This window comes from Paracoccus cavernae, from assembly GCF_042430175.1.
GTDB classification, from domain to species: Bacteria; Pseudomonadota; Alphaproteobacteria; order Rhodobacterales; family Rhodobacteraceae; genus Paracoccus; species Paracoccus cavernae.
This window is the reverse complement of sequence record NZ_JBHMDZ010000049.1, coordinates 112,234-223,966: the sequence shown is the minus strand read 5'-3', so window position 1 is coordinate 223,966 and position 111,733 is coordinate 112,234. Positions and strand designations below refer to the sequence as shown.

The 111,733-nt window shown below is 64.3% G+C and carries 109 protein-coding genes, 1 tRNA gene and 1 riboswitch (2 of these 111 running past the window's edge); of the genes, 48 read left to right on the top strand and 62 right to left on the bottom strand.

The annotated features are described in order from the left end of the window. Both bfr and ACFFUC_RS18875 read right to left on the bottom strand, forming a co-directional pair. On the bottom strand, window positions 1-295 hold the 5' portion of the coding sequence (gene bfr / locus ACFFUC_RS18880; protein ID WP_377688473.1) for a bacterioferritin. The gene continues 191 nt to the left of window position 1, outside the view; 295 of the gene's 486 nt are visible here — the first part of the coding sequence; it begins with the start codon at window positions 293-295; the stop codon falls past the left edge of the window. Continuing rightward, window positions 243-533 carry a (2Fe-2S)-binding protein gene (locus tag ACFFUC_RS18875; RefSeq protein ID WP_377688472.1) on the bottom strand — a complete coding sequence of 97 codons (291 nt, stop codon included), beginning with the start codon at window positions 531-533 and terminating at the stop codon, window positions 243-245. The genes bfr and ACFFUC_RS18875 overlap by 53 nt, the downstream gene beginning before the upstream one ends. A gap of 161 nt (window positions 534-694) precedes the next feature. Between ACFFUC_RS18875 and queA the strand changes: the two genes are divergently transcribed. From queA to lpdA (ACFFUC_RS18855), 4 genes are all read left to right on the top strand, one after another. Further along, window positions 695-1,744, top strand: coding sequence for a tRNA preQ1(34) S-adenosylmethionine ribosyltransferase-isomerase QueA (gene queA, locus ACFFUC_RS18870; protein ID WP_377688471.1), 1,050 nt, complete (start codon window positions 695-697; stop codon window positions 1,742-1,744). Between the two features lie 8 nt (window positions 1,745-1,752). Next, a complete protein-coding gene (locus ACFFUC_RS18865; protein WP_377688470.1) occupies window positions 1,753-3,003 on the top strand; it encodes an MFS transporter in 1,251 nt (416 codons plus the stop codon). Between the two features lie 108 nt (window positions 3,004-3,111). Then, window positions 3,112-3,693 (top strand): DUF924 family protein, encoded by a 582-nt coding sequence (locus tag ACFFUC_RS18860; protein WP_377688469.1) that lies wholly within the window; start codon window positions 3,112-3,114, stop codon window positions 3,691-3,693. A 34-nt stretch (window positions 3,694-3,727) separates the two neighbouring features. Next, complete coding sequence (lpdA, locus tag ACFFUC_RS18855; RefSeq protein ID WP_377688468.1) at window positions 3,728-5,119, top strand: dihydrolipoyl dehydrogenase; 1,392 nt, start codon at window positions 3,728-3,730, stop codon at window positions 5,117-5,119. 95 nt (window positions 5,120-5,214) lie between these two features. Here the strand turns inward: lpdA (ACFFUC_RS18855) and ACFFUC_RS18850 are convergent, their stop codons facing one another. The 5 genes from ACFFUC_RS18850 to ACFFUC_RS18830 form a co-directional block, all read right to left on the bottom strand. Continuing rightward, window positions 5,215-6,381: a M20 aminoacylase family protein gene (locus tag ACFFUC_RS18850; RefSeq protein ID WP_377688467.1), complete on the bottom strand. Its 1,167-nt coding sequence runs from the start codon at window positions 6,379-6,381 to the stop codon at window positions 5,215-5,217. Between the two features lie 78 nt (window positions 6,382-6,459). Further along, window positions 6,460-7,800: an NAD(P)/FAD-dependent oxidoreductase gene (locus ACFFUC_RS18845; protein WP_377688689.1), complete on the bottom strand. Its 1,341-nt coding sequence runs from the start codon at window positions 7,798-7,800 to the stop codon at window positions 6,460-6,462. A 109-nt stretch (window positions 7,801-7,909) separates the two neighbouring features. After that, window positions 7,910-8,563, bottom strand: a complete 654-nt coding sequence (locus ACFFUC_RS18840; protein ID WP_377688466.1) for a thiamine diphosphokinase — start codon at window positions 8,561-8,563, stop codon at window positions 7,910-7,912. A 5-nt stretch (window positions 8,564-8,568) separates the two neighbouring features. After that, window positions 8,569-8,802, bottom strand: a complete 234-nt coding sequence (locus ACFFUC_RS18835) for a DUF2842 domain-containing protein (RefSeq protein WP_377688465.1) — start codon at window positions 8,800-8,802, stop codon at window positions 8,569-8,571. Window positions 8,803-8,987: 185 nt separating this feature from the next. Then, entirely contained in the window at window positions 8,988-10,280 is a 1,293-nt protein-coding gene (locus ACFFUC_RS18830; protein ID WP_377688464.1) for an adenylosuccinate synthase, read from the bottom strand. 255 nt (window positions 10,281-10,535) lie between these two features. Here ACFFUC_RS18830 and ACFFUC_RS18825 point away from each other — a divergent pair, with 255 nt between their 5' ends. From ACFFUC_RS18825 to ACFFUC_RS18815, 3 genes are all read left to right on the top strand, one after another. Beyond that, window positions 10,536-11,351, top strand: coding sequence for a cyclase family protein (locus tag ACFFUC_RS18825; RefSeq protein WP_377688463.1), 816 nt, complete (start codon window positions 10,536-10,538; stop codon window positions 11,349-11,351). Beyond that, window positions 11,351-11,755 carry a carboxymuconolactone decarboxylase family protein gene (locus tag ACFFUC_RS18820; protein WP_377688462.1) on the top strand — a complete coding sequence of 135 codons (405 nt, stop codon included), beginning with the start codon at window positions 11,351-11,353 and terminating at the stop codon, window positions 11,753-11,755. Before ACFFUC_RS18825 ends, ACFFUC_RS18820 begins: the two co-directional genes overlap by 1 nt. A gap of 184 nt (window positions 11,756-11,939) precedes the next feature. Further along, window positions 11,940-12,155: a DUF1127 domain-containing protein gene (locus ACFFUC_RS18815; protein ID WP_377688461.1), complete on the top strand. Its 216-nt coding sequence runs from the start codon at window positions 11,940-11,942 to the stop codon at window positions 12,153-12,155. A gap of 140 nt (window positions 12,156-12,295) precedes the next feature. Here the strand turns inward: ACFFUC_RS18815 and ACFFUC_RS18810 are convergent, their stop codons facing one another. From ACFFUC_RS18810 to recA, 3 genes are all read right to left on the bottom strand, one after another. Further along, window positions 12,296-13,090, bottom strand: a complete 795-nt coding sequence (locus tag ACFFUC_RS18810) for a class II glutamine amidotransferase (RefSeq protein WP_377688460.1) — start codon at window positions 13,088-13,090, stop codon at window positions 12,296-12,298. 228 nt (window positions 13,091-13,318) lie between these two features. Next, window positions 13,319-15,976, bottom strand: a complete 2,658-nt coding sequence (gene alaS / locus ACFFUC_RS18805; protein ID WP_377688459.1) for an alanine--tRNA ligase — start codon at window positions 15,974-15,976, stop codon at window positions 13,319-13,321. Between the two features lie 238 nt (window positions 15,977-16,214). Then, window positions 16,215-17,282, bottom strand: a complete 1,068-nt coding sequence (gene recA, locus ACFFUC_RS18800) for a recombinase RecA (protein WP_377688458.1) — start codon at window positions 17,280-17,282, stop codon at window positions 16,215-16,217. 267 nt (window positions 17,283-17,549) lie between these two features. On the opposite strand from recA, the gene ACFFUC_RS18795 reads away from it, so the two are divergent. Further along, window positions 17,550-18,167, top strand: coding sequence for a sulfotransferase family protein (locus ACFFUC_RS18795; protein ID WP_377688457.1), 618 nt, complete (start codon window positions 17,550-17,552; stop codon window positions 18,165-18,167). Between the two features lie 82 nt (window positions 18,168-18,249). Here the strand turns inward: ACFFUC_RS18795 and ACFFUC_RS18790 are convergent, their stop codons facing one another. The 4 genes from ACFFUC_RS18790 to ACFFUC_RS18775 all read right to left on the bottom strand — a co-directional run bounded on the left by ACFFUC_RS18790 (window position 18,250) and on the right by ACFFUC_RS18775 (window position 24,122). Then, window positions 18,250-20,334, bottom strand: a complete 2,085-nt coding sequence (locus tag ACFFUC_RS18790) for a hybrid sensor histidine kinase/response regulator (protein WP_377688456.1) — start codon at window positions 20,332-20,334, stop codon at window positions 18,250-18,252. 57 nt (window positions 20,335-20,391) lie between these two features. Next, complete coding sequence (locus ACFFUC_RS18785; RefSeq protein ID WP_377688455.1) at window positions 20,392-21,555, bottom strand: RsmB/NOP family class I SAM-dependent RNA methyltransferase; 1,164 nt, start codon at window positions 21,553-21,555, stop codon at window positions 20,392-20,394. Between the two features lie 78 nt (window positions 21,556-21,633). Beyond that, window positions 21,634-23,082, bottom strand: a complete 1,449-nt coding sequence (guaB, locus tag ACFFUC_RS18780; RefSeq protein ID WP_377688454.1) for an IMP dehydrogenase — start codon at window positions 23,080-23,082, stop codon at window positions 21,634-21,636. 68 nt (window positions 23,083-23,150) lie between these two features. Beyond that, complete coding sequence (locus ACFFUC_RS18775; protein ID WP_377688453.1) at window positions 23,151-24,122, bottom strand: TDT family transporter; 972 nt, start codon at window positions 24,120-24,122, stop codon at window positions 23,151-23,153. Window positions 24,123-24,280: 158 nt separating this feature from the next. On the opposite strand from ACFFUC_RS18775, the gene ACFFUC_RS18770 reads away from it, so the two are divergent. Continuing rightward, the gene (locus tag ACFFUC_RS18770) at window positions 24,281-25,453 is read left to right on the top strand and encodes an OmpP1/FadL family transporter (protein WP_377688452.1); all 1,173 of its coding nucleotides are present in this window, start codon (window positions 24,281-24,283) and stop codon (window positions 25,451-25,453) included. Window positions 25,454-25,547: 94 nt separating this feature from the next. On the opposite strand, the gene murD is transcribed toward ACFFUC_RS18770, so the two are convergent. The 9 genes from murD to ACFFUC_RS18725 form a co-directional block, all read right to left on the bottom strand. After that, entirely contained in the window at window positions 25,548-26,948 is a 1,401-nt protein-coding gene (gene murD / locus ACFFUC_RS18765) for a UDP-N-acetylmuramoyl-L-alanine--D-glutamate ligase (RefSeq protein ID WP_377688451.1), read from the bottom strand. A 111-nt stretch (window positions 26,949-27,059) separates the two neighbouring features. Continuing rightward, a complete protein-coding gene (gene mraY / locus ACFFUC_RS18760; protein ID WP_377688450.1) occupies window positions 27,060-28,142 on the bottom strand; it encodes a phospho-N-acetylmuramoyl-pentapeptide-transferase in 1,083 nt (360 codons plus the stop codon). Between the two features lie 2 nt (window positions 28,143-28,144). Further along, window positions 28,145-29,539 (bottom strand): UDP-N-acetylmuramoyl-tripeptide--D-alanyl-D-alanine ligase, encoded by a 1,395-nt coding sequence (locus ACFFUC_RS18755; RefSeq protein WP_377688449.1) that lies wholly within the window; start codon window positions 29,537-29,539, stop codon window positions 28,145-28,147. Continuing rightward, entirely contained in the window at window positions 29,536-31,020 is a 1,485-nt protein-coding gene (locus ACFFUC_RS18750) for a UDP-N-acetylmuramoyl-L-alanyl-D-glutamate--2,6-diaminopimelate ligase (RefSeq protein WP_377688448.1), read from the bottom strand. The genes ACFFUC_RS18755 and ACFFUC_RS18750 overlap by 4 nt, the downstream gene beginning before the upstream one ends. 15 nt (window positions 31,021-31,035) lie before the next feature. Further along, window positions 31,036-32,841 (bottom strand): peptidoglycan D,D-transpeptidase FtsI family protein, encoded by a 1,806-nt coding sequence (locus ACFFUC_RS18745; RefSeq protein ID WP_377688447.1) that lies wholly within the window; start codon window positions 32,839-32,841, stop codon window positions 31,036-31,038. Beyond that, entirely contained in the window at window positions 32,838-33,179 is a 342-nt protein-coding gene (ftsL, locus tag ACFFUC_RS18740; RefSeq protein WP_377688446.1) for a cell division protein FtsL, read from the bottom strand. The genes ACFFUC_RS18745 and ftsL overlap by 4 nt, the downstream gene beginning before the upstream one ends. Beyond that, window positions 33,179-34,150, bottom strand: coding sequence for a 16S rRNA (cytosine(1402)-N(4))-methyltransferase RsmH (gene rsmH / locus ACFFUC_RS18735; RefSeq protein WP_377688445.1), 972 nt, complete (start codon window positions 34,148-34,150; stop codon window positions 33,179-33,181). Before rsmH ends, ftsL begins: the two co-directional genes overlap by 1 nt. After that, entirely contained in the window at window positions 34,147-34,665 is a 519-nt protein-coding gene (gene mraZ / locus ACFFUC_RS18730) for a division/cell wall cluster transcriptional repressor MraZ (RefSeq protein ID WP_377688444.1), read from the bottom strand. The genes rsmH and mraZ overlap by 4 nt, the downstream gene beginning before the upstream one ends. An 836-nt stretch (window positions 34,666-35,501) precedes the next feature. Continuing rightward, entirely contained in the window at window positions 35,502-36,620 is a 1,119-nt protein-coding gene (locus ACFFUC_RS18725) for an Mrp/NBP35 family ATP-binding protein (RefSeq protein WP_377688443.1), read from the bottom strand. A gap of 329 nt (window positions 36,621-36,949) precedes the next feature. On the opposite strand from ACFFUC_RS18725, the gene ACFFUC_RS18720 reads away from it, so the two are divergent. Both ACFFUC_RS18720 and ACFFUC_RS18715 read left to right on the top strand, forming a co-directional pair. Further along, window positions 36,950-37,177: a DUF1127 domain-containing protein gene (locus ACFFUC_RS18720; protein WP_377688442.1), complete on the top strand. Its 228-nt coding sequence runs from the start codon at window positions 36,950-36,952 to the stop codon at window positions 37,175-37,177. A 384-nt stretch (window positions 37,178-37,561) separates the two neighbouring features. Continuing rightward, the gene (locus ACFFUC_RS18715; RefSeq protein WP_377688441.1) at window positions 37,562-38,338 is read left to right on the top strand and encodes a 23S rRNA (adenine(2030)-N(6))-methyltransferase RlmJ; all 777 of its coding nucleotides are present in this window, start codon (window positions 37,562-37,564) and stop codon (window positions 38,336-38,338) included. 46 nt (window positions 38,339-38,384) lie between these two features. Here the strand turns inward: ACFFUC_RS18715 and ACFFUC_RS18710 are convergent, their stop codons facing one another. Genes ACFFUC_RS18710 through gatC form a run of 4 tightly spaced genes read right to left on the bottom strand, consistent with a single transcriptional unit; the run spans window position 38,385 to window position 41,400 of the window. After that, window positions 38,385-39,020, bottom strand: a complete 636-nt coding sequence (locus tag ACFFUC_RS18710; protein WP_377688440.1) for an N-acetylmuramoyl-L-alanine amidase — start codon at window positions 39,018-39,020, stop codon at window positions 38,385-38,387. Beyond that, window positions 39,017-39,589, bottom strand: coding sequence for a hypothetical protein (locus tag ACFFUC_RS18705; RefSeq protein ID WP_377688439.1), 573 nt, complete (start codon window positions 39,587-39,589; stop codon window positions 39,017-39,019). The genes ACFFUC_RS18710 and ACFFUC_RS18705 overlap by 4 nt, the downstream gene beginning before the upstream one ends. 45 nt (window positions 39,590-39,634) lie before the next feature. Next, window positions 39,635-41,116: an Asp-tRNA(Asn)/Glu-tRNA(Gln) amidotransferase subunit GatA gene (gene gatA / locus ACFFUC_RS18700; protein WP_377688438.1), complete on the bottom strand. Its 1,482-nt coding sequence runs from the start codon at window positions 41,114-41,116 to the stop codon at window positions 39,635-39,637. Further along, window positions 41,113-41,400, bottom strand: coding sequence for an Asp-tRNA(Asn)/Glu-tRNA(Gln) amidotransferase subunit GatC (gatC, locus tag ACFFUC_RS18695; RefSeq protein WP_377688437.1), 288 nt, complete (start codon window positions 41,398-41,400; stop codon window positions 41,113-41,115). The genes gatA and gatC overlap by 4 nt, the downstream gene beginning before the upstream one ends. 158 nt (window positions 41,401-41,558) lie before the next feature. On the opposite strand from gatC, the gene ACFFUC_RS18690 reads away from it, so the two are divergent. Both ACFFUC_RS18690 and ACFFUC_RS18685 read left to right on the top strand, forming a co-directional pair. After that, on the top strand, window positions 41,559-42,479 hold the full coding sequence (locus tag ACFFUC_RS18690; protein WP_377688436.1) for an AEC family transporter: 921 nt from the start codon (window positions 41,559-41,561) through the stop codon (window positions 42,477-42,479). Between the two features lie 25 nt (window positions 42,480-42,504). Further along, entirely contained in the window at window positions 42,505-43,197 is a 693-nt protein-coding gene (locus ACFFUC_RS18685; protein WP_377688435.1) for a metal-dependent hydrolase, read from the top strand. An 81-nt stretch (window positions 43,198-43,278) separates the two neighbouring features. Here ACFFUC_RS18685 and ACFFUC_RS18680 read toward each other — a convergent pair whose 3' ends face one another. The 14 genes from ACFFUC_RS18680 to ACFFUC_RS18615 form a co-directional block, all read right to left on the bottom strand. Beyond that, window positions 43,279-43,446, bottom strand: a complete 168-nt coding sequence (locus tag ACFFUC_RS18680; RefSeq protein WP_377688434.1) for a hypothetical protein — start codon at window positions 43,444-43,446, stop codon at window positions 43,279-43,281. Between the two features lie 139 nt (window positions 43,447-43,585). Beyond that, window positions 43,586-44,365: a succinate dehydrogenase iron-sulfur subunit gene (locus tag ACFFUC_RS18675; RefSeq protein WP_377688433.1), complete on the bottom strand. Its 780-nt coding sequence runs from the start codon at window positions 44,363-44,365 to the stop codon at window positions 43,586-43,588. A gap of 18 nt (window positions 44,366-44,383) precedes the next feature. Then, complete coding sequence (locus ACFFUC_RS18670; protein WP_377688432.1) at window positions 44,384-45,112, bottom strand: hypothetical protein; 729 nt, start codon at window positions 45,110-45,112, stop codon at window positions 44,384-44,386. Beyond that, window positions 45,097-45,384: a hypothetical protein gene (locus ACFFUC_RS18665; protein WP_377688431.1), complete on the bottom strand. Its 288-nt coding sequence runs from the start codon at window positions 45,382-45,384 to the stop codon at window positions 45,097-45,099. Before ACFFUC_RS18665 ends, ACFFUC_RS18670 begins: the two co-directional genes overlap by 16 nt. Window positions 45,385-45,421: 37 nt before the next feature. Further along, window positions 45,422-45,799 (bottom strand): hypothetical protein, encoded by a 378-nt coding sequence (locus ACFFUC_RS18660; RefSeq protein ID WP_377688430.1) that lies wholly within the window; start codon window positions 45,797-45,799, stop codon window positions 45,422-45,424. Next, window positions 45,799-47,601, bottom strand: coding sequence for a succinate dehydrogenase flavoprotein subunit (gene sdhA / locus ACFFUC_RS18655; protein ID WP_377688429.1), 1,803 nt, complete (start codon window positions 47,599-47,601; stop codon window positions 45,799-45,801). The genes ACFFUC_RS18660 and sdhA overlap by 1 nt, the downstream gene beginning before the upstream one ends. 8 nt (window positions 47,602-47,609) lie before the next feature. Further along, complete coding sequence (gene sdhD / locus ACFFUC_RS18650) at window positions 47,610-47,999, bottom strand: succinate dehydrogenase, hydrophobic membrane anchor protein (RefSeq protein WP_377688428.1); 390 nt, start codon at window positions 47,997-47,999, stop codon at window positions 47,610-47,612. A gap of 10 nt (window positions 48,000-48,009) precedes the next feature. Continuing rightward, complete coding sequence (sdhC, locus tag ACFFUC_RS18645; protein WP_377688427.1) at window positions 48,010-48,402, bottom strand: succinate dehydrogenase, cytochrome b556 subunit; 393 nt, start codon at window positions 48,400-48,402, stop codon at window positions 48,010-48,012. A 185-nt stretch (window positions 48,403-48,587) separates the two neighbouring features. Beyond that, window positions 48,588-49,349 carry a DUF4344 domain-containing metallopeptidase gene (locus ACFFUC_RS18640; protein ID WP_377688426.1) on the bottom strand — a complete coding sequence of 254 codons (762 nt, stop codon included), beginning with the start codon at window positions 49,347-49,349 and terminating at the stop codon, window positions 48,588-48,590. Beyond that, entirely contained in the window at window positions 49,346-50,380 is a 1,035-nt protein-coding gene (locus ACFFUC_RS18635; protein WP_377688425.1) for a MaoC family dehydratase, read from the bottom strand. Before ACFFUC_RS18635 ends, ACFFUC_RS18640 begins: the two co-directional genes overlap by 4 nt. 15 nt (window positions 50,381-50,395) lie before the next feature. After that, window positions 50,396-50,602, bottom strand: a complete 207-nt coding sequence (locus ACFFUC_RS18630; RefSeq protein ID WP_377688424.1) for a DUF1737 domain-containing protein — start codon at window positions 50,600-50,602, stop codon at window positions 50,396-50,398. 1 nt (window position 50,603) lies between these two features. Beyond that, window positions 50,604-51,155, bottom strand: coding sequence for an NnrU family protein (locus ACFFUC_RS18625; protein ID WP_377688423.1), 552 nt, complete (start codon window positions 51,153-51,155; stop codon window positions 50,604-50,606). 42 nt (window positions 51,156-51,197) lie between these two features. Then, window positions 51,198-52,052 (bottom strand): HpcH/HpaI aldolase/citrate lyase family protein, encoded by an 855-nt coding sequence (locus ACFFUC_RS18620; RefSeq protein ID WP_377688422.1) that lies wholly within the window; start codon window positions 52,050-52,052, stop codon window positions 51,198-51,200. A 111-nt stretch (window positions 52,053-52,163) separates the two neighbouring features. Further along, a complete protein-coding gene (locus ACFFUC_RS18615) occupies window positions 52,164-52,904 on the bottom strand; it encodes a sulfite exporter TauE/SafE family protein (RefSeq protein WP_377688421.1) in 741 nt (246 codons plus the stop codon). Between the two features lie 284 nt (window positions 52,905-53,188). Here ACFFUC_RS18615 and mdh point away from each other — a divergent pair, with 284 nt between their 5' ends. Beyond that, a complete protein-coding gene (mdh, locus tag ACFFUC_RS18610) occupies window positions 53,189-54,151 on the top strand; it encodes a malate dehydrogenase (RefSeq protein WP_377688420.1) in 963 nt (320 codons plus the stop codon). 141 nt (window positions 54,152-54,292) lie between these two features. Here mdh and ACFFUC_RS18605 read toward each other — a convergent pair whose 3' ends face one another. Next, window positions 54,293-57,112, bottom strand: a complete 2,820-nt coding sequence (locus ACFFUC_RS18605; RefSeq protein WP_377688419.1) for a hypothetical protein — start codon at window positions 57,110-57,112, stop codon at window positions 54,293-54,295. A 442-nt stretch (window positions 57,113-57,554) separates the two neighbouring features. Between ACFFUC_RS18605 and sucC the strand changes: the two genes are divergently transcribed. The 13 genes from sucC to ACFFUC_RS18540 all read left to right on the top strand — a co-directional run bounded on the left by sucC (window position 57,555) and on the right by ACFFUC_RS18540 (window position 70,073). Then, window positions 57,555-58,748 carry an ADP-forming succinate--CoA ligase subunit beta gene (sucC, locus tag ACFFUC_RS18600; protein ID WP_377688418.1) on the top strand — a complete coding sequence of 398 codons (1,194 nt, stop codon included), beginning with the start codon at window positions 57,555-57,557 and terminating at the stop codon, window positions 58,746-58,748. Further along, a complete protein-coding gene (locus ACFFUC_RS18595) occupies window positions 58,748-59,356 on the top strand; it encodes a hypothetical protein (RefSeq protein WP_377688417.1) in 609 nt (202 codons plus the stop codon). Before sucC ends, ACFFUC_RS18595 begins: the two co-directional genes overlap by 1 nt. Window positions 59,357-59,400: 44 nt before the next feature. Continuing rightward, window positions 59,401-60,285: a succinate--CoA ligase subunit alpha gene (gene sucD, locus ACFFUC_RS18590; RefSeq protein ID WP_377688416.1), complete on the top strand. Its 885-nt coding sequence runs from the start codon at window positions 59,401-59,403 to the stop codon at window positions 60,283-60,285. Window positions 60,286-60,383: 98 nt separating this feature from the next. Then, window positions 60,384-60,848: a hypothetical protein gene (locus ACFFUC_RS18585; protein ID WP_377688415.1), complete on the top strand. Its 465-nt coding sequence runs from the start codon at window positions 60,384-60,386 to the stop codon at window positions 60,846-60,848. A 4-nt stretch (window positions 60,849-60,852) separates the two neighbouring features. After that, complete coding sequence (locus ACFFUC_RS18580; RefSeq protein ID WP_377688414.1) at window positions 60,853-61,128, top strand: hypothetical protein; 276 nt, start codon at window positions 60,853-60,855, stop codon at window positions 61,126-61,128. Continuing rightward, window positions 61,125-64,097, top strand: a complete 2,973-nt coding sequence (locus tag ACFFUC_RS18575) for a 2-oxoglutarate dehydrogenase E1 component (protein WP_377688413.1) — start codon at window positions 61,125-61,127, stop codon at window positions 64,095-64,097. Before ACFFUC_RS18580 ends, ACFFUC_RS18575 begins: the two co-directional genes overlap by 4 nt. A gap of 3 nt (window positions 64,098-64,100) precedes the next feature. Next, entirely contained in the window at window positions 64,101-65,648 is a 1,548-nt protein-coding gene (odhB, locus tag ACFFUC_RS18570; protein ID WP_377688412.1) for a 2-oxoglutarate dehydrogenase complex dihydrolipoyllysine-residue succinyltransferase, read from the top strand. 74 nt (window positions 65,649-65,722) lie between these two features. Then, entirely contained in the window at window positions 65,723-66,223 is a 501-nt protein-coding gene (locus tag ACFFUC_RS18565) for a hypothetical protein (protein ID WP_377688411.1), read from the top strand. Window positions 66,224-66,382: 159 nt separating this feature from the next. Continuing rightward, on the top strand, window positions 66,383-66,643 hold the full coding sequence (locus ACFFUC_RS18560) for a hypothetical protein (RefSeq protein WP_377688410.1): 261 nt from the start codon (window positions 66,383-66,385) through the stop codon (window positions 66,641-66,643). 1 nt (window position 66,644) lies between these two features. Next, on the top strand, window positions 66,645-67,037 hold the full coding sequence (locus tag ACFFUC_RS18555; protein ID WP_377688409.1) for an MAPEG family protein: 393 nt from the start codon (window positions 66,645-66,647) through the stop codon (window positions 67,035-67,037). Between the two features lie 42 nt (window positions 67,038-67,079). Continuing rightward, entirely contained in the window at window positions 67,080-68,474 is a 1,395-nt protein-coding gene (gene lpdA, locus ACFFUC_RS18550) for a dihydrolipoyl dehydrogenase (RefSeq protein WP_377688408.1), read from the top strand. Window positions 68,475-68,817: 343 nt separating this feature from the next. Then, the gene (locus tag ACFFUC_RS18545) at window positions 68,818-69,282 is read left to right on the top strand and encodes a transglycosylase SLT domain-containing protein (protein ID WP_377688407.1); all 465 of its coding nucleotides are present in this window, start codon (window positions 68,818-68,820) and stop codon (window positions 69,280-69,282) included. A gap of 74 nt (window positions 69,283-69,356) precedes the next feature. Further along, window positions 69,357-70,073 (top strand): class I SAM-dependent methyltransferase, encoded by a 717-nt coding sequence (locus tag ACFFUC_RS18540; RefSeq protein WP_377688406.1) that lies wholly within the window; start codon window positions 69,357-69,359, stop codon window positions 70,071-70,073. Window positions 70,074-70,106: 33 nt separating this feature from the next. Here ACFFUC_RS18540 and ACFFUC_RS18535 read toward each other — a convergent pair whose 3' ends face one another. After that, on the bottom strand, window positions 70,107-70,559 hold the full coding sequence (locus tag ACFFUC_RS18535; RefSeq protein WP_377688405.1) for a GNAT family N-acetyltransferase: 453 nt from the start codon (window positions 70,557-70,559) through the stop codon (window positions 70,107-70,109). Window positions 70,560-70,568: 9 nt separating this feature from the next. Then, complete coding sequence (locus tag ACFFUC_RS18530; RefSeq protein WP_377688404.1) at window positions 70,569-71,411, bottom strand: AAA family ATPase; 843 nt, start codon at window positions 71,409-71,411, stop codon at window positions 70,569-70,571. Window positions 71,412-71,568: 157 nt separating this feature from the next. Here ACFFUC_RS18530 and dksA point away from each other — a divergent pair, with 157 nt between their 5' ends. The 3 genes from dksA (at window position 71,569) to ACFFUC_RS18515 (ending at window position 74,185) form a co-directional block, all read left to right on the top strand. Further along, window positions 71,569-71,991 carry an RNA polymerase-binding protein DksA gene (gene dksA, locus ACFFUC_RS18525; RefSeq protein ID WP_377688403.1) on the top strand — a complete coding sequence of 141 codons (423 nt, stop codon included), beginning with the start codon at window positions 71,569-71,571 and terminating at the stop codon, window positions 71,989-71,991. Window positions 71,992-72,272: 281 nt separating this feature from the next. Continuing rightward, window positions 72,273-73,451, top strand: coding sequence for an FAD-dependent oxidoreductase (locus ACFFUC_RS18520; RefSeq protein ID WP_377688402.1), 1,179 nt, complete (start codon window positions 72,273-72,275; stop codon window positions 73,449-73,451). A gap of 82 nt (window positions 73,452-73,533) precedes the next feature. Then, window positions 73,534-73,677: riboswitch (FMN riboswitch) on the top strand. A 73-nt stretch (window positions 73,678-73,750) separates the two neighbouring features. Beyond that, entirely contained in the window at window positions 73,751-74,185 is a 435-nt protein-coding gene (locus ACFFUC_RS18515; RefSeq protein WP_377688401.1) for a 6,7-dimethyl-8-ribityllumazine synthase, read from the top strand. 80 nt (window positions 74,186-74,265) lie between these two features. Here the strand turns inward: ACFFUC_RS18515 and glmM are convergent, their stop codons facing one another. From glmM to ACFFUC_RS18475, 8 genes are all read right to left on the bottom strand, one after another. Next, the gene (gene glmM, locus ACFFUC_RS18510; protein WP_377688400.1) at window positions 74,266-75,609 is read right to left on the bottom strand and encodes a phosphoglucosamine mutase; all 1,344 of its coding nucleotides are present in this window, start codon (window positions 75,607-75,609) and stop codon (window positions 74,266-74,268) included. Next, entirely contained in the window at window positions 75,606-76,628 is a 1,023-nt protein-coding gene (gene folP, locus ACFFUC_RS18505; protein WP_377688399.1) for a dihydropteroate synthase, read from the bottom strand. The genes glmM and folP overlap by 4 nt, the downstream gene beginning before the upstream one ends. A 62-nt stretch (window positions 76,629-76,690) precedes the next feature. After that, window positions 76,691-77,476: a dihydroneopterin aldolase gene (locus ACFFUC_RS18500; RefSeq protein ID WP_377688398.1), complete on the bottom strand. Its 786-nt coding sequence runs from the start codon at window positions 77,474-77,476 to the stop codon at window positions 76,691-76,693. A gap of 80 nt (window positions 77,477-77,556) precedes the next feature. Beyond that, complete coding sequence (locus ACFFUC_RS18495) at window positions 77,557-78,225, bottom strand: cell wall hydrolase (protein ID WP_377688397.1); 669 nt, start codon at window positions 78,223-78,225, stop codon at window positions 77,557-77,559. Between the two features lie 340 nt (window positions 78,226-78,565). Then, the gene (locus ACFFUC_RS18490; RefSeq protein WP_377688396.1) at window positions 78,566-81,130 is read right to left on the bottom strand and encodes a putative PEP-binding protein; all 2,565 of its coding nucleotides are present in this window, start codon (window positions 81,128-81,130) and stop codon (window positions 78,566-78,568) included. A gap of 123 nt (window positions 81,131-81,253) precedes the next feature. Further along, a complete protein-coding gene (gene glyS / locus ACFFUC_RS18485; RefSeq protein ID WP_377688395.1) occupies window positions 81,254-83,311 on the bottom strand; it encodes a glycine--tRNA ligase subunit beta in 2,058 nt (685 codons plus the stop codon). Continuing rightward, the gene (locus ACFFUC_RS18480) at window positions 83,311-83,790 is read right to left on the bottom strand and encodes a DUF6446 family protein (protein WP_377688394.1); all 480 of its coding nucleotides are present in this window, start codon (window positions 83,788-83,790) and stop codon (window positions 83,311-83,313) included. Before ACFFUC_RS18480 ends, glyS begins: the two co-directional genes overlap by 1 nt. Continuing rightward, a complete protein-coding gene (locus tag ACFFUC_RS18475) occupies window positions 83,790-84,716 on the bottom strand; it encodes a glycine--tRNA ligase subunit alpha (RefSeq protein ID WP_377688393.1) in 927 nt (308 codons plus the stop codon). The genes ACFFUC_RS18480 and ACFFUC_RS18475 overlap by 1 nt, the downstream gene beginning before the upstream one ends. A gap of 118 nt (window positions 84,717-84,834) precedes the next feature. Here ACFFUC_RS18475 and ACFFUC_RS18470 point away from each other — a divergent pair, with 118 nt between their 5' ends. Further along, on the top strand, window positions 84,835-86,307 hold the full coding sequence (locus tag ACFFUC_RS18470) for a peptidoglycan-binding domain-containing protein (RefSeq protein WP_377688392.1): 1,473 nt from the start codon (window positions 84,835-84,837) through the stop codon (window positions 86,305-86,307). Here ACFFUC_RS18470 and ACFFUC_RS18465 read toward each other — a convergent pair. After that, window positions 86,231-87,679, bottom strand: coding sequence for a TrkH family potassium uptake protein (locus ACFFUC_RS18465; RefSeq protein ID WP_377688391.1), 1,449 nt, complete (start codon window positions 87,677-87,679; stop codon window positions 86,231-86,233). The two genes, ACFFUC_RS18470 and ACFFUC_RS18465, sit on opposite strands and share 77 nt — an antisense overlap. A 106-nt stretch (window positions 87,680-87,785) precedes the next feature. On the opposite strand from ACFFUC_RS18465, the gene ACFFUC_RS18460 reads away from it, so the two are divergent. From ACFFUC_RS18460 to truA, 3 genes are all read left to right on the top strand, one after another. Further along, window positions 87,786-87,859: transfer RNA gene (locus ACFFUC_RS18460), tRNA-Gly, on the top strand. Window positions 87,860-88,074: 215 nt separating this feature from the next. Next, window positions 88,075-89,094, top strand: coding sequence for a 5-bromo-4-chloroindolyl phosphate hydrolysis family protein (locus tag ACFFUC_RS18455; RefSeq protein WP_377688390.1), 1,020 nt, complete (start codon window positions 88,075-88,077; stop codon window positions 89,092-89,094). A gap of 29 nt (window positions 89,095-89,123) precedes the next feature. Further along, a complete protein-coding gene (truA, locus tag ACFFUC_RS18450) occupies window positions 89,124-89,942 on the top strand; it encodes a tRNA pseudouridine(38-40) synthase TruA (protein WP_377688389.1) in 819 nt (272 codons plus the stop codon). Between the two features lie 101 nt (window positions 89,943-90,043). Here truA and ACFFUC_RS18445 read toward each other — a convergent pair whose 3' ends face one another. Further along, entirely contained in the window at window positions 90,044-90,886 is an 843-nt protein-coding gene (locus ACFFUC_RS18445; RefSeq protein ID WP_377688388.1) for a sugar transferase, read from the bottom strand. A 155-nt stretch (window positions 90,887-91,041) separates the two neighbouring features. On the opposite strand from ACFFUC_RS18445, the gene ACFFUC_RS18440 reads away from it, so the two are divergent. The 9 genes from ACFFUC_RS18440 (at window position 91,042) to ACFFUC_RS18400 (ending at window position 98,919) form a co-directional block, all read left to right on the top strand. After that, window positions 91,042-91,497, top strand: coding sequence for a universal stress protein (locus ACFFUC_RS18440; RefSeq protein WP_377688387.1), 456 nt, complete (start codon window positions 91,042-91,044; stop codon window positions 91,495-91,497). Window positions 91,498-91,650: 153 nt separating this feature from the next. Continuing rightward, window positions 91,651-92,208, top strand: a complete 558-nt coding sequence (locus tag ACFFUC_RS18435; RefSeq protein ID WP_377688386.1) for a NifU family protein — start codon at window positions 91,651-91,653, stop codon at window positions 92,206-92,208. Continuing rightward, window positions 92,201-92,788 carry a tRNA (adenosine(37)-N6)-threonylcarbamoyltransferase complex dimerization subunit type 1 TsaB gene (tsaB, locus tag ACFFUC_RS18430; RefSeq protein WP_377688385.1) on the top strand — a complete coding sequence of 196 codons (588 nt, stop codon included), beginning with the start codon at window positions 92,201-92,203 and terminating at the stop codon, window positions 92,786-92,788. Before ACFFUC_RS18435 ends, tsaB begins: the two co-directional genes overlap by 8 nt. Continuing rightward, entirely contained in the window at window positions 92,785-93,288 is a 504-nt protein-coding gene (locus ACFFUC_RS18425) for a GNAT family N-acetyltransferase (RefSeq protein ID WP_377688384.1), read from the top strand. The genes tsaB and ACFFUC_RS18425 overlap by 4 nt, the downstream gene beginning before the upstream one ends. Window positions 93,289-93,380: 92 nt before the next feature. Beyond that, on the top strand, window positions 93,381-94,370 hold the full coding sequence (locus ACFFUC_RS18420) for a BMP family lipoprotein (protein ID WP_377688383.1): 990 nt from the start codon (window positions 93,381-93,383) through the stop codon (window positions 94,368-94,370). Continuing rightward, window positions 94,370-96,070 carry an ABC transporter ATP-binding protein gene (locus ACFFUC_RS18415; protein WP_377688382.1) on the top strand — a complete coding sequence of 567 codons (1,701 nt, stop codon included), beginning with the start codon at window positions 94,370-94,372 and terminating at the stop codon, window positions 96,068-96,070. Before ACFFUC_RS18420 ends, ACFFUC_RS18415 begins: the two co-directional genes overlap by 1 nt. Then, complete coding sequence (locus ACFFUC_RS18410; protein ID WP_377688381.1) at window positions 96,070-97,167, top strand: ABC transporter permease; 1,098 nt, start codon at window positions 96,070-96,072, stop codon at window positions 97,165-97,167. The genes ACFFUC_RS18415 and ACFFUC_RS18410 overlap by 1 nt, the downstream gene beginning before the upstream one ends. Beyond that, window positions 97,167-98,132: an ABC transporter permease gene (locus ACFFUC_RS18405; RefSeq protein WP_377688688.1), complete on the top strand. Its 966-nt coding sequence runs from the start codon at window positions 97,167-97,169 to the stop codon at window positions 98,130-98,132. The genes ACFFUC_RS18410 and ACFFUC_RS18405 overlap by 1 nt, the downstream gene beginning before the upstream one ends. Further along, window positions 98,116-98,919: a purine-nucleoside phosphorylase gene (locus ACFFUC_RS18400; protein ID WP_377688380.1), complete on the top strand. Its 804-nt coding sequence runs from the start codon at window positions 98,116-98,118 to the stop codon at window positions 98,917-98,919. The genes ACFFUC_RS18405 and ACFFUC_RS18400 overlap by 17 nt, the downstream gene beginning before the upstream one ends. 30 nt (window positions 98,920-98,949) lie before the next feature. On the opposite strand, the gene mnmH is transcribed toward ACFFUC_RS18400, so the two are convergent. Beyond that, window positions 98,950-100,008 carry a tRNA 2-selenouridine(34) synthase MnmH gene (gene mnmH, locus ACFFUC_RS18395; protein WP_377688379.1) on the bottom strand — a complete coding sequence of 353 codons (1,059 nt, stop codon included), beginning with the start codon at window positions 100,006-100,008 and terminating at the stop codon, window positions 98,950-98,952. A gap of 21 nt (window positions 100,009-100,029) precedes the next feature. Next, window positions 100,030-100,617, bottom strand: a complete 588-nt coding sequence (locus tag ACFFUC_RS18390) for a L,D-transpeptidase (protein WP_377688378.1) — start codon at window positions 100,615-100,617, stop codon at window positions 100,030-100,032. A gap of 482 nt (window positions 100,618-101,099) precedes the next feature. Between ACFFUC_RS18390 and ACFFUC_RS18385 the strand changes: the two genes are divergently transcribed. Together ACFFUC_RS18385 and ACFFUC_RS18380 are read left to right on the top strand one after the other, a co-directional pair. After that, a complete protein-coding gene (locus ACFFUC_RS18385) occupies window positions 101,100-103,604 on the top strand; it encodes a heavy metal translocating P-type ATPase (RefSeq protein ID WP_377688377.1) in 2,505 nt (834 codons plus the stop codon). Next, window positions 103,601-104,395, top strand: a complete 795-nt coding sequence (locus ACFFUC_RS18380; protein WP_377688376.1) for an arylesterase — start codon at window positions 103,601-103,603, stop codon at window positions 104,393-104,395. Before ACFFUC_RS18385 ends, ACFFUC_RS18380 begins: the two co-directional genes overlap by 4 nt. Window positions 104,396-104,446: 51 nt before the next feature. On the opposite strand, the gene ACFFUC_RS18375 is transcribed toward ACFFUC_RS18380, so the two are convergent. From ACFFUC_RS18375 to meaB, 5 genes are all read right to left on the bottom strand, one after another. Continuing rightward, the gene (locus ACFFUC_RS18375) at window positions 104,447-104,953 is read right to left on the bottom strand and encodes a copper chaperone PCu(A)C (RefSeq protein WP_377688375.1); all 507 of its coding nucleotides are present in this window, start codon (window positions 104,951-104,953) and stop codon (window positions 104,447-104,449) included. Window positions 104,954-104,986: 33 nt separating this feature from the next. Continuing rightward, complete coding sequence (locus ACFFUC_RS18370) at window positions 104,987-105,319, bottom strand: hypothetical protein (protein WP_377688374.1); 333 nt, start codon at window positions 105,317-105,319, stop codon at window positions 104,987-104,989. 181 nt (window positions 105,320-105,500) lie between these two features. Beyond that, on the bottom strand, window positions 105,501-105,776 hold the full coding sequence (gene rpmB / locus ACFFUC_RS18365; protein ID WP_377688373.1) for a 50S ribosomal protein L28: 276 nt from the start codon (window positions 105,774-105,776) through the stop codon (window positions 105,501-105,503). Window positions 105,777-105,891: 115 nt separating this feature from the next. After that, on the bottom strand, window positions 105,892-106,527 hold the full coding sequence (locus ACFFUC_RS18360; protein WP_377688372.1) for a methylated-DNA--[protein]-cysteine S-methyltransferase: 636 nt from the start codon (window positions 106,525-106,527) through the stop codon (window positions 105,892-105,894). After that, window positions 106,520-107,503, bottom strand: coding sequence for a methylmalonyl Co-A mutase-associated GTPase MeaB (gene meaB, locus ACFFUC_RS18355; protein ID WP_377688371.1), 984 nt, complete (start codon window positions 107,501-107,503; stop codon window positions 106,520-106,522). The genes ACFFUC_RS18360 and meaB overlap by 8 nt, the downstream gene beginning before the upstream one ends. Before the next feature lie 254 nt (window positions 107,504-107,757). Between meaB and ACFFUC_RS18350 the strand changes: the two genes are divergently transcribed. From ACFFUC_RS18350 to ACFFUC_RS18340, 3 genes are all read left to right on the top strand, one after another. Continuing rightward, window positions 107,758-108,150, top strand: coding sequence for a thioredoxin domain-containing protein (locus tag ACFFUC_RS18350; RefSeq protein WP_377688370.1), 393 nt, complete (start codon window positions 107,758-107,760; stop codon window positions 108,148-108,150). A 134-nt stretch (window positions 108,151-108,284) separates the two neighbouring features. Next, window positions 108,285-109,577 (top strand): serine--tRNA ligase, encoded by a 1,293-nt coding sequence (gene serS, locus ACFFUC_RS18345; protein ID WP_377688369.1) that lies wholly within the window; start codon window positions 108,285-108,287, stop codon window positions 109,575-109,577. A gap of 109 nt (window positions 109,578-109,686) precedes the next feature. Continuing rightward, complete coding sequence (locus ACFFUC_RS18340; protein WP_377688368.1) at window positions 109,687-110,685, top strand: hypothetical protein; 999 nt, start codon at window positions 109,687-109,689, stop codon at window positions 110,683-110,685. A gap of 104 nt (window positions 110,686-110,789) precedes the next feature. Here ACFFUC_RS18340 and der read toward each other — a convergent pair whose 3' ends face one another. After that, on the bottom strand, window positions 110,790-111,733 hold the 3' portion of the coding sequence (gene der / locus ACFFUC_RS18335) for a ribosome biogenesis GTPase Der (protein WP_377688367.1). It continues 532 nt past the right edge of the window; 944 of the gene's 1,476 nt are visible here — the last part of the coding sequence; the start codon falls outside the window, past its right edge — the gene reads right to left on this strand; the stop codon is at window positions 110,790-110,792.

Genomic DNA, 111,733 nt, shown 5'->3' with positions numbered 1-111,733 from the left:
TGCGCGCGTCATGCTCGGCCGCGAGATCCGCCTCGAGCGTTTCCTTGAGGTTTTGCCCGATCCGCAGCGGGTCGAGTTTTTGCAGGTTCGGATGGCCTTCCAGAAAGATGATTCGCTGGATGAGGCGGTCGGCGTGGTTCATCTCTTCGATGGATTCCGCGCGCGATTTATCCGCGACATGGCCGTAGCCCCAATCGTCCTGCAAGCGGTAGTGCAGCCAATACTGGCTGACGGCGGTCAGCTCAGACCGCAGCGCTGCGTTGAGATATTCGATGACCTTTACGTCGCCCTTCATGAACGGCTTCCTCTTTCCTGGTACGCAATCCCCGCAGAATGGGGGGTACGCCCAGATTATCGCAACCGCGCATGGTGTCCAGAAACAAGGGCATGCACCCGCCGCAGTCGGCGCGCTTGCCCAGAGCGTGATAGATCTTGCCCGGCGTGATGATCGTCTGGGGATCGGAGGCGCGCATCCAGTCGATGGCGGCTTTGATTTCGTGATCCGAGATCTGGGTACAGTGGCAGACGATCATGGCGCTTCCTCTTTGCAGATAACTTACCAAATCAATCGGACATGTAAAGCCTGACTGTTTCCATGCGACATTTCACATTGTCTTGAACCGCAGGCCCAGACCGGCCCTGCATGCCGCAAGTCGCGCTTGACCCTTGGCCCGCAGAGGCAGAGAACCACGCCATGAAACTCGACGATTTCGACTTTGACCTTCCCGAAGGGCTGATCGCGACGCGACCGGCCTCCCCGCGCAGCAGCGCGCGTTTGCTCGTGGCCGAGGGGGGCGCGATCCGCGATCTCCATGTGCGCGATCTGACCTCGGTGTTCCGGCCGGGCGATCTGCTTGTGCTCAACGACACCCGCGTCATTCCCGCCCGCCTGACCGGCACGCGTCGGCGGATGACGGCGCAGGGCGAGGTCGAGGCCAAGATCGAAGTTACCCTGCTCGAGGCGGCCGCGGACGGCAGCTGGCGCGCGCTGGCCAAGCCTTTGCGCAAGCTCAAGCAGGATGAAACCATTCGCTTTTCCGACACGCTCTCGGCCCGCGTCACCGCGATTTCGGATGCCGGTCTGACCCTCGCCTTCGATGCCGGCGGCGAGGGTTTCGAGGCCGAGCTCGCCCGCGTCGGCGCCATGCCGCTGCCGCCCTATATCGCCGCCCTGCGCGCGCCCGACGAGCGCGACCGCGAGGATTACCAGACTGTCTGGGCCAAGAATTCCGGCGCGGTTGCCGCTCCGACCGCAAGCCTCCATTTCGACGAGGCGCTGCTTGCCGAGCTGCGCGACATGGGCGTGCGCTTCGTTTATGTCACGCTGCATGTCGGCGCGGGGACCTTCCTTCCGGTCAAGGTCGAGGATGTCGAAACCCACCGCATGCATGCCGAATGGGGCGAGGTCACGCCCGAGGCTGCCGCCGCGATCAATGATGCCAAAGCCGAGGGCGCGCGCGTCATTCCGGTCGGAACCACCGCGCTGCGCCTGATCGAATCAGCGGCGCGCGAGGACGGAACCGTTGCCCCCTTCGAGGGTACGACGGATATCTTCATCTATCCCGGCTACCGTTTCCGCGCGGCAGATGCGCTGATGACGAACTTCCATTTGCCTAAGTCCACGCTGCTCATGCTGGTCAGCGCGCTGATGGGACAGGAGCGTATCCGCGAGATCTATGGACATGCCGTGAACTCCGGCTATCGTTTCTTCAGTTATGGCGATGCTTCCCTGCTGATTCCCTAGGATTTTTCATGCTTACGGTCCTGCGCACCACCTGGCCCCTGCTTTTAGGCATTTTGCTTTTGATGGTCGGGAACGGGATGCAGGGCACCCTTTTGGGCATCCGCGGCAACATCGAGGGCATCGCGCCGGGCCAGATGTCCTATGTCATGGCCGCCTATTTCTGCGGTTTCCTGCTGGGAAGCCGCCTCGTGCCCGACATGATCCAGAAGGTCGGCCATGTGCGGGTCTTCGCCGCGCTCGGCTCGCTGATCTCGGCGGTGCTGATCCTTTACGCGGTGGTGCCGAACTGGATCGCCTGGTCGCTTCTGCGGCTGATCATCGGCTTTTCGTTCTCGGGGGTCTATATCACGGCGGAAAGCTGGCTGAACGCCAGCGCCACCAACGAGACCCGCGGTCAGGCGCTTTCGGCCTATATGATCGTGCAAATGCTGGGCATTATCGGCGCGCAGATCCTCATGAACACTGCCGATCCCGCCGGCTATCTGCTCTTCGTGATCCCCTCGGTGCTGGTCTCTTTCGCCTTCCTGCCGATCCTGCTTTATCCGCAGCCCGCGCCGCAGTTCACCACGATCAAGCGCATGAGCTTCGCCCGTCTGTTCCGGACCTCGCCCCTCGGCTGCGTCGGGATTTTCATGATGGGCGGAGTGTTTTCGGCCATCTTCGGCATGGCCTCGGTCTGGGGCTCGATCAAGGGCCTTTCGGTACGCGAGATCTCGTCCTTCGTGGCCGCGATCTATGTCGGCGGGCTGGTGCTGCAATATCCGATCGGCTGGCTGTCGGACCGGACCGACCGCCGCCAATTGGTGCTGGCACTTTCCGCTTTCGGCACGATTGTCGCGGTCCTGACCATTCTGGCCGATCCGGGGATCGTCGGGCTGCTACTGGCGGCGGCTGCAATCGGCGGCGTCGCCAATCCGGTCTATTCGCTGCTTTTGGCCTATACCAACGACTTTCTCGACCAGAGCGATATGGCGGCGGCCTCGGCCGGGCTGCTGTTCATCAACGGCGTCGGCGCCATGACCGGCCCGATCATCACCGGCTGGCTGATGACCATCGCCGGCCCCAACGGCTTCTGGCTTTATATCGGCCTGCTGCTGGCGGTGCTGACCGGCTATGCCGGCTGGCGCATGACGCGCCGCCCCTCGCCCGCGCTCGACCAAAGCTTCGCGGTGATCTCGCCGACGGCAACCCCGCTCGCGGTCGAGGCAGCGCTGGAATCGGCGGGCGGGGATGATTCGCCCAACAACCCCGCGAACTGAACCTGCCCGACAAGCGCCCGAAGGCGCGCGCGTCAGCCGCGCCGCCCCTTGGCCTTGAACCGCCGCTCCGCCAATGCCAGCATGGGGGCCAAGACAGGAGAAGACCACATGCCCCATCAGCACATCATCCGTTTCTGGGTCGACGAAATCGGCGAAAAAGGATGGTACGAGCGCTCCGACGACACCGACGAGATGATCCGCGCGCGTTTCCTGCCCCATTGGGAAGAGGCAAAGCCGCTGACCGACGACTGGTGCCACAGCGCGGAGCACATGCTGGCGGCCGTCATCCTGACCGACCAATTCCCGCGCAATATGTTCCGCGAGGACGGCCGCGCCTTCGCAACCGATGCGCTGGCGCGCGAAATCGCCGATAAAGCCATCGCCCAGGGTTTCGACCTCGCGACGCCGATGCCGATGCGCCAATTCTTCTACATGCCCTTCATGCATTCCGAATCTTTGGCCGATCAGGACCGCGCGGTTGCCCTTTGCGGCGAATTCCTGACCGAGGACAGCCACCGTCACGCGATCCTTCACCGTGAAACCATCCGCGTTTTCGGGCGCTTTCCCTGGCGAAACGCCATGGTCGGCCGCGAAACCACGCCGGCGGAACAGGCCTTTCTCGACCTTGGCGGCTATGGCGCGCTGGTCACCGGAAGACTCTCGCTTGAAGCGCTTCGGGAAATGGTTTAACGCTCAACTATCTTCAGCGACGAGGGGGAAGCCGATGACGCAAACGTTCGACATGGTGGTGATCGGTTCCGGTCCCGGTGGTTATGTCAGTGCCATTCGTGGCGCACAGCTGGGGCTCAAGGTCGCCGTGATCGAGCGCGAGCATCTGGGCGGCATCTGCCTCAACTGGGGCTGCATCCCGACGAAAGCGCTTCTGCGCTCGGCCGAAGTCTTCCACCTGATGGAGCGGGCCAAGGAATTCGGTCTTTCGGCCGACAAGATCGGCTATGATCTCGCAGCGGTCGTGGGCCGCTCGCGCGGGGTCGCCAAACAGCTTTCGGGCGGCGTCGGCCACCTGCTCAAAAAGAACAAGATCACCGTGATCATGGGCGAAGCGACCCTGACTGGCCCGACCAAGCTTTCGGTCAAAACCGACAAAGGCACCGAAGAAATCATCGGCAAAGCCGTGGTTCTGGCCACCGGTGCTCGCGCCCGCGAACTGCCCGGCCTCGAACCCGACGGCAAGCAGGTCTGGAACTACAAACACGCGCTCAACCCGCCGCATATGCCCAAGAAGCTTCTGGTCATCGGCTCGGGCGCGATCGGCATTGAATTCGCGAGCTTCTTCAACACGCTCGGCGCCGATACCACCGTGGTCGAGGTCATGGACCGCGTCCTGCCGGTCGAAGATGCCGAAATCTCGGCTCTGGCCAAGAAGCAGTTCGTCAAACAGGGGATGAAAATCCTCGAGAAGACTTCGGTCAAGAAACTCGACCGCGCGGCCGGCAAAGTCACCGCCCATATCGAGGCGAACGGCAAGGTCGAGACGCAGGAATTCGACACGGTCATCTCGGCTGTCGGCATTGTCGGAAACGTCGAAAACCTCGGTCTCGAGGCTGTCGGCGTCAAGATCGACCGCACCCATGTCGTGACCGACGAATATTGCCGCACCGGAGTGCCCGGCCTCTATGCGATCGGCGACGTGGCCGGCGCGCCCTGGCTTGCCCACAAGGCCAGCCATGAAGGCGTCATGGTCGCGGAGCTCATCGCAGGCCAGAAACCCCATCCGATCAAGCCGAATTCGATCGCGGGCTGTACCTATTGCCACCCGCAGGTCGCCTCCGTCGGCCTGACAGAGGAAAAGGCGAAAGCCGCAGGCTACGACATCAAGGTCGGCCGTTTCCCCTTCATCGGCAACGGCAAGGCGATTGCTCTGGGCGAGCCGGAAGGCCTCGTGAAGACGATCTTCGACGCGAAAACCGGCGAGCTTCTGGGCGCGCATATGATCGGCGCCGAAGTGACCGAGCTCATTCAGGGCTATGTCGTCGGCCGCACGCTGGAAACCACCGAAGCCGAGCTGATGGAAACCATTTTCCCGCATCCGACGCTTTCGGAGATGATGCACGAATCCGTGCTCTCGGCCTACGGTCGCGCGATCCACTTCTGAGTGGCATGAAAAGGGGCGGTCCCGCCGCCCTTCTTCATCACAGAAATACCCCTGCGGGGGTCACGGGGGCGCAAAGCCCCCGTTTTCTTTTGCACTTAGGCCGCCGACATCCGCGTCTCGATCATGCCTGCAAGCCAGCTCGCACCGACCGGCAGAGCCTCGTCGTTGAAGTCGTAGGCCGGATGATGGAGCATGGCGCTATCGCCGTTCCCGAGAAAAATATAGGCCCCCGGACGCGCGTTCAGCATGAAGCTGAAATCCTCGCCCGCCATCATCGGCTCGACCGTCCAGTCAACCGCCCCTGCGACAGCCTCGGCCACCGCACCGGCATGGGCCGCCGCATCGGCATCATTGATCGTCACCGGATAGCCGCGATGGAAATCGACACGCGCCTCGGCGCCATAGGTTGCGGCAACACCGGCCGCGATCTCGCCGATGCGCTGCTCGAGCTGGTCGCGCACCGCAGGATCGAGGCTGCGCGCGGTGCCCTTGAGGCGCACGTTCTCGGGCAGGACGTTATAGGCGGGCGAATCCGTTTCGATCACGCAGACCGAGACGACCGCATTCTTCAGCGGATCGACATTGCGAGAGACGATGCTTTGCAATGCAACGATGACCTGCGCCGCGACCAAAGCCGTATCGACCGCCTTGTGGGGTGCCGCCGCATGACCGCCCTTGCCCTTGAGATGGATGTCGAACTGGTCCGCCGCCGCCATCATCGCGCCCGCACGCAGACCGAAGGTGCCGACCGGCATCCCGGGAAGATTGTGGAGGCCGTAAAATTCCTCGATCCCCCAGCGCGTGATCAGACCATCGTCGATCATGGCCTGCGCCCCTGCCCCGCCCTCTTCGGCAGGCTGGAAGATCATGACGGCGGTCCCGTCGAAATTGCGCGTCTCGGCCAGATATTTCGCCGCCGCAAGCAACATCGAAGTATGGCCGTCATGCCCGCAGGCATGCATCTTTCCGGGCGTCTGCGAGGCATATTCCGCGCCCGTGATCTCGTTGATCGGCAGGGCATCCATATCCGCGCGCAGGCCGATCACCCTTCCCTTGCTGTCGTTTTTTCCGCGGATCACCGCAACCACGCCCGTCCGACCGATGCCCTCGGCAACTTCGTCCACGCCAAAGCCGCGCAGCAGCTCGGCCACACGCGCCGAGGTGCGCGGCAGATCGTACATCACTTCGGGATGGCGGTGGAAATCGTGACGCCAGGCTTTGATCTCTGGCAGCATTTCGGCAAAACGGTTCTTTACGGGCATGGAAATCTCCTTCCCGCGAAAGGTGCGCCGTTTCGCGGGCGCCTGCAAGGCAGCCGAAGGGCTGGCAGACAGCTCTGCCTATAAACTCGGCCCCAGCACGATTTCGGAGCCGTCCGAGAAGCGCGAGCAGCGGAAACGGTGCAGATCATGTTCGGGATCGCGACCGCGCAGCAGATCGGCCATGACCCGCCCGATGGCCGGACCGATGCCGAAACCATGCCCCGACAGGCCGGTTGCCACGAAAAGGCCCGCGATCGGGCTTTGGTCGAGGATCGGCACCTGATCGGGCATCGTGTCGATCATCCCCGCCCAGGCCTGACGCACCACCGGACGGCCGAAATGCGGAAAAGCCTTGGCGAAATCGCGATGGATCTTTTCCAGCAAGCGCCGGCTCGGCGGCGGATCAAGAACGCGCATCCGCTCGAACGGGCTCTCATCGCCCGCACCCCAGCGCCGCGCGGTGCGCCAGGCATCGGGAAAGCCCTTGGGCGCTGCGGGCGAAAGCCTTGTGCTTTTGAAATCGCGTTTGAGCTGCGGCAGATAGGCTTTGAGATGGCGGAAGGCATCGCGACCGATCCAGAAATCATGATCGCTTCCGGGCGCGAGCGTATAGCCGCCGTCCTGCCTGCGGCGGAAAGCGAAATCGGAATCGGCCGCGGCACCTTGCCAGAACTCGGGCATCGGCATCGTGGCGCAAACCGTTGCGCGCACCGAAAGCTGCGGTATCTCCAGCCCCGCATTGCGCGCGAAAAGCGACGACCACGCCCCGCCCGCCAGCAAAACCCGCTCGGTACGGATCAGCCCCGCCTCGGTGTGGACACCCGCGACTTTGCCGCCCGAAAGGTCGAGACTGCGTGCCGCGCAATCCTCGATGATCAGCGCCCCCGCCTCGCGCGCGAGCCGCGCCATGGCGGGAACGGCGGTCCACGGCTCGGCGCGCGCATCCGAAGGGGTCGACATCGCGCCGACCCAATCCGCGCCATTGGGCAGCGTCGCCTGCAACTCCGCGCGCGAGACCATGCGCGTATCAAGCCCGTAGTGACGCGCATGGACGAGCCATTCCTCGAAACGGGCAAGCTCCTCCGCGCTCGCAGCAAGATAGGTCACGCCGGTCTGCTCGAAACCGGCAGCCGCGCCCAGCTCCTGCGAGAGCCCCTGCCAGAGGCGCATCGATTCGATCATGATCGGTAGTTCCGCCGGATCGCGCCCCTGCTGGCGCACCCAGCCCCAATTGCGCGAGGATTGCTCGGCGGCGACACGGCCCTTTTCGCAGACGACGACCGAAACACCTGCCCGCGCCAGATAAAGCGCCGTGGCGATTCCCGCGATGCCGCCGCCGATGATGACGACATCGGCAGCATCGGGCAGAGCATCGGCGAATGTCACGGGATCCGTCGCGCGGATCGGCCCTCCGACCATGATCATGCCAAACTCCGCCCTTGAACCACCTTGTGGACTGCCACGCTAACGCGGGCCAAGGCCAATGCAACCGCCAATTTGGGCAGGTTTTTCCGCAGGATGGGCCGGATCAGGCCAGCTGGGCCACGACGCACGGCAAAAGTCCGCGGGGCAGGATGACCAGCATCGGCCCCTCGACCGCGAGCGAAACCGGCCCCGCGACCTCGTTCGAGGTGCCGATCCGGCCGTCCGGCGAAAACTCCAGCCCGTCGATCGGCCATCGCAGACCGCGGCTGGTGCCGCGCGCCGCGCCGAGAGGGAAAAGCGAAAACCGCGCGCCCTCGGGCAGATCGAGCGCAAGTTCGGGCGGTGCAAGAAAGACCAGATCCTCCGCGCCAAGCAGGATGCAACGTGGCGCGCGGATGCGCGCGATCGCATTCATCGCGGACAGGCCGTGATCATGCCGCCCGTCCAGAACCCCGAGCGCCAACACGAAAGGTGCCGCGATGCGGGTCAGGCATTTTTCGAAATCGGTGCTGTCCTGCTCGGCGACATGGCACAGCCGCTCCGGCGGAAGCACCGTGCGGGCTGCATCCGAGAGGCTGTCGAAATCGCCGATCACGACTTTCGGGACCGCGCCAAGCGCGAGCGCGCGATCCGCACCGCCATCGGCCGCCACCAGATCGGGGGCGAAGGCGAGCGCCTCGGCCAGATCCTCGGGCGAGACCGGACCGCCGCCGATCAGCGTGATCCCCTCGTCAGAGCGCAGGACCGGCTCCGCCATCGCGTTCAGCCGTCCTGGCCGGTGCCGGCCTCTTCCTTGCCGATGCCGGTGAAGACGCGTTTGAAGGGCAGCGCCCAGAGAATGCCCAGCACGACATAGACGAGAATCTCGATCAGGATCGGCAGTCGGCCGAAGCGGGTATCGAGCCAGTTCATCAGCGTGACCGCGACCACGATGTAAAGCGGCAGCCCGATCAGCAGGATGACCAGCGACCAGCGTTTGCGCGTCTTGAGATCCATGTATCGGCCTTTCACAGCAGGAGCGGTCTTGCGGCGGAGCATCCCGCCCTTTCCCCGCTCTTGCCATTCCCGCGCCGCCTTTTCCAGTCCGACGGCGGGAATGGCGGAAAATAACGCCGTTGGCGGATATGAAAACGCCGCGCGGGTCTCCCTGCGCGGCGTCTTGTTTGGTGGGTGGCCTGCGATCAATCCGCGAAGGGATCGGTCACAAGGATGGTGTCGTCACGCTCGGGGCTGGTCGAAAGCAGCGCGACAGGGCACTGGATCAGCTCTTCGATGCGGCGGACATATTTGATCGCCGCGGCCGGAAGCTGGGCCCAGCTGCGCGCGCCTTGGGTCGACTCGTGCCAGCCTTCCATCTCTTCGTAGATCGGCGTGACCTTCGCCTGAAGCGCTGCGGCGGTCGGCAGGTGGTCGTATTTCTTGCCGTCGATTTCGTAGCCGACGCAGATTTTCAGCGTGTCGAAACCGTCGAGCACGTCCAGCTTGGTCAGTGCGATACCGTTCACGCCGGAAATCGCGCAGGTCTGGCGCACCAGAACCGCATCGAACCAGCCACAGCGGCGCTTGCGGCCGGTGACGGTGCCGAATTCATGGCCGCGCTCGCCGAGACGCTGGCCGTCCGCATCGTCGAGCTCGGTCGGGAACGGACCCGAGCCGACGCGGGTCGTATAGGCTTTGACGATGCCCAGCACGAAGCCGATCGACGACGGGCCTAGGCCGGTGCCGGTCGAGGCCATGCCCGACATGGTCGTCGAGGAGGTCACATAGGGATAGGTGCCGAAATCGATGTCGAGCAGCGAGCCCTGTGCGCCTTCGAACAGGATGCGCTTGCCGGCGCGGCGGTCGTCGTTGAGGACCTTCCACACGGGCTGGGCATAGGCCAGCAGTTTCGGCGCGATTTCAAGCAGCTTCGCGCGCAGTTCGGCACGGTCGATCGGCTCGGCGCCGAGGCCCTTGCGCAAAGGATCGTGATGGGCCAGCAGACGGTCGAGACGCGCGTCCAGCGTTTCCTCGTCGCCCAGATCGGCGACGCGGATGGCGCGACGGCCGACTTTGTCCTCATAGGCCGGGCCGATGCCGCGGCCGGTGGTGCCGATTTTCGACGCGCCGGCGGCTTCTTCGCGCAGACGGTCGAGGTCCTGGTGCAGCGGCAGGATCAGCGGCGCATTCTCCGCGATCATCAGGTTTTCGGGCGAGATCGCGACGCCTTGCGCGGCGAGCTTGTCGATCTCGGTGAACAAGGCCCAAGGATCAAGCACGACGCCATTGCCGATCACGGCCATCTTGCCCTTGCGCACGATCCCCGAAGGAAGCAGCGACAATTTGAAGACTTCGCCGTCGATCACCAGCGTATGGCCGGCGTTATGGCCACCCTGAAAGCGCGCGATCACATCGGCGCGTTCCGACAGCCAGTCGACGATCTTGCCCTTGCCTTCGTCGCCCCATTGAGCGCCGACGACCACCACATTGGCCATGTTCCTATTCCCTTCGGTCACAAATGCCCCGAAGCCGTATAAGGGCTGAAAAGGCTGGGGGAAAGCGTAAAGGGGCACGCGGATGCGAAAGGGGAACCGCTTTGCGGCCCGCGCATGGCGTGTTTTCGCGCAGATCACGCCCGCGGGGGGCGAATGCAGGTGCCCCGGCGCCGAAATCCTTTGCCCGAAATCAGCATCTTATGGAACCATGCTTTCCGGAGCCGGACGGGATCCGGCGGTTCGGAGGACCTTTCGATGTGTCATGCCTGCGTGATTGAAAATGTGAAGGCCGATATGATGTCGCGGCGCAGCCTGTTTACCGGCGCGGCCGCAGCCGGAGTGGCGGCAGTGGCGATGGGGGCGGCCTCGGCCCGACCCGCGCTGGCCCAATCGGGCGGCAGGATCGTCGATCTGACCCATGCCTGGGACGAAACCTTTCCGACCTTCGACGGCAAACCCGGCATCACCTATGAAGAGGCGGTGAATTTCGACCAATCGGGTTATCAGCTGTGGAAGCTCACGATTTTCGAACATAGCGGCACCCATATCGACGCGCCGCTGCATTTCTCCAAAGACGGAAAATCCGTGGCCGAGATCGAGCCGGAGCAGCTGATGTGCCCGCTTTGCGTCGTCGACATCTCGGCCAAAGCCAAAGACGACGCCAATGCCATGGTCGAGGCCGCCGATATCGAGGCTTGGGTCTCGGCCAATGGCGAGATCCCCGCAGGCGCTCTGGTTGCGATGCATTCGGGCTGGGCGGCCAAACTCGGCACGCCGGAATTCCGCAATGATGCCGCCGGAAATTTCGCCTTTCCGGGCTTTGCGCAAAGCGCAACCGACCTGCTGGCCGGTATGAATGTCGCGGGGATCGGCGTGGACAGCCTCTCGCTCGACCCGGGCAATTCGGCGGATTTCGCGGTCCATAAGTCGTGGCTGTCCAGCGGGCATTACGGGATCGAGGCGCTTGCCGGTCTTGACCAGCTTCCCGCCAAAGGGGCCACGATCTTTGTCGGTGCGCCCAAGCACAAACGCGGCACCGGCGGCCCGGCCCGCGTCATGGCGGTGGTGTGATGGCGGTCGTCAGGATTTTGACCGATGAAGAGGCCGATCCGCGCGCGCTTGCGGTTTTCGACAAGATCCGCGCCGCGCGGGGCAGCGATTACGTCAACAATTTCTGGCGTGCCATGGCCCATGATCCGGCCGCGATGGAGGCGACTTGGGACCGGATCGGGCAGGTGATGGGCGCGGGCGCGCTTGATCCGATGGTCAAGGAGCTGATCTATATCGCGGTCTCGACGGCGAACGGCTGCAGCTATTGCGTCCATTCCCATACCGCCGCCGCCCGTGCCAAGGGAATGACACCCGAGCAACATGCCGAGCTTTTGGCCGTGATCGGCATGGCGGCCCAGACCAACGCGCTGGTGACGGCGCTTGGCGTGCCGGTGGACGCGCGTTTCATGGCCGATCAGGACTAAGGCCCCGCCCCCGCTTTCCGGCCGCCCGAGGAGGCGGGCGGAAAGCATCCGAGCCAATCGTCGGGCGCAATGCTGCGTTGCAGAAAGATCCTCTACTCGGCGGGCGGGCGCGCCCCCATCTCATGGGCACGACGGACCGGAATGCACCGTGATCCGCCAATCCGCCCCAGAGAGGAACCGACCGATGACCGCCCTTCACGCCGAGAAAACCGCAACTGCATCCCACGGCCTGTTCGCCCGCTTGGGCGCAATGCTGTCGGCAACCGTTTCGGCGATCAGCGAAGCCCGCTTGAATATGGCGCAGTATCACGCGCTCAACCGCATGTCCGACCGCGAGCTGGAAACCATCGGCCTGCGCCGTGGCGACCTGATCGCCCATGTCTTCAGCGACAAAGCCTGAGCGCACGCCCCGAATTGCCAGCGAGACACGCGCCAGCATAGGCGCCTCCAGCCAGCCAGAATGCGAAACCGGCATGATCCTCGCGGATCTGCCGGTTTTTCTTTGCCTATCGTACAAATTTCCGCGGGAAAGTGTCGTCCTCAGGCGGCGGCCTCTGCCGCCACGGGCGCGAAGGGCGTGATCGTCACATCCTCGCCCTCGAAGACGCAAAACGAGCCGGGGGGAACCTCCAGCCAGTCCTTCTCGTCGGTTTCGAGCGGTTCGGAAACCACTGCCCGCCCGCCCCGCGTCGCCGACCAGCGGTGATAGAGCGAGGGCGCATGTTCGTCCGAGGCATAGCGCAGCGCATAAAGCCGTTCGCCATCCGAAAAGGCGGCGGTCAGGCGGACGAAGGGCAAAGTGCCGCGCTCGCGCGCCAAAGCCTCGAAAGCGCCGGCCGCCCGCGCCATCGCGCCTTGCGGATCGCCATCCATCCCCATGCCCATCGCGAGAAGGAACAAAGCCTCGCTATCGGTTGCGCCCTTGCGGTTGTGGTAAACCTCGTCGGGGATCAGCACCTCGGCCGAGCGGCGATAGCCGTCATAGCCGCCGAACTGGCCGTTATGCATGAAGCTCCAACGCCCGACGCTGAAGGGATGGCAATTGTTGCGGCTCGTCGCCGTGCCGGTCGAAGCGCGGACATGGGCCATGAAGAGATGCGATTTAACCGTCGCGGTCAGGCTGCGCAGGTTGGGGTCCGACCATGCGGGCATCACGTCGCGGTAAAGCCCCGGCTCGTCGCGATCACCATACCAGGCGATACCGAAGCCGTCGGCATTGACCGGTGTATGGCAATGGGTTGCCCCATGGCTTTGCCGCACGAGGGAATGTCCCGGACGGCTGATGATATCTTCAAGATAGATCGGTGCGCCAATATAGGCGGCCCAACGGCACATGTTCCGTCCCTACTGCTCGTCTTTTCCTACCAATTAGCACGAGCATATTAACGAATCACGTTCTTTCGCCGGTGCTGCGGCAGTTTCGACAATCACAAGATCGCGCATTCCCGTGACGGCGGGATCGAAAGCGCCCTCCCCTTATCGGCAGGCGTTGCGCTTGCAAGCTGCGGGAAACGCGCGTGAAATGACGCGCGTCCCCCTTTCCATCACGGCCGGAGCCCGCTTTTAAGCGCGGCTGCCGATCAGCGCTTCGACTGCGGCAATGGCCGCATCGGCCCCATCAAGGCTCGGCGCACCACCCTGGGCACGATCGGGACGACCGCCGCCACCCTTGCCGCCAAGCGCCGCAACCGCCGTCTGGACCAGCTCGACCGCCGAGAGTTTCTCGGTCAGGTCAGCCGTGACACCTGCCGCGACCGTCGCTTTGCCGTCCGCATCGGTCAGCGCAACAACCGCACCCGAGCCGAGCTTCGCCTTGAGTTCATCGACCAGCGGGCCGAGCTCTTTGCCCGAAACGCCGTCGAAACGACGCGCGATGACTTTGATGCCGTTGATATCCTTGGCTTCCGCGTCACCCGCGCCACCCATCGCCAATTGGCGCTTGAGCTGGGCAACCTCGTTGGCAAGCGCCTTGCGCTCGTCGGCCAAGGCCTTGACGCGCGAGACAACCTCTCCCGCCTGCGCCTTGAGCGCGCCAGCGATTTCGGAGAGCTGGTTTTCCGAATTGCGCAGATAGGCCAAGGCCTCGGAACCCGTCAAAGCCTCGATCCGGCGCACGCCCGCGCTCGAGGCGCTGTCGCCCAGCAGCACGAATGCGCCGATATCGCCGGTGCGCGCGACATGGGTGCCGCCGCAAAGTTCGAGCGAATAGGTCGCCTGATCCAGCCCTTTGCCCGAGCCTTCCTGACGGCCCATCGAGACGACGCGAACCTCGTCGCCGTATTTCTCGCCGAACAGGGCCTGCGCACCCAAGGCGCGGGCATCGTCGGGCGACATCACACGGGTCTCGACCGGCGTGTTCTGGCGGATGTAGCTGTTCACTTCGCTTTCGACCTGCGCCAGCTCTTCGGGCGAAACCGCCTTGTTGTGGCTGAAGTCGAAGCGCAGACGATCATCGGCGTTCAAGCTGCCGCGCTGCGCGACGTGATCGCCAAGCGCATGGCGAAGCGCCTCGTGCAGCAGGTGCGTTGCCGAGTGGTTGGCGCGGATCGACGAGCGGCGCGCGTGATCGACGCTCAGCTGTGCGCCCTGGCCGCGCGAAATCTCGCCCATGGTGACTTCGGCGAAATGGATGAAGAGCCCCGAAACCTTCTTGGTATCGGTGACGCGTGCGGCACCGCTTTCGGTCTTGATCAGGCCGGTATCGCCGATCTGGCCGCCCGATTCAGCATAGAAGGGCGTCTGGTTGACGACGATCTGGACGGACTCGCCTTCCTTGGCGCTCCCGACGGCGGAACCGTCCCGAACCAGCGACAGGATCTGGCCCTCGGCCACTTCGGTGTCATAGCCGAGGAATTCGCTCGCGCCGTGCTTGTCGGCAAGATCGAACCAGATGGTCGCATCGGCCGTCTCGCCCGAACCGGCCCAGGCGGCGCGCGCCTTGGCTTTCTGTTCGGCCATGGCGGTGTCGAAACCACCGGTTTCGACCGTGCGGCCCTTTTCGCGCAAAGCGTCCTGCGTCAGATCGAGCGGGAAGCCGTAGGTGTCGTAAAGCTTGAACGCCGCCGCACCCGGAAGCGCCGCCCCTTCGGGCAGGCGCGACAGCTCGTCGTCGAGCAGGCGCAGACCGCGGTCGAGCGTCTGCTTGAAGCGGGTTTCTTCCAGCTTCAGCGTTTCCTCGATCATCGATTGCGCGCGGCCGAGTTCGGGGTAAGCCGCGCCCATCTGGCGCACCAGAGCCGGCACCAGCTTGAACATGACCGGATCCTGCGCGCCCAGCATATGTGCATGGCGCATCGCGCGGCGCATGATCCGGCGCAGAACGTAGCCGCGTCCCTCGTTCGAAGGCATGACGCCATCCGCGATCAGGAAGGAGGTCGAGCGCAGGTGGTCGGCGATGACGCGGTGATGGACCTTGCCCGGCCCGTCGGGGTCCGAACTGGTCACATTCGCGCTGGCCTCGATCAGGGCGCGCATCAGATCGGTGTCGTAGTTGTCGTGCTTGCCCTGCAAAAGCGCGCCGATCCGCTCCAGCCCCATGCCGGTGTCGATCGACTGCATGTCGAGGTCGCGCATCGTGCCGTCCTCGAACTGCTCGTATTGCATGAAGACGAGGTTCCAGATCTCGATGAAGCGGTCGCCGTCCTCGTCCTTCGAGCCCGGAGGGCCGCCCCAGATGTGGTCGCCGTGGTCGTAGAAGATCTCGGTGCAGGGACCACAGGGGCCGGTCGGACCCATGCGCCAGAAGTTGTCGTCGGTCGGGATGCGGATGATGCGGTCGTCGGACAGGCCCGCGACCTTCTTCCACAGCGCGGCCGCCTCGTCGTCGGTGTGGTAGACCGTGACCAGAAGCTTTTCCTTCGGAATGGCGAAATCCTTGGTCAGGAGCTTCCATGCAAAGGGAATTGCTTCGGATTTGAAGTAATCGCCGAAGCTGAAGTTGCCCAGCATCTCGAAGAAGGTGTGGTGGCGCGCGGTATAGCCGACGTTGTCGAGGTCGTTGTGCTTGCCGCCCGCGCGCACGCATTTCTGCGACGAGGTCGCGCGCTTGTAATCGCGATGCTCGACCCCGGTGAAGAGGTTCTTGAACTGGACCATGCCCGAGTTCGTGAACATCAAGGTCGGGTCATTGCGTGGGACAAGCGGGCTCGACTCGACGACGCGGTGGTCGTTGCGCTTGTAGAAATCCAGGAAGGTGGAACGAATATCGTTCAGGCTTGGCATGTCAGGAAATCCCGCTGAGGGCCTCGAACCGGCGCTGTCTATAGATGTGAGGAAAGGCAATATCCCCCTGCGGGGCCAGCGTAAAGGCGCAACCTTTCAGCGAAAGCGGCAAGCATGCAGGTACCGGCGCCCTGTCGGGGGCAAGCGGGCGCGCAAAACGTCTTGCGGATACAGGCGCCGCCCAATGAAAAAGGGGCCGAAACGACCCCTTTTCCTTTCACCGTCAACGGCTTCGACCTTATTCGGTCAAATCGTCGCTGCTTTCCTCGGAGGCACCGAAGTCGAGACCGTGGCTCGCGCGGATCCGGTCCTCGATCGCCATCGCGATTTCGGGATTGTCGCGCAGGAACTGCTTGGCGTTCTCGCGGCCCTGGCCGATGCGCTCGTCGCCATAGGAATACCACGAGCCCGATTTCTCGACGACGCTGGCCTTGACGCCAAGGTCGATCAGCTCGCCCATCTTCGAGATGCCCTCGCCATACATGATGTCGAATTCGACCTGACGGAAGGGCGGCGCGACCTTGTTCTTGACGACTTTGACGCGGGTCGCGTTGCCGACAACCTCGTCGCGGTCCTTGATCGAGCCGGTGCGGCGGATATCGAGACGCACCGAGGCGTAGAACTTCAGCGCATTGCCGCCGGTCGTGGTCTCGGGGTTGCCGAACATCACGCCGATCTTCATCCGGATCTGGTTGATGAAGATCACCATGCAGTTGCTGCGCCCGATCGAGGCCGTCAGCTTGCGCATCGCCTGGCTCATCAAACGGGCCTGAGAGCCCATCTGCATGTCGCCCATATCGCCTTCGATCTCGGATTTGGGGGTCAGCGCCGCGACCGAGTCCACCACGACAAGGCTGACCGCGCCCGAACGCACCAGCGTATCGACGATCTCGAGCGCCTGCTCGCCGGTATCGGGCTGGCTGATCAGCAGCTCGTCAAGGTTCACGCCCAATTTCTTGGCATATTGCGGATCAAGCGCGTGCTCCGCGTCGACGAAAGCACAGACCCCGCCTTTTTTCTGCTCTTCGGCCACGACATGCAGCGTGAGCGTCGTCTTGCCCGAGCTTTCGGGACCGAAGATTTCGATGATGCGGCCCTTGGGCAGGCCGCCGATGCCGAGCGCGATATCAAGGCCCAGCGAGCCGGTCGAAGTCGCCTCGATCTCGGCCACCGGATTATCCGCGCCGAGCTTCATGATCGAGCCCTTGCCGAACTGACGTTCGATCTGGGCCAGCGCGCTATCCAACGCCTTTTGCTTGTCAGCCGTTTTCTTGTCGGTCATGTCGAAAAGTGTCGCCCCTGCCATGATGTCCTCGCAGTTATTTCACACCCCTCGCGCGGGGGCAATCTTCGTTACATGGATAATGTTCTCTTATTGTTCTTATTCCGCATTACCACGCGCTTGGCAACAACATTTCATCCGATCCAAGCTTGCGTCTCGCAAAGTAATCACGACTTCGGTTAAGAAAGCGTTTACGGCACCTTGCCGGGAATCGTGACGCCCCGTGCTATGCGGCGGCTTGCAGCGCGCATCCCCCTGCACCCTGCCCCCACTCAGTGATCGAAGCCCATAATGCTGATTTTTTTCGAAAAAAAGCTCGTTTTTCTTGCGACTCCCAAGACAGGTTCGACCGCGATCGAGGCGGCGCTCGAACCGCTTGCGAGCCTTGCCGTCCAGCGCCCGCCGGCTTTGAAACATGCCGATCTGAAGAGCTACCACGCCTTCATCGCACCCTGGCTGAAGGCCGCGACCGGCGAGGATTTCACCACGGTCGCCCTGATGCGCGAGCCGCTCGACTGGCTGCGCAGCTGGTATCGCTTCCGCCTGCGCGACGACAACGAGGATCCGGTCCACGAGATGGAGGGCGTGAGCTTCGAGCAATTCGCCGATGGCTACGGCACGCCCACCGGCGCGAATGGTGCAAACGACAGCGGCCAAGCCGCGACGTCCCATGCCGAGATCGGTTCGCAAAGCGGGTTCCTGTCTCATGACGGGCAGCGCGTCGACCGGATCTTCCGCTACGAGGATATCGAGGCCTTCACCGATTTCATGGAAGAGCGGCTTGATTGTGCGCTGATCCTGCCGCGTCTGAACGTGCCGCCCTCGGTCGATGTCTCGCTCTCGCCGGAGGCCGAACAGAGGCTGAGCGCGGTCATGGCGCAGGATCTGGCCCTTTATCAAGCGCTTTGACCCAAAGCACGCCAGCATGAAAAGCAGGGCGCGGCTCCTTTGAAAGAGGGGGTGCCCGCCTTGTCCCCACCCGCAAGCCCCCTCACGCCATCTCGGGCGTAGCCTCCAGCTGCTTGCTGACCAAAGCAGTCAATTCGCTGAGCGAGAAGGGTTTGGCGAGGAAGACCGAATTGGGCACCGGCGGATTGCCCTCGGCAAAGATGTTCTCGCTATAGCCCGACATGAAAATCACCCGTGTCGAGGGCCGTTCGCGCAAGGCCGTGCGCACCCAAGCGGGCCCGTCCATCCCCGGCATGACCACATCGGTCACGAAGACATCCACGACAAGCCGCTGATCCGACAGAAGTTCCAGCGCATCCTCGGCACAAGCAGCCTCGAGCACCTTGAAGCCCTGAAGCTTGAGAGCCCGGCTGGCGAAGGCGCGGACCGCAGCCTCGTCCTCGACCAAAAGGACGGTGGCCTCGCGCTCGATCCGCGACACGGTTTGCGCTGGCTGGGCAGGCTCGGGCGCATGATCGCCATCGGTTTCGGAAACCGTGCGGATATGGGCGGGGAAATACAAGGAGAACGTCGTTCCCTCCCCGACCACGCTGTCACAAAAAATGAAACCGCCGGTCTGTTTGACGATGCCATATGCCGTCGAAAGGCCGAGCCCTGTTCCCTCGCCGGTCCGTTTGGTCGAAAAGAACGGCTCGAAGATCTTGCTCAGAATATCGGGGGGAATGCCGCAGCCCTGATCCACCACCTCGACGCCGACATAATCGCCCGCCGGAAGCGCGTGATGCGGCCTGCCGGTCGCGCCTTCCGCCCCCGTGGCATTGCTGCACGGATCGATATGCAGGTTTGAGGTCGCAATCAGTATATCGCCGCCGTTGGGCATGGCATCGCGCGCATTGACCACAAGGTTCATGATGACCTGCTCGAGCTGGCGCTTGTCGGCCCGCACCATGTTCAGCTTGGGGTCATGCTGAAAGGTCAGGATGATCTTTTCGCCCACCAGCCGGTTGAGAAGATGGGTGAGATCGGCCAGGGCATCGCGCAGGTCGAAGCGCTGGAACTTGAGGGTCTGCTTGCGCGAATAGGCCAGCAATTGACCGACCAGCGAGGCGGCACGATTGGCGTTCTGGCTGATCTGGTCAAGATCCGAGAAATCCGGATCGCCCTTGTCGTGACGCAGCATCAAGAGATCGCAATGCCCGCTGATCGCTGTCAGCAAGTTGTTGAAGTCATGGGCAATACCACCGGCAAGCTGGCCGATCGCCTGCATTTTCTGGCTCTGGACGAATTGCGCCTCGAGGCGTTTGAGATCGCTCACATCCGACAAAACCGCCGTAACGCCATCCCCCTGTCCGCTTTTGAGGCTGACCTGCATGAAGCGCTCCGGCCCGTCTCCGCGCATGCGCAGGACCTCGCTTCCTACCTGAAGCCTGCCCGAGCAGACATCGGCGACCCAATCGGTGAGCGCACGCCCCGGCCCCTCGAACATCATCGAGAGCGCGCGGCCGTCCAGATCCTCCCCCAGCATCTCGCAAGCCAGCGTATTGGCGCGCAGAACCGTGGCCTTCGCATCAAGGATCAGGATCGCGACGGGCAAAGTCTCGAAATGGGTGAGATCGGTGTGGCGCTCGGGCTGGGGCTCGAAGGGTTCGGCGCGCAACTCCGGCTCGGAAAGCCAAAGCTGCAGCCGTCCGCCTGGTGCGCGACTGACGGCAAAGGCCCCCGCCGGACCGAAATCGACGCGGGTTGCGCCTTTGCGGTCGAGTGCGCTTGCAATCATTTTCCAGATCCCCGCCGGATTGGCCAGCGAGCGTCCCAAAGCGTCCTGCGCCCTGCGCCCCGCCAGATCGCCGTATTCGGTCGCGACCAGCGCGTTCTGCGCCAAAATCAAGCCGTCGCTTGACGCGACGAAGGCCGGCAAGCCCGCCGCATCCATGGCTTTCGCGAGATCGCGCAGCTCGCGTCTTTCTGCCAAAGCGGTGGCGAAATGGCGCGCGGCAATCGCACCGCCCAAAAGATACCACGCAAGCGCGAGCGAGCAGAGGATGATGAAAAGCGCGGCCGAATGGCTTTCGGGATAAAGCGCAAGCCACAGCGCCCCGACCAGAACCGGAAGCGTCAGCAGGGGCACCAGCGCCAGCGCGGTCGCCGACATGTCGCGATTGATCATACACACCCCCTCAGCACTTTACCGCACCGCTTTATCGCAGGGGATGTTAAGAAGTGGTTAACGCCGCCGCAAAACCGCGAGATAGAAACCGTCGGAGCCGGCCGCGAACCCTGCCTCGGGGCCGTAGCCCTGCTCCGTTTCCAGCGTGAAACGGGCGTCGCGGGCCAGAAACGCCCCGATCTGGGCGCTGTTCTCGCGCGTCAGGACCGAGCAGGTCATATAGGCCAGCACGCCGCCCTCGGCGACGGTTTCGGCCGCCTCGGTCAGGATCGCGGCCTGAAGCGCGCAGAGCCTGTCGAGATCGGCCTCTTGGAGCCGCCATTTCGCATCCGGCGTGCGCCGCCACGTCCCCGAGCCGGAACAGGGCACATCCGTCATGACCAGATCGAAGCGGCCGGCGATCCCGCGCGGTTTGAGCAGGCGGATCTTGGCACCGGCGCGGCGCGCGCGCTCGGGCAGATCTGCCATGCGGGCCGCATCGACGTCATGGGCGCTGACAGGCCCCGCTCCGCGCGCGGCCATTGCCAGAGCCTTGCCGCCGCCGCCCGCACAATAGTCCAGCACGCTGCCGGTCGCGGGCAAAGCCGCACAAGCGAGCTGGGGCGAGAGATCCTGCAGTTCGACCAGACCGTCGCGATAGGCCGAAGATGCCGAGATACGGCGCGCGCCCTCTTCCACGAGCAGCGCGGTCGCGATTGCAGGAACGATGCTCGCCTGAACGCCCTCGGCCGCGAGAGCGGCAATCGCGGTGGCGGGATCGGACTTTTTCGGGTTCACCCGCAGCCAGACCGGCGCGCGTTCGCGCAACGCCAGAGCCATTCCTTCGGCATGGGGGCCAAGCGCCTCCTGCCACTGCGGCCAAAGCCATTCGGGCAGATCCAGCGCCTCTTGGGCGTGCGGCTCGCGGCCTGCGGCATGCTCTTCTTCCGAGAGGAGCGCGGGTGCATGGCCTTCACCCGTGAAGACCGTCTCGAGCGCCAGCCCCTCTTCGCGGCACATGCCGATCATAAGGCCGCGACCGCTCAGTGCGCCGCCCAAAGCCGCGCGCGAGGATCTGCGGCGCAGGCTGTCGAAAACCAGATCGCGCACCGCCGCGCGGTCACCCGAACCGGCATAGCGGCTGCCGCGCGACCAGCGCAGCAAGGCGGCTTCGGCGGGGTCTCCGGCGAGGATACGGTCGAGAATGCCGATGGCGGCCTGAATGCGGGCGGCGGGGATCACGGGATTTCCTAACGGTCAAAAGGGCGGCGGATATGAAAAGGGCGGCTCTCGCCGCCCCGCTTCCGGTTTGGATCGGGCTTAGCCCAGACGATAGTTGGGGCTTTCGCGCGTGATTTGCACGTCATGGACGTGGCTTTCGCTCAGGCCCGCGCCGGTGATGCGCACGAACTCGCAGCCGCCGCGCATTTCGGCGACGGTGGCGTTGCCGGTATAGCCCATGGCCGCGCGCAGACCGCCGACCAGCTGGTGGATGACCGCCGAGGCAGCACCCTTATAGGCGACCTGACCTTCGATGCCTTCCGGCACCAGCTTGTCGGAGGCCGCATCCTTCTGGAAATAGCGGTCGGCCGAGCCGCGCGCCATTGCTCCGAGGCTGCCCATCCCGCGGTAGGATTTGAAGGTCCGGCCCTGATAGAGGATCAGCTCGCCCGGGCTTTCGTCGGTGCCGGCAATCGCCGAGCCGACCATGGCGCAGGACGCCCCTGCCGCGATGGCCTTGGCGAAATCGCCCGAGAATTTGATACCGCCATCCGCGATGATCGGAACATCGCCCGCACCCGAAACCGCATCCATGATGGCGGTCAACTGCGGCACGCCCACACCCGCGACGATACGCGTGGTGCAGATCGAGCCCGGGCCGATCCCGACCTTGACCGCATCCGCACCCGCATCGATCAGCGCGCTGGTTGCCGCAGCGGTTGCGACGTTGCCGGCCACGACCTGAATGTCGCCTGCGGCTTCCTTGATGCGGCGGACCGCTTTGGCGACGCCCTCGGAATGGCCGTGCGCGGTGTCGATGACCAGAAGATCGACCCCCGCCTCGACCAGAGCCATCGAGCGCTCGAAGCCTTCGTCGCCGACGGTCGAGGCCGCCGCCACACGCAGACGACCCAGATCGTCCTTGCAGGCCAGCGGGTTGAGGACCGACATCTCGGTATCCTTGAGGGTCAGAAGGCCGGTCAGCTTGCCCGCGTTATCGGTCACAAGCAGCTTTTCGATCCGGCGCGCCTTCATCATCTCGATGGCTTGCGCGCGATCGGCGGGCTCGTGCAGGATCGCGAGATTGTCGGTCGTCATCATGACGCTGACCGGCGTGCGGTCGTCGCTGGCGAAACGCATGTCGCGGTTGGTGACGATGCCGACGACGCGGCCATCGGCGTCAACCACCGGAAAGCCCGAAACGCTGTAGCGTTCCTGGAGCGCCTTGGCATCGGCCAGCGTCTGGTCGGCGCGCAGGGTGATCGGGTTGTAGACGATGCCGGATTCGAAACGTTTGACGCGGCGGACTTCGTCGGCCTGCTGGGCCCCCGTCAGGTTGCGGTGGATCACGCCGATCCCGCCGGCCTGTGCCATGGCGATCGCCATGCGGCTTTCCGTAACCGTATCCATCGCCGAGGACAGAAGCGGGATGTTCATGCGGATCTTGCGCGTCACATAGGTCGTCACATCCGCGGTCGACGGCATGACCGAGGAAGCTGCGGGTACGAGCAAAACGTCGTCGAAGGTGAGTGCCTCGCGAATCTGCATGGATATCTCCTGTCAGTGTTCGATTTGGCAGTTTCCACTTTCACGGCTCGGAAGAAATGTCCAGCCCATCATGCAATGGCCGCGTTGGTTTTGGCGGCAAGCCGTCCCGATGCCCAGTCACGCCAGACGAATCCAAGCACCCAAAGCACCACGAGACTGGCGAAAACCGCCATAATCGCCCCCGGAATGCGCCAGATCGGAGTGTTTTGCGCAAGCACCAGCCAAAGCCCCGCCGTGGCCGATAGCGGAAAGGTGAACGCGCCCCACAAGGGCGAGGGCCCCGCCTCGGTCAGCCAGCGCGCGCCCGCAAACATGACCGCCACAGCGAGCAACGCAACCAGCGCGAAAAGGCCTGCAGCAGCCTCCATCCCGAGGCCCGCGGCGACCGTGCCCAGAACCGCGACCGGCGCGAGATGGATCGCCAGAAGCGGCCTGAGCGGTGCGGGGATGCGCTCGCGGCGTGCCTGATCCAGCGAGACCGCCCAGATGAAAAGCGCCATAGCCGCCGCAGGATACCAGATCGCGCGGGCAAGCCCCTCCCAACCGAGCTGGCTTGCCGCCAAAGCCGCAACGATCGGGCCCACGAAATTGAGCTGCCAGACCGGCGTCACCCGCCCCTGCCCCGCTTTGCGCATCATCACGGGGATCAGCACCGACCAGAAAGCAAGATGCAGCGCCATCCCCGCAACCAGAACCGCGCGGGCAAGCGAAGGCGCGAAAGGTCCGATCACCACCGCCAGCATATAGACCGACACCACCGCCGCCCCGCATCCCGCGCGACCGGGCAGGATCGCAAGCTCTTCGGCCAGAACCGCGGGCCGGCGCAGGATCTTGGCGCCATAGGCCGCGTAGCAAAACAGCGCCGCAGCCACCGCCATACCCGCCGCCAATTGCGCCAAGGCGGGCGGCCACCCGAAGACGGAAGCGAGGTTGCGCCAGACACCCACGAGGGCGAGCGCACCCAGAAGCGGCGCGAAAACGGCGGGCGGCATCCGGCGGGCGAAACCCTTGGGGACCTGCTTGATCGGGGGGAAATGCATATCGAACCTTTTCTCGGCGTCACAGCGTTGCGGCAATGACACGAACGTGACGATCATAGTCCCAATACGCTGCGTCATGAATGCGGCATAATTGACCCGTGGACTTCCGTCGAACAGGCTCTAGAGAGAAGCACGTCTTCGACTCTGGGGAGGGAATTATGAAAAAGACATTGACCGCAATGGGCGCATTGATGCTCGGCGCTGCTCCGGCATTGGCCGGCGGGATCGAGCGGGCTCCGCAATCGATCAACATCCTGTTCGAACAGGGCAATTACGGCGAGCTGAGCTTTGGCGGCGCCAATCCCAAAGTCGAGGGCCGCGACATCGCGCCGCCGCAGCTCGGCGGGCCCTACAGCACCGGAGACGTCGCCGGCGGCTACGGCTTCTTCGGCCTCGCCTACAAGCACCAGTTCAACGACAATCTGTCGGGCGCTTTCATTATCGAGCAGCCCTTCGGCGCGGATATCGACTACCGCCTGCCGCAGGACGGCGGCTCGCCGGTTCTGGGCGGCACCAAGGTCGAGGTCAATTCGACGACCTTTACCGGCCTGCTGCGCTATAAATTCGAGAACAACTTTTCGGTTCACGGCGGTCTGCGCGCCTCGCGCGCCGACGGCCATGTCACCTTGCAAGGTGCGGCTTACGACCGGATCGGCAGCTATTACGATCTCGATATCGACGGCGCATGGGGCTTTGGCTGGGTCGCTGGTGCGGCCTACGAGATCCCCGAGATCGCGGGTCGCGTCTCGCTGACCTACAACTCGCCGATCGAGCATGATTTCGACATGACCGAAAACGGTCCGGCCATTCTTGCCGGCACCGGCGGCGCAACCGACACGTTGCGCGGCAAGCACAAGGTCAAAACCCCGCGCAGCTGGACGCTGGAAGGCCAGACCGGCGTTGCAGAGGACACGCTGGTCTTCGGCTCGATCCGTTGGGTGAAATGGTCGGAGTTCAAGGTCGACAACGCGGTCTTCCCGATCCAGCGCCCCGAAGGCACGGTCGAACTGGTCTCGCTCGACGATACCACGACCTATACCCTCGGCGTCGGCCGCAAATTCAACGACACTTGGTCGGGTTCGGCCTCGCTCGTCTATGAGCCCAGCAAAGGCGACGATATCTCGCCGCTCGCCCCCTATAACGGGCGCAAGGGCATCACGCTGGCCGCGATCTACACCCAGGACAAAATCAAGATCACGACCGGCATCAACTATTCGAAACTCGGCGGCTCCAACCTCGGCGTCGGCGTCGAGGACGACAAAACCCGCGTCGGCCATACCGATGACGGCCATATCTGGGGCGTCGGCGTCCGCGTCGGCTATAGCTTCTGATCCGGTTCCGGGCGGGCGCGGTCCCGCCCTCTCCAGCCAAAGAAAAGGCCCCGTCATCGGGGCCTTTTTTTGTTGCGCAAGGTGTGCCGCTTGGTCAGGGCTTGAGGGCCTCGACAAGCGCCATGAAATGGTCGCCGCGTTTGCCGAAGTTCGGATATTGGTCGAAGCTGGCCGCTGCGGGCGCGAGAAGCACCGTATCGCCCGATTGCGCCTCGGCGTTGGCACGGGCGACAGCCGCCTCCATCGTCTCGACGATCTCGTAGGGGGTCTGGCCCAGTTCGAGCGCGAAATCGCGTGCCGAATGGCCGATGAGATAGGCTTTCACCACATTGCCGAGATGCGGCAAAAGCGAGGAAATCCCGCCCTCCTTGCCCATCCCGCCCGCGATCCAGCGGATGTTCTTGAAAGCCAGCAGCGCCTTCTCGGCGGAATCGACATTGGTGGCCTTGCTGTCGTTGACCCAGCGCACGCCATTGATTTCGGCGACGGTCTGGCTGCGGTGCGGCAGGCCCGCGAAACTGTGGAAGGCGGATTCGATCTCGCGCGGAGCAAGCCCCACGGCGCGGCAGGCGGCATAGGCGGCGCAGGCGTTCTGGTGGTTGTGCTCGCCCGGAAGGCCGGTGATGGCGCGCAGATCGAAAGAGGCGACCTGACGGCCCTTGCGGTATTCGGCAAGAAAGCCTTTGCGTGCGAAAACCGACCAGCCGAAACGCTCGAGCTTCGTACCCGAGGATACGCGGATCACGCGGTCGTCCGCCGCACCCTGCGCCATTTGATCGGCGAGATAGCGGCCCTCGACCTCGTCCACGCCGATCACCGCGCGATCGGGACCGCCCTCTGAGAACAGCCGGCGCTTGGCCGCGAAATAGCCGCCCATGCCGTGATGGCGGTCCAGATGGTCGGGCGAGAGATTGGTGAAGACCGCGACATCGGGGGTCAGCGCACGGGCAAGATCGGTCTGGTAGCTCGAGAGCTCGATCACCACCACCTCGCCATCCTCGGCCGGATCGAGCGCGAGCACGCCGGTCCCGATATTACCCCCCATCTGGGTCGGACGGCCGTTTTCCTTGAGGATATGGTGGATGAGCGCGGTGGTCGTCGATTTGCCGTTCGAGCCGGTCACCGCGATCACGCGCGGGAACGTGTCGAACTGGTCCCAGTCGCGCGTCGCGAAGCTGCGGAAAAAGAGCCCGATGTCGTTGTCGACCGGCACGCCCAGCTCGTAAGCCATGGCGATGACCGGATGGGGTTTGGGATAAAGATGCGGGATGCCGGGGCTGGTGATCAGCGCCGAGATCCCCTCCCACGCGCTCTCGCGGGTCAGATCGCGGAGCACGAGGCCCTGCGCCTCGGCCTCGGCGCGGGTATCGGCGCCGTCATCCCAGACGACAACCGAAGCGCCGCCCTCTGCCAGTGCGGCGGCGGTGGCGCGGCCCGAAAGGCCAAGGCCCAAAACGGCGATGGTCTGGTATTGAACGCCCTGAACGGGAATCATCTGCGGCCCCTTTTTATCTGACGCCGGGGGCGCTTCGCCCCCCGGTCCCCCAGAGGATATTTCGACATGGAAGATGTGGGAAGGTGAAGGGGGCCCTTTCGGGCCGCCCGATCAGCGGATCTTGAGGGTCGCGAGGCCGATCAGCGCCAGAATGAGCGCGATGATCCAGAAGCGGATCACGATTTGCGCCTCGCCCCAGCCCTTTTTCTCGAAATGGTGGTGGATCGGGGCCATCAGGAAGACGCGCTTGCCGGTACGCTTGAAGTAAAGGACCTGAATGATGACCGAGAGCGCCTCGACCACGAAGAGGCCGCCGACGATGGCGAGCACGACCTCGTGCTTGGTGACGACCGCGATCGCACCGAGCGCGCCGCCCAGAGCGAGCGAGCCCGTATCGCCCATGAAGACGGCGGCAGGCGGTGCGTTATACCACAAAAAGCCCAGACCACCGCCGATGAGCGCCGCGACGAAGACAGCAAGCTCGCCCGTGCCCGGCACCGGATGCAGGCCGAGGTAATTGGCGAAATTGGCGTTGCCGACCATATAGGAGATGATGGCGAAAGTTGCCGCCGCGATCATCACCGGCATGATCGCCAGACCGTCGAGACCGTCGGTAAGGTTGACCGCATTCGCCGCGCCCACGATCACCACCATCGCGAAGGGAATATAGAAGATCCCGAGGTTGATCAGCGTGTTTTTCAGCAGCGGCAGCGCGAGCTGGTTCGAGAGCGCCTCGGGGTGGAGAAAGCTCGCCGCCGTCGCTGCGGCAGCGGCAATGGCCAGACCGATCAGCATGCGCACGCGGCCCGAGAGGCCGGCATGGTGCTGTTTGGTGACCTTGGCGTAGTCGTCGGCGAAACCGATCAGCGCGAAACCGAGCGTGACCAGCAAAACGATCCAGACATAGCCGTTGTCGAGCCGCGCCCAAAGCAGCGTTCCCACCGTCAGCGCGGCAAGGATCAGCAAGCCGCCCATGGTCGGCGTACCGGCCTTGGCGAAGTGGTTCTGCGGGCCGTCGTCGCGGATCGGCTGGCCCTTTTTCTGCTTGCGGCGCAGAAGGTCGATCAGCGGGCGTCCGAAGATGAAGCCGAAGATCAGCGCCGTGAAGAAAGCCCCGCCCGCCCGGAAGGTGATGTAGCGGAACAGGTTAAAGAAATCGCCGCCATCCGACAGGCTGGCCAACCAGTAAAACATCGCTATCCTCTCTTCTCGGGGCCGCTGCTTTCGCGCGAACGCCGCAGCGCGTCAACCACCGTCGAAACCTTCGACGATTTGGAGCCTTTGACCAGCACGATATCGCCGGTTTCGGTCAGCAGATCGAGCTGTGCGACCAGTCCTGCGGCATCCTCGGCCCAGATCCCGCGCTTGGCTTGGGGCAGAGCCTCGTAGAGGTTGCGCATGAGGGGGCCCGCGAGATGGACCAGATCGACCGATTCCATCGCCGCATCACCGGCCATGGCACGGTGCATCGCGATCTCGTCGGGGCCGAGTTCGAGCATATCGCCCAAGATCGCCACGCGACGGCCGCCACCGAGGCGCGCCAGCGTCGCGAGCCCCGCCGAAAGCGAGGTCGGGTTCGAGTTGAACGCATCGTCGATCAGGCGGATGCCGCCCAGATCTTCGACCGCGCCGCGCCCCTTCGGGGGCAGCCAGGCCTCGAGCGCGCGGGCCGAGGCTTTCACATCGCCCCCCGCCGCCGCGATCGCCGCCAACACGCCGACCGAATTCATCGCGAAATGGGTGCCAGCGCTATGGACGACATAATCGACGACCTGCCCGAGAATGCGCGCCCTCACGCGGGTGTCGCCCTCGACCGGCTCGGCCTTCATCAGCTGGGCCATGCCGAATTCGCCGAAACCGATCAGGATCGCTCCGGCGGCATCGGCGCAATCGCGCAGGATCTGGGTGGTCGAAAGATCCTCGGGGATGACGGCAGTGCCCGCAGGCTCCAGCCCCATGAAGATCGCGCCTTTTTCACGGGCGATCCCCTCGATCGCGCCGAAAGCCTCGAGATGGGCGGCGGCGATGGTGGTGATCATCGCGACATGGGGGCGGGCCAGACGGGCCAGAGGCTCGATCTCGCCGGGGTGGTTCATGCCGATCTCGATGATCGCGAAACCGCTGTCGGCGGGCATGCGCGCCAAGGTCAGCGGCACGCCCCAATGGTTGTTGTAGCTTGCTTCGGCTGCATGGATGCGGCCCTGACCGGCCAGAGCGGCGCGCGCCATATCCTTGGTCGAGGTCTTGCCGACAGAGCCGGTGATCGCGATCACCTTGCCCGCCATCCGCGCGCGCCCCGCACGGCCCAAAGCGACCAGAGCATCAAGCACATCGGGGACCAGAAGCAGCGGCGCATCGGGGGAAAGCCCTTCGGGGATGCGCGACACAAGCGCGGCACCCGCACCCTTTTCCAGCGCTTGCGCCACGAAATCATGCCCGTCGCGCTGATCGGTCAGCGCCACGAAGAGATCGCCCTTCGCGATGGTGCGGGTGTCGATGGAGACGCCGGAGATGCCCGCATCATGCCACAGCCCCTGCGCGCGACCGCCGGTGGCGGCAGCGGCATCGGCCTTCGTCCAGAGTGTCGTCATATCTTGCCGTCCAATGCGGCGACAGCGACCGAGGCCTGCTCGGCGTCGTCAAAGGGGAAAATGTCCTGACCGATGATCTGGCCGGTCTCGTGGCCCTTGCCCGCGATCAACAAAGCGTCGCCCGGCTGGAGCGCATCGACCCCGCGCAGGATCGCCTCGGCACGGTCGCCGACCTCGATCGCATGGGGACCCGCGCCCGCCATGACCTCGGCGCGGATCGATGCCGGATCTTCGGTGCGCGGATTGTCGTCGGTCACGAAGACCACATCGGCAAAATCGCGCGCCGCCTCGCCCATCAACGGGCGTTTGAGGCGGTCGCGGTCGCCGCCCGCCCCGAAGACCACGATGATGCGGCCCATGACATGGGGGCGCAAGGATTGCAGTGCCGAAGACAAGGCGCCGGGTTTGTGCGAGTAATCGACAAAGACCGCCGCACCGTTTTCGCGAAGCGCCGCCAGCTCCATCCGGCCGCGCACGGTCGTGAGCTTGTGGAGCGATTCCACCACCGCGCCGGCATCATCGCCCGAAGCCATCGCCAGACCGGCAGCGGCCAGCACGTTCTCGGCCTGAAAGCCCCCGATCAGCGCGAGGCGCACCATATGGGTCTCGCCCTGGATCGAGAAGCGCAAATCCTGCCCCGTCGCATCATAGCGCTGGTTCAGAATGCGCAATTCGGCGCGCGGATCGCGGCCGACGGTCATGACGTTCAGACCGCGATCGGCGGCGATCTCGGCCATCTGGCGGCCGCGGATGTCGTCGATATTGATGACGGCCTGCTGGCCCTCTTCAAGAATATGATTGAAAAGCAGCGCTTTGGCCGCGAAATAATCGTCGAAGTTCTTGTGGTAATCCAGATGATCCTGGCTGAAATTCGTAAAGGCCCCCGCCATCACGCGCACCCCGTCCAGACGGCGCTGGTCGAGCCCGTGCGAGGAAGCCTCCATCGCGGCATGGGTCACGCCCGCCTCTGCCGCGCCTGCGAGAACGCGGTGGAGGGTGATCGGCTCGGGGGTGGTATGGGCAAGCTTGGCCTCGAAATCGCCCTGAACGCCCATCGTGCCGAGGCTGATCGCCTTGTGGCCGAGGTTCTGCCAGATCTGGCGGGTGAAGGTCGCAACCGAGGTCTTGCCCGAGGTTCCGGTCACCGCAACAAGCTTTTCGGGTTGCGAGCCGAACCAGAGCGCGCTGGCGGCGGCAAGGGCCGCGCGCGGGTCCTCGACCACGATCAGCGCGGCATCGGCGCCGGACAGATCGGCGGCGGCAAGCGCCGCGCCCTCGCGATCGGTCAGGATCGAGCCCGCGCCCTGTTTCAGCGCGGTGCCGATGAAGGAGGCGCCGTGGGTCTCGCTGCCTGGCAAGGCCGCGAACAGATAGCCCGGCTTGACCTGCCGCGAATCGACGGCGAGGCCGCTCACCTCCGGGTCGCGGCCCTTGTCCCCTCTAAGCCCCAGAAGGGACAGCTTTTTCGCCGTATCAGACACGTTTACCCCGTTCGGTCAGTTCGCGACGAGCTTTAGCCCATCGGGAAGACGCGGTTCAATGGTGGGAAGTTTCGATTCCGTCTGCGGACGCAGCCCGACCAGCGGCGCCAGACGGCGGATCAGCTCGGCGGCGACCGGCACGGCGGTCAGACCGGCAACGCGCGACTCCCCGCCCCCCGCCGTGCTGGCCGAAGGCTCGTCCAGCGTCACGACCAGAACATATTGCGGATTGCTGGCCGGAAAGACCGAGGCAAAGGTCGCGACAACCTTGTCCTTGTAATAGCCCCCCGTGGGGCGCGGCTTGTCGGCGGTACCGGTTTTGCCCGCGATTTCGTAGCCCTCGACATCGGTGTTGCGGCCGCTGCCGCGCGTCACGACCTGACGCAGAAGATCGACGGCCGTAGCTGCGGCCTTGGGCGACATGATCTGGTCGCCCTCCTGATGTTTGTGGCCGTGAACCAGCGTCGGGCGCACCCGTTTGCCGCCATTGCCGATCGTGGCATAGGCGCTCGCCAGATGCAGCGGACTTGCCGCGAGGCCATGCCCGAAAGACACCGTCGCCGCCGTCACCGCAGGCCAGCGCTGCGGCACAAGGGGCTTGCCGGTCGGCGCTTCGGTCATCTCGACCGGCGTCGGCTCGAAGAAGCCGAGCTTCTGGAGGAAGTCCTTCTGACGCTCGACGCCCACCATCTGCGCGATGCGCACCGTCCCCACGTTCGAGGATTTCGCGATGATGTCGGCAACCGAAAGCTGGCGGCCGTAATTGTGGAAGTCATGGATCAGGTATTTCCCGATCTTCATCGGCGTCGAGGAGTTGATCATCGTATTGGGATTGAGCAGCTGCAGGTCGATCGCCTGCGCCACCGGAAAGATCTTGAAGGTCGAGCCGAGCTCGTATTGGCCCTGCACCGCGCGGTTGAAAAGCGGGCTGTCCGAGGCATCGCCCGTCAACAGCGGACGCGGGCGGTCGTTGGGATCGAAATCGGGCAGGCTCGCCATGGCGATGATCTCGCCGGATTTGATCTCCATGAAGATCGCCGTCGCGCCTTTGGCGTTCATGACCTTCATGCCGTTGGCGAGGACTTCCTCCATCGCCGCCTGCGCGCTCAGATCGATCGACAGCGCGAGCGGCGCGCCCTCGTTGGCGGGATCGCGGAGCCAGCCGTCAAACGCCTTTTCGACGCCCGCCATGCCTAGAACCTCTGCGCTGTTCACGCCTTCGTTGCCGAAGGTCGAACCGCCGAGGATATGGCTGGCGAGGTTGCCGTTGGGATAAAGGCGCATCTCGCGCGGGCCGAACAGAAGGCCGGGCTCGCCGATGTCGTGGACTGCCTGCATCTGCTCGGGCGAGAGCTTTTTCTTGATCCACAGGAAAGTGCGCTTGCCGGTGAAGTCCTTGTGCAGCCGCTCGGCGTCGAGATCGGGGAAGATCCTGACCAGCTCGCGCGCGGCGCGGTCGGGGTCGATCATCTGCTGCGGATGGGCGTAAAGCGAATGGGTCAGCAGGTTCGTCGCCAGAACCCGCCCCGAGCGGTCGGTAATATCGGCACGCTGCGAAATGATCTGCGCGCCGGTGGTCTGGACGCGCGGCTCGGCCGGCTGGCTCGAGGCAAGCGCCCCCATGCGCAGCCCGACCGTGCCGAAAGCCAGAACGAAAACCGAGGCCAGAACGACCAGACGGCGTTCGGCCCCGCGGCGGGACTGGTCCTGCATTTCGGCATGACGGCGGGCGCGGTTCTCGGCCTCGATATCATCGGGGTTCTCGCCCTTTTCGCGGGCGCGGAGAATGCGGGCCAGAGGCCGGAGCGGGGTGCGGATCATGGCTGGCTCTCCTCGGTCTCGGGCGTGTCGGTGACGACGGGTTCGGCTTTGGGCAGGCCGTAAGCGACCTGGCTGATGTCGACGAATTGGTCCGAGACGATCGGCACCAGCTTGAGCTTGTCGAAGTTCAGGTTGACGAGCTCGCGCAGCCGCTCCGGCCGGTTGAGATAGGACCATTCGGCGCGCAAAATGCCGATATTCTCGCGCAGGCCGCCGATTTCACGCTGGATATCGGCCATGTTGTTGATCGCGGCCTGCGTGCGGTAATTCTCGCGATACGCCCAGAAGGCCAGCCCCATCACCACCAAAGCCGTCGTGAGATACAGCAGCGAGCGCATCATCGTCCTCCGGGAAGCGAGGGCAGGCCGAGCACCGCCGTATCGACATCGCCCGCAGGCGCGCCGGTACGGACCGCGACCCGCAACAGCGCCGAACGCGAACGCGGATTGGCCTCGAGCTCGTCGTCATCGGCGCCGATCGCTCGGCGGAAAGCCATTTTGAACGCGGGCGGTGCCTGCTCGGCCACGGGCGCGTAACGGCTGCCCCCGCCCGCCGAATTCGAACGGTGCTGCATGAAGCGTTTGACGATGCGGTCTTCGAGGGAATGGAAGGTCACGACGGCAAGCTGACCGCTCTCTTTGAGCGCGCGCTCGGCGGCGGCAAGGCCCGCGACCAGCTGGCCGAATTCGTCATTGACCCAGATGCGGATCGCCTGAAACGACCGCGTTGCGGGATGGCTTTGCCCCGGTTTGGGACGCGGCAGGCAGGATTGCACCACCTCTGCCAGCTCGGCCGTGCGCGTCAGCGGGCGCGCGGCGACAATCGCCTTTGCGATGCGGCGCGAGGCACGCTCTTCGCCGTAGTGGTAAAGCACATCGGCGATGGTCTTTTCCTCGGCGGTATTCAGGAGTTCGGCCGCCGTCGGACCCTTGTCGCTCATCCGCATGTCGAGCGGCCCGTCGCGCATGAAGGAAAAGCCGCGCTCGGCCTGATCGAGCTGCATCGAGCTGACGCCCAGATCGAGAACCACCCCGTCGAGCGGCTCGCCGGCAAGGCGGTCGAGATCGGAAAACGTGCCTTCGACCAGCCGCAGCCTGTCGCCGTAAGCACCCGCCCAAGGCTCGGCCATGCAGAAGACCGACGGGTCGCGGTCGATACCCACGACGGTCGCGGCACCGGCCTCGAGCAGTCCGCGCGTATAGCCGCCCGCGCCGAAAGTGCCGTCGGCCCAGACGCCCTCAACAGGTGAAACAGCTCGCAGAAGCGGGGCGAGGAGGACGGGGATATGGGGTTCGGTCGGACTGCTCATGCTGTGCCCTCATTGATGGTTCCGGGGCTGGGCAAAAGCGAAAGCGGATCTGCGCCCGGTGCCAGATTGGGCACCTCGGCTTCGATCTTCTCGAGTTCGGCCTCGTAGGATTCGGGGGTCCAGAGCTTCAGGTGGTCACCCGCCGCCATGAACACGGCGCGGTCCACCAGCCCGACCTTCTCGCGAAGCCGCTGCGGCAGGACCAGTCGCCCGTCATTGTCGATTTCGGCCTCGTCGGACAGGCCGTGCATCACCATTTCGAGGTAGTTTCGATCGGCCGAGCCGCGCGCCATGCGCGAAATGCCGTCGTCGATCTCGTCCATGGCCTCGATGGTGTAAAGGCGCATGTGGTTCCAGTCGCGGGTACCGTAGACGATGACCATATGGGCGCGGTCGCTGCTCTCGGCCCAATCGGGATCGCAGCTTTCAAAGACGCGACGGAATTTGGCAGGGATCGAAACGCGACCTTTCGCGTCGACCTTGACCTCTTCCGACCCTCTGAACCTACGCGCCACCTGTCCGCGTCCCTTCCACTGTCCCTTGTGAGCCTTCCGGTTGGCCCGGAAAAGCAAAGGGCGGATCGGGCTGCTGCCACTGCCCGATCCGCCGCCCTCGTTCCCTTTACGGGCCCCGAAGTTTCGGGGATCGCCCTGCTTTCGCGCCACCTGGGGGAGGTGCTGCTCGCGCGCTGCCGGGTCGTTATCTGGATACGGGTGCCTGTATGAAGCCTGCTAGCTCGCCGTGGGATCTTGATCGTCCCTTGAAGCCCGTTTCCGTGAAGAAAGGGATGCCATGGGATTTCACGGGAAGCAACGGGCAATTTCGGGCGAAAACGGACACAGGCGGAATGCCACCACCGAACACGTCGGGAACATCGGATTAATCGCGCGACTCACCGCACAGGTATCGTATGCCCAAGAGTCAACAACCACTAAATCTGGGGCAGCCGCCCCTGTGGCAAGAAAATCCCATGTTTTCCCGAAAGATGTGGATAACTGCGGAGAGCGGCCGAATCGCCACACCGAAGCGAAAAAGATGTCACGCTCTTTGGCGGTCTTTTCTGCTCCGAATCACATCGGTTCACGCCCGAGTGAGGCTCTCTTGCCCCTGTTTCACCCGATGATTCGGATGCAGGAACCACTCCCATGTAATCCCAAAAGCGGTTCCCGTAAATTCCCAGCGCAGCCTTGGCGTGAAATCTTCACGCAAAACTCGCCCGATCGCACCGGTTCGCGCGACATCCCGAGAAGGATTTTCACAACCGGGTCGCCCGTGAGAGCGCAAAACGGGCCCTCTCGGGCCCGCTCGCAATCGGGATGCGCGGCATCAAACTTGCCGGATCCAGCCGCCGTCAGGCCATGCCGCCGCCGATCAGACGGTCGGCCAGACGGGCATAGGCCTCGGAAACAGCGCCCTCGCCCGCAGCGATCGGACGACCCGCATCGCCGGCGAGACGAACCTCTAGCTCCAGCGGGATCTCGCCAAGGAAGGGCAGATTGTGCTTCATCGCCTCGAGCGCGACGCCGCCGTGACCGAAGAGATGCGCCTCATGGCCGCAATTGGGGCAGATATAAGCAGACATGTTCTCGATCAGGCCCAGAACGGGGGTCTTGAGCTTTTCGAACATGTCGATGGCGCGGCGGGCGTCGATCAGCGCGATATCCTGCGGTGTCGAGACGATGATCGCGCCGGTGACATGCGCCTTTTGCGTCAGGCTGAGCTGCACGTCGCCGGTTCCGGGCGGCAGATCGACGAGCAAAACATCGAGCTCGCCCCAATTCACCTGCGTGAGCATCTGCTGGATCGCGCCCATCAGCATCGGCCCGCGCCAGACCACCGCCTCGCCGTCCTTCATCATCAGCCCGAGCGACATCATGGTCACGCCATGGGCGCGCAGGGGCTCGATTGTCTGGCCGTCGCTCGAGGGGCGGTCGGTCACACCCAGCATGCGCGGCTGCGAAGGGCCGTAAATATCGGCATCAAGAACCCCGACCTTGCGGCCCTTGCGCGCCAGCGCGACCGCGAGATTCGAGGTCACGGTCGATTTGCCGACGCCGCCCTTGCCCGAGCCGATCGCGAGGATGCGTTTGACGCCCTTCACTTCGGCGGGGCCGGCCTGCGGGGTCGGATGGCGACCGATCTTGAGATTGGGCGGCGCGCCGCCCCCGGCACCTGCATCGCCCGAAGAGCGCATGACCGGCGGCGCGGCCTGACCGCGCGGCGCAGCGGGCGCCGTCATGACGATCTGGACCTTTTCGACGCCCTCGAGTGCACCAAGCAGCCGCTTTGCCTCGGCTTCGGCATGGGACAGGGCCTGCGCCACCGCCGCATCGGCAACCTCGATGACGAATCGAACCGTATCGCCTTCCGTGCTCAGGGCGCGCACCATATCGCGCGATACCAGTGTTCCACCGCCCGGCACTGCGATTCGGTCAAGTTCGTTCAGGACAGCCTCGCGTGAGATCGCCATTTTGCACCCCGCTTCTCATAAGATGCCGCAGAATGACAATTTGCCGCATCGACGGCAAGGACCCTAGCACAGGGTACGGCTAAAGCATTGCGACCCAGCGTCACAGCATAGCTCGAGGGGAAAAATCCTCTCTTCAGCCTGTGGATAGTTTCGTTTTCACGCCACTATTCAGACAGTAAGATGACAGTATGTCAGTTTGAGTTATGCTCTTGCTGCATAGCAGCATCGCACCTTCTGGGCATTGTGCAGATGCAGAAATTACCCCATGTTGGCACTAACAGAGCGACGGACAATCCGGTCCCGAGCAGATGATGAAAAGCGAAACGACAATGGCACTTCTTGATCTCAACCATGGCACGGCCCGCAGCAATGCTGCATCCAACGGTCGCATCCCGGCACTGCTCGGCAGCTTGAACAGCTTCTTTGCACGTCGCGCGCTCTATCGCCAGACGGTCAAGGAACTGAACGGCCTTTCGGATCGCGACCTCGCCGATCTGGGCATCAACCGCCTGGAAATCACCTCGATCGCAACGGCTGCGGTCAACGGCAAAGCATAAGAATTCGGACAGCCCGACCCTCTCCTCCTCCCTGGGTCCGGCTTTAGGCGACATCCTCCTCCTCCTCCCTGAGGATGTCGCCACCCTATCGCGCAAACCCCTCCTCCTCCCTGGGGTTTCGTGTTGAAGGCGGCGACCCCCTCCTCCTCCCTGGGGTCGCCGCCGCTTCTTCCCGCCAGATGCGGGAACGGAATTCGAATACGGTGGTCCCCTCCTCCTCCCTGGGACCTATCGTTAGCGGTGATGGCACTCCTCCTCCCAGCCATTGCCGCACCTTATACGTCGCCCCTCCTCCTCCCTGGGCGATGTTAATGCGGCGGCGCCCCTCCTCCTCCCTGGGCGCCGCCGCTTTTCATTTCCGCCAATCCGGTTTAAGCGCGTCCCATGTTGTCCTATCAGCACGCCTTTCATGCCGGGAATCTGGCCGATCTCCACAAACATGCGTTGCTCGCATGGATGCTGGATTACCTGACCGCCAAGCCCAAACCGCTGACCTATATGGAAACCCATTCGGGGCGCGGCCTTTACGATCTGGGCGGCGATGCCGCGCGCAAGACCGGCGAGGCCGAAGCGGGCATCACCCGTGCCTTGGCCGAGGGCTGGCTGCCGCAAGGCCATCCGCTGTTGCGCGCGCTTGAGGTTGTGCGCAGTTTTTACGGCCCCGATGCCTATCCCGGATCGCCGCTGATTGCCGAAGCCCTGCTGCGCCAGGACGACAGCCTCCATCTCGCCGAGCTGCATCCGACCGAGATCGCGGCACTGGAGCATGTCGTGCTTTTCTCGAAACTGCATCATCAGGACGGTTTCGCGATGGCCAATGCCCTGTGCCCGCCGACGCCGCGTCGGGGCATGCTGCTGATCGATCCGAGCTTCGAGGTCAAAGCCGATTACGAAAGCCTCCCGCCCTTCATCGCGAAGATCGCGAAGAAGTGGAACGTCGGCATCATCGCACTGTGGTATCCGCTGCTGCTCGACGGGCGGCACGGGCCGATGATGCACGCCCTGCAGGAGCGTTTCCCCGAGGCTTTGCGCCACGAGGTCCATTTCCGCCCCGCCCGCGAGGGTCACGGCATGATCGGATCGGGGATGTTCGTGGTGAACCCGCCCTATGGAATCGAGGCCGAGACCGCGCGTCTCGACAAGATTTTCGCGCCGCTTTAAGGCGGCGCGGCCGGTTTTCGGGTATTTTCGTGATGAAGAAAGGCGCTTAGCGCGGGACGGCGGCTGCGAGGCGGCGGTCGGTTTCGTCTTCGGGGCCTGTGGCCCAAGGGCGGAAACGCAGGCGGAAGGCCTGAAGGCGATCCTCGGGGGCCGCATCCGCCGGATAACCGATCGCATCGAGGCTCGCAGCCAGAGGCAGGTCGGCACCCGAATCCCCGGGCCAGACCGAAAGCCCCTGCAGCGCGAGGCGACGCCAGTCGAAGCGCGGGCCGGGGTCGATTTTGCGGCCCGGTGCCATATCGGAATGGCCGATCACCGCTTGCGGCGGGATCTGCCAAAGGCTCATGATTTCTGCAAGAAGCCGCTCCAACCCGCGCATCTGCGCCTCGGGAAAGGGCCGGTTGCCGGGGTTGACGATCTCGATCCCGATCGAGCGCGAATTGACATCGTCGCGACCAAGCCATGAGCCCGCACCGGCATGCCAGGCGCGGCGGTCTTCGGGGACCAGCGCCTCGGCAAAGCCGTTTTCATGCAAAAGCCAATGGGCCGAGACCTCCGCCTCGGGGTCGCAAAGGCGGCAGCGCGCCGAAGCCGCATCCGCCATGCCGGTATAATGGATCACGATCAGCTCGGGGCGTTGCCCGCCCCGACGCTCGCCGTGATTGGGTGAGGGAAAGCTCAAAGCCCCGAATTGGTGCGCAAGGGACGCGGGTCCCAGCCGCAAACGAAGCCGTCGCCATCCGGATCAAGCCCGCGCGGGTCGATCACCGGCCCGCCCGCCGCGAGGAAAGCGGTTTGCGCCGCATCCGCCGAGGCAAAGCCGCGGCAGCTGCGTTCGGCCGCCGAAGCATTGGCGCCGGTACGCGGATAGACCACCGTGCCGGGGTTGTGCTTTTCGGTCTGGGCAAAGCGTACCAGAACCGGCACCGAACCGGCATAGCCGCCCGCGCTCGCCGTCGCGCGGGCTGCAGTCGAGACCTTCACGTCGGAAGGCTTCACCGCCACCACGCTGGTCGTGACCAAAGCTTTCGTCTCGGTGCGTTTGCCCGAGATTTCCTCGGGCGTCGGCGCCTTGGCGGGCAGCTGCACCGGAATGATGCGCGGCGGGGCGGTATCGGTCACGAGCGCGGTTTCGCGCGCGCGCTGGTAGTCGCCATAGGGCGTGTTGTTCATCGTATAGTTGGGGTTCCAGCCCGCGTTTTCGTTGCAGGCCGCAAGGCCCAGCACCGCGAGGATCACCAGTTTCCGCATGTTCACGTCCCTTGTTTGCGCCGCTCGTTTACGTCCGCTTACCGTTTACCACCAGCGATCCGGCTTCGAGACAAAGCCTGCCGCATTTTCGAGGGTCTGCGCAAGGTTCAACAACGCGCCCTCTTCCCACGGACGCCCGATCAGCTGCATGCCGAGCGGCAGGCCCTGCGCATCCGTGCCGACGGGGACCGAAATCCCCGGCAAACCGGCAAGGTTCACCGTGACCGTGAAGACGTCGTTGAGATACATCTCGACCGGATCCTTGCCCGCCATCTCGCCCAAACCGAAAGCGGCCGAAGGGGTTGCAGGCGTCAGGATCGCATCGATCCCGCTCGCATAGGCCTGATCGAAGTCGCGTTTGATCAGGGCGCGGACGCGGCGGGCGCGGTTGTAATAGGCGTCATAGAAGCCTGCCGACAGCACATAGGTCCCGATCATGACGCGGCGCTGCACTTCGGAGCCGAAGCCCTCGGCGCGGGTGCGCGCGTACATCTGGTCGATCCCGTCGCCGGCCGCAAGTTTCGCACGGTGACCAAAGCGCACGCCGTCATAGCGCGCGAGGTTCGAGGAAGCCTCGGCCGGCGCGATGACGTAATAGGCGGGCAGCGCGTATTTGGTATGGGGCAACGAGATATCGACGATCTCGGCACCCGCATCGCGCAGCATCTCCGCCGCCTGACGCCACAAGGCGTCGATTTCATCCGACATGCCGTCCATGCGGTATTCGCGCGGAATGCCGATCTTCTTGCCACGGATGTCTCCGGTGATGGCCGCCTCGTAATCGGGGATGGCGCGGTCGGCGCTGGTCGAATCCTTGTCGTCGACTGATGCGATCGCACCCAGCATGATCGCGGCGTCACGCACGGTTTTCGTCATCGGGCCCGCCTGATCAAGCGAGCTTGCGAAAGCGATTGTGCCCCAACGGCTGACGCGGCCATAGGTCGGTTTCAGGCCAACCGTGCCGGTGAAAGCCGCGGGCTGGCGGATCGAGCCGCCGGTATCGGTGCCGGTCGCAGCAAGGCAGAGGTCTGCCGCAACGGCAGCAGCCGAGCCGCCCGAGGAACCGCCCGGCGTCAGATCGCGCGCATCGACCTTCCACGGGTTGATCGCCTTGCCGTAGACGCTGGTCTCGTTCGACGAGCCCATAGCGAATTCGTCCATGTTCAGCTTGCCGAGCATGACCGCGCCCGCATCCCACAGGTTCTGGGTCACGGTCGATTCATATTCGGGCTTGAAGCCTTCGAGGATCGCGCTGGCGGCCTGCGAGGGCACGCCTTTGGTGCAGAAAAGGTCCTTGATGCCGACCGGAATGCCGCACATCGCGGGCGCATCGCCCGCAGCCAGACGGGCATCGGCGGCGGCTGCCATCGAACGCGCAATCTCGGGCGTTTTGTGGACATAGGCGTTCAACGCATCGGCCGCGTCAATCGCGCCGAGGCAGGCGTCGGTCAGCTCGACGGCGGTGATCTCGCGGGCGCGCAGACGGTCGCGGGCCTCGGCGATGGTCAGTTTGTTCAGATCGGTCATTCCACCACCTTCGGCACTGCGAAAAAGCCCTCGCGCGCATCGGGCGCATTGGCGAGGATTTGCTGCTGCATTTCGCCGTCGGTGACGACATCCTTGCGCCGCTTGAGGCGCATCGGCTCGACGCCGGTCATCGGCTCGATGCCTTCGACATCGACCTCGTTGAGCTGCTCCATGAAGTGGAGAATGCCGTTCAGCCCCTCCGCCAGCGCGGGCAGGTCTGCTTCATCGACCGCAATGCGTGACAGATGCGCGACCTTGCGGGCTTCATCCTGAGTGATCGCCATGATGGTTCCTTTCGCTTGGGGCCGGTTTATCGTCCGCAGCGTTGCGGGGCAAGCACTTGCGGGGCTTTCCGGCGGGCATGCGCGAATGAGAGGCGCTCGTGCCCGCGATTTGACCGCGCCCGATTGACCTCCCCTTTTCCACGGCGCAGTTTGCCGCCATGCCAGCCACCTTTGCCGCCCTGCCCGCCGTCCTTCCCGTCGCATTGACCGTCCTGATCGGCTATGGCGCGCGCCGTAGCGGCATCGTGCCCGCTTCGCTGTGGCAAGGGGTCGAGATCTTTTGCTACCGCGTTCTTTTTCCCGCGATCATGCTGGTTTCGGTCTATCACGCCGATCTGGGCTGGTCGCGCATCGGCCCCTTCGGCACGGCGCTGCTGCTGACGACTGCCGCCGCGGCGCTGGTGGTTCTGGCCCTGCGCCGCATCCTCGCGCTGCCCGATCCGCGCTTTACCACCCTGTTCCAGACCGTCACCCGCTGGAATGCCTTCATCGCGCTGGCGCTGGCGACCCAGCTGACCGGACCGAAGGGCATCGGGCTGATCTCGGTCGCGATGGCTTTCCTGATTCCCGTGGTCAATGTCGTCAACGTGCTGGTCATGTCGATCTGGGGCAGCGGCAAAGCCGGAATTTTCGGCATGATCAAAGCCATTCTGAGCAAACCGATCATTCCGGGCTGCGCGGCGGGGCTGGCCCTCAATCTCGGAGGCATCCCCCTGCCACGCGCGGCCGACAACGCGCTCGGCTCGATCGGAGCAGCGGCCATTCCGGTCAGCCTGATCATCGTCGGCGCAGGGATCCAGATCGACCGGCTTTGGTCGCTGTCCTTGCCCCTGATCGCCGCCGTGACTTTGCGGCTGATCGCCATGCCCTGCCTGTTCTGGCTGGTCGCCCGCTGGATGGGCCTTGCCCCCGAACTGGTGGTCGCGGGCGTTCTCGCATGTGCGGTCCCGACCGCCGCAAACGGCTATCTGGTCGCGCGCCAGATGGGCGGTGATGCCGATCTTTACGCCGATATCCTGACTTGGCAGACTGTGCTCGCGCTGCTCAGCATCCCGTTTATCCTTTCCCTTTTGACGTAACGCGTATCACCGACAGGAGCATCTGATGAAACTGACCTGGTTTGGCCATTCGGGCTTTCGACTGGAAATTGAACAGGCGGTCATCCTGATCGATCCCTGGTTGTCGGGGAACCCCGTCTTTCCCGAAGACCGCCGCGACGAGGCGCTGGACGGCGCGACCCATATCCTGATCACCCACGGCCACGGCGATCACACCGGCGATACTTTGGCGATTGCGCGGGCGTTGAAAATTCCGGTCGTGGGAATTTACGACCTGATCTCGACCTGGACGACGCATCAGGCGGTCGAGGGCATCGGCTTCAACAAGGGCGGTACGGTCAATCTGGGCGGGGCCGAGGTGACGATGGTGAACGCGAGCCATTCCTCCTCGCTCGAGGGGGCGGACGGGCCGGTCTATGCAGGGCATGAATCGGGTTACATGATCGCGGGCGAAGGCCATGTGATCTATGTCTCGGGCGATACCGACATCATGGCCGACATGGGCTGGATGGGCGAATATCATAATCCCGACATCGGGATCCTGAGCGCCGGCGGCCATTTCACGATGGATATGAAACGCGCCGCCTGGGCCGCGAAGAAATACTTCAATTTCAAGACGGTCGTGCCCTGCCATTACAAGACCTTCCCGCTTCTGGCGCAGGACGCCGAACCGCTGAAAGCGGGCCTGCCGGGCGTCAACGTGATCGAGCCCGAGGTCATGGTGGCGATCTCGCTGTAAGGCTGCGGTGCAGGCAAAAAGAAAACGGCGCAGCCTCATGGGCTGCGCCGTTTTTGATTCCTGCTCTCAAGGCCGCGCGGATCAGGCGGCCTGAAGCATCTCCTCTGCCTCGAGCGGCATAGGCTCGAAGCTGAAGTAGCCGTACATCTGTTCGATCACGGCATCGGCTGCATGATCGGCTTTCGGGGAAACAGGCTTCGCGCCTGCGATTTTACCCGCGATCTCGGCAGAATTGATGAAATTTGCCATTGTCTTCTCCGTCGCTGGAACTCTGTTCTCCCATGCAACAAAGATAATGCCGCGCCGCAGAAAAATCTAGCGCTGCGACGCGGCGTAAAGCGGAAAATCAGGGCATGGCAGCCCTGATCCCCGTGCAATGCTGCGCCCCTTAGACGACGCGATCGACCATCATGTGCTTGATCGAGGCGATCGCCTTGGCGGGGTTCAACCCCTTCGGGCAGGTGTTGGTGCAGTTCATGATCGTATGGCAACGATAGAGTTTGAACGGATCTTCAAGCGCATCCAGACGCTCTCCGGTCGCCTCGTCGCGCGAATCGATGATCCAGCGGTAAGCCTGCAGCAAAGCCGCCGGCCCGAGGTATTTGTCGCCGTTCCACCAATAGCTCGGGCAAGACGTCGAGCAGGAGGCGCAAAGGATGCATTCATAAAGCCCGTCGAGCTTCTTGCGGTCCTCGATCGACTGGCGCCATTCCTTGTCGGGACGCGGCGTGTCGGTCACGAGATAGGGGTTCACCGAGGCGTGCTGCGCATAGAAATGCGTCAGGTCGGGGATGAGGTCCTTGACCACCGGCATATGCGGCAGCGGATAGATGTTCACATCGCCTTTGACTTCGTCGATGCCGAAGATGCAGGCCAGATGGTTGCCGCCACCGATGTTCATCGCGCAGGAGCCGCAAATCCCCTCGCGGCAGGAGCGGCGGAAGGTCAGCGTCGGGTCGATCTCGTTTTTGATCTTGATGAGCGCATCCAGCATCATCGGACCGGTCTTGTCGAGATCGAGGAAATAGGTGTCCAGCCGCGGATTCTCGCCGGTATCGGGATCCCAACGGTAGATGTTGAACTTCTTGATGTTCTTCGCACCTTCCGGCTTGGGCCAGGTCTTGCCGACCCGGATGCGGGAGTTCTTGGGAAGATTGAACTGGACCATTGGGGTTTCTCCTGGTGGTCAAACCGCCGGACGGCGGTATGCGTCATAACTGAGGTTGGCATGCGGCCAATCGAATGCGAATGACCGGAAAACTTCGAGGTTTTCGGGCAGGTTTTTGCGGTGGACGGTCGCAAAGAGCGACGAGGCGCGCAGGTTTTGCGGCAATGCCTTGGCCAGCCAGTTCGCGGCGCGCGGCAGCCCCCAAGGCAAGATGTCGCGCGACCGGATCCAGCGCCCGTAGGCGATGTCGCAAGCGCCCGCCAGCGGCTCGATCTCGGCCAAGGGCGCGATCGCGGCCCCTTTGGCGCAAAGCGTGCCGGTGCCGATCACGGAATAGCCTTTGACGTGATCAAGCGCTTCGAAAAAGAGATGGTTGCTCCAACCCTCGGGGCGGGTCCAGCTATTGCCCTGATAGCCGAAAACATTGCCCTCCCAGCCGAGGGCTTCGGCCTGGGCAATGGTGCGGGCAACGTAATCGGCGGGATAGCCGATATCGTCGTCGATGGTGAAGACGATATCGTCGGGTTCGGGCGCGAACCAGAACTTGCCCGCATCCTTCACGTCGCGATCGGGGATGACAGCCGTGACCCGCTCGTCTTTGGCCAGATAGCCCGGCACCTCGTCGTAATCGTTGAGCACAACGAAAAGGTGGTCGACCTGCGGCAGAATCGCATCGACGACCTTGCGCAGGATCCGGCGGCGCGGCGGAAAAGTGGCGAGATGGGCGCGGATCACCGGCTTGCCCACCCGGGCTGGTCGTAAAGCGGGCGCTGCGGCATCTGGCCCGAGCGTTTCATCACGCAGCGGGCGAAAACCTCGGCGGGATCGCGGCCCATGAGCTGGTCGGCACTCATGCCCACCGAGACATAACCGCCGCGGAACCCGTGATTGCCGACACCAAAGCCCACTTCGGTCTTGGGGCCGGCGCTGCTTTCATAGGCGGCGCCGAGACAGATCTTTTCGGCCTGCTCGACAGGGACGGGCGCAGGCGTACAGCCGGCAAGACCCAAAAGGGTCATGCCTGCCGCCACCGCGAGGATCCCGCCCCGCCGCATCTTAGGCCGTCGCCCGAGCGGCCGAAGCCGCGCCGGCGATGCATTGGGTCGTTGCCGGACGGGCGACAACGGCGGCAACCGCATCGCTGATGTTCGAGCCGGCCGCGCTCAGGCGACCGATATCGGCCATTTCCGCCCCGGTCGCGTTGTTGACGACGCAATCGGTATAGGGCGCGACATTGGCGCCAGGCAGACGGCGCGCCATTTCGCGGTTGATCGCGAGACGTGCCGAGGATTGCGCTGCAGCCCCCGGAACGACCGGAGCAACCGGCGTAGCCGTTGCCGGAGGCAGCGGCGGCAGCGCATTGGGGTTCTGCACAACGCAGCCCGACAGCGCGAGCGCCGCGGCCGAGAGAACCAGAGGAAGACGAAGACGCATCAATAAACCCTCGCTTTAGGTGCGATCTTTTTCAGATCGATCCCGCCCTCTTCTTGCGTGGTCAGAGGCTCGAGGTGGACGGGCCGATAGGCCAGTTTAACCTCGTTGCCCTCGACCCATGCAAGGGAGTGCTTGCGCCAGTTGGCGTCGTCCCGCTCAGGCCAGTCTTCATGGGCATGGGCGCCGCGGCTTTCCTTGCGTGCCTCGGCGGCGACGATCGTGGTCAGCGCGCTCGGCATCAGGTTGGTCAACTCCAGCGTTTCCATCAGGTCGCTGTTCCAGATCAGGCTGCGGTCGGTGACCTTGATATCGGCCATTTTCGCGGCGATGACCTTCATGCGCTCGACGCCGTCGGCCAGGGTCTTGTCGGTGCGGAAGACGGCCGCATCGGCCTGCATCGTCTTTTGCATTTCAAGACGCAGCTCTGCGGTCGAGGTCGAGCCGTTGGCGTTGCGCAGGGCATCGAAACGCTCCAGCGCCTTTTCGACCTGCGCCACATTGGTCGCGGGGACCGGCGCATTGCGGTCGACAACCTGACCGGCACGGATCGCGGCCGCGCGGCCGAAGACCACGAGGTCGATCAGCGAGTTCGAACCCAGACGGTTCGCACCATGGACCGAGGCGCAACCGGCCTCGCCCACGGCCATCAGGCCCGGGAAGGTCGCATCGGGCTTTTCCTCGGTCGGATTGAGAACTTCACCCCAATAGTTGGTCGGAATGCCGCCCATGTTGTAATGGACCGTCGGGATGACGGGGATCGGCTCGCGCGTCACGTCGACGCCGGCGAAGATGCGCGCGGATTCCGAAATGCCGGGCAGACGCTCGTGCAGGGTTTCCGGCGGCAAGTGCATCAGGTTGAGGAAGATGTGGTCCTTGTGCTCGCCCACACCGCGCCCTTCGCGGATCTCGATCGTCATGCAACGCGAAACCACGTCGCGCGAGGCGAGGTCTTTGTAGGTCGGGGCATAACGCTCCATGAAGCGCTCGCCCTCGGAGTTGGTGAGGTAACCACCTTCGCCGCGCGCGCCTTCGGTGATGAGGCAGCCCGAACCATAAATGCCGGTCGGGTGGAACTGCACGAATTCCATATCCTGCAGCGGCAGACCCGCGCGGGCCACCATGCCGCCACCGTCGCCGGTGCAGGTATGGGCCGAGGTCGCGCTGAAATAGGCGCGGCCGTAGCCGCCGGTCGCCAGAACCACCATCTTCGCGTTGAAGACATGGATGGTGCCGTCGTCGAGCTTCCAGCAGACGACGCCGGTGCATTTGCCGTCGGTGATGATCAGATCAAGCGCGAAATATTCGATGAAGAATTCGGCTTTTTCCTTCAGCGACTGCCCGTAAAGCGTGTGCAGGATCGCGTGGCCGGTGCGGTCGGCAGCAGCACAGGTGCGCTGCACCGGCGGGCCCTCGCCGAATTCGGTCGTATGGCCGCCGAAGGGGCGCTGGTAGATCTTGCCCTCTTCGGTGCGCGAAAACGGCACGCCGTAATGCTCGAGCTCGTAGACCGCCTTGGGGGCTTCGCGCGCGAGATATTCCATCGCATCGGTATCGCCGAGCCAGTCCGAGCCCTTGACCGTATCATACATATGCCACTGCCAGTTGTCGGGGCCCATGTTGGACAGTGAGGCGGCGATGCCGCCCTGCGCGGCAACGGTATGCGAACGGGTCGGGAAAACCTTGGTCACGCAAGCCGTGCGCAGGCCCTGTTCGGCCATGCCGAGCGTCGCGCGCAGGCCCGCACCGCCGGCACCCACCACGACCACGTCATAATCATGCGTTACGTAAGGATAAGCAGCCATAGCGGACCTCAGACCAGAACGAGCGCACCCAGACCCATGCGGGCGAGTGCATAGACAGCAAAGGCGATGACCGCCCAGCTGAAAACTACCGAGAAGATGATCGCGGCTTTGCGTGCGCCGTGATCAAGGTAATCCTCGATCATGATGCGCGTGCCGCGGATGAAATGCAGCATGCCGACAATGATGAACAAAGCGGTGATGACTGCGGGGATCGGGCGCCCGAAATAGGCCACCACGCCTTCGCGCGGCAGGCCGATCGCTTTGGCGACGATGATCATGAACAGAGGCGTCAGGATGGTCAGCGCCACGGCGGTCACGGTCAGGAACCAGTGGTCTGCGGTGCCGGTGCCCGAAGCACCCATGCCGACGGCGGCTTTGCGCGGAGTGATGTAACGCATGTTTTCCCCCTCAGAACGCAAAGAAGATGATGAGGGTCAGCAGCGCCAGCACCACCGAACCCGCAATGATCGCGACGCTGGACTTGCGCGCGGATTCGATCTCGAGCCCCATGCCTGCGTCGTAGAACAGGTGGCGGATGCCCGCGAGAAGATGGTACCACAGCGCCCACATCGAACCCGTCAGGACGATGAAGCCGATCCACGAGCGGACGACCCAATCGGCGCAGGCGAAAGCCGCATCCGAGGTCACCGCGGCGGCAAGCCACCAGACCAGCAACAAGATCCCCGCCACCAGCGCATGGCCGGTGATACGGGTCATGATCGAGGTGATCGCCGCGATGGGAAGGCGATAGACCTGCAAGTGTGGGGACAGCGGCCGGTTACCCCGGTTGACGTCGGCCATATTGCGCTCTCCTGCTTTGCCTCAGGCCCTGCTATCCGGCTGGTGCGCCCAGCTGGCGGTGAGGGCTGGCTGAAAATTCAACTCGGTTCTAGCTCTTTTGTTGCAGGTGTCATCACCGGAACGGGTACAATTTCACCGGAACGGGGCTTTTTGCCCTTTTGTGATCACACGATCCGGCCTCGTGATCACAGATCGACCTGCACGGCAGTCGCGCTCAGCCAGTCGCCGTATTCCTGACAGATTTCGATATGTTTTTCTGCCGGGTCGTAGAAGGCATTGGCCTCCCCGCATTGCTCCACCGAGACGGTGATGTCGACCGGCAGGGCGAGCAATGCGTTCACGCTGCGAACCTCTTCGGCGATGATGCGCGATGCGGGGTCGGCCGTCTCTCCGACGAAGCTCAGGGCCTTGCCCGGCGCGCCTTCGACCGCCTCGTCGAGATAGGCGAACCAGCTGCTCCAGGCCTGATCGAACTCCTCGGAGCAGGTTTCGGCGCGTTCGGGCGGCAGTTCGAATTCCGTTGCGAAATCGCCGCGATTGTCGGGATCGCCGCCGTACCACAGGCAAACCGTATTGTAATAACGCTGCAAATCATGTCCGTGGACATCCCAAAAGGCGGGATCTTCCTCTTCGGCCTCGGCGGCCGAAAGCATCCATGCCACGGCCGTCCCCTGCGCGATGGCGAGGGCGGATTCCGGCTCCCAGATCTCGTCGATCAGAAGGACGGACAGGGTATCGGCCGCATCTTCCTCGCGGCCGAGGACCGGAAGATCCATTGTATCGATCAGGGCATGGCCCAGCTCGTGGTAGAAGGTGCCGACAAGATTGGCCTCGACGAAAAGGTCGTGCCCTCCCGAGGTGGAATCGTCGAAATAGCCCGCCTGATCCGCGGAACCGGCAAAAACCGGAGCCGCAGTCATGCAGGCCAGCAAGAGCAATCGAATCATTGCGGTAAAAATGCCCAATAATCGAGGTCCAGAAGGATATCGGGCAGATACTTACCATCCTGATCCTTAATTTTGTGATCACGCTCGCCGGATTTATGCGCCACGGTGCGCAAACGGATCGCGGCCACCCCCGGCGCAGGCGTCTCGGCGAGATCGAGCACCTCGGTGAAGGCGCGCACCGTATCGCCGGCGAAACAGGGATTGGCATGGGCGCCGCCGTTCAGCGCCGCCATGATCTGGGCATTGGCGAGACCGTTGAAAGTCAGCGCCCGCGCGATCGAGATGATATGGCCGCCATAGATCAGACGCTTGCCGTCGGGGCGGAAAGTCGCGTCGAAATGGACTTTCGCGGTATTTTGCCACAGGCGCGTCGCCAGCATATGCTCGGCCTCTTCGATCGTGACGCCGTCGACATGGTCGATGATCTCGCCGATGGCATAATCGCCCATGCGGTAGCGCTCGCCGGCCAGTCCGGAGTCATAACCGGTGAAATCAAGGCCTTCAGGCACGACCAGATCGGCCGGCGCGACCGCCTTGGCGAGATCGGGTACCACGGTCGCGGGTGCGGGCGCATCGGGGCGGCCTTTGCGCACCATGACCCAGCGGACATAGTCCAGCACCAGCTCGTCGTTCTGGTTCAGGCCGCGCGTGCGCACCCAGACCACACCCGAGGTACCGCTCGAATTCTCCTTGAGGCCGATCACCTCGGATTCGGCGCGCAGCGTATCGCCCGCCCAGACCGGCCGGTGCCAGCGCCCCTCGGCATAGCCGAGGTTGGCGACGGCATTCAGGCTGATGTCCGGCACGGTCTTGCCGAAGACCAGATGAAAGGCGATCAGGTCATCCATCGGCGATCCGTCCAGCCCGCAGGCGCGGGCGAATTCGTCGCTGGAATGCAGAGCATGCCGGGCCGGATAGAGCGCGTGGTAAAGCGCTCTCTCGCCCCCCGAGACCGTGCGCGGCACGGCATGGGGAATGATTTCGCCGATACGGTAATCTTCGAAGAAACGGCCCGGGTTGGTTTTGCTCATCTGATCCCTTTAGCTCTATTGCTGCCCCAATTTCATATCGGGGTGGTAATCGGCCTCGACATCCTTGGTGACGGCCTGCGCGCAGCGCATCACGCCGCGCGCCGCATCGAAGGAGATCGAGGGGCTGCCGTAAAGCTCCCAGCCCTTGGACAGGGCCAGCGAGACTTTGTGGCAAAATTCCGAAGTGTCGTCTTCGGTCAGTAAACGGTAGATTTTCGACATGTCAGCCTCCGAACGGGTTATAGCCCAGCCAGCCGTGGATCAGCCCGATGACGACCATCGTGACGAATGCGGCGAGCAGGACCATGCCCTCTTTGCGCCAGATGACGGGCTGCGTCGAGCGCGACCAGGCGGGGCCGGCACGGTTCAGCACCATCATCTCGACCACGGCCCAGACCAGAAGGCCGCCGAAGAGCACGAAGGACGGCAGATCGCCGTTCACCAGCAGATGCGCCACGGCCCAGAGCGAGAAGCCCGTGAGCTGCGGGTTGCGGATGCGGCGGACGAGGTTCGATTTCATCCCGTCGGCGGCAAAGAACCACAGCGCCGCAAGCATCAGCAGGTTGTTGATCCCCTTGAGCGCGGGCGAAGGCCCCCACCAGAAGGGGCCGTCCGCCATGCGGTAGCCCACCACCATCAAGATCACCGACAGGACCAGCAGCACGGCGACGATGCCTTTGCCCTTGTCGCCCAAGGCCGCGCGCGGTTCGGGCGCGACCCGTTTGAAGAAATGTGCCGCCCACCAAAGCGCCACACCGATTACGAGGATCAGCATATGGCTTGTCCTTTCGGCTGGATGTTGATCCCCTCCAGCTTGTCACCCGACGGCGAGATCGGCAATCGCCTGTGCGCGCGACAAGGTAGCGCGGGCGGTCTCGACGTGGAGGTTCTCGACAATGCGGCCGTCGACCACGGCCACGGCCTTGCCCTCGGCGATGGCGGCTTCATAGGCTTCGATCTGGCGGCGCGAAAGCGCGACCTCGTCATCGGAGGGCGCGAAGATTTCGTTGGCGATGGCGAGTTGCGCGGGATGGATGAGCGTCTTGCCGTCAAAGCCCATATCGCGGCCCTGGGCGGATTCGAAACGCAGCCCCTCGTCGTCCTTGAAGGCGTTGAAGACGCCGTCGATGATCGTCTTCCCATGCGCTTTCGCCGCCAGCAGGCAAAGCCCCAACCCCGCCTGCATCGGCAGTCGGTCGGCGCGAAAGCGCGCCCCCAACTCCTTCGCCAGATCGTTGGTGCCCATGACCATGCCCTGAAGGCGCGGATGGGCGGCAATGGCGCCGGCATTCAGCATGCCCTGCGCCGTCTCCATCATCGCCCAAAGCGGCGCGTCGGGGATCAGTGCGGCAACGCGGTCGAGATCTTCGGGCCGGCTCACCTTGGGGATCAGCACCGCATCTGCATGTTTGGAAAGGCTCGCGGCATAGGCGCGCGCGTCATCCTCGCCCCATTCGGTGTCGAAGCCGTTGATGCGCACGATCTTGGCGCGCTTGCCGTAATCGCCTGCCAAGGCCTCGGCCAGAAGCGCGCGCGAGGCGGGCTTCTCGGCCGGCGCGACCGCATCCTCGAGATCGAAGATGATCGCATCGGCAGCAAGCGTTTGCGCCTTTTCCATCGCGCGCTGGTTGGCGGCGGGAATATAGAGAACAGAGCGGTAGGGGCGGGTCACGGCAGGCCTCCAAGCAATAATGTTGCGTGAAGCTGGCCTGTTGTGATGCAAATGGCAAGATCAAATTTGCTGCATTGCGGCAAATTTTGCCGGAACCTCTCGGGCGCGCGCTTAGAGCCCGCCCCAGATCAGCCGGATGGAGACGATCAAAAGCATCCAGGTGATGAGCTTGTAAAAGATCGTGGGCGAGAGCCGCTTGACGATCCAGATCCCCGCCTGCACCGACAGCAACGCCGGAATGGTCAGGATTGCCGCCACTTTGAGGTTCTCGGTCGAAAGCTGGCCGAGCATGGCATAGGGCACCAGCTTGACCCAGTTGCAGACCGCGAAAAAGATCGTCGTCGTGCCGGCATAGACCAGCGGAGACATGCGCAAAGGCTGGGCATAGACCTGATAGGGTGCAGCCCCCGCATGGGCCACGAAGCTCGTATAACCCGAGATCGTGCCCCAAAGGCTGCCGCGCAGCCAGTCGGGACGGCGCGCCGCAGCCTCGACGCGGCGCTTCCACAAAGCCGACATTGCGAAGACCAGACCGATGACGCCGACGACAAGCTCGACCGATTTGTCGCTGACGAAGCTCGAGGTCGCCCAGCCGAGCAGGATCCCGAGAATCGCCCCCGGCATCAGCTTGACCAGTACGGCACGGTCGAAATTCTTGCGATAGGCGATCAACCCGCCGAGATCGGAGACGATATAGACCGGCAAAAGCATTCCCGCCGCCTGAATGGGCGACATTACCAGCGCCATCAGCGGCACCGAGATCACGCCGACCATGCTCAGCCCGCCCTTGGCCAAACCGACCGAGACCGCCGCGATCACCGCGAGCACCCATTCCCAAAGTCCCATTTCCATGCTTCGCGCTCTCCGTGGCCTCGATCCGCCCTGCATTTGCTGTGGACCTCTGCATTTGCTGTGAACCCATGTGCGCGCGGGGGCAATGTCCGGCGCGCATCTTGTCCGCGATTTCGCATGCAAACGCCGCATGGCAGGAATGTTTTTGCGCAATTGTGCGCACTTTGCCGCGTGTTTTCGGAAAATGTTAGCGACGAAACACGCGGCATACAGAGGTATACCATCTTGCGATTTACCTCCAAAAGGCCTAGTCGATCTGTGAATCATTCCCTTAGGAGGCTTCCATGGCCCGACCCAAGATTGCACTGATCGGCGCGGGACAGATCGGCGGTACGCTGGCGCATCTGGCTGCGATGAAAGAACTCGGCGACGTCGTTCTGTTCGACATTTCCGAAGGCACGCCGCAGGGCAAGGCCCTCGACATCGCACAATCGGGCCCCTCCGAGGGCTTTGATGCCGTCATGAAAGGCACCAACGATTACGCCGATATCGCAGGCGCCGATGTCTGCATCGTCACCGCCGGTGTTCCGCGCAAGCCGGGCATGAGCCGCGACGACCTTCTGGGCATCAACCTCAAAGTCATGAAATCGGTCGGCGAGGGCATCAAGGCCCATGCTCCGAACGCATTCGTCATCTGCATCACCAACCCGCTCGATGCGATGGTCTGGGCGCTGCAGCAGTTCTCGGGCCTGCCCGCGAACAAGGTCGTCGGCATGGCCGGCGTGCTCGACTCGGCACGTTTCCGTCACTTCCTCTCGGTCGAGTTCGACGTCTCGATGCGCGATGTCACCGCTTTCGTTCTGGGCGGCCACGGCGACACCATGGTGCCGCTGGCCCGCTATTCGACCGTTGGCGGCATCCCGCTGCCGGATCTGGTCAAAATGGGCTGGACCACGCAGGAGAAACTGGACGCGATCGTACAGCGCACCCGTGACGGCGGCGCGGAAATCGTCGGCCTGCTGAAAACCGGCTCGGCCTTCTACGCTCCGGCAACCTCGGCGATCGAGATGGCGGAAGCCTATCTCAAGGACCAGAACCGCCTGCTGCCCTGCGCAGCCTATGTGAGCGGCGCTTACGGTCTCGACGGTCTTTATGTCGGCGTCCCGACCATCATCGGCGCCAACGGCATCGAGAAAGTCGTCGCGATCGAGCTGAACGCCGAAGAGCAGGTCATGTTCGACAAATCGGTCGACTCGGTCAAAGGTCTGGTTGCCGCTTGTAAAGCAATCGATCCGTCGCTGGCCTAAGCCGCGCGACAAGTTCCGGAACGGAAAACCCCCGCGCCATCCGCGCGGGGGTTTTTCTTTTGCGCGGCTGCCGGCGCCGCAGTGCTCATGGAAAAGGCCCCCGAATTTCTCCGGGGGCCTTGGTGTTTCAAGCACCTCGCATCAGACGAAGTCGAAATCCGAGACGTAGAGGTAACCGTTCGCCGTAATCACCGTAGAGCCGAAGCGAATGATCGTATTGCCGCCCGAATAGTTCAGGTTGAGGTCGAAGATGTCGTGGCCCGCCCAGCGGATCTCGATCGTATCGTCGTTGCGGTTGTAGTCCTGCAAACGGTCGCTGCCGCTATTTGCGTCGAAGTAGAAGGTATCGTTGCCCGCACCGCCGCCAAGCGTATCGTTGCCCGTGCCGCCGATCAGGCGGTCGTTGCCCGCACCGCCGGACAAAACGTCATTGCCCGCACCGCCGTTCAGCGTGTCGTTGCCCGCGCCGCCCTGAAGGATGTTGGCCCCGCCCGAGCCGGACAGGCGGTCGTTGCCGCTGCCGCCGGTCGCATTCTCGATGTTGCGGATGATGTCCTGACCCTGACCGGTCGCCTGCGCAACCGTCACGCCGAGATTGACCGCGACATTGCCGGTCGTGTTGAAGATGATCGTATCGACCCCCGCTCCGCCGTCGATCACGTCGTTGCCGAGGCCACCGTCCAGCGTGTCGTTGCCGGCACCACCGTCGAGCCTGTCGTTGCCCGCGCCGCCTCCGAGGATATTGGCGCCCGCGTTGCCGGTAATGCGGTCATTGCCGCCGCCGCCCAGAACGCCCTCGATCCCGACCAGCCGGTCGATGCCTTGTCCGGTATTCTGTGCAGTGCCCAGATTCAGGTTCACCGTGACCGCGCCATTGCCCGAGAAGCGCACGGTATCGATCCCCGCTCCGCCGTCGAGCACGTCGTTTCCGGCCCCGCCGTCGAGCGTGTCGTTGCCCGCGCCGCCGGTCAGCGTGTCGTTGCCCGCCCCGCCCGCAAGCAGGTTCGCGACGCCATTGCCGATCAGGACGTCGTGGTTGTTGCCGCCGGTGACATTCTCGATACCGATCAGCACATCCATGCCGTGGCCGGTGTTTTGCGCAGCCGTCCGGTTCAGGTCGACCCGCACCGCGACCGCACCGCTGAAATCGGCCGTATCGGCGCCTGCACCACCGTTGAGCGTATCGGCTCCCAGCCCGCCGATCAGCGTGTCTGCACCGCCACCGCCCTGAAGATTGTTTGCCGCTCCATTGCCCGCCAGACGGTCGTTGAAGCTCGAGCCCATCAGCCCTTCGATATTGGCCAGACGGTCGGTCCCGAAGCCGCCGCCGACCAGCTGCGCATTGGCATTGGCCAGATTGACGCTCACGCCACTGGTCGCACCGGCAAAGCTCGCATAGTCAAAGCCCGCCCCACCGTCGAGCACGTCGTTACCGCCGCCGCCGTTCAGCACATCGTTGCCCGCGCCGCCGATCAGCGTATTCGCGACGCCGTTGCCGGTCAGCCGGTCGTTGAAGTTCGAGCCCTGAACATTCTCGATATTGAGCAGGCGGTCCGTGCCGCGTCCGCCGCCGATCAGCTGCGCCGTCGTGACCGACAGATTGACCGTCACGCCGCTCGTGGCATCGGCATAGGAGGCAAGATCGACCCCCTGCCCGCCGTCAAGCGTATCGTTGCCCTGCCCGCCCATCAGCGTGTCGTTGCCCGCACCGCCGTTCACATCGTCATTGCCGATATAGCCGGTGAAGCGGTCATTGCCCTCGTTCAGCTCGAAACGCTTGTAATTGGTGACGGTGCTGAAGGCGCTGATATCGAACACATCGTTGCCGTTGGTGCCGCGAATGCCGCTCGTCCCGTAGGAGAAGTACAAATTCTCGACGCCGGTGACATAGGCCGCGTTCAGCAGAAGGCTCGGAACCTGCACGATCCCGTTGATATAGACGCGGTCGCTGCCCGCACCGCCGTTGATGCGGTCCTGGCCGATATCGTTGCCCGAGAGATAGAAGGTATCGTCGCCCGAACCGCCGTTGAGCACGTCGTTGCCCGAGCCGCCGGTCAGCGAATCATTGCCCTGACCACCATCCAGCGTGTCGTTGCCCGCACCGCCGGCCACGGCATCATCGCCGATATAACCGATGAAGCGGTCATTGCCCTCGTTCATCTCGAAGAGCTTGTAATTCGTGACCGTGTTGAAGGCGCTGATGTCGAAGACATCGTTGCCGTTTGTGCCGCGGATGCCGCTCGTCCCGTAGGAGAAGTAAAGATTCTCGACGCCGGTGACATAGGTCGCGTTCAGCAGAAGGCTAGAGACCTGCACGATGCCGCTGATGTAGATGCGGTCCGCGCCCTCGCCGCCGTTGAACCGGTCCTGGCCGATATCATTGCCCGAGAGATAGAAGGTATCATCGCCCGAACCGCCGATCAGCAGGTCATTGCCCGAGCCGCCGGTCAGATCGTCATTGCCTGCACCGCCGTCCAGCGTATCGTTGCCTGCGCCGCCGCCGACCGCATCATCGCCCATATAGCCGAGGAAGTAGTCGTTCCCCTCGCCCATATCGAAGAGCTTGTAATTGGTGACGGTGTTGAACGCGCTGATGTCGAAATGGTCATTGCCGTTCGTGCCGCGGATGCCGCTCGTCCCGTAAGAGAAGTACAGACTCTCGACGCTGTCGACATAAGACGCATTCAGCAGCAGACTCGAAACCTGTACGATGCCCGAGATGTAGACGCGGTCCGCCCCCTCGCCGCCGAAGAACCGGTCGGTCCCGATATCATTGCCCGAAAGCGTGAACGTATCGTTTCCGCTCTCGCCATACATGTAGTCGTCGCCGCTGCCGCCAATGAGGGTATCGTTACCGGCTCTGCCGTAGAGGGTGTCGTTGCCGCCCTCGCCACGGATCTCGTCGTCGTCGTTGGTACCGGTCAGGGTTTCACTCAAAGCAGTCCCGGGAATAGCGGCCATCGGTCTATCTCGCGAAAAGTTAAAAAAGTTAAGACGCAGCAATTGGAGGTGCTTTTTCGCGCATGTAAAGCACCAAATGGATGCACCGATCCTGCATATTCCCCCTCGTGGAGCCCGATATCGCGCGCCGGCCGCAAGGCAGAACACCCGCATGCGGCAATCCCGAAAGCCGGTTCACGCACCTTGCTGAGGGCGCAAAATCCGTCCCGACACGGGCCGATCGGCGCCCTTCGGCACGCTTTCCGGCCGGTCCGCCAGGGGCCTTCAACCCCGCCTCCGACCGGCTTCGACCTGCCCGATCAATTTTGTGATCACAGCGCTCGAACGTGTGATCGCAAATCAATCATAAAGCGCTGTTTCACCGGATTTGAACGAGATTTCATTTCATCCGTGACGACCCATGTGCCACAACTCCGCGCAACCGAATTTGCGGGGGATCACGATGAACATTCACGAATATCAGGCCAAGGCACTGCTGCGCCAGTATGGCGCTCCGGTCAGCGAAGGCCATGCCGTGACGAAAGCCGACGAAGTCAAGGCAGCGGCAGGCCAGCTCGGCGGGCCGCTCTGGGTCGTCAAGGCACAAATCCATGCCGGCGGTCGCGGCAAAGGCCACTTCCTCGAAAAGGAAGCCGGCGAAAAAGGCGGCGTCCGTCTGGCGAAATCCGTCTCGGAAGCCGAAGAGCTTGCGCGCCAGATGCTCGGCCGCACGCTGGTCACCCACCAGACCGGCCCGGCCGGCAAGCAGGTGAACCGCATCTATATCGAAGACGGTTCGGACATCTCGCGCGAACTCTATCTCGCGCTTCTGGTCGACCGCGGCACCTCGCGCGTCAACTTTGTCGCCTCGACCGAAGGCGGCATGGACATTGAAGAAGTCGCAGCCAACACCCCCGAGAAGATCGTCAGCTTCAGCGTCGATCCGGCGTCGGGCCTGTCGGACTTCCACGGCCGCCGCGTCGCTTTCGCGCTCGGCCTCGAAGGCAATCAGGTCAAGCAATGCGTTGCTCTGGTGAAAAACCTCTATCGTCTCTTCATCGAGAAAGACATGGAGATGCTGGAGATCAACCCGCTGATCGTGACGCCCGATGGCAACATCAAAGCGCTCGACGCCAAAATGGGCTTCGACAACAACGCGCTGTACCGCCACGCCGATATCGTTGCCCTGCGCGACGAGACCGAAGAAGACCCCAAAGAGCTTGAGGCGTCGAAATACGACCTCAACTACATCGCTCTGGACGGTGAAATCGGCTGTATGGTGAACGGTGCCGGTCTGGCGATGGCCACGATGGACATCATCAAGCTTTACGGTGCCGAGCCTGCGAACTTCCTCGATGTCGGTGGCGGCGCCACCAAAGAGAAAGTCGCCGAGGCCTTCAAGATCATCACCTCGGACCCGAACGTCAAAGGCATTCTGGTCAACATCTTCGGCGGCATCATGCGCAACGACATCATCGCCAACGGCATCGTCGCCGCGGTGAAAGAGGTCGGTCTGCAGGTTCCGCTGGTCGTCCGCCTTGAAGGGACGAACGTCGAAGAGGGCAAGCGCATCATCGCCGAAAGCGGCCTGAACGTGATCCCCGCCGACAACCTGTCCGACGCGGCCGAAAAGATCGTGAAAGCGGTCAAGGGCTGATGAAGCACTGGGGTTTCATCGCGGCAAGCTTCGCCCTGCCGGCCTTCGGGCCGGCGGCAGCGGGTGCTGCGATGTCCCCGGCGGATGTGACGGCAATCGTCACCGATCTGTTCCGCTCTTGCGACGCGGCCTTCGCCAAGCCGGAGATCCTGCTGTCGCAAAAGGACGGATCCGCAGAAGTTCTGGTCACCGATGACGGCAATATTGTTTGGTCCATCGCCAAACCGCCGTCATCGCCCTTTATGGATGCGGGTTCGCTGGTGCTGGAGACGCGCAAGCTTCCGGACCGGCTACAGATCAAATGCGTGGCGGTTGTCGCGGATTGGAGCGATCCTTCGGGCCCTGCCCCGGAGATGCTCCGGACCGCGCGCGACGCGGCCCTTGCAGCCGCACCTGCGGTTGTCGGGGAGAATGCCATCGGGATCGGCGGGCCGAGCGGCCCACCCGAGGGCATCGCGTCATTGGCCTTCGGCAAGCGCGGCGAGCGTGTGGATCTGATGACCCAAATGCTCGTTTCGTCCGATCAGGCCTTCCCGTCCTCTGTCACCATCACCGCCCTGCCCGATCAGGTCAGCATCGAAATCTCAAGAAGCCGTGCTGCGCCATAACGCGCCGCGGTTCACCAGAATTATCATTGCGGAAGGAGGCCCAAGTGGCTGTTCTCGTAGATAAAAATACCAAAGTCATCACCCAGGGCATCACCGGCTCGCAGGGGACTTTCCACACCGAGCAGGCGATTGCCTACGGCACCAAAATGGTCGGCGGCGTGACCCCCGGCAAAGGCGGTTCCGAGCATCTCGGCCTGCCGGTTTTCAACTCGGTCCACGAGGCCGTGGCCAAGACCGGCGCGAATGCGACCGCGATCTATGTGCCGCCGCCCTTCGCCGCGGATTCGATCCTCGAAGCCATTGATGCCGAAATCCCGCTGATCGTCGCGATCACCGAGGGCATTCCGGTTCTCGACATGATGCGCGTCAAGCGCGCGCTGATCGACAGCAAATCGACCCTGATCGGTCCGAACTGCCCCGGCATCATGACCCCGGGCGAGTGCAAGATCGGCATCATGCCGGGCTCGATCTTCAAGCGCGGCTCGGTGGGCGTCGTCTCGCGTTCGGGCACGCTGACCTATGAAGCCGTGAAACAGACCACCGATGCGGGCCTCGGCCAGTCCTCGGCAGTCGGCATCGGCGGCGACCCGATCAAGGGCATGGAGCATATCGACGTGCTCAAGCTCTTCCTCGAGGATCCGGAAACGGAATCGATCATCATGATCGGTGAAATCGGTGGTTCGGCCGAAGAAGAAGCCGCCGAATTCCTCGCCGAGATGAAGAAAAAAGGCATCTGGAAGCCGACCGCCGGCTTCATCGCCGGCCGCACGGCTCCTCCGGGCCGCCGCATGGGTCATGCCGGTGCGATCGTCTCGGGCGGCAAGGGTGACGCGGAATCGAAGATCGAAGCCATGAAAAAGGCCGGCATCATCGTCGCAGACAGCCCCGCCGGTCTGGGCGAGGCGGTTCTGAAAGCCATCGGCAAGTAAGACTTTTGACTTAGTGGCAGCCCCTCCCTACCTTAGGGGGGCTGCCGGTTCCGAAGAGATCCGAGAGTTTACGAGACAAGTTCCTGAGAGTGGATGACGTGTTTGAACGTGCACAACATCGCGAAGGACATCCGGCCTTTCCCGCAACGGCAGGCCACCGGATCGTTTGCGCCGATCCCGCGGCCCGCCGCGTGACCGGACCTTGGGGTAGCGGCCTTGTGCCCAAGGCCCCCCGTCTGATGCTGGCCCTGCCGCTGCTTGCGGCTTTGGCGGCCTGCGGTCGCGCGCCGACCGACGATATTCTGCGCGGCGGCGTTCCCGCCCGTACCGATCTCCACGCCACCACCGCCCTGCCCGCCGATGCCGTCCGCTCGGTTGCGCGCAAGGATGCCGGTTGGCGGCTGATCTACCACCCCGACCGCGCCCCGCAAAACGCCGAGCAACGTGCCGGCGCCGCTTTGTGCCGCCTCGAGGGCAAGCGCCCCGAGCAATTGGTCATCCTTCCGATGTCCTCGCCCACGGATGACCCCGGTGCGCGGATGATCGACGTGATCTGCGGGTGAGCCGATGAACCTGCGCCTCCTCGCCTCCGTCATCCCCTCTGTTCCGGCCCTGTTGCCGCGCGCCGCAACCGGCGGCTTGGCGGGTCGCGTCAAGGCATTGGCGGCAGCCAGCGCGGCCGGTGAGGCCCGCATGCTCACGACAATGCTATCCCTGCTTTCCATCATCGCGGCAACTTTGGCTGCGATGATCCCGTTCACCCATATTGCCGGACGGTTTCCCTCGTCCGGCCAACCCGGCCCCAACCGCTACGGGGCGCAACCTTCCAAGGTTCTGCCATGAACGATCAATCTCCCGGCGGTAACGCCGCATTCCGTGACTCGTCCTTCCTGCAAGGTCAGAACGCGACCTATGTCGAGCAGCTTTACGGGCAATGGGCCCAGAACCCTGCGAGCGTGGATGCTGCCTGGGACGCTTTCTTCGCCAGCCTCGGCGATGATCCTTCGGCCGTGCAGCGCGAAGCTGCCGGTGCAAGCTGGGCGCGCGCCGATTGGCCGCCGCAGCCCACCGACGAGAACACTTCGGCGCTGACCGGCGAATGGCCGATGTCGTCGAAAGCCGATGCCAATGCCGCAATGAAGAAGATCAGCGACAAGGCCGCCGAAAAAGGCGTCACGCTGACCGACGAGCAGATGCGCCGCTCGGTGCTGGATTCGATCCGCGCGCTGATGCTGATCCGCGCCTTCCGGATCCGCGGCCACCTTTTCGCCGATCTCGACCCGCTCGGGCAGCGCGAAGTGCCGCAGACAGGCGAGCTGGAGCCCGCGACCTATGGTTTCGGCCCCAACGATCTTGACCGCCCGATCTTCATCGACAACGTGCTGGGCCTGCAGATCGCGACCATGCGCCAGATCACCGATCTGATGAAGCGCACCTATTGCGGCACTTTCGCGCTGCAATACATGCACATCTCCGACCCCGAGCAGGCTGCCTGGCTGAAAGAGCGCATCGAGGGTTACGGCAAGGAAATCCAGTTCACCCGCGAAGGCCGCCGCGCCATCCTCAACAAGCTGGTCGAAGCCGAAGGCTACGAGAAATTCCTCCATGTGAAATACATGGGCACCAAGCGTTTCGGCCTTGATGGCGGCGAGGCGCTGATCCCTGCAATGGAACAGATCATCAAGCGCGGCGGCGCGCTTGGCGTCAAAGACATCGCGATCGGCATGCCCCACCGCGGCCGCCTCTCGGTGCTCGCGAACGTGCTGGGCAAGCCCTACCGCGCGATCTTCAACGAATTCCAGGGCGGCAGCTTCAAGCCCGAGGATGTCGATGGTTCGGGCGACGTGAAATATCACCTCGGCGCCTCGGCTGACCGCGAGTTCGACGGCAATACCGTCCACCTGTCGCTGACCGCGAACCCCTCGCACCTCGAAGCGGTGAACCCCGTCGTTCTGGGCAAGGTCCGCGCCAAGCAGGACCAGCTCAACGACACCGACAACCGCACGGCGGTCCTGCCGGTTCTTCTGCATGGCGATGCGGCTTTTGCGGGTCAGGGCGTGGTGGCGGAATGCCTCCAGCTTTCGGGCATCAAGGGCCATCGCACCGGCGGAACGATCCACATCATCGTGAACAACCAGATCGGCTTCACCACCGCGCCGAGCTTCTCGCGCACCTCGCCCTATCCGACGGATATCGCGCTGATGGTCGAAGCGCCGATCTTCCACGTCAATGGTGACGATCCGGAAGCCGTGGTCCATGCCGCGCGCGTCGCGACCGAGTTCCGCCAGCTCTTCCACAAGGACGTCGTCCTCGACATCTTCTGCTACCGCCGCTTTGGTCACAACGAAGGCGACGAGCCGATGTTCACCAACCCGGCGATGTACAAGAACATCAAGGGCCACAAGACCACGCTCCAGCTTTACACCGAGCGTCTGGTTGCCGACGGGCTGATCCCCGAAGGCGAGATCGAAGACATGAAGGCCGCTTTCCAGGCCCAGCTGAACGAAGAGTTCGAAGCCGGCAAGACCTTCAAGCCGAACAAGGCCGACTGGCTGGACGGCAAATGGTCGGGCCTCACGATCGAGCCCGAGGAATACAGCCGTGGCGAGACCGCGATTTCGCCCGAAACCATGGCCGAAGTCGGCAAGGCGCTGACCACCGCGCCCGAGAGTTTCGACATCCACAAAACCGTCTCGCGTCTTCTGGATGCGAAAGCGAAGATGTTCGAAACCGGCGCGGGCTTTGACTGGGCGACGGGCGAAGCTCTGGCTTTCGGCTCGCTCGCGACCGAAGGCCATCCGGTCCGCCTCGCGGGTCAGGACTCGGCACGCGGCACCTTCTCGCAGCGCCACTCGGCGATCATCGACCAGACCACCGAAGAGCGTTACTACCCGCTCAACAACATCAAATCGGGTCAGGCACGCTACGAAGTCATCGACTCGATGCTGTCGGAATATGCGGTGCTGGGCTTCGAATACGGCTATTCGCTGTCCGAGCCCAATGCGCTGACCATGTGGGAAGCCCAGTTCGGCGATTTCGCCAACGGCGCGCAGATCATGTTCGACCAGTTCATCTCGTCGGGCGAAAAGAAATGGCTGCGCATGTCGGGTCTGGTGATGCTGCTGCCGCACGGCTTCGAAGGTCAGGGCCCCGAGCACAGCTCGGCCCGTCTGGAGCGGTTCCTGCAAGGCTGCGCCGAGGATAACTGGATCGTCGCCAACTGCTCGACGCCGGCGAACTATTTCCACATCCTGCGCCGTCAGCTCAAGCGCAACTTCCGCAAGCCGCTGGTGCTGATGACGCCGAAATCGCTGCTGCGCCACCCCTTGGCGGTCTCGACGGCGGACGAGTTCACCACCGGTTCGAGCTTCCATCGCGTGCTGCAAGACGATGCCGAACGCGGCAAGTCCGACTTCGCCTTGCTGGCCGACGACAAGATCAAGCGCGTCGTCATCTGCTCGGGCAAGGTCTATTACGACCTGCTGCAGGCGCGGAACGCCGCCGAAGCCAATGACGTCTACCTGCTCCGCCTCGAGCAGTTCTACCCCTTCCCGGCCCAGTCGCTGTCGCGCGAGCTGGAGCGGTTCAAAGGGGCGGAAATCGTCTGGTGTCAGGAAGAGCCCAAGAACCAGGGCGGCTGGAGCTTTGTCGAGCCGAACCTCGAATGGGTTCTGGCGCGCATCGGGGCGACCCATGCCCGCCCGCGTTACGTCGGCCGCGCCGCTTCGGCCTCGGTCGCCACGGGTCTCGCCTCGCGCCACAAGGCCGAGCAGGACGCGCTGGTCCATGACGCCATCACGTTGGGTGCCTGACGGATGGCTGTCGAACTCCGCGTTCCGGCTTTGGGTGAATCCGTCGCCGAGGCGACCGTGTCGACCTGGTTCAAGAAACCGGGCGACAAGGTCGCCGTCGACGAGATGATCTGCGAGCTTGAAACCGACAAAGTGACGGTCGAAGTGCCGTCACCCGTCGCGGGAACGCTGCTGGAAATCATCGCGACCGAAGGTCAGACGGTCGCGCCCAATGCCCTGCTTGCGCAGATTGCCCAAGGCGACAGCGCAGATTCAAACGAAATGCGGCCCACCACGATTTCGGGGGCGAAGCTTAACGAAGGACAAAGTGACATGAGCGGAAAAGCAGTCGACGTGATGGTCCCCACGCTGGGTGAAAGCGTGACCGAAGCCACTGTCGCGACCTGGTTCAAGAAGGTCGGCGATCAGGTGGCTCAGGACGAGATGCTCTGCGAACTTGAAACCGACAAGGTCTCGGTCGAGGTTCCGTCTCCGGTTGCGGGCGTTCTGGCCGAAATCCTTGCACCCGAAGGTGCGACGATCGACGCCAAAGCCAAACTGGCGATCATCACCGAAGGCGCCGCCGGCGCGGTTTCGGCCCCCGCCGCCGCGCCTGCGGCAGCAGCGGCCGCTCCGGCAGCTGCTGCGCCGGCCGATGCCGGCCGTTCGGATGTCGAGGATGCACCCTCGGCCAAGAAAGCCATGGCCGAAGCCGGCATTTCGCGCGATGCCGTCACCGGCTCGGGCCGCGACGGCCGCGCCATGAAGGAAGATGTCGCCCGCGCCACAGCCGCTCCGGCAGCAGCTCCCGCCGCTTCGGTCGCGCCGACCCCTGCTGTCGCTCCGCGCGCGCCGTCGTCGGCCGCAGATGCGGCACGCGAAGAGCGCGTCAAGATGACCCGCCTGCGCGCCACCATCGCGCGTCGCCTCAAGGATGCGCAGAACACCGCCGCCATGCTGACCACCTATAACGAGGTGGACATGAAGGCGATCATGGACCTGCGCAACGAATACAAGGACGCCTTCGAGAAGAAGCACAAAGTCAAACTCGGCTTCATGTCCTTCTTCGTCAAAGCCTGTAACCACGCGCTGAAAGAAGTGCCGGAAGTCAACGCCGAGATCGACGGCGGCGACATCATCTACAAGAACTACGTCAATATGGGCGTCGCCGTCGGCACCCCGAACGGTCTTGTGGTTCCGGTCGTGCGCGATGCCGACCAGCTGTCCTTCGCCGATATCGAGAAGCAGATCGGCGAGCTGGGCGCGCGTGCGCGTGACGGCAAGCTGACGATGAACGACATGCAGGGCGGCACCTTCACCATCTCGAACGGTGGCGTCTACGGTTCGCTGATGTCCTCGCCGATCCTCAACCCGCCGCAATCGGGCATCCTCGGCATGCACAAGATCCAGGACCGTCCGGTCGTCGTCGGCGGCCAGATCGTCATCCGCCCGATGATGTATCTTGCGCTGTCCTACGATCACCGCATCGTCGACGGCAAAGGCGCCGTGACCTTCCTCGTGCGTGTCAAGGAAGCGCTGGAAGATCCGCGCCGCCTGCTGATGGATCTCTGATCCGCAGCTTCGACAATCGGGAGGCCCCGCCCCGGGGCCTCTCTTTCCCCGCAACCAACCCCATAGGCTACGCCGTGAAAAAGCTACCGGTTCTTCTGGGTGCCGCTCTCGCGCTATCTGCCTGCGCCAGCGCCCCTATCCCCGTGATCAACGCCCCCGATGCCCTCATGTATACCCATTCGCGCGACGTGATCGTGCGCGGGATCGATGGCGGCAGCAATGGCGTGCGACCACCGCTTCTGGTGCGCCGGTCCTATCCCATCACCTGCGCGCAAGATCCGCTGATGGAGCCGCCTGCCATCCGCTCGGCCCAGACCGTGGCCGAAATCGACCGCATCCTCGGCACGGTCACCAACCGCACCGCCGAGAGCTATTTCAAATCCGAGGAAATGCGCCTCGTGAACGAGCAGACCGTGCCGAGCCTGAAATGCTCGATCGGCTGGTTCTCCGAGGCGATCGTCAGCCGCGATCCCAATGTCATCTCGGCCTTCGCGGCCAAGCGCGGCGTGGCGCTGACCGGCCCGCTGACCGTCCCCGCGAGCCAGTCGCTCGGCCCGAATGCGGTGGGGCTCTGACAGGGAGCGCCGGCAGCGGCCCGACGACGAGCACCGAACCCGAACCTCTCCGGCCCCTGTCCGGGGCAAGACGCGCAGCCGCAAGGCCCCGCGGCCAGATCAAACCCGCCGCACAGGATGAACCCGCCATCCCTGCGGCCCCAAGCGAGGCGTAATTTCATGAGCAGGCAATTGATCGCCAATTATACCTTCGCCGATTACGCGACCTTCCGCGCCGCTTTCGACCGCGACAGCGAGGACCGCGGCCGCAACGGCATGACGCTTTTGCAGCTCTGGCGCGAGAATCCCACCAGCGCCTGGGCGCTCTACCAGATCTCGGATGCCAAGGCCGCGCAGGATTACCTGTCGGGCGCCGCGGGCGTCTTCAACGCCCAGGCCGGCGTCTCGGCCGTGCGCTCCCATCTGGTGGAGACGGCCTGACATGTCGGCGGAAACGACGGCGCTCGGCCTAGCGGCGCTGCTGCAGGTTGCGCAAATCGGGCTGGCGGCCGTGTCGATGAACCGCGATGTCGGCGCCAGCTGGAACGCCAGCCCCCGCGACAACCAGCCCGAATTCTCGGCGCTGACCGGCCGCCTGCGCCGAGCCGTTTCCAACCATTTCGAGGCCCTTTCGCTTTTTACCATCGCCGTGCTGATGGTCTCGCTCGAGGACCGCAGCAATGTGCTGACCGTTTTCTCCGCCTGGCTCTATCTTGCCGCGCGCATCCTTTACGTCCCCGCCTATGCTTTCGGCTGGTCGCCCTGGCGATCGGTCATCTGGGCGGTTGGCTTTCTCGCAACCATGGCGATGATCATCTTCGCTTTGCTGACCTGACACCGCCCCTCACGGGTCGCGGAATTTTCCAAGGAGTTCCCAATGTCCACCTATGATCTGATCGTCATCGGCGCCGGCCCCGGCGGCTATGTCTGCGCCATCCGCGCAGCACAACTCGGCCTCAAGGTTGCCTGCGTCGAGGGTCGCGAGACCCTTGGCGGTACCTGCCTCAACGTCGGCTGCATCCCCTCGAAAGCGTTGCTCCATGCCAGCCACATGCTGCATGAAACCCACGAGAATTTCGAGAAAATGGGCCTGATCGCGGGCGAGGTGAAGGTCGATTGGGCCAAGACGCAGGCCTACAAGCAGGAAACGGTCAACGGCAATACCAAGGGCATCGAATTCCTCTTCAAGAAGAACAAGATCGACTGGCTCAAGGGCTGGGGCGTGATCGAGGCGGCAGGCAAGGTCCGCGTCGGCGATACCGTCCACGAGACCAAGAACATCGTCATCGCGACCGGCTCGGTGCCTTCGGCGCTCAAGGGCGTGACGGTGGACAATGACGCGGGCGTCGTCGTCGATTCGACCGGCGCGCTGGCTCTGGGCAAGATCCCCGCCTCGATGGTGGTGATCGGCGCGGGCGTGATCGGGCTCGAGCTCGGCTCGGTCTATGCGCGACTGGGCTGCGATGTCACCGTGGTCGAATACCTCGACGTGATCACCCCCGGCATGGACGGCGAGGTGCAGAAGCAGTTCCAGCGCATTCTGGCCAAACAGGGCCTGAAATTCACCATGGGCGCGGCGGTTTCGGGCGTCGAGACCAAGGACGGCAAGGCGACCGTCAACTACACGCTGAAAAAGGACAACAGCGAGCAGCAGGTTTCGGCCGAGGTCGTACTGGTCGCAACCGGCCGTCGTCCCTTTGTCGAAGGTCTGGGCCTCGAGGCGGCAGGCGTCGCCATGACCGATCGCGGCTTCGTCCAGATCGACAACCATTGGCAAACCTCGGTGCCGGGCATCTATGCGATCGGCGATGCGGTCCCCGGCCCGATGCTGGCCCACAAAGCCGAAGACGAGGGCATGGCGGCAGCCGAAGTCATCGCCGGCAAACATGGCCATGTGAACTACGACGTCATTCCGGGCGTGATCTATACGACGCCGGAAGTCGCCTCAGTCGGCCTGACCGAGGAAGCCGCGAAAGCCACCGGCCGCCCGATCAAGGTCGGCAAATTCCCCTTCATGGGCAATGCGCGCGCGAAGGCGATGTTCCAGGCCGAGGGCTTCGTCAAGATGATCGCCGATGCCGAGACCGACCGTGTTCTGGGTTGCCACATCATCGGACCGGGTGCGGGCGAGATGATCCACGAAGTCTGCGTCGCGATGGAGTTCGGCGCGGCCGCTCAGGACATCGCCCTGACCTGCCACGCCCACCCGACCTGTTCCGAAGCCGTCCGCGAGGCGGCCTTGGCCTGCGGCGACGGGGCGATCCACGCCTGATCGTCCACGATTCACGCGGCTCCACCTGCGCGTGACTCCAATGCCCCACAAGGACGGCGGCCTTCGGGTCGCCGTTCTTCATTCGCGCAAAACGCCAGCATCTTCTGGCAATATTTCTTTTGTAAACAGGCACGCACCACGGCATCGGCCGCGCGCATTTTGAACTCGGCATCAGGACCTGCGCGGCCTTGGCGCGGCGGGCTTCATCTTCAGATGCAAACGAAGGTCGCCGCAGGCAACGCCCCGACCCGCCGCCAATCCGAGCTTTTCTCTTGCGGGACGGGTCTTGCCGACATATCCGGATTTACCGGCACCAGACCGGAGCAAAAACGCGGAGCAGATCATGATCGGACGCCGAAGCCTCATTCTCTCGGTCCTCGCCCTTGCCGCCTGCGGTGGCAGCCCCAAACCGCAAGAACCCAAGAGCGAAAGCTATGGCGGGCCGCATCCCTCGCCCGAGATGAACCGCAAGGTCAACTACTGGGCCGACCATTATCAGGTGCCGCGCCCGCTGGTGCACCGCGTCGTCATCCGCGAATCCGGCTATCGCCCCGAAGCCCGCAACGGCCCCTATTACGGCCTGATGCAGATGCTGCCGCAGACCGCGCAGACCATGGGCTATCGCGGCACGCCGCAGGGCTTGCTTGATGCCGATACCAACCTGCAATACGGCGTGAAGTACCTGCGCGGCGCCTATATCGTCGCCAACGGCAGCCATGACGGTGCGGTCAGCTGGTATTCGCGCGGCTATTATTACGAGGCCAAGCGTCGCGGCCTGCTGGTCGAAACCGGCCTCAGATCCGCCTGACCCGACCCTCCTATTCTACCCGTCCGCACCCGCCTTTTGCGGGCCGGACGCGCTTACCCCGAAGGACTAGCACCATGGATCCGACCGATAACGGCTGGGAGAACTCCGCCGCCGCATGGATCGCCGACCAAGGCGAAGCGGGCGATTTCAGCCGCCAATATGTGCTGGATGCCCCGATGCTGGCCCGTATCCGTCAGGGCCGCGCCGAGGGGCGCTTTGCCTCCGCGCTGGACGTGGGATCGGGCGAGGGCCGTTTTTGCCGCATCCTCGGGGCCGAAGGCATTGCCGCGACCGGCCTCGAGCCCACCCCGACCCTGCGCGCCACCGCCCGGAACCGCGACCCCGAGGGATGTTATGTCGACGGCCGCGCCGAGGCCCTGCCCTTCGCGGATGCGAGTTTCGATCTGGTGATCAGCTATCTGACGCTCATCGACATCGACGGTATCGATCAGGCGATCGCTGAAATGGCACGGGTTCTCGCGCCGGGCGGCAGTCTGCTGATCGCCAATCTCAACGGCTTCAGCACGGCGGGAGAGTGGCGGCGGCAGATGGACGGCTCGCCCTATTTCCGGCTCGACCACTATCTCGAGCCGCGCACCGAATGGGTCAGCTGGCGCGGCATCTCGATCCGCAACTGGCACCGTCCGATGCAAAGCTACATGCAGCTTCTGATCGGCGCGGGCCTGCGCCTTGCCCATTTCGAGGAGCCGCGGCCGAGCGGCGGCGGCAAACATGCCGAGCGCTTCGCCCGCGTGCCTTACTTTCACATCATGGAATGGGTGAAGGCCTGATCGCCGAAAGCGGGCCGGAGATCAGGCCCGATCTCAAGCCGGACGATTATAGCGGATAAAGGGCGTCTTGACCCCCACGCGATCATAAAGGCGGCGACCGGCGTGATTGTCCTCGGCGGTCAGCCAGTAGACCGCTGGCGATCCGGCGCGGTCGGCCTCGGCATAGACCGCCTCGATCAGGGCGCGGCCGATGCCTGTTCCGCGCTGCTCGGGCGCGGCGAAAAGATCCTGCAAATAGCAAACCCCATCCTCGCGCCACAAGCTCGGATGGAAGACGTAATGGACCAGTCCGACCAGAGCGCCCTCGGCGCTTTGCGCGACCAGAGCGTGAAAATCACGTGCATCACCCGAGACCAGCCGTGCGAAAGCCGCGTCGTAAAAGGCCTGCGGGCGCGCATCATGGCCGTAAAAGGCCTGATAACCCTCGTAGAGCTCCTGCCACGCCGCCTGATCGGCAGGCTCCAGCGCGCGGATCGTCACTCCCATGCCGCCCCCTCAATTGCGCTTGGCGCGCGCCATGAAGGCGAGCCGCTCGAAAAGCGAGACATCCTGCTCGTTCTTGAGCAAAGCGCCGTGCAGTTTGGGCAGCATTTCACCCGCCGGACGTTTGAGATCTTCGGGCGAAAGGTCGTCGGCCAAGATCAGCTTCAGCCAATCGAGAAACTCGCTGGTCGAAGGCTTTTTCTTGAGCCCCTGCACGCCGCGCAGCTCGAAAAACTGGTTCAGCGCCTCGTCGAGAAGCCGCGGCTTGAGGTCCGGATAATGGACCTCGACGATCTTTTTCAGCGTCTCGGCATCGGGGAAACGGATATAGTGGAAGAAGCAACGGCGCAGAAACGCATCCGGCAGCTCTTTTTCGTTGTTCGAAGTGATGATGACCACGGGACGGTGGCGGGCGCGGATGGTCTCGCCGGTCTCGTAGACATGGAACTCCATCCGGTCGAGTTCCTGCAGGAGGTCGTTCGGGAATTCGATATCGGCCTTGTCGACTTCGTCGATCAGCAAGACGACCTTCTGGTCGGCCTCGAAAGCCTGCCAGAGCTTGCCCTTGCGGATATAGTTGCCGATGTCGTGGACCCGCGCCTCGCCAAGCTGGCTGTCGCGCAAGCGGCTGACCGCATCATATTCGTAAAGCCCTTGCTGCGCGCGGGTGGTGGATTTGACGTTCCACTCGACCATCGGCAGGCCGAGGCTCGCCGCGACCTGCCGCGCGAGTTCCGTCTTGCCGGTACCGGGCTCGCCCTTGACCAGCAGCGGACGCTCCAGCGTGATCGCCGCATTGACCGCCATCGCCAGATCGGGCGGCGCGACATAGGTTTCGGTCGAGGCGAATTGCATCACGTTTCCTTTCGCAGGTCTTGCGGGACCGTAATCTCCGCACCACCTCTTCGCAAGATATGGCCCGAGCAATGGGACAAGTAGTGACAAGAGCCACTTCATACAGTATGGGGGCCGCATGATCGGGCATTCAGCCTGCCCGTTCACCGGAGGACCGATGAAAGCCCAGACCTTCCTGCCCGACGACTACCGTCCCGCCGAGGACGAACCTTTCATGAACGAACGCCAGCTTGAGTATTTCCGCCGCAAGCTGCTCGCATGGAAGCAAGAGCTGCTCTATCAATCAGCCGAGACCCTAGAGGGACTTCAAGACAGCGCCCGCAACGTTCCCGATCTGGCCGACCGCGCCAGCGAGGAAACCGACCGTTCGCTGGAACTGCGCACCCGCGACCGCCAGCGCAAGCTGGTCAGCAAGATCGACGCGGCCATCCGCCGGATCGAGACCGGCGACTACGGCTATTGCGAGATGACCGGCGACCAGATCAGCCTCAAGCGTCTGGATGCCCGCCCGATCGCGACCATGACGCTGGAAGCGCAAGAGCGTCACGAGCGCCGCGAGCGCGTCCACCGCGACGACTGAGTTCAAGCCCTCCGACGGCAACCGACCGTCATCCGGGCCTGCGCTGCCGCCATCCGGCGGCGCAGGTTCCTTTGGCCCGCTTCCTGCGGAACGGGATTGCCCGACCGGTCATCCCCGTTCCCGCCGTTCGGTTGCGGGCGAAGGCCGCAGCGGATCGCGGCCAAGCGGGCGTTTTCCGCCCTTCTGTTCCGGCGCGACAAATCCACCCGTCAAGGTTGTTTTCCGCCGATGAACGCGCCATTTTCTTGCGCGTGATTGCCCCAACAGTATAGGCCGATGCCTTGACCAAGCCGCCTTTTCCTTCTGCCGCCATACCGCACCGCAGCAGCGCCGGCGCGCTCGCGAACCGCCCCGTTTCGGTGATCGGCGCGGGGATTGCGGGGTTGACGACGGCAATCGCCCTTGCGCAACGCGGCGCGAAAGTCACGGTCTACGAGCGCGCGCCCGCCCTGCTCGAGGTCGGCGCGGGGCTCCAGATATCACCCAATGCCGGTCGCGTACTGAAAGCGCTCGGGCTGTGGGACGCATTCGAGGCGGAGGCGCAGCCGTCGCAGGCGGTGATCTTGCGCGATTCAGCCGCGCGCAAGATCGCCAAGCTCGATCTCGCGCACTATCGCCCGCAAGACGCGTTCCGCTTCATCCATCGCGCGCGACTGCTTTCGGTACTCGAAGCCGGTGCGCGTGCCGCCGGTGTCGAGATCCGTCTCGGCTCCGACATCGCAGCCGTGCCCGATGATGGTGCGGCACTGACGATCGGTGCCGATGGCGTGAAAAGCGCGATCCGCGCCGGATTGAACGGGGTCGAGACGCCCTTTTTCACCGGCCAGACCGCATGGCGCGCCTTGGTGCCCTGCCCCGACGACGCCCCGCCCGAGGCGCAGATCTTCATGGGGCCGGGCCGCCATATCGTCAGCTACCCCTTGGGACGCGGCCAGCGCAATATCGTCGCGGTCGTCGAGAGCAAGACATGGCGCGATGAAGGCTGGAGCCATGCCGGCGACCCGCAAGAGCTGCGCGCGACCTTCGCACGCTTCGGCGGTCCGGTCGCGGATTGGCTCGGCGCTGTCGATCAGGTCGGGGTCTGGGGGCTTTTCCGCCATCCGGTCGCTGCCCGCTGGCAGGACGGGCGCAGCGCGCTTGTGGGTGATGCCGCCCATCCGACGCTGCCCTTCATTGCGCAAGGCGCGGTCATGGCGATCGAGGATGCATGGATTTTGGCCGCCTGCCTCGACGCCGAAGCCCAACAGCCCCGCGCGCTGGCCCGCTATCAGGCTTTGCGCGCGCCGCGTTGCACCCGCATCGTCGAGGCCGCCAATGCCAATGCCCGCAACTACCATCTGCGCGGCCCCGCCCGCGCGGTGGCCCATGCCGGTCTGCGCGCGATTTCGCGTTTTGCGCCGACCGCCATGATCGAGCGCTTCGCCTGGCTTTACGATTACGATCCGGTCGCGGCGGTCTGAGCCCGACCTCGCCCCTGTCTCGGCGCGGCCCTGTCACTGCCAAAGGCGGGCTTGCAACCCTGCGCGAATCCTGCGACCTATCGCGCGTTCTCGGGGCGGGGTGGAACTCCCCACCGGCGGTAAGCGGGCCTCCCGCAAGCCCGCGAGCGCCTTTCGCCAGAAAGGGTCAGCAGATCAGGTGCGACTCCTGAGCCGACGGTCACAGTCCGGATGAAAGAGATCCTCCTCCGCCTCTGCCCGTCAGAGGTGGCCGGAAGCGATCGCCTTGGGTGACGTGTCGCGACCAGAAGGAGACCATTATGACACACACCCGTTACGCCTTTATCAAGGCCAACTGGCATGCCGATATCGTCGATCAGGCGCTCGCCGGCTTTTTGCAACTCATTCCTGCCGATCAGGTCGATGTCTTCGACGTGCCCGGCGCTTTCGAAATGCCGCTTCTGGCGCGCGATCTGGCGAAGACCGGCAAATATGCCGCCGTTGCCGCCGCCGCTTTGGTGGTGGACGGCGGGATCTACCGCCATGATTTCGTCGCCCAGGCCGTGGTCAGCGGTCTGATGCAGGCAGGGCTCGAGACCGGCGTTCCGGTGCTTTCGGTCTCGCTCACGCCGCATCATTTCCACGAAACCGACCATCACGGCGCGATTTTCCGCGAGCATTTCATCCAGAAGGGCCGCGAGGCCGCCGAGGCCGCGCTGAAAATCACCGCGACCCGCGCCAAAGCCTTCGGCTGAGGCCCGAGCCGGACGCCAATGCGTTGCGCCATTGGAAAAGGGCGGCCAAAGAGCCGCCCTTTTTTTGATGTCTTCCGCGCTCAGGCGGCCTTTTCGACCGCCGCGACGATGCCTTCGACGACATCGCGCAAAACGACCTCGTCCTCGGCCTCGGCCATGACACGGATCAGGGGTTCGGTGCCCGATTTGCGGATCAGCACGCGACCGGATCCGGCCAGACGCTTTTCGGCGGCCGCGATCTCGTGCTGGACGCTTTCTGCCGATAGGGGATCGGCGCCCTGCGCATAGCGCACGTTCTTGAGCATCTGCGGCACCGGATCGAATTGATGCACGAGCTCCGAGGCCAGCTGTCCGGTCTCGCGCATCGCGGCCAGAAACTGCAGGCCCGCAATCAGCCCGTCGCCGGTCGTCGCGTAATCGGTCATCACGATATGGCCCGATTGCTCGCCGCCGAGGTTGAAGCCCTTCTGGCGCATCCGCTCGACGACATAACGGTCGCCGACGGCGGTGCGCTCGAGATCGAGGCCGCGTCCCTGAAGGAAGCGTTCGAGCCCGAGGTTCGACATCACGGTCGCGACCAAAGCACCGCCGCGCAGGCGGCCCTGTTCGGCCCAACGTGCCGCCATCAGCGCCATGATCTGGTCGCCGTCGGCCACTTTGCCGGTCTGGTCGATCAGCATGACGCGGTCGGCGTCACCGTCCAGCGTGATGCCCAGATCCGCGCCATGGGCCAGAACCGCCTCGGCGCAGGCCCTCGGGTGGGTCGAGCCGACGCCCTCGTTGATGTTGAAACCGTTCGGCTCGATCCCGATCGGAACGACATCGGCGCCGAGCTCCCACAGGACCTCTGGCGCGGCGCGATAGGCCGCTCCATTGGCGCAATCGATCACGACCTTCATCCCGTCGAGGCGCAGCCCCGCGGGAAAGGTGGTTTTGGCATATTCGACATAGCGCCCGCGCCCGTCGTCGATGCGCTTGGCGCGGCCGATATTGGCGGGCTGGGCCAGCTGGATCTCGCCCTCGAGGATCGCCTCGATCTCGGCCTCGGCCTCGTCGGAGAGTTTGAACCCGTCCGGGCCAAAGAACTTGATGCCGTTATCGGCGGCGGGATTGTGGCTCGCCGAGATCATGATCCCGAGATCGGCGCGCATCGAGCGCGTCAGAAATCCCACCGCGGGCGTCGGAACAGGACCGAGCAGCAGCACGTTCATCCCCGTCGAGGTCAGCCCCGCCGTCAGCGCGTTTTCCAGCATGTAGCCCGACAGCCGCGTATCCTTGCCGATCACGACGCGATGCTGGTCCTTGCCGCTGCGCCGGAAAAAGCGCCCCGCCGCAGCACCCAGCCGAAGCGCCATTTCGGCGGTCATCGGATAGCTGTTGGCCTTGCCGCGCACGCCGTCGGTGCCGAATATCTTTCTGCTCATTCCCCGCTCCTCATCTCGAGCGCGCTCCATAGGCGCAGCCCTTGCTTTATTTCTGCCGCGTCATGGACGCGGTGTATCTGAATGCCTTGCGCCACCGCCGCCAAAGTCAGCGCCAATGTTCCCGCCATCCGGTCCCGTGGTTCGGGAGCCTCGCCGATCCTGCCGATGAAACGCTTGCGCGAAATACCCAGAAGTACCGGAAAACCCAAACCGTGATAGACCGAGATCCGCCGCATGATCGCGAGATTATGGGCCTCGGTCTTGCCAAACCCAATGCCCGGATCGATCACAATTCGCGATGGATCGACACCTGCCGTGATCGCGCGGGAGACCCGCTCGGCCAGCGCGTCATAGACGTCGAGGACGACATCGCCGTATTGCGGATCATCCTGCATCGTCTCGGGGATGCCTTGGGCATGCATGATGCAGACCTCGGCCCCGCTCCGCGCGACCAATGCCGCCATATCGGGATCGAAATCGAAGCCGGAGACATCGTTGACCAGCCGCGCGCCCGCCGACAGCGCGGCCTCGGCTACAAGCGCCTTGCGGGTATCGACCGATATCGGGGCCAGACCGGAGAGGCCTTGGATCACGGGACGGATACGGGCAATCTCTTCGGGGATCGCGACTTCGGCGGAACCGGGCCGCGTCGATTCACCGCCGATATCGAGCATATCGGCACCGGCAGCCATCAACGCCCGCCCGCGCGCCACCGCGCCTGCCGCATCGCCGGCCAAACCACCGTCCGAGAAACTGTCGGGCGTCGCATTGAGGATCGCCATCACCCGCGGCCGGTCCATCGCCATATCGAGGATGGGACCGCGCGGCGCCGTCAGGCGCGCGAGCCAGTCATCGGGAATGCGGTCGGTGATCTCGGGGGCAGACACATCGGGAGCAGACCTGTCGGAGGCCGCGCCGCGACGCAGCACCTCGCATTGTGAAAAACGCGCCCAACCGCCCGCCAACCGCCATGTTCCGGTTTCCGAGGGGATGGGGCGGTAATAGATGTCTTGGGTCATGGCTTCGCGGCGAGGGAAAGATGAATATCTCTCCTGCGCGGGGGACGGCAATGCAAGGTCAATCAGCCGATCCGGTTCACCGGCACGCGAAATCCTGCCGGAGCGACCGGCAGATGCGCGCCCTCGGGGAGCGCCCAATCCAGCGCCACCGCCTTGAGCCGCGCGGCGAGCCAATGGGTCAAAGCCTCGGGCAAAGCATGCAGCCCGACCTCGTCGGCGACCATGCGCGACGGGGCCCAGACGACCTGATGGCCCTGTTCGGCGGCCCAATCCAGCTCGGTCTGGCTATCGGCAACATGAAGACCCAACCGTCCGGCCAAGGCCCAGGCCTCCTGATCCAGCGCCAAAAGCGCGATGCGGCGGGTATTGCCGCCCTCGGGGAGCGGCAGACCCGGGGTATCGGGCACGATGACCAGAGGCCCCTGCGGCAGCGCGACCTCGGTGCCATAAAACAGGATGCGCGGCGAGACGGTCTTGGCCTCGGCCTCGACACGGGCGGCGCGGCGCAGCAGCGTCACCCCCAAAGCCCCGGGCACACGGTCGAGCTTCTCGATCGTGACCTCGATCTGGGCCGCGCGCGGATGCAACAGCACCTGCGCCGCGATCTTTTCGGCCAAAGTCTCGAGCAGGTTGTAGCGCTGGTCCGCGAGCCCCGCCGCAATCGCGCCGAGCAGGATGTCGTAGCTCAGGATGCGGTCGACCTCGTCATTGACGCCGCTGACCGGAGTGGCCAGCTCGACAGTGAGGTTGAAGCGCAGGCGCTGGTCATGGCCGCGCTCTGTCTGGAAGGCGCCGATATCCGCATCGACGATGTAATCGCGCAGATGAATACGGTCTGGCTGTTCCATGACTTCCCCGTCGCAGAGTCGATGCAAAAGAAAATGCCCGGCCGCGTGGACCGGGCAATTGCCGCTACCTTGCTTGGAAATCAGTTCGACGCAAGACGCTGAGCGCCGCCGGAGCGATAAAAGATATGGCTGCCGATGCGCGCGGTGCGGGTGAACTTGCGCGACCAGCTCGGACGAACGGCGGGGGTGTGGAAATAGGTCGCCCCTCCGGTCAAATCGCGCGGAGCCCCGGACAGGGCCGCCATCGCCACGTTTTTGGCGCGCAGATAGGCACCTTTTTCGCTGAAGCGCTTGGCGACGCGGCCGTGATAGCTGAACTGGCCGCTCTGGTTGACGACACCGCAAACCGATTTCGGGAAACGCGGATGGTCGACGCGGTTCAAGATCACCTCGGCGACGGCCTTCTGGCCGGCAGTGCCTTCGCCGCGCGCCTCGAAGTAGAGCGCTTCGGTCAGGCAGGTCAGATCGCGGGTATCGACCGGATCGGCAACGACGCCGGCGCGGGCGCCGGATTTGCTGGAGATGGTCGCGGCTTTGCGCTCGCTGTTGCGCGCAGCCGTCGAACGGCTGGCAACGGTGCGGGCGGCAGGCTGCGCCTGTTCTTCGGCTTTGGCGGTCACGGCTTCGGCTGCCTTTTCGGCGAGCTCGGCAGCCGCGGCGGCTTTGGTCTCAGCATCGGTTTGCGCGACTGCGCGTAGAATCTCTTCATCGCTGACCTGCGAATCGGCAGGTTGGCGAACTTTGTACACGGCACCATCTTGGGCCGTGAAAAGGCGCTCGGTGAATTTGCCGTTCGCGAAAGCGGGCGCGGCAACGAGGCCAGGAGCTGAAACGGCAACACACACAGAAACGCGCGCCAGCCATGTCATACAATTATGCATGTTGGTCCTGTTTTATGGTTATCAACCGATTCCGGACCACCATGCGGACGCTCCGGAACAGCCGGAGAAAGCGAGAATCAGGCCAATGTGGCTACCCCACGGTCGCGTGAGGCGGTGGATTCAGGCTAAACACACCAAAACAGGCAACATTCCGCCGAGCACATTTTAGGCTTTAGGCAGGTTCCGGCCAGATTGGAGGAATCCCGGCTCAGGAGCGGGGGCGGGATTCGGCAGGAATCGCCTCTTCAACCTCTGCAAGAATCGTCTCGTGCGCGGCAGCCAATCGCGCAACCGGCACGCGAAACGGCGAACAGGAGACGTAATCGACGCCGATGCGCAGGCAGAAAGCGATCGATTCGGGATTGCCGCCATGCTCGCCGCAAACCGAGACCGTGATGTCGGGCTTCACCGCGCGCGCGCGTTCGAGCCCGATCGAGAGCAGCTCGCCCACCCCGTCCTGATCGAGGATGTGGAAGGGGTCCTCGCGGTAGACGCCCTGCCCGACATATTTGCCCATGAAGCGGCCCGCATCATCGCGCGACAACCCGTAGGTCATCTGCGTCAGATCGTTCGTGCCGTAGGACATGAAAGAGACCTGCCCCGCGAAATCGCCTGCCCGCAAGGCGGCGCGCGGAGTTTCGACCATCACGCCGAGACGGTAGTCGAATTGGGTATTGGTCTCGTTGCGCACGGCGGCGGCAATGGAATCGACGCGGGCGCGCACCAGCTCGACCTCGCGGCCGACGCTGACCAGCGGAATCATGATCTCGGGGGTGAAGCTGATGCCCTTGCGCGCGGCGGCAACCGTCGCCTCGAAAATCGCGCGGGCCTGCATCTCGTAGATCTCGGGGATGGTGATCCCGAGACGGACACCCCGCATCCCCAGCATCGGGTTGAATTCCGTCAGCGCCTCGACGCGGCGCACGACATCCGAAAGCGGCAGATCGAGCGATTCCGCCAGCTCGCGCATACCGTCGCGGTCATGGGGCAAAAATTCGTGCAGCGGCGGATCGAAGAGGCGGATCGTGACGGGTCGGCCCGCCATGATCTCGAACAAGGCGAGAAAATCGTTGCGCTGGACCGGCAGGATGCGTTCGAGCGCGAGCATGCGGTCTTCGGCCGTATCGGCAAAGATCATCTCGCGCATGGCCGGAAGGCGGGCCTCGTCGAAGAACATATGCTCGGTGCGGCACAGGCCGATGCCTTCGGCCATGAATCGCAATCCGGTGCGCGCGTCCGAGGGCGTATCGGCATTGACCCGCACCCCGATGCGGCGGATCCCGTCCGCCCAGTCGAGCAGCTGGCTGAAGTAATCGTCAAGCGCCGGTTCCAGGAGCCGCGCCGCACCGGCCAGAACCTCGCCCGACGTTCCGTCGATGGTCAGCACATCGCCCTCGCGGAAAATGCGCTCGCCTGCGCGCAAAGTCCGGTTCCGCGGATCGATCGAGATCCCGCTCGCGCCCACGATGCAGGGCAGGCCCAATCCGCGCGCGATCACCGCCGCATGGCTGGTCATGCCGCCACGTTCGGTCACGACGGCGACCGAGGCGTGCATGCCGCGGATATCCTCGGGCACCGTTTCGCGGCGCACAAGCACGCAGGGCTCGCCCCGCGCCTCGGCGTCCTGCGCAGCGGCAGAGCTGAAGACGATCTGGCCGGTCGCTGCACCCGGGCTTGCGTTGATGCCGCGGGTCAGGATGTCGCGCGGACTTTTCGGATCGACCTGCTGGTGGAGCATGTCGCTGAGCGCGCGCGGCTCGATCCGCATCACCGCCTCGCGCTGCGAGATGATGCCGTCACGCGCCAGAGCCACCGCGATGCGCAGCGCGGCGCGCGAATTGCGGCTGACGCGGATGGCGTCGATGATCGCGATCTTGCGGTCCGAGAGGACGAATTCGATCTGCATTTCCTCGCGCAGACGCTCGCGCGCGGCGACGCCGAAACGCACGAGATCGGCAAAGACCTCGGGGGCGGCATCTTCGAGCGAGAGGCCGCGCGGATCGCGGGTAAGGTAAAGCGTCTCGGCCCCCTCGCCCTTGGCGTTGCCCTGCGTCTGGCCTTGGAATCGCCCCGCGATACCGGGGTTGCCGGTGGCGGAATCGACGAACTGGATCGTACCCGAGCCCGTCACCCCCGGCCCCAAAGCATGGGCCATGTCCTGAACGACCAACCCCAAGGGCGCAATCGGCGGCGCGCCTTTGGCCTGACGCAAAAGCCGCGCGGTCGGACCGTCCCATGTCCGCGCCATCGAGCGCAGAACCTCGCCCAGCTGGCGCGCGGGATCTTGCGGAAAGACATCGTCGGTTTCGGCCTGATAGGCCGCGAGCACCGATTTCAGATCGGCATCGCCGTCCGAGAACATGTCGGGATCGAGCCGCGCGACATGGATCGCATAGGATTGCACGAAGCCGCGATAAAGCGCATCCGCCGCGTTGCGGCCAAGTTCCTGCGCGAGGCGGTCGTGAACGCGGTCGTTCATGCCCACATTGAGCACCGTCCCCGGCCCGCCCCATGCCGGATCTCCGGCCGAGGGGCGCACGCTGACAAGTCCGCTCCCCTGGCTGATGATCGCGTCGAGCCGCGCGCGGTCGGGCATCGCCCCTTCGGCAATCGCGCGCACCGCATCGCAGGAAATGGCAAAGCTGTGGGGGACCGGCAGATCCATGCGGATCAGCCGTTGCAGGCATTTCGCCCGCCAACCGTGGACAGCGGCGTCAACCCGTGCGGACGGGGTGATTTCGACAAAGGCGGAGGAGTCGTTGAGCGCGTTCATTTGACGATACCGTGACATGGATGCCGCGATGCGGCAAGCATGAAGAAGGGGGCTGCCGCCCCCTCGTCGCGGGCCCTCCGGCCCGCGTCTCACCCCTGCGGATATTTCCGCATGAAAGAGGGGTTACCCTTCGATTTTGCCGAAATCCGCGATGAGGGCACCGGCCGCGCGGATCTGCGACAGCAGGTTCAGCCGGTTGCGGCGCACGGTCTGGTTTTCCGTGTTGATCTGGACCGCCTCGAAGAAGGCATCGATCGGCGCGCGCAGCCCTGCAATGGCCGCCATTGCGGCGGGGAAATCCTCGGCTTTGACGGCGGCTTTGATCGCGGGTTCGGCGGTGGAGAGGGCTGCGAACAGTGCGCGCTCCTGATCGGTTTCGGCGAATTTCGGATCGGCACCGAAGCTGTATTCGACCCCGTCCTTCGCTTCGGCCTGAGCGAGGATATTGCTGGCGCGTTTGATCCCCTGCAGCAGGTTCGGGCCGTCCTCGGTCTTCATGAAGTCCGACAGCGCGGTCGCGCGGTTCACCAGCAGGACGAGATCGTCGTTGCCCTCCATCGCGATGGCGGCGTCGATGATGTCGTGGCGGATGCCTTGGTCCTTGAGGAAGACTTTCAGGCGGTCGTGGAAGAAGGTGAGGAGGTCGGCGGTATCCGCTCCGGCATAGGCTTTGCCCGTCACCGGCAGAAGCTCTGCCCGCACCCCGTTCCCCAGCACCAACCGGATTACGCCCAGCGCAGCACGGCGCAGGGCAAAGGGGTCTTTCGAGCCGGTGGGCTTTTCGTCGATGGCCCAGAAGCCGGTCAGCGTGTCGAGCTTGTCGGCCAAGGCCACCGCGACCGAGACCGGTGCGGAGGGCACATCATCGGACGGCCCGAGCGGCGAATAGTGGTCGCGGGCAGCATCGGCGACATCGGCGGAATGTCCTGCCTCCAGAGCGTAATAGCGGCCCATCGTGCCTTGCAGCTCGGGGAATTCGCCGACCATGGCGGAGCGCAGGTCGAGTTTGGCGATTTTCGCGGCTTCCTCGGCCTTGGCGGGATCGGCACCGACCAGAGGCGCGATCTCGCGCGCAAGCGCCGCGATGCGGGCGATGCGGTCGGACTGGCTGCCGAGCTTGCTTTGGAAAGTGACGCTTTCAAGCCCCTTTTCCCAGTCCTTCATGCCCGATTTCGCCTCGCGCAGGTCGAGGTCCCAGAAGAAGGCCGCATCCGACAGGCGGGCGGCCAGCACTTTCTGGTTGCCGTGCAGGATGGTTTCGCCGTGATCGGCGGTCTCGATATTGGCGACGGTGACGAAGCCCTCGATCCGGCCGGTCTTGGGGTTCTTGGCAGAAAAGAACTTCTGGTGCTCTTTCATCGAGGTCTGGAGAACCTCGGGCGGCAGGGCGAGGAAACGCTCTTCGATGGCACCCATCAGCGGAACGGGCCATTCGACCAGACCCGCGACTTCGGACAGCAGGCCGTCGTCGGGCACGATCTCCCAACCGCGGGCGAAGGCGAGATTGGCGGCCTCCTGTCGGATGGCGGCTTCGCGTTCGGCGCTATCGAGCATGACTTTGGCGCGGCGCAGTTTGGCGGCGTAATCGTCGAAACCGGTGACCGAGAATGCATCGGGGGCCATGAAGCGGTGGCCGCGGGTGGTGTCGCCCGAGGCGATGCCCTCGACCTCCAGCGGCACGATTTGCGCGCCGGCCTCGTCGGTCAGGATACAGATGATCGAATGGAGCGGGCGGACCCAGCGCAGATTGCCCGAGCCCCAGCGCATGGATTTCGCCCAAGGGAAGTTGCGGATCGTGGCTTCGAGGACCTCGGCGACGATTTCCGCCGCCGGACGGCCCGCCTTGGTGATCGTGGCGAACCAGACCTGGCCTTTTTTGTCGTCGCGCGCCTCGAGCTGGTCCTTGCTCAGACCGGTCGAGCGCAGGAAGCCGTCAAGCGCCGCATCGGGGGCATCGGTGCGCGGGCCCTTGCGTTCCTCGCGCGTGGTCGGGCTTTGGGCGGACAGGCCCTCGACCGTCAGGGTCAGGCGGCGGGGCGTCGAAAAGCTGCCGGCCGAAGCATAGGTCAGGCCGGCCTCGACCAGACCATCGGTCACGAGCTTCTTCAGATCCTCGCGGGCGCGGCCCTGAAGACGGGCGGGGATTTCTTCCGAAAAGAGTTCAATCAGCAGATCAGACATCACTCGATGGTCCTTTTCTCTTCGGCTTCTTCATTGGCCTGACGCCATTCATAGGCGCGGCCGTCGGGATAGACGGCGATCACGGCGTCGATCTTGGGCGCGATGTTTTTCTGGACGAGATGGGCGGTGGCGCGGCCTGCCTCGAGATCCTCGGTGATCGCGCCGTAATCGAAGCAATCGAACCAACCGGGCGCACCAAGCGGCGTCGCCGCCGGATAGGGGGCGACGGTTTGGGCGGTCGCCGCATCGGTGGTGAAACAGGCACGGTGCCCGATCGGGGTCGAGACGGAATAGATGCCTTTGTAGTCGCGCACCGGCAGGCTGACCGCCTGCCTGTCCACGCCCGGCGCGCTCAGGCTTTGGGGCGCGTCGGCTGCGGGGACTTCGCGGTAGTAGTGATAGACCTGCAGGTAATAGAGGCCCGGACCGGCGATGATCAGCGCCAGAATAAAGAAGATCGCGAGGATTTTGCCGTTCATCACAGGGCCTCGCCGGTTGCGGCGGGCGTCGTCGCGAAAAGATCGGCGCAGCGTTTGGCAAGCGCGCGGACGCGGCCGATATAGGCCTGACGCTCGGTCACCGAGATCACGCCGCGCGCATCCAACAGGTTGAAGAGGTGGCTTGCCTTGATGCACTGGTCATAGGCGGGCAAGGCCATCGGGATCTTGCGGCCCGCGCTGTCGGTCTCGTCGGCATCCAGAATGGCGTTGCATTCCTTTTCGGCATCCTCGAAGTGGCGGAAGAGCAGCTCGGTATCGGCCTGATCGAAGTTGAAGCGCGAATATTCGCGCTCCGCCTGCATGAAGACATCGCCATAGGTCAGCGGAATGGCCGAGGCCGGATCGTTGAAGGGCATGTCCATGACATGCTCGATCCCCAGCACATACATCGCGAGGCGCTCGAGACCATAGGTCAGCTCGCCCGAGACGGGGCGGCAGTCGTGACCACCGACCTGCTGGAAATAGGTGAACTGGCTGACTTCCATGCCGTCGCACCAGACTTCCCAGCCCAGACCCCAGGCACCCAGCGTCGGGCTTTCCCAGTCGTCCTCGACAAAGCGGACGTCGTGAATCATCGGATCAAGCCCGATTGCCTTGAGGCTGCCGAGATAAAGCTCCTGCAGATTCGGCGGGCTCGGTTTGATGATGACCTGATATTGATAATAATGCTGGAGGCGGTTCGGGTTTTCCCCGTAGCGGCCATCCGTCGGGCGGCGCGAGGGCTGCACATAGGCGGCGGCCCAGGGCTTTTGCCCCAGCGAGCGCAGGGTGGTGGCCGGATGGAACGTTCCCGCTCCGACCTCCATGTCATAGGGTTGCAGGACAGCACAGCCCTGCAAGGCCCAGTAGTTCTGGAGTCGCAGGATAATCTCCTGGAAGCTCTTGGGCCGGTCGGGGCTGGTCATCGGCGCATCCTTTGGCATAACTGGCACGAATGTCTGTCGCCTTCTATAAAGAGGGCAGAGCAGGGTCAATCAGAGGGGCGAATTCATGCGGCGCTTTGCCATGATAATCGGAACAGCCATGCCACTTCTCATGGCGACAGGCGCTTTTGCCGAAGACGTGGTCATCCGGATCGAGGCGAAACGCGGCGAGGCAGCCGCCAAGACCGCCGCCGAAAGCTGGGCCGCGAGCTTGCCCGATGTGGTGACCTTCAACCTGAGCGACGGCTGGGTCGGGATCGCGCTTGGCCCGATGCCGCGTGAAACCGCCGAACCGCGCCTCGAGACGCTGAAATCCGAAAACAAGGTCCCCGCCGACAGCTTCATCGCCGCAGCCGAAGGCCGCAGCCTGACGCCGGTGGCCGCAGCAGCAGCAGCCGCTGACGCAAATGGCGCAGAAACAGGCCCCGCGCCGGATGCTGCGGCAGCGGCACAAGTAACGCCCGCCGCCGGGGCCCCTGCGGCCGCGGCAACGCCCGCCGCGCCCGAAGCGGTCGCCGCACCCGAGCCGGTGGTGGCCCCTGCCCCGCCCGAGGGCTTTTACATCCGCGTCGAAACCCTTGGCGACCGCGCCAAAGCCGATACGGCATTGTCGAAATGGCGCGAGTCCCTGCCCGAGGCGGGTCTGTGGCAGCTCAAGAACGGCCGCTTCACCGTCGCGATCGGCCCCGCCCCCGAGGCGACCGCCCGTGCATGGCTGACGGCTTTCCGCAATGCCGAAACCGTCTCCAAGGATGCTTTCGTCTCCGACATCAGCGAGATGGGGACCGAAACGGTTGCGGGAAGCGCGCCCGAACTTGGCGCTCCGGCAGCCGAAGGCACGCCCGAGATTGCCATGCCCGAGCTGGCCGACGTCCAGCGCGCCCTGCGTTGGAGCGGCCATTACGACGGCGCGATCGACGGCAAGGACGGCCCCAAGACCCGCCTTGCCATCGCGCAGGAAGTCGTTGCGTTGCGCGGCCATCCCGAGCCCGCGGCCGCCATGCAGGCCCTGATCGAGCGCCGCATCGCATGGCGCGCAGAGATGGGGCTGGCCGATCTGCAGGATGCACCCACCGGTCTGCAACTGCCCGCGCCGATGGACCGGCTCCAATATGACCGCGCCGAACGCGCTCTGTCGATTTACGGGCCCAAAGACGGCTCGGGCGCGGCGCTGATCCTGTTCTCGCAACCGGGCGGGCGTCAGGAAATGCTGGATCTGACCGGCCTCGTGACCGCTTTGGGCTGGGTGCCCGCGCCCGAACGCGCGATCACCGCCAATTCCGCGATCCTCAAGGGCCGGAACGACACCCATATCGGCTATGCCGAAGCCCATGTGATCGACGGTCATGCACAAGGTTTCGTGCTGATCTGGCCGGCTTCGGACGCGGAAAACCAGCACCGCATCGCGATCGAGATCGCCGATACGATCACCCGCTTCGCGCCCGCCGGAAACGAGGCGCTGCTGTCGCCCGCTCAGACTCCGGACGCTGCCGCTGCTACTGGCGCCAAAAGCGCGGATGAAACAGCACCAGCACCGACAGAAGCTCGAGCCGGCCAAGAAACATCCCCGTAATCATCAGCCATTTGGCCGTGGTCGGCAGCTGGTCGACCGCGCCATTGGCGCTGATCTCGGGGCCCCAGACCGGCCCGATATTGGCGATCATCGCCCAGGCGCCGGTCAGCGCCGTGCGCGGATGCAGCCCCGTCAGCGCCAAAGCCACGATCAGCAAGCCGAAAGCCAGCATGAAGGTCGTGAAAAACGCCATGACCGAACCCACGACATCGCGGTCGAGCGGCCTGCCCTCGAGCATCAGCGGAAAGACGCGATGGGGCGAGTGCATGCGCCGGATCTGCGCGCGGATCGCCTGCAGCAGCACGAGATAGCGGAAGACCTTGATCGAACAGGCGGTCGAGCCGGTACAGCCGCCGATCAGCCCCATGATGATCAGGATCGCGAAGGGGAAATGGCCCCATTGCGTGACATCGCTCGAACCGAATCCCGTGCCGGAAGTCAGCGTCACCACGTTGAAAATCGTCTCGCGGATGACATGGAACGGGTTCTCCGCCTGAAGCCATGCCAGCCGGTAAAGCACGATCACCGCGATTGCATAGAACATCCAGCGCAGGAAGGCGCGAACCTGCGCGTCGCGCCAGAGCGGCATCGCATCGCCGCGCACCAGCTGCACCATGCGCAGGAACGGCAAAGCCGCGAGGATGGTGAAAAAGGATGCCGCCAGCTGCGGTGCGCCGGGATAGGCCCCGAAACTCGCGTCGCGGTTGGAAAAGCCGCCGGTCGAACAGGTGGTCAGCGCGTGGAAGATCGCGTCGAATCCGTCCATGCCGAGAATGATGAACGTGACCACGCAGGCACCCGTCATGAAGATATAGACGAGCGTCGTCTCCATCGCGATATCGAAGGCGCGGGGCAGGATCTTGCCCAAAGTATCGAAGCCCTCCGAGCGGAAGAACTGCATGCCGCCGACCTTCATCACCGGCAAAAAGATCATCGCGACGACGATGATACCCAAGCCGCCGAGCCATTGCAGCAGCGCGCGCCACAGATGCGTGCCCTTGGGCAGGCTGTCGAGCGAGGGGAAGGCCGTCGTGCCCGTCGTGCTCATGCCCGACATCGATTCGAAAAACGCATCCGTCAGCCCGACATGGGGCGCACCGATCACGAAGGGCAAAGCGCCGAAGGCCGGCAGCACGATCCACAATCCCGAGGTCAGCACGAAGGCCTGCTGCATGGTCAGCGACTGGTCGTTGGTGCGCGTCGCCAGCGTGATCAAAGCGCCCAGAATCACGCAGATCAGCCCCGATTGAAAGAAACTCTGCCAATTCGGATCGCCGTGATAGAGGTCGACAAACATCGGCAAAGCCATCGCCGCCCCCAGCGTGACAACCAGCTTTCCGATCGTATTGGCGACGGGGCGAATATCTATCATGCTGCCTGCTTGACGCGACACAGCCGCATCGTCAAGCGACTGGCGCTTGCCCATGAAGAGACTGGCGCTTGCGCGAGGCGCATCAGCACCTTATAGGAGGTCGGACGCGGGTGTAGCTCAATGGTAGAGCAGCAGCCTTCCAAGCTGAATACGTGGGTTCGATTCCCATCACCCGCTCCAGATTTTCCGGCCTTCCGCGCCGGTCGAGCATCCGGATCCGCCGGTCAAAAACGGGCGGATCATGGAACGGGCACCCGCTTCGAGGTGTTCTCCTGGCTGGGAAAGCCGAAAGGACATCCATGACGCCGCGTGCCAAGAAACGTCTCTCTTTCTACCTGCTGATCGGCCTGACGCTTTACGCGTCGATCTTTGGCGCGGCGTAACGGGGTCTCGTCATGGCAAAGCGCTTCGGTGGCAAATATTCGCCCGATTCCCGCAACGACGACCGCGACCGCGATTTCCGCGGCAGCGATCCTCGCGACCTGCCGCGTCCCTCGCCGCGCGAAGGGCACCACCCGCTCGAATCGCGCACGGTCTGGATCACGGCAGCAGCCACCCCCCTGCTGATCGGAGCCTTCTTTCAGGAGCCGCTCGGCCTTGCGACCAGCCTTGCCGGTTTCGGCATTCTGGCATCGGGCATGTGGATGACGCGCGAGGGTCTCAAGGCCGAGGCCGCCTATGACGCGCGCCGCGTCGCGCGCCGCCCCTCGATCCCGCGCAAGCTTTTCGGCGGCATCCTCACCGGCCTCGGCCTTGCGGTCGGCTCTTTCGAGCCGGGCAGCGCCGCGACTGCCGGTGCGGGGATCATCGGCGTGGCAGGCGCGATCCTGCATTGGCTGAGCTTCGGCTCGGACCCGATGAGCGACAAGGGCATGGAAGGGATCGACAGCTTCCAGCAAGACCGCGTTGCCCGCATCGTTGCAGAGGGCGAGGATTACCTGCGCGCGATGCGCGACGCGATCCTGCGCACCGGCGACCGCCGCCTCGAGGCCCGTGTCCACATGTTCGGTGCGACCGCCCGCGAACTCTTCAAGCAGATCGAGGAAAATCCCGGCGAGATCTCGAATGCGCGGCGCTATCTCGGCGTCTATCTGATGGGGGCGCGCGACGCGACGGTGAAATTCGCCGATCTCTACACCCAGACCCGCGACCCCAAGGCGCGCGAGGATTACGAAACGCTTCTGGCCGATCTCGAGACCAATTTCGCCGCCCGCACCCGCCAGATGATCGAGGGTAGCCGCACCAATCTCGATATCGAGATGCAGGTTCTGCGCGACCGCCTTGCGCGCGAGGGCATCCGCACTGAAGGCGGCCCCGCCGACAGCGCCGAGCCGCCTGCGCTCGACTTCCGTTCGCAGGATGTGCCGGGCAATCTCGTCATGCCGAACAAGGATCGCGACCGCGAGCCGCGCTGACCCCAGCACCAACAGGACCATCTCTCCAAATGCCGCGTTACGCGCTCAAGATCGAATATGACGGCCTGCCCTTCGCGGGCTGGCAGGCACAGGCCGCACATGCCAGCGTACAGGGCCAGATCGAGGCCGCCTTGGCCCGCCTCGATCCGGGCTTTGCCGCAGGCGCCCGGATAGCCGCTGCGGGGCGCACCGATGCCGGCGTCCACGCCATGGGTCAGGTCGCCCATGCCGATCTCGCCGCGGATTGGGAGCCCTTCCGGCTGTCACAGGCCCTCAACTGGCATCTCAAGCCCGATCCGATCGCGATCACCGCCGCAGCCCGCGTCACCGAGGATTTCCACGCGCGTTTCTCGGCCGTGGGGCGGAAGTATCTGTTCCGGCTGGTGGCGCGGCGCGCGCCCGTCACCCATGAACGCGGCAAAGTCTGGCAGGTGCTCAACCCGCTTGACGCAGAGGCAATGCGCGCGGGCGCGGCCCATCTGATCGGCAAACACGACTTCACAACCTTCCGCTCGACCATGTGTCAGGCGGCCAGTCCGGTGAAATCCATCGACCGGATCGAGATCACCGAGATCGCCCTGCCCTCGGGCCGCGAATACCAGTTCCGCCTCGAGGCGCGGTCATTTCTGCACAATCAGGTGCGCTCGATCGTCGGTACGCTCGAACGGGTGGGTGCAGGAAGCTGGCACCCCGATCAGGTCGCGACCGCGCTGGCTGCACGCGACCGCGCGGCATGCGGGCCGGTCTGCCCGCCGCAGGGGCTGTATCTGATGGGAGCGGTCTATCCCGAAGATCCCTTTGATCCTGCCCGCAATGCGGGCGGCGCGGATCAGGTCTTTGCCGATTGACGATGCCGAGCCGCGCAGCGAACAGCTTCTGATGTCGGGATGGCGGAAGGGAAGTGACCGTCTGTGACGGGACGCCCGCAGGCAAGAAAAAAGGGCTGAAATCAGCCCGCTTTGTTCTCGCCCGTCTTGGTGGTTGTCTTGGCGTTCGCCGCCTGCTTCTTTCCCGCTTTCGAGGCTGCCTTGCTACGCTCGGCCGCGGCTTTCATCGAACGGCGGCAGGGACCGCGACCCTCCCAATTGGGAAGAATCACCGTCATCACCGTATTCATGATGATCCACAAATCGACGCGCAGACGGGCGCGGCGCAGATAGATCATGTCGATGCGCAGTTTGGTGGGCAGGCAGCGGCGGTAATAGGCCTCTTCGGTGGCCTCCGCCGTCTGGCAGCGCGCCATGATCCCGTCCTCGTGGGCGTGGTAGATCATGGTGGCAAGGCCGGTCACGCCCGGACGGTTGCGCAGGACCTGCGCATATTGGACGGGGAAACGCTCGACGAATTCGCGCAGCGGCGGGCGCGGACCGACAAAGCTCATATCGCCCTTCAAGATATTGAAAAGCTGGGGCAATTCGTCGATACGGGTGCGGCGCAGAAAGCGGCCGACCTTGGTGATACGCCAGTTTTTATGTGCACCTGTCGCGCCCGAATCGGTTTCCTCGAGCAGCATGGTGCGGAATTTCAGAAGATCGAAGGATTGCCCGGGCGCACGCATGCGCGGCGCGACGTAAAGGATCGGGCGACCCTGCATGACCAGCAGGACCACAGCGACGATTGCCATGACGAAAGACAGCGGAATCAGCAGGATAAGCGCGAAGACCACGTCAAACGCACGTTTGCGGAAGGTCATCCCGCCTTTCTCGTTGCCGCCAACCCAATCGAGATCGACACTTTTCAGTGGCGTTACCGTCTGGCTTCCGGCCCGATCCCAATCGTGCTGAATAGTCACGTCATCCCTCGGTACAGGTGTCGCTTGTCGACAAAACCGCGGTAACACACCACCCAATAAAAGCAAATGATTGGAAACATGATTAACGCGAGTCCTTGAACGACCGTGTCCTTTCGGCCAGTCTTTGCTCAACCGATACCAAAAACGAGGCACGGATGCGCAAACTTCTGGTGGTGCTGGACGATACGCGCGAATGCCTCAACGCGATCCGCTTTGCGGCGATGCGTGCGGCCAAGACCAATGGCGGGGTGCAGGTCCTCGCGGTGATACCTGCGGGCGAGATCCAGCATGGCATGGGCGTGGCCGATGTGATGCGCGCCGAGGCCTATGAACGGATCGCCGCCCATTTCGAGGTTTTCGCCAAATGGATGCGCGACCGCCCCGGCGTCGATCCCGAGCTGGTGGTGCGCGAGGGTGATCCCGCGACCGAGTTGCTGGCGCAGATCTCGGCCGATCCCGAAATCGGCGTCGTGGTGCTTGCCGCCTCGAGCGAGAGCTCGGGACCGGGCCCGCTGATCACGCGGCTTTTGCGCGAAATTCCGACCCTGCCCTGCCCCGTGACCATCGTGCCGGGCGACATAAGCCGCGAGCGGCTCGAACAGATCACCTGAGGGCGCGTCCGGTGCCGCAATGCCCCGCCGCATGGCGGTCGGAGGCAGCAAAAGGCGGCACAACCCGCGCTTGCGGCAAAAGGGGCCATTTTACCCGTCCGGCGCTTGACTTGAGGCCCCCGAGATCCCCATATCTTGGCGAAAGGAGCCGCCATGTTCATCCAGACCGAAACCACCCCGAACCCCGCCACGCTGAAGTTTCTTCCGGGCGAGACCGTTCTTGGTCAGGGTACCGCAGATTTCCCCACGGCCGAGGCCGCAGCGACCAGCCCGCTGGCGCGCCGCATTTTCGCCATCAACGGCGTTGCCGGCGTTTTTCTCGGCTCGGATTTCATCACCGTCACCAAGAATGATTCGGTGGTCTGGGACCATCTGAAACCTTCCGTTCTGGGCGCCGTGATGGAGCATTTCCAATCGGGTGCCGCAGCGATCGAAGGCAGTGCCGCAACCGGCGGCCATTCCGCCCATGACGGCCCCGACGGCGAGATCGTCGAGCAGATCAAGGAACTCCTCGACACGCGCGTCCGCCCCGCGGTGGCGCAGGATGGCGGCGACATCACCTTCCACGGCTTCGACCGCGGCGTTGTCTATCTGCACATGCAGGGCGCTTGCGCCGGTTGCCCCTCCTCGACCCTGACGCTGAAAATGGGGATCGAGAACCTGCTGCGCCATTATATCCCCGAAGTGACAGAGGTTCGTCCCGTTGGCTGATTACGCTCTGGGCTTCGACACATCGGCCGCGCATTGCGCGGCCGCTTTGATATGCGGCGACAAGGTCGTGGTCTCGCGCCATGTCGACATGGCGCGCGGTCAGGCGGAGCATCTTCTGCCCCTGCTGCAAGAAGTGCTCGACGAGGCCGGTCTGAAGTGGACCGACCTTTCCGTGCTCGGCGTCGGCACCGGACCGGGCAATTTCACCGGCATCCGCATTGCCGTAGCGGCCGCGCGCGGCCTTGCGCTCGCCCTCAACATTCCCGCGATCGGCATCGGCGCCTGCGAGGCCCGTGCATGGGGGCAGCGTCGCCCCTGCCGCATCGTGATCCCCGCCCGCGCGGGCGAGGTCATCTGGCAGGACTTCGGCCCCCAAGGCCCGCTGAGCGATCCTGCCTCGACCCCCGCCGATCTTTTGCCCGACGGCCCTGCCGAGGCGCATCACACGGCCATTGCCGAAGGCGTCGCCCATCTGGCGCTCTCGCGTCTGGGCACCGAGCAGCCGCGCCCCGCACCGATCTATCTGCGCCCCGCCGATGCCGCGCCAGCCCGCGATTCGGGCCCGCTCATCTTGTCGTGACGCAGGTTGTCGCAACGCAGGATCCGACGGGACAGCCGTCGGGGCAGCCCACCGCCCACGGAAACGGCATCCGCGAAGGCCTGAGCGGGGTCGATATGGCCGCGCTCGCGCTGATCCATGCGCGCTCTTTTCCCGCCCATCCCCGTCCTTGGTCCCAAGCCGAAATCGAAAGCATCCTGCAATCGGCGGGATGCTTCTTGCTGACCCGTCCGGACGGTTTCCTGATCGGCCGCGCCATTGCCGGAGAGGCGGAGCTTCTGACCCTTGCCGTCGCCCCCGAAATGCGGCGCGGCGGCAGCGGCACGGCCCTGCTCGGCGCCTTTCATGCCGAGGCAAGAAGCCGCGCCGCCGAGCGCGCCTTTCTCGAGGTCGCATCGGACAATCTCGCGGCGCAGGCCCTTTACGCCAAGGCAGGCTGGGTGAAAGCGGGCCGGCGGCGCAACTATTACGCGGCGGGAATTGACGCCCTGATCCTCGAGCACCTGCTCGACGCGCCATAATCCCTGTTGACGCCGTGTGGCGCCTGCGCCCAAATTCAGACTAATGGCGCGGAATCATCCGCTTTTTGTCTGCCTTTCTGAATGAGGTCCCCATGTCTTTGATGAAGTCTCTGCTGGCCGGCGCGGCCGCATTGTGCCTCTCGCCAGTCGTTGCTTCGGCCGATCCGGCCCTGATTTTCGATCTCGGCGGGAAGTTCGACAAATCCTTCAACGAGGCCGCCTATCGCGGTGCCGAACAATGGAAGGCCGAGACCGGCGGCAGCTATAAAGAGCTGGAAATGCAGTCCGAGGCCCAGCGCGAACAGGCGCTCCGCCGCCTTGCCGAAACCGGCGCGAACCCGATCGTGATGACCGGCTTCGCCTTTGGCGAGGTCCTGACCAAGATCGCGCCCGACTATCCCGAAACCAAATTCGTCATCATCGACACCGTGGTCGAACAGCCCAACGTCCAGTCGGTGATCTTTGCCGAGCCCGAAGGCAGCTATCTCGCCGGCGTTCTGGCGGCCATGGCATCGAAAACCGGCACGGTCGGCTTTATCGGCGGCATGGACGTCCCCCTGATCCACAAATTCGAATGTGGCTATGCGCAGGGCGTCAAAGCGACCAATCCCGACGCCAAAGTCCTGATCAACTATACCGGCACCACCCCTGCGGCCTGGAACGATCCGGTCAAGGGCGGCGAGCTTGCGAAGGCGCAGAAATCGCAAGGCGCGGACGTGATCTATGCGGCTGCGGGCGGCACCGGCATCGGCGTGCTTCAGGCTGCTGCGGACGAGGGCATCCTCTCGATCGGCGTCGACAGCAACCAGAACTTCATGCATCCGGGCAAAATGCTGACCTCGATGGTCAAGCGCGTCGACAATTCGGTCTACGACGCTTTCAAGGCCGGCGCGGAGGTCGAGCCGGGCATCCGCGTGATGGATCTGAAATCGGACGGCGTTTCGCTGGCGATGGACGAATTCAACGCCCCGCTGATCACCCCCGAAATGACCGCTGCGATCGAAAAGGTCACGGCCGAGATCACCAGCGGCGCGATCACGCCCCATGACTACATGACCGACAACACCTGTCCGGTGCAGTAATGACCGGCCCTGCCGAAACCGGCCCGACACATCCCGCAACAGCGGGGCAGGCCTCGGCAGGGCTGCAACCGGCTCCGGGCGGGGCTGGCGACTATGCCATCGAACTGCGCGGGATCTCGAAATCCTTCGGTCCCGTTCATGCCAACAAGGGGATCGACCTGCGCGTGCCGCGCGGGACGATCCACGGCATCATCGGCGAAAACGGCGCTGGGAAATCGACCCTGATGTCGATCCTCTACGGATTTTACCGCCCCGATTCCGGCGAAATCCTGATCAACGGCGAACCGATCACCATTTCCGACAGCCAGACCGCGATCCGCGCCGGCATCGGCATGGTCTTCCAGCACTTCAAACTGGTCCAGAATTTCACCGTTCTCGAGAACATCATCCTCGGCGCGGAGGACGGCCGCCTGTTGCGCCCCTCGCTCGGCCGCGCGCGCCGCGAGCTGAAACGGCTGGCGCAGGAATACGAGCTGCAGGTCGATCCCGACGCTCTGATCCAGGAGCTCTCGGTCGGGCACCAACAGCGCGTGGAGATCCTCAAGGCGCTGTATCGTCAGGCCGATATCCTCATCCTCGACGAGCCGACCGGCGTGCTGACCCCCGCCGAGGCCGATCATCTTTTCCGCATCCTCGAAGGTCTGCGCAAAGAGGGGAAAACCATCATCCTCATCACCCACAAGCTGCGCGAGATCATGTCGGTCACCGACAATGTCTCGGTCATGCGGCGCGGGCAGATGGTGGCTTCGGTCAAGACCGCCGAAACCAGCCCCGAAGAGCTGGCCGAGCTGATGGTCGGACGCAAGGTTTTGCTCAATGTCGCGAAAACGCCGGCCAAACCCGGCGCGCCGATCCTCGAAGTGCGCAACCTCGCCATGACCGACCGCGACGGCGTGGAGCGTCTGCGCGGCGTCAGTTTCACCATTCATGCCGGCGAGGTTCTGGGCTTTGCGGGCGTCAGCGGCAACGGCCAGACCCAGCTGCTCGAAATCCTCGGCGGATATCCCGAACTGGGCGCAAAGATCACGGGCGAGATCCTGATCAACGGCACCCCCCTGCCCCTGAGCGGCCATGCCGCCAATGCGCGCGAACGCCGCCGCGCCCATATCGGCCATGTCCCCGAGGATCGCCAGATCCAGGGGCTGATCATGGATTTTTCGGCTTGGGAGAACGTCGCTTTCGGCTATCAGGACGCGCCCGAGTTCAACGCGGGGCTTTTGATGGACAACAAGGCGATCCGCGCCGATGCCGAAGCCAAGATCGCGCGTTTCGACGTCCGCCCCCCCGATGCAGATCTTGCCGCCAAGAATTTCTCGGGCGGGAACCAGCAAAAAATCGTCGTCGCCCGCGAGATCGAGCGCAATCCCGATCTGTTGCTCGTCGGCCAGCCGACGCGGGGGGTGGATATCGGCGCGATCGAATTCATCCACAAACGCATTATCGAGCTGCGCGACATGGGCAAAGCCGTGCTTCTGGTCTCGGTCGAGCTGGACGAGATCCGCGCGCTTTCCGACCGCATCGCCGTGATGTTCGACGGAAGCATCATGGGCGAGCGCGACCCGCAAAAGACCAGCTCGACCGATCTCGGCTGCCTCATGGCGGGGCTTGATCCTGCCGATCCGGCCAATGCCGCCCTGCTGCCCGCCGCATTGCGTGCCGCGAACGGTGCCGCCCAACCTTCCTCCGGAGACCGCCCCTGATGGAGAAAATGCCGAAATGGGCGGATGTCGTCCTGACTCCGCTTTTGTCTCTTTTGCTTGCCTTCATCATCTCGGGGCTGGTCATCCTCGCGATCGGGGAAAACCCGTGGGAGGCGCTCAAGGTCATGGTGACGGGCGCGCTCGGCTCCAGCTACGGCTGGGGGTTTACGTTGTATTACGCGACGAATTTCATTTTCACCGGCCTTGCGGTCGCGGTCGCCTATCACGCGGGGCTGTTCAATATCGGGGGCGAGGGCCAGGCGACGCTTGGCGGTCTGGGCGTGGCTTTGGCCTGCCTCTATCTGCCTTGGCCGCATTGGTCGCTGGCGCTGGTCGGTGCGGCGCTGGCAGGGGCGGCTTTCGGCGCGCTCTGGGCGCTGATCCCCGCATGGCTTCAGGCCAAACGCGGCAGCCATATCGTGATCACGACGATCATGTTCAACTTCATCGCCGCCGCGCTTTTGAACTACCTGCTGGTGAACAAGCTGCGTCCCTTGGGCAGCATGGACCCCGCCACGCCGCGTTTTCCCGAAAGCGTGCATCTGCCTTCGATCAGCGAAATCCTCGCCGGTCTCGGACTTGATTGGGGCGAGCATACCCCCGCCAACGTCACGCTGATCATCGCGCTTGCCGCCTGTGTGGCGGTCTGGTTCCTGATCTGGCGTACGCGGCTCGGCTACGAGATCCGCGCCTTCGGAAAATCCGAGCCTGCCGCGCTTTACGCCGGTATCTCGCCGGTGCGCATCACCATTGTCGCCATGCTGATCTCGGGCGGTCTGGCCGGTCTGATGGCCACCAACAACGTCATGGGCGAGGCGGAACGTCTGGTCATGAACTCGGTCGAAGGGGCCGGCTTCATCGGCATCGCCGTGGCGCTGATGGGCCGCAACCACCCGTTCGGCGTCCTGCTGGCCGCGCTTTTGTTCGGTTTTCTTTATCAGGGCGGCGGCGAGCTGGCGCTGTGGACCTCGATCCCGCGCGAGCTGATCACCGTCATTCAGGCCCTCGTGATCCTGTTCACCGGCGCTTTGGACAATATGGTGCGCATACCGCTCGAACGGCTGTTCGCGGCCGGCCGCAAAGGGAAGGCCGAGTGATGGATTTCAACACGCTTCTTCAGATCCTCGACAGCGCCATCCGCCTGATGACGCCTCTGCTTTTCGCCTGCCTTGCGGGGCTTTATTCGGAGCGCGCGGGGGTCTTCGACATCGGACTGGAAGGCAAGATGCTGATGGCGGCCTTCGTCTCCGCCTCGGTCGCTTATGCCACCGGCAGCGCTTGGCTGGGGCTGGTCGCGGGGGTTTCGGGCGCGCTTGCCATGGCGCTGATCCACGGCGCGGCCTCGATCACATTCCGCGGCAACCAGCTGATTTCGGGGGTGGCGATCAACTTCCTCGCCTCGGGGCTGACGGTGCTCTTGGGGCAAAGGATCTTCGGGCTCGGCGGACGCACCCCCTCGCTCGAAGGCGCGGCGCGGTTTCGCGAGATCACCCTGCCCTTCGCCGACCGGCTGCGCGATGTGCCGGTGGTGGGGCGCATCTATGCCGACCTGATCTCGGGCCATACGATCCTTGTCTATATCGCCTTTCTCTGCGTCCCCGCGACCGCTTGGCTGCTTTACCGCACGCGCTTCGGCCTGCGCCTGCGCGCGGTGGGCGAGAACCCCGCATCCGTCGATACCGCCGGCGTTTCGGTCACGCGGATGCGCTATGGCGCGGTGATCATCTGCGGCATTCTCTGCGGGCTTGCCGGTGCCTATCTCTCGACCGCGCTTTCGGCCGGTTTCGTGCGCGAGATGACCGCCGGTCGCGGCTACATCGCGCTCGCCGCTCTGATTTTCGCGAAATGGCGGCCGTGGTACGCTTTGTTCGCAACCTTCCTGTTCGGCCTGATGGAGGCCGTCGCCAACCGCTTCCCCGATCTCGTGCTGGGGCCGGTCACCGTGCCTTCGATGTTCATGAACGCGCTGCCCTATATCCTGACCGTGATCATCCTTGCGGGCTTTGTCGGCCGCGCCATTCCGCCCCGCGCCGGAGGAGAGCCCTATGTCAAAGAGCGTTGAGCTTGCCCGCCTGATCCGCGACCGAGCGGGCGACGAGCCGCCCGAATACGGGTTGGTGCTTGGTTCGGGTCTCGGCCATCTCGCGCAGGCGGTCGAGGGCGTGGCGATCCCCTATTCGGCACTGGCGGGCTTCCCCCATGCGGGCGTCTCGGGCCATGTGCCGCAGCTCGTGATCGGCACGCTTGAGGGCCGCCGCGTCGCGGTTTTCGCCGGCCGCGCGCATTACTATGAAAGCGGACGCGCCGATGCGATGCGTCTGCCGCTCGAGGTGCTGAAGGCACTTGGCTGCACCAAACTGCTGCTGACCAATGCGGCGGGATCACTGCGCGACGACATGCAGCCCGGCTCGGTCATGCTGCTGTCCGACCATATCGCCTTCGCCGGCACCAACCCGTTGATCGGCGAAACGACCGAGGCGCGTTTCGTGCCGATGACCACGGCCCATGACCCTGAAATCCGCGCGGGTCTTGCCGCATCAGCCAGGGCCGAGGGCGTGGATCTGCCCGAAGGAGTCTATTGCTGGTTCTCGGGGCCTTCCTTCGAGACGCCCGCCGAAATCCGCGCCGCGCGCGTTCTCGGCGCGGATGCGGTCGGCATGTCGACCGTACCCGAAATCATTCTGGGCCGCTTTCTCGGGCTGCGCTGCGCCGCCATTTCCGTCGTGACCAATATGGGCGCGGGGCTGAGCGACGAGGCGATCAGCCACGACCACACCAAAGCCATGGCCCCGATCGGTGCCGCGAAACTGGAGAAAATCCTGCGCCGTTTCCTGCGCGACGGGCTTTAGACGGCTTCGCCGTTCCGGTCGCCCCTTAGCTCAGGACCGCCGAGCCATCGCGGCCAAAGCCGCCTCGACCGCATCCGTCGCCGCATCGAGATCGCCGAGGCCCCCGAGCGCGACCGTCGCGCCCCTGCCCTCGTCATGGCGCGCGCGGTGGCTGTTGTAGCGCGGATCGTAATGGTCGCGCATCAGCCCCAAAGCGAGGCTCTCCCAATCCTGCGCATCGATCCTTTCGAACCAATCGCCGATCCGCGCGGCAGGATGGAGCGGCCTCAACCTCTCGATGATCGCAGCCAGTTGCGCGGGATCGGCGGCGATATCGCCGTAGCCCCGCGCGATGTAACGCGCACGCTCGTCGACCGGCACGTCGAGATGCAGACGCGGCGCCGTGATCAGCGCCTTCCAGACCGAGCGCGGCACCGAAAGATCGCCCACACGCGAGCTTTCGGCCTCCATCAGCACCGGCCGCGCCGGATCGAGGCTTTCGAGCGCTGCCGCCAGACGCCCCTCGAACATCTTCTGCGAGGGCTGCCCGCCCGCAAGACCGCCGAACAGGCTGCCGCGATGATGCGCCAGACCTTCGAGGTCGATGACCTGATGGCCACGCAAAGCGAGGCGCTGGAGGATCTCCGTCTTGGCGCTGCCGGTATTGCCGTCGATGACCACCACGGGCGAGAGCACCGGCAGTTCGGCCACACGCCGCACGACCTGCGCGCGCCAGCTTTTGTAACCGCCCTCGATCTTTTCCGCGCGCCAGCCGATCTGGCTGAGGATCATCGCGAAAGAGCCCGAGCGCTGCCCGCCGCGCCAGCAGTAAACCAACGGCTTCCAGCCGCCCGGCTTGTCGGCCAGAGCGCCCGAAATATGGCGCGCCGCATTGGCCGCAACCAGCGCGCCGCCCAGTTTGCGGGCATCGAAAGGCGAGATTTGCTTGTAAATGGTTCCGACCTGCGCGCGCTGCTCGTCATCGAGCACGGGCAGGTTGATCGCGCCCGGTAGATGGTCCTCGGCGAATTCCGAGGGCGAGCGGACGTCGATAATCGTGTCGAACCCCGCCAGAGCGGGGTCCAGAACCTGATCGAGTTTCAAAGCCATAGCGGCCGGGCCGTTCCGGAATCAGTAAACGTAGACCGGCGTTCCCAGCGGGACCTGCTCGAACAGATCCATCACCGCCTCGTTGCGCATGCGGATGCAGCCGTTAGACACCGAACGCCCGATCGAATTCGGCTCGGTCGTGCCGTGGATGCGGATCGCGGTATCGTTGCCGCGCGCGTCATAGAGGTAAAGCGCACGCGCCCCGAGCGGGTTCTGCGGGCCGCCGGGCATGCCGTCCGACCATTTGGCATATTGGCCGGGGTTGCGCTTGATCATCGCCTGCGTGGGCGTCCAGCTCGGCCATTCGGTCTTGCGCCCGATGGTCGCCTTGCCGCGCCAGACCAGTTCGGCCTTGCCGACGGCGACGCCGTAGCGGACCGCGCGGCCCGGTGCGATGACGTGGTAGAGGAAGTAATCCTTGGAGACGACGACAATGCTGCCGACCTCGAAATCGGGACGGATCGCGACTTCCACCGGAGCATAGGGATCACGCGCAGGCGTCGGCGCGGCATTGGCGCGCGGCGCGGCGGGCAGGCCTTGCTGGGCAAAAACCAGCGACGGCGCGGCGATCAGCGAAGCGGAGAGCATCAAAATCTGGCGACGGTTCATGTCTTGTCCTGCAATCTCTTGTGGTCTTTCCTTTCGCCTATAGGCAAGTTTTGCCTGTTTCAACTCAAAGCAACGTGACGGAGCCCCTGGATGGTTGAAACGTTGCGCCGGTGTCACTAGCTTTAAGGCATCAGGTGGAATGACCATGACCAGAACCGAATGCCCGCTTCAGCCGTCCTGCGAGGGACAGGCGCGCCACTGCCCAGCGCACCGGCGTCGTGCCTTGGCGCGTCCGGGCCATTTGTGCCGTGGCCGTGGCGGGCGAAGCTGCCGTTGCCATATTGCGGCCCGTCCGCGTCTGGCCCGCCTGAGCCTTGCCCTCGACCCCTTGATGCCCACCGAGAATGTGCCCCATCCGGGCTCGAGCCGGTTGCAAACCCTGCTCAAGGAACAAAGGCCGCGTGCCTTGCCCCGACGCCCGCAAGCGCCGCCGGCTTTCCTGTCTGAACCGCTGAACCCAGCTTTCGGAACAGGAAAAAGATATGGATACGCTTCCTAAAACTCCCGCCCATACCGCACACGGCCATGACGGACCGGATGCAACAGCCGGCCCCGAGGTCGAGCTGAACGTGACCGGCATGAGCTGCGCCTCTTGCGTCGGCCGCGTCGAGAAAGCGCTGAAGGCCCTTCCCGGCATCAGCGATCCCCGCGTCAATCTGGCGACGGGCCGCGCGACCATGCGCCTCGACGATCCCGCAGCGCTGGCCGATGTCACCGCGACGCTCGGCAAGCTCGGCTATCCTGCCGCGCCGCGCGAATCGCGCCTTGATGTCACCGGCATGACTTGTGCCTCCTGTGTCGGCCGCGTCGAAAAGGCGCTCAGGGCCGTTCCCGGCGTCACCGAGGCGGTTGTCAACCTCGCGACCGGCGTCGCGACGGTCAATCACGATCCGTCGGTACTGCCGCAGCATCTGGCCGATATCGTCACCGCCAAAGGCTATGCCAGCACCCTGCGCCGCGAGGATCCGACGCGCATCGCCGCCCATAGCCACAATCACGACGATGATGCGCAAAAGATCAAACGCAACTTTCTGATTGCGCTGATCCTGACCCTGCCGGTCTTCGTGACCGAGATGGGCGGCCATCTGCTGCCCGCCTTCCACCACTGGCTGCATGTCACGTTCGGCACGCAAAACATCTGGCTGATGCAGTTCGTGCTGACGCTGGCGGTGCTTGTCTGGCCGGGCCGCGTCTTCTTCAAGCTCGGCATTCCTGCCCTGCTGCGCGGCGCGCCAGAGATGAACAGCCTCGTGGCGCTGGGTTCGGGAGCGGCGATGCTTTACTCGACCATCGCGACTTTCCTGCCCGCGCTTTTGCCCGAGCAATCGCGCTACGTCTATTTCGAGGCAGCCGCCGTCATCGTGACGCTGATCCTGCTCGGCCGCTGGCTCGAGGCGCGCGCCAAGGGGCAGGCCTCGGACGCGATCCGCAAACTGGTCGAGCTCGCGCCCGATACCGCCAGCGTCGAGCGTGACGGTCAGGTCGTGACCATGCCGGTCGCTGATCTCAAACCCGGCGATATCGTCCGTCTCGCCCCCGGCGAGCGGGTGGCCGTCGATGGAATCGTCACCGAAGGGCGTGGCCTCATCGACGAATCGATGCTGACCGGAGAGCCCGTCCCCGTCGAGAAGGCGGCAGGCGCGCGCGTCACCGGCGGCACGGTCAACGGCACATCGGCACTGAGTTTCCGCGTCACTGCGACCGGCGGCGATACCGCGCTCGCCCGTATCATCCGCATGGTCGAGGATGCGCAGGCCGCGAAACTTCCGGTTCAGGCCATGGTCGACAAAATTACCGCGATCTTCGTGCCGGTGGTGATCGGCCTCGCGCTTTTGACCTTCGCGCTCTGGATGGTCTTTGCGCCCGCCCCCGCGCTGGCACCGGCCCTCGTGGCCGCGATCTCGGTCCTGATCATCGCCTGCCCCTGTGCGATGGGACTTGCGGTTCCTGTCTCGATCATGGTCGGCACGGGCCGCGGTGCGGAACTGGGCGTCCTCTTCCGGCGCGGCGATGCGCTGCAGCGCCTGTCGGATGCGCGCATCGTGGGTTTCGACAAAACCGGCACGCTGACGCAGGGCCGCCCCGCTTTGGTCGGGATCGAGATCTCGGCGCAAAGCAGCGTTCCGCGCGCCGAGGCCCTGCGCCTTGCCGCTTCGGCCGAGAGCCGCTCCGAGCATCCTCTGGCGGCTGCGATCGTGCGTGCGGCCAAAGAGGAAGGCATCACCCTGCCCGAGCCCTCCGGGGTTCAGACCTCGACCGGACGCGGTCTGAGCGCCAAGGTCGACGGCCACGAGATCCTGATCGGCAACCCCGCCGCGCTGGAACAGGCGGGGATCGCGCCCGATCCCGCCTTGCTCGCCAAAGCGCAGGATTTCGCCACCAAGGCCGCGACGCCGACGCATCTCGTGGTCGACGGCGCCCATGTCGCGGTCATGGCGCTTGCCGATCCGGTCCGCCCCGAGGCGGTCGCCACGATTGCCGCGCTCCACGAGCTCGGGGTCGAAACCGCGATGATCTCGGGCGATACGCAAGCCACGGCGGAAGCGGTCGGGCGCCAGCTCGGCATCGACCGCGTCATGGGAGGCGTCCTGCCCGAAGGCAAGCTGAAGGCGATCCGCGATTTCGGCACGGGCACCGTCTTTGTCGGTGACGGGATCAACGACGCCCCCGCTCTCGCCGCGGCCGAAACCGGCATCGCGATCGGCACAGGCACCGATGTCGCCATCGAATCGGCCGAGGTCGTTCTGGTCGGCGGCGATCCGATGGGGGTCGTGCGCGCCCTGCGGCTGAGCCGTTCGGTCATGAGCAATATCCGGCAGAACCTGTTCTGGGCCTTCGGATACAACGTCGCGCTGATTCCCGTCGCGATGGGCGTTCTGGTGCCCTTCGGCGGCCCGCAGCTCTCGCCGATGCTTGCGGCAGGTGCGATGGCGCTGTCCTCGGTCTTCGTGGTCGCCAATGCGCTGCGCCTGAAGCGCGCCGGATGAGAAGGCTTGCAACGATAACCGGCGCGGCTTTTGTCGCGCTGGTCCTTGCCCCGCTGGTCTCGAGCGGGGCAGGCCATGCCCAAGACGGAAGCGGCCTGACCATCACCCCCGCCGCCCCGCCAAAGGCGCGGACCGGACATGTCCCCCTTTCTTCCGCGAAGGATGAAGCGAACCGGCCGATCCGCATTCTCGTTTTCGGCGACAGCCTGACCGAGGGCTACGGCCTTCCGCCCGATCAGGGCCTTGTCGCGCAGCTTCAACGCTGGCTCGATGCGCAAGGTGCGGATGCGCAGGCGATCAATGCGGGGCTGACCGGCGATACCAGCTATGGCGGGCGCATCCGCATCAAATGGGCGCTGCGCCACCGCCCCGATGCGGTCGTGGTCGAGCTGGGCGCCAATGATTTCCTGATGGGCTGGGCGCTGCCCGATATCGAAAAGAACCTCGATGTGATCATCCGTCAGGCCAAAGCGGGCGGACGGCCGGTCCTTCTGGTGGGGATCACCCCGCCCAAGACGATGCAGGGCATCAGCCCCGACGATATCGCCGCGATGTGGCACAGGCTCGCCGCGCGCCACGAGACCCTGCTTCTGCCCGATCTCTATGCGCCGGTTTGGGCGGCCTCGGGGCCGAAAACAGGGGCCGGAGCCGCAGAGCATCTGCAAAAGGACGGCCTGCATCTGTCGGCCAAAGGGGTCGAGCAGGCAATAGCACAGGGGCTGGGGCCGCAGGTTCTTGCCCTGATCGCCAAGACCCGCGCGCAGAATGAAAAGGACCGCGCCGGCCCCTAAGCCCGCGCGGTCCCTGCCTGCCCCAACCCGACAATCGCCGGAGGGCGGCGCTTAATGACCCGAATGCTCCGAGGCGGGCGCGACGGGAGCCCCGTGACCCGCACCATGCCCCGCACCATGCGCGCCGGGGGCGGTTTCGTTATTGACCATGACTTCGGCATTCAGCGTGCCGCAATCGCCGAAATCGAAGGTCAAAGGGATCATCTGGCCCTGCACCAGCGGCTCGTGAATGCCCATCAGCATGACATGGTCTCCACCGCGCGCGAGCTTGTGGCTGGTCGCGGGTTCGAGCACCAAAGGATCGGCAGGCATCATCTTCATCACGCCGTTTTCGTCGCGCATCGTATGCAGCTCCGCCCTGTCGGCCAGATCGGTCGCGATCCCTGCAAGCGTACAGGCGCTGGTGCCGTCATTGGTCAAAACCATATAGGCCGCGCCGGATTTCGGGTTGCTCGAACGCGCGAAAGCCTCGGTGACCGAGACCGGTGCATTGGCGGTCTGCGCGAAAGCGAAAGCGGGCATCATGACGGCGAAAGCGGTCAGGGTGGGTTTGAACATCATCATCTCTCCTCGTTCATATCCGGTGTTGCATCAGATCGCGGACAGAAACGGAGGATCGCGCGCCTGGGCGGGAATCGCCTCGGGCTCGGCATGGGACAGCGTCAAAGGGCGGGGCCGGAAGGCATGGGCCGCGCGCTCGGGAGGCGTGAAATCAGCGCCAAGCGCCACCGCCTGCATCAAGCTCGGCGCCATATCGGGGCAGATCGTGACGCGCTCGACCGGATTGCCTTCGGCATCGACGGTGACGCGCATGGTGAACTCGCCCGCGCAAAGCACCATCTCGCCCGCAATCTGCGCCTGACCGCGCGCGGCGGCCAAGGTCTGGCCGGTGAGGACCAGAACGAGAATCAGGACAAGGCGCATCGCGGGCATCATGGTCGCAGTTTAGGGCCGCTCACAGGCGGATGCATCCCCGTTCTTGTCGCAGGCCGCGCCGCAGCGGTTCCGGCTCCGTGGCCGGCAACGACAGCCCCGCGAATGCAAAAACCCCGCCACAGGGGCGGGGTTTTCGTCAAATCCGGCTTTGGACCAAGATCCGCAGCAATCAGGCTTTGCTCAGCTCGCGCTTGATTTTCAGGGCGCGGTCCGACAGCTCGGCGTCTTTGGCTTTCGCGAGGAAAGCGTCGAAACCACCACGGTGGTCGACCGAGCGCAGCGCAGCTGCCGAGATACGCAGCGAGAAGCTGCGGCCGAGTTTGTCGGAGATCAGCGAGACCTCGTTCAGGTTCGGCAAGAAGCGGCGGCGGGTTTTGTTGTTGGCATGGCTAACGTTGTTCCCGCTCATCGGGCCCTTGCCGGTCAGTTCGCAAACGCGCGACATGTTCGTGTTCCTTCGTTTCGCATCTGGACGGGCGGGAGCCCGCAATATCAAAAGGCGCCGCGAGGCAGCGCCCGGAAATCTATTTGCGTGGGAATACGGTCTCGTGGCTGGGGCGTCAAGAGGATTCGCCCGATTTCCCGCCGCCAATTCCGGCTTCCAATGCCAATAAACCGCGTTTTCTTGCGATACCACCACCATATCCGGTCAGGCTGCCGTCGGCTGCAATGATGCGGTGGCAGGGAATCAGAATCGCGATTTCATTGCGGCCGTTGGCGGCGGCAACCGCACGAACAGCCTCGGGACGCCCGATCATCCGCGCAAGCGTGCCGTAGCTGCGGGTCTCGCCCGGAGGGATGGTTTGCAACGCGCGCCAGACCGTGCGGGCAAAGGGATTGCCGCCAAGAACCAGCGGCACCGAAAAGCCCGCGTCACTGCCGCCGAAATAGGCCGCGAGGTCGCGCTCGAGCCGGTCCGCCTGCGGCGGACGCCCCGAAACGAGGGTATAGCCGCGCGCGAAACGGGACATGGATGCGGGCAAAGCCAGACGGTCGGCAAATTCCAGAAGATGGAGCCCCTGCGCGCCAAAAAGCGCGACCATCCGGCCGAGCGGGGTTTCGATCATGCAGGCCGAAAGCGGCGCACGCGCGGGGGCCGGAACCTGCGCGGCCAGAAAAGCGTCGAGGTCAAAGGGCAGCCGCGCCAAATGGCGGTCCGCGGGATCGGCCAAAGGATCGGGTTGCGCCCTAGCCACCCGCTTGCCCGCCCCTCTCGGCCAAATGGCCGAGGATGCGCGAGGCCGCATCCCCCGGCGAAAGATCGCCCGCGGCGACCGCATCGCCCAGCCTTTGAACCTCTCTCCGGATGGCGGGTGCCTCGAGCTGCGCCAGAAGCCCCGCACGCAATTCGGCGAGGAACCAATGGCGGGCCTGATCGGCGCGCACCGTATCGAAATGGCCGTGCTCGCGCCGCCAATCGACCAGATAGCCCATATTCTCCCATGCGAGCGCCAGCCCCTCGCCGGTATAGGCCGAGACCGGCAGCGCCTTTGGAAAGCCCTCGGGATCGTTGGGGCGCTTGCGCAACAGCCGCAAAGCGCCCGCGTAATCTGCGACGGTGCGCCGCGCGGTGGGCAGAAGATCGCCGTCGGCCTTGTTGACGAGCACAAGGTCCGCGATCTCCATGATGCCGCGTTTGACGCCCTGCAATTCGTCACCGCCCGCAGGCGCCAGAAGCAGGATGAAGAGATCGCTCATCTCGGCCACCAAGGTCTCGGATTGGCCGACTCCCACGGTCTCGATCAGGATGACATCGAAGCCTGCCGCCTCGCAAAGACGCACCGCCTCTCGGGTGCGGCGGGCGACGCCGCCCAGTTCGGTCCGCGAGGGCGAGGGGCGGATGAAGGCGTTGGGGTCGCGCGAAAGCGTCTCCATCCGCGTCTTGTCGCCCAGAATCGAGCCGCCCGAGCGCGCCGAGGACGGATCGACAGCCAGAACCGCCACCTTGAGGCCCTGCCCCGTCAAGAGCTTGCCGAAAGCCTCGATAAAGGTGGATTTGCCGACGCCCGGCGTGCCCGACAGGCCGATGCGCAGCGCCTGACGGTCGGGAAGCGCCGCCAAAAGCGCCTGTGCGCGGGCGCGGTGATCGGGCCGCGTGCTTTCGACCAGCGTGATCGCGCGCGACAAAGCGCGTCGGTTTCCGGCCAAAAGCCCCTCGAACAGCTCGTCCATTTTGCCCCTGCCCCGCGATCTTGTCCGTCTAGAGAATGGTTGGTGCCCGCGCGCCTTTCGGCCCCGTGCCGGTTGCGCTCTTGCTTTGGTGGATATTTGGACATGGAAGACAAGTAAACGCCAGCCTCGGAAGTCGGGGGCAGTGCGGGACCCGCGCGGGGCTTGGGCGCACAAAGCTTTGATCGGCACGGGGGCTTGAGGCGGGGCGCGCGCCCGCGTTAGCTGAAGCTCGGACGAGATGCGGAGCGCGAGACATGGTGACGATCGGCAAGAGGCGCTTTCTGGGCGGGGCCGCTTTGGCGCTCGGCGCGGCGCTTTCGGGCGGCACGGCCGGAGCGCAGGGCCAAAGGTTCCGGCTGCTGATGGTCGTCCAGCGCGGTTGCGTCTATTGCGCGGCATGGCGGCGCGAGGTCGGGCCGGCCTATCCCGCCTCGCGCGAGGGGCGGATCGCGCCTGTCTTCGAGGTCGACATCAACGGGCCTTGGCCCGACGGTCTGGCGATCGGGGCCGCGCCCTATGCGACGCCCACCTTCATCCTTCTCGATCACGGCCACGAGGCCGACCGGATCGAGGGCTATCCCGGTGCCGATCTTTTCCGCGCCGATCTGCTGCGCATCATGGCCGAAGCGGGCGCCCTGCCGCGCTAGGCCAAAGAAAGCCGCTTTTCGCGCAGGCTTTGCTCCAGCTATCCCTTTTCCCCATGCCTGCCATGGGTTAAGGCATTGCGGGTCCGGCATGCGGCCGGATGTGACAGGACCGGGCTCGAAAAGGAGGCATCTTCATGCACGACATCCGCGCCATTCGCGAAAACCCCACCTCGTTTGACGCCGCGCTTGCGCGCCGCGGGCTGGAGGCTTTGTCGCCGTCGATCCTGTCGCTCGATTCCGCGCGCCGCGCCCAGATCGCCGCCGCCGAGACCGCGCAGGCCGAACAGAACAAGGCAAGCAAGGAAGCCGGTGCCGCGAAAGGTCGTGGCGATGATGCCGAATTCGAGCGTCTGCGCGCCCTCGTGAGCGCCAAGAAAGAAGAAATCGCCGCGATGCAGGCCGAGGCCGCGCGTCTCGACACGGAATTGCGCGAGCTGCTGATGGGCATTCCCAACCTGCCGCTCGACAGCGTTCCGCTCGGCAAGGACGAGAACGACAACGTCGAGATCCGCCGCTGGGGCGAACCGAAAAGCTTCGACTTCCAGCCGGTCGAGCATTTCGAGATCGCGGGCGTCAAGCCCGGCATGGATTTCGAAACCGCGGCCAAGCTTTCGGGCGCGCGCTTCGTGCTGCTTCAGGCCGGCGTTGCCCGCATCCATCGCGCGCTTGCGCAATTCATGCTGGACCTTCACGCCGAAGAGCATGGCCTGACCGAGACCTGGACGCCGGTTCTGGTGCTCTCCGACATGATGGTCGGCACCGGCCAGCTGCCGAAATTCGGCGAGGACAGCTATCAGACCCGCGAAGGCTGGTGGCTGATCCCGACCGCGGAGGTCACGCTGACCAATACCGTTCACGGCGATCTCGTCGACCAGTCCAGCCTGCCGCGCCGCATGGCCGCCCATAGCCAGTGTTTCCGCTCGGAAGCGGGCAGCGCGGGCCGCGACACCTCGGGCATGCTGCGCCAGCACCAGTTCGAGAAAGTCGAGATGGTTTCGATCACCGATGCCGAAACCGGCGAGGCGGAACATCCGCGCATGACCGGCTGGGCGCAGGCCGTGCTGGAGCGTCTGGGCCTGCCCTACCGCACCATGCTGCTCTGCACGGGCGACATGGGCTTTGGCGCGCGCATCACCCATGACCTCGAGGTCTGGCTTCCGGGCCAAAACAAATACCGCGAGATCAGCTCGGTCAGCTATTGCGGCGACTTCCAGGCGCGGCGCATGAATGCGCGCTACCGCCCGACCGAGGGCGGCAAACCCGAATTCGTCCATACGCTGAACGGCTCGGGCCTCGCGGTGGGCCGCACGCTGATCGCGGTTTTGGAAAACGGCCAGCAGGCCGACGGCTCGGTCACCCTGCCCGAGGCGCTGCATCCCTATCTGCGCGGCAAGACCCGCCTGCTGCCCGACGGGCAACTGGCCTGATTTCCCGCTAACCGGCTCGAGAGTGTCGCAGCGTCAACACAGCGCTGCGACATTTTGATTCCGGTATTCTTCCGGTGAAACTTACACGCAAGGCGGGCGTTGCTTGTCCATGCGACGTCTCCTTTCGGCCCTTTTGTTTGTCTCGGTGTGCTTGTTCATCGCAAGCGGGCTGCTCTATGCGCTCGCGCCCAAGGCAGTGGTTCTGGAGACGGTCGGACAGATCGCGCCCCCCTTCGTCACTCCCAACTCCATCGAGACGCAGACCCAGCCCTTCGGCAATAGCGCCGTCATGCCCACGCCCGCACCGCCAGGCGTTCCGCCGCCGGAGTTCTTCCTTCACAGCAAGGGCCCCATCTTCTGGGGGTTGCAGATCCTCGTCTGGTTCGCCTCTTTCGTTTACCTGCTGCGGATTTTGGGCATTTTGCGGCGCGACGTGCCGGAGATCCCCGCCGCACCCCCGTCGGACGAGGAGCTGCTGGACTGGTTCGTGGCCGATGATCCGCGCGAGCGCAGCCCTGCGCCGCTGCGCGACCGTACCTTGACCGAAGGGCTGCTGATACCGCCGCCCCCCGACATCAATGCAGCCTTAGATGGCGACAACACCCCGCCGGAGCCCGTGCCCGCCCCGCCCGCGCCCATGCTGGAAATTCTCGGTGTGACCATCGGACTTTTGACCGCGGCAATCTTTCCCTGGATTTTCGAGACGCAGCCGGTCAACGGCTTTCTTCTGGCCACGCTCATGCTGTCGGCCATGCTGGCCGCGGCCCTGACACGCGGCTGCCTTGGGCAGAACCACCGGTCGAGCACCTCGCTCGGCATTCTGGCGGGATGGGCGATGCTGGCGACCTGCGCGGCCTTCGCCAGCCTGCTCGAGCGTAGTCTGGGCACTTCGGATACGCTCGCGGCGCTGGTCTCGTTGCTGATCCTCGCGGTGGCGGCGGCCAATATCCAGCTCCATCTCGGCTCGCCCTTCGGCTTCAGCGTCACGGTAATCTGGGGGATGTTGGGGCTGATCGTCGCGACCATCGGCACGGATGCTTCGGTTGCGACGGCGGCGGCGCTGTCGATCACCTTCGTCGGCGTGGCGCTGGTTCGTGTCAGCACTTAGCGGGCGGCAAGCAACATCCGGAGGCACCGCAAAAGAAAACGGACGCGAAATCGCGCCCGTTTCCCTGATTGTCACCGATGGCGCAGAAGACCCGCGCCGGAGGGTCATTCGCCCTTCGGCTTTTGGCGTTTGGCGTGTTTGGACAAAGCGCCCGACTGGTTGATCTTCGACGCCTTGTCTTTGTAGGGGTTCTTTTGCCCCTGATCGCGGAAGGTAAAGCGGATCGGCGTACCCGGCATGTCGAAATCCTGACGCAGGCCGTTCACCAGATAGCGGGAATAGGCATCGGGGATCTTGTCGGTATGCGTCGCCATGACGACAAAGGCCGGCGGGCGCGTCTTGATCTGCGTGATATAGCGCAGACGGATGCGGCGGCCACCCGGTGCCGGCGGCGGATGCGCCTCGGTCATGACCGAAAGCCACTGGTTCAGACGGCCGGTATTGACGCGGCGGTTCCAGACCTCGTGCGCACGCAGGATCGCGTTGTGCAGACGGTCGAGCCCCTTGCCGGTCTTGGCCGAAACCGTGACCAAGGGCGCGCCGCGCAGCTGCGGCAGCAGGCGCTCGAAAGCCTCGCGCAGCTCGTTGAGCTTTTGCGGCTTGTCCTCTTCGAGATCCCATTTGTTCGCGGCGATCACGACGGCACGGCCCTCGGTCTCGGCGAAATCCGCAATGCGCAGATCCTGCTGCTCGAAGGGAATATCGACATCGAGAAGGACGACCACGACTTCGGCGAAGCGCACGGCGCGCAGACCGTCGGCCACCGAGAGCTTTTCGAGCTTCTCGGTCACGCGGGCTTTCTTGCGCATACCGGCAGTATCGAAGATCCGCATGGGCGTGCCCATGAAATCGGTGGTGACCGAGATCGAATCGCGGGTGATGCCCGCTTCGGGGCCGGTCAGAAGACGGTCCTCGCCGATGATCTTGTTGATCAGGGTCGATTTGCCGGCATTCGGGCGACCGATCACCGCGATCTGAAGCGGGTTCGTCGCCGAGGGACGCCAGCTTTCGTCATTCTCGACATCGGATTCCTCGTCCAGCTCCACAT

What these genes read in the sequence shown, in the direction of transcription:
- rsmH (WP_377688445.1), bottom strand. Translation starts at nt 34,150, where the DNA reads ATGAGCAGTCCGACCGAACCCCATATCCCCGTCCTCCTCGCCCCGCTT.
- ACFFUC_RS18465 (WP_377688391.1), bottom strand. Translation starts at nt 87,679, where the DNA reads ATGATAGATATTCGCCCCGTCGCCAATACGATCGGAAAGCTGGTTGTC.
- ACFFUC_RS18640 (WP_377688426.1), bottom strand. Translation starts at nt 49,349, where the DNA reads ATGATTCGATTGCTCTTGCTGGCCTGCATGACTGCGGCTCCGGTTTTT.
- sdhC (WP_377688427.1), bottom strand. Translation starts at nt 48,402, where the DNA reads ATGGCCGACGTCAACCGGGGTAACCGGCCGCTGTCCCCACACTTGCAG.
- ACFFUC_RS18530 (WP_377688404.1), bottom strand. Translation starts at nt 71,411, where the DNA reads ATGCAATTCGCCTCGACCGAAACCTATGTCGCGCCGCCCGATCTGGCG.
- ACFFUC_RS18860 (WP_377688469.1), top strand. Translation starts at nt 3,112, where the DNA reads ATGCCCCATCAGCACATCATCCGTTTCTGGGTCGACGAAATCGGCGAA.
- glmM (WP_377688400.1), bottom strand. Translation starts at nt 75,609, where the DNA reads ATGAGCAGAAAGATATTCGGCACCGACGGCGTGCGCGGCAAGGCCAAC.
- sdhD (WP_377688428.1), bottom strand. Translation starts at nt 47,999, where the DNA reads ATGCGTTACATCACTCCGCGCAAAGCCGCCGTCGGCATGGGTGCTTCG.
- glyS (WP_377688395.1), bottom strand. Translation starts at nt 83,311, where the DNA reads ATGTCTGATCTGCTGATTGAACTCTTTTCGGAAGAAATCCCCGCCCGT.
- recA (WP_377688458.1), bottom strand. Translation starts at nt 17,282, where the DNA reads ATGGCAGGGGCGACACTTTTCGACATGACCGACAAGAAAACGGCTGAC.
- ftsL (WP_377688446.1), bottom strand. Translation starts at nt 33,179, where the DNA reads ATGCGCTCGCTGCTGTATCTCACGACGGCTTTGGTGGTGATGGGGCTG.
- ACFFUC_RS18385 (WP_377688377.1), top strand. Translation starts at nt 101,100, where the DNA reads ATGGATACGCTTCCTAAAACTCCCGCCCATACCGCACACGGCCATGAC.
- ACFFUC_RS18725 (WP_377688443.1), bottom strand. Translation starts at nt 36,620, where the DNA reads ATGGCGATCTCACGCGAGGCTGTCCTGAACGAACTTGACCGAATCGCA.
- ACFFUC_RS18575 (WP_377688413.1), top strand. Translation starts at nt 61,125, where the DNA reads ATGAACGATCAATCTCCCGGCGGTAACGCCGCATTCCGTGACTCGTCC.
- ACFFUC_RS18380 (WP_377688376.1), top strand. Translation starts at nt 103,601, where the DNA reads ATGAGAAGGCTTGCAACGATAACCGGCGCGGCTTTTGTCGCGCTGGTC.
- lpdA (WP_377688408.1), top strand. Translation starts at nt 67,080, where the DNA reads ATGTCCACCTATGATCTGATCGTCATCGGCGCCGGCCCCGGCGGCTAT.
- ACFFUC_RS18340 (WP_377688368.1), top strand. Translation starts at nt 109,687, where the DNA reads ATGCGACGTCTCCTTTCGGCCCTTTTGTTTGTCTCGGTGTGCTTGTTC.
- ACFFUC_RS18755 (WP_377688449.1), bottom strand. Translation starts at nt 29,539, where the DNA reads ATGACGACACTCTGGACGAAGGCCGATGCCGCTGCCGCCACCGGCGGT.
- ACFFUC_RS18820 (WP_377688462.1), top strand. Translation starts at nt 11,351, where the DNA reads ATGGCGGTCGTCAGGATTTTGACCGATGAAGAGGCCGATCCGCGCGCG.
- ACFFUC_RS18490 (WP_377688396.1), bottom strand. Translation starts at nt 81,130, where the DNA reads ATGAACGCGCTCAACGACTCCTCCGCCTTTGTCGAAATCACCCCGTCC.
- murD (WP_377688451.1), bottom strand. Translation starts at nt 26,948, where the DNA reads ATGATTCCCGTTCAGGGCGTTCAATACCAGACCATCGCCGTTTTGGGC.
- ACFFUC_RS18515 (WP_377688401.1), top strand. Translation starts at nt 73,751, where the DNA reads ATGACACACACCCGTTACGCCTTTATCAAGGCCAACTGGCATGCCGAT.
- ACFFUC_RS18865 (WP_377688470.1), top strand. Translation starts at nt 1,753, where the DNA reads ATGCTTACGGTCCTGCGCACCACCTGGCCCCTGCTTTTAGGCATTTTG.
- ACFFUC_RS18825 (WP_377688463.1), top strand. Translation starts at nt 10,536, where the DNA reads ATGTGTCATGCCTGCGTGATTGAAAATGTGAAGGCCGATATGATGTCG.
- sdhA (WP_377688429.1), bottom strand. Translation starts at nt 47,601, where the DNA reads ATGGCTGCTTATCCTTACGTAACGCATGATTATGACGTGGTCGTGGTG.
- lpdA (WP_377688468.1), top strand. Translation starts at nt 3,728, where the DNA reads ATGACGCAAACGTTCGACATGGTGGTGATCGGTTCCGGTCCCGGTGGT.
- ACFFUC_RS18440 (WP_377688387.1), top strand. Translation starts at nt 91,042, where the DNA reads ATGCGCAAACTTCTGGTGGTGCTGGACGATACGCGCGAATGCCTCAAC.
- gatC (WP_377688437.1), bottom strand. Translation starts at nt 41,400, where the DNA reads ATGGCGATCACTCAGGATGAAGCCCGCAAGGTCGCGCATCTGTCACGC.
- ACFFUC_RS18560 (WP_377688410.1), top strand. Translation starts at nt 66,383, where the DNA reads ATGAGCAGGCAATTGATCGCCAATTATACCTTCGCCGATTACGCGACC.
- ACFFUC_RS18370 (WP_377688374.1), bottom strand. Translation starts at nt 105,319, where the DNA reads ATGCGCCTTGTCCTGATTCTCGTTCTGGTCCTCACCGGCCAGACCTTG.
- ACFFUC_RS18415 (WP_377688382.1), top strand. Translation starts at nt 94,370, where the DNA reads ATGACCGGCCCTGCCGAAACCGGCCCGACACATCCCGCAACAGCGGGG.
- ACFFUC_RS18715 (WP_377688441.1), top strand. Translation starts at nt 37,562, where the DNA reads ATGTTGTCCTATCAGCACGCCTTTCATGCCGGGAATCTGGCCGATCTC.
- ACFFUC_RS18555 (WP_377688409.1), top strand. Translation starts at nt 66,645, where the DNA reads ATGTCGGCGGAAACGACGGCGCTCGGCCTAGCGGCGCTGCTGCAGGTT.
- odhB (WP_377688412.1), top strand. Translation starts at nt 64,101, where the DNA reads ATGGCTGTCGAACTCCGCGTTCCGGCTTTGGGTGAATCCGTCGCCGAG.
- ACFFUC_RS18470 (WP_377688392.1), top strand. Translation starts at nt 84,835, where the DNA reads ATGCCACTTCTCATGGCGACAGGCGCTTTTGCCGAAGACGTGGTCATC.
- meaB (WP_377688371.1), bottom strand. Translation starts at nt 107,503, where the DNA reads ATGGACGAGCTGTTCGAGGGGCTTTTGGCCGGAAACCGACGCGCTTTG.
- ACFFUC_RS18675 (WP_377688433.1), bottom strand. Translation starts at nt 44,365, where the DNA reads ATGGTCCAGTTCAATCTTCCCAAGAACTCCCGCATCCGGGTCGGCAAG.
- ACFFUC_RS18400 (WP_377688380.1), top strand. Translation starts at nt 98,116, where the DNA reads ATGTCAAAGAGCGTTGAGCTTGCCCGCCTGATCCGCGACCGAGCGGGC.
- ACFFUC_RS18720 (WP_377688442.1), top strand. Translation starts at nt 36,950, where the DNA reads ATGGCACTTCTTGATCTCAACCATGGCACGGCCCGCAGCAATGCTGCA.
- ACFFUC_RS18405 (WP_377688688.1), top strand. Translation starts at nt 97,167, where the DNA reads ATGGATTTCAACACGCTTCTTCAGATCCTCGACAGCGCCATCCGCCTG.
- ACFFUC_RS18455 (WP_377688390.1), top strand. Translation starts at nt 88,075, where the DNA reads ATGGCAAAGCGCTTCGGTGGCAAATATTCGCCCGATTCCCGCAACGAC.
- ACFFUC_RS18375 (WP_377688375.1), bottom strand. Translation starts at nt 104,953, where the DNA reads ATGTTCAAACCCACCCTGACCGCTTTCGCCGTCATGATGCCCGCTTTC.
- mnmH (WP_377688379.1), bottom strand. Translation starts at nt 100,008, where the DNA reads ATGGCTTTGAAACTCGATCAGGTTCTGGACCCCGCTCTGGCGGGGTTC.
- ACFFUC_RS18810 (WP_377688460.1), bottom strand. Translation starts at nt 13,090, where the DNA reads ATGTGCCGTTGGGCCGCCTATATTGGCGCACCGATCTATCTTGAAGAT.
- dksA (WP_377688403.1), top strand. Translation starts at nt 71,569, where the DNA reads ATGAAAGCCCAGACCTTCCTGCCCGACGACTACCGTCCCGCCGAGGAC.
- folP (WP_377688399.1), bottom strand. Translation starts at nt 76,628, where the DNA reads ATGACCCAAGACATCTATTACCGCCCCATCCCCTCGGAAACCGGAACA.
- ACFFUC_RS18845 (WP_377688689.1), bottom strand. Translation starts at nt 7,800, where the DNA reads ATGGTCGGAGGGCCGATCCGCGCGACGGATCCCGTGACATTCGCCGAT.
- mdh (WP_377688420.1), top strand. Translation starts at nt 53,189, where the DNA reads ATGGCCCGACCCAAGATTGCACTGATCGGCGCGGGACAGATCGGCGGT.
- ACFFUC_RS18745 (WP_377688447.1), bottom strand. Translation starts at nt 32,841, where the DNA reads ATGATCCGCACCCCGCTCCGGCCTCTGGCCCGCATTCTCCGCGCCCGC.
- rpmB (WP_377688373.1), bottom strand. Translation starts at nt 105,776, where the DNA reads ATGTCGCGCGTTTGCGAACTGACCGGCAAGGGCCCGATGAGCGGGAAC.
- mraY (WP_377688450.1), bottom strand. Translation starts at nt 28,142, where the DNA reads ATGTTTTACTGGTTGGCCAGCCTGTCGGATGGCGGCGATTTCTTTAAC.
- ACFFUC_RS18770 (WP_377688452.1), top strand. Translation starts at nt 24,281, where the DNA reads ATGAAAAAGACATTGACCGCAATGGGCGCATTGATGCTCGGCGCTGCT.
- ACFFUC_RS18835 (WP_377688465.1), bottom strand. Translation starts at nt 8,802, where the DNA reads ATGGATCTCAAGACGCGCAAACGCTGGTCGCTGGTCATCCTGCTGATC.
- ACFFUC_RS18475 (WP_377688393.1), bottom strand. Translation starts at nt 84,716, where the DNA reads ATGACCAGCCCCGACCGGCCCAAGAGCTTCCAGGAGATTATCCTGCGA.
- ACFFUC_RS18595 (WP_377688417.1), top strand. Translation starts at nt 58,748, where the DNA reads ATGAAGCACTGGGGTTTCATCGCGGCAAGCTTCGCCCTGCCGGCCTTC.
- ACFFUC_RS18605 (WP_377688419.1), bottom strand. Translation starts at nt 57,112, where the DNA reads ATGGCCGCTATTCCCGGGACTGCTTTGAGTGAAACCCTGACCGGTACC.
- ACFFUC_RS18580 (WP_377688414.1), top strand. Translation starts at nt 60,853, where the DNA reads ATGAACCTGCGCCTCCTCGCCTCCGTCATCCCCTCTGTTCCGGCCCTG.
- ACFFUC_RS18665 (WP_377688431.1), bottom strand. Translation starts at nt 45,384, where the DNA reads ATGACCCTTTTGGGTCTTGCCGGCTGTACGCCTGCGCCCGTCCCTGTC.
- alaS (WP_377688459.1), bottom strand. Translation starts at nt 15,976, where the DNA reads ATGCCAAGCCTGAACGATATTCGTTCCACCTTCCTGGATTTCTACAAG.
- ACFFUC_RS18840 (WP_377688466.1), bottom strand. Translation starts at nt 8,563, where the DNA reads ATGGCGGAGCCGGTCCTGCGCTCTGACGAGGGGATCACGCTGATCGGC.
- ACFFUC_RS18815 (WP_377688461.1), top strand. Translation starts at nt 11,940, where the DNA reads ATGACCGCCCTTCACGCCGAGAAAACCGCAACTGCATCCCACGGCCTG.
- ACFFUC_RS18775 (WP_377688453.1), bottom strand. Translation starts at nt 24,122, where the DNA reads ATGCATTTCCCCCCGATCAAGCAGGTCCCCAAGGGTTTCGCCCGCCGG.
- truA (WP_377688389.1), top strand. Translation starts at nt 89,124, where the DNA reads ATGCCGCGTTACGCGCTCAAGATCGAATATGACGGCCTGCCCTTCGCG.
- ACFFUC_RS18420 (WP_377688383.1), top strand. Translation starts at nt 93,381, where the DNA reads ATGTCTTTGATGAAGTCTCTGCTGGCCGGCGCGGCCGCATTGTGCCTC.
- ACFFUC_RS18635 (WP_377688425.1), bottom strand. Translation starts at nt 50,380, where the DNA reads ATGAGCAAAACCAACCCGGGCCGTTTCTTCGAAGATTACCGTATCGGC.
- guaB (WP_377688454.1), bottom strand. Translation starts at nt 23,082, where the DNA reads ATGCAGATTCGCGAGGCACTCACCTTCGACGACGTTTTGCTCGTACCC.
- ACFFUC_RS18705 (WP_377688439.1), bottom strand. Translation starts at nt 39,589, where the DNA reads ATGCGGAAACTGGTGATCCTCGCGGTGCTGGGCCTTGCGGCCTGCAAC.
- ACFFUC_RS18615 (WP_377688421.1), bottom strand. Translation starts at nt 52,904, where the DNA reads ATGGAAATGGGACTTTGGGAATGGGTGCTCGCGGTGATCGCGGCGGTC.
- ACFFUC_RS18625 (WP_377688423.1), bottom strand. Translation starts at nt 51,155, where the DNA reads ATGCTGATCCTCGTAATCGGTGTGGCGCTTTGGTGGGCGGCACATTTC.
- ACFFUC_RS18350 (WP_377688370.1), top strand. Translation starts at nt 107,758, where the DNA reads ATGGTGACGATCGGCAAGAGGCGCTTTCTGGGCGGGGCCGCTTTGGCG.
- ACFFUC_RS18545 (WP_377688407.1), top strand. Translation starts at nt 68,818, where the DNA reads ATGATCGGACGCCGAAGCCTCATTCTCTCGGTCCTCGCCCTTGCCGCC.
- queA (WP_377688471.1), top strand. Translation starts at nt 695, where the DNA reads ATGAAACTCGACGATTTCGACTTTGACCTTCCCGAAGGGCTGATCGCG.
- ACFFUC_RS18680 (WP_377688434.1), bottom strand. Translation starts at nt 43,446, where the DNA reads ATGGCAAATTTCATCAATTCTGCCGAGATCGCGGGTAAAATCGCAGGC.
- ACFFUC_RS18795 (WP_377688457.1), top strand. Translation starts at nt 17,550, where the DNA reads ATGCTGATTTTTTTCGAAAAAAAGCTCGTTTTTCTTGCGACTCCCAAG.
- gatA (WP_377688438.1), bottom strand. Translation starts at nt 41,116, where the DNA reads ATGACCGATCTGAACAAACTGACCATCGCCGAGGCCCGCGACCGTCTG.
- ACFFUC_RS18480 (WP_377688394.1), bottom strand. Translation starts at nt 83,790, where the DNA reads ATGAACGGCAAAATCCTCGCGATCTTCTTTATTCTGGCGCTGATCATC.
- ACFFUC_RS18410 (WP_377688381.1), top strand. Translation starts at nt 96,070, where the DNA reads ATGGAGAAAATGCCGAAATGGGCGGATGTCGTCCTGACTCCGCTTTTG.
- ACFFUC_RS18630 (WP_377688424.1), bottom strand. Translation starts at nt 50,602, where the DNA reads ATGTCGAAAATCTACCGTTTACTGACCGAAGACGACACTTCGGAATTT.
- ACFFUC_RS18660 (WP_377688430.1), bottom strand. Translation starts at nt 45,799, where the DNA reads ATGCGTCTTCGTCTTCCTCTGGTTCTCTCGGCCGCGGCGCTCGCGCTG.
- sucC (WP_377688418.1), top strand. Translation starts at nt 57,555, where the DNA reads ATGAACATTCACGAATATCAGGCCAAGGCACTGCTGCGCCAGTATGGC.
- ACFFUC_RS18875 (WP_377688472.1), bottom strand. Translation starts at nt 533, where the DNA reads ATGATCGTCTGCCACTGTACCCAGATCTCGGATCACGAAATCAAAGCC.
- ACFFUC_RS18790 (WP_377688456.1), bottom strand. Translation starts at nt 20,334, where the DNA reads ATGATCAATCGCGACATGTCGGCGACCGCGCTGGCGCTGGTGCCCCTG.
- ACFFUC_RS18500 (WP_377688398.1), bottom strand. Translation starts at nt 77,476, where the DNA reads ATGGAACAGCCAGACCGTATTCATCTGCGCGATTACATCGTCGATGCG.
- ACFFUC_RS18390 (WP_377688378.1), bottom strand. Translation starts at nt 100,617, where the DNA reads ATGAACCGTCGCCAGATTTTGATGCTCTCCGCTTCGCTGATCGCCGCG.
- ACFFUC_RS18685 (WP_377688435.1), top strand. Translation starts at nt 42,505, where the DNA reads ATGAAACTGACCTGGTTTGGCCATTCGGGCTTTCGACTGGAAATTGAA.
- ACFFUC_RS18435 (WP_377688386.1), top strand. Translation starts at nt 91,651, where the DNA reads ATGTTCATCCAGACCGAAACCACCCCGAACCCCGCCACGCTGAAGTTT.
- ACFFUC_RS18535 (WP_377688405.1), bottom strand. Translation starts at nt 70,559, where the DNA reads ATGGGAGTGACGATCCGCGCGCTGGAGCCTGCCGATCAGGCGGCGTGG.
- ACFFUC_RS18540 (WP_377688406.1), top strand. Translation starts at nt 69,357, where the DNA reads ATGGATCCGACCGATAACGGCTGGGAGAACTCCGCCGCCGCATGGATC.
- ACFFUC_RS18690 (WP_377688436.1), top strand. Translation starts at nt 41,559, where the DNA reads ATGCCAGCCACCTTTGCCGCCCTGCCCGCCGTCCTTCCCGTCGCATTG.
- ACFFUC_RS18830 (WP_377688464.1), bottom strand. Translation starts at nt 10,280, where the DNA reads ATGGCCAATGTGGTGGTCGTCGGCGCTCAATGGGGCGACGAAGGCAAG.
- ACFFUC_RS18850 (WP_377688467.1), bottom strand. Translation starts at nt 6,381, where the DNA reads ATGCCCGTAAAGAACCGTTTTGCCGAAATGCTGCCAGAGATCAAAGCC.
- serS (WP_377688369.1), top strand. Translation starts at nt 108,285, where the DNA reads ATGCACGACATCCGCGCCATTCGCGAAAACCCCACCTCGTTTGACGCC.